Raw genomic sequence first — 115,343 nt, 5'->3', positions numbered from 1 at the left:
TAATCAACGTTAGGCCTCAGAAATGCTCATTCGCGCGCTCGCCGTCACTTCGCTTCTCACGATTGGTAGTCAGGCGTTCGCTATGTCAGGCTATGCACACGGTGCGGACCACTGCTATTACTTCGATGCGCCTAGTGGTTGGACCATGGACAACAAGGTCGGAGAAAAGGATGGCGTGCCAATGGTCTTCTTTCCCAACGGGACAACGTGGCAGTCCGCTCCGGTTGCCATCTACACACGTCCCATAACTTCTTCGGGTACTCGACCCGACTCCACTCGAATCACTGAGCAAGTCGATCAGGTCATTCAGATGTACCGTGCAGGCACGGAGAGCATCAAGGCGGCTCGCTTGCAAGGCGTACGCTCAAAGTCTGGCGCCCGAGGCGAGCTATGGCAGTACACCGGGTATAGCAACGGCGGCGCTGAGTTGGCTGTCTATTTTCCTGCGCCAAATACCGTCAACTTCTTTGTTATGCAAGTTCCACAGGCAGGTAGTGTTCGGGAGTTCATCCCTGTCCTCGTCGAGCTTGCCGAGTCATATCGGGCGGCCGTAGAGTGCAAGCCGTGTGCCGGGTCTAGCGCATGTACAGGTACCAACTGAGGCCTAACCCTTCAATCGAGAGGACGTCGCCCGGCAAGCCGGGCACCGCCTCTCATCTCAAACGTTAGGGCTCTCCCAATTGATCCCACCAGAACACATCGTAAAACTCGCCGACGCCGCTGAGTTGAAGCTAGCCGAGTCCTTCAATGCGTCTGATGTTTTGCCTTTCGCGGATGCCGCGATTTCAATCATCAAAGCGCATCCTCATTTGCAGGCGGAGTTCGAAGCTGTCTTTCTCGAGTTGCCTGGCCGCGCGCCGGTTGAATTCATTGAAGTTTGCATGCATGCGTTGGGTTGGCCGAACATCAAGCATGAATACGAATCGCGGTGTCATACTGCCATTGCGCGAAACGACTGGAATGCAGAACGGGTATACCGCCATTGCCTGGAAGCTTTTGAGCCAGACTGGGAAGATGCGAGAGATTTCTATGCCAGCTATTTCCTCCACCAAGATCCCTAACCAGTCGCTCGAGTTGACCTTCGCCAGCTGGCCGCGCTACGCTGCCTGTATATTTTCAGCTCCGCGCGCCCAGCTGGCTGCGGCCGCTCAGCTTCAACGTTAGGCCGCAAGGAATCCAAGATGCTCCGATTCCGCAAGATGTTCCTTCTCTTCGCGGTCGCGACTGTTGCGACACTCGTTTCAACGATTGTTCCAGGGCGAGTCAGCGCTACTGAACTTGGTATGGTCGGCTGTGAAAATGAGTGTTCATTTCTCACCGGCGGCTGGCCAGTTCCGTTCATCGTTGACGGGCCCGGAGTTTCTCCTGCTGGGTCTGTAGATCTTCTTGGTGTTCTGCTGAGTGTCGACACGCTGTTGCCCAAGGCAATGGCAGCGAACTTGGCGATCTGGTTCGCAGCTCTAGTTGCCGGTACGTGGGCAATCAGCTTGCTCCGTCGGCGCAATCCACAACTGCCAATGCAGTAAGCAATGAAAAGTCTCAATCCACCAAATGGCTCGATTCAGAAAAATGCGGCCTAACCTGGCGTTCGAGCCGCCTCGCAACGGCTGGTCTCTACAGGCCCTCATTTCATTCTGGGCCTTCCGCGCCCAGCCGCCGCTCGCGGCTCAACTTCGACGTTAGGCATCTCATGTCCGCACCTCACCGCCCATCAGCACTTGAGCGAGTCGCAGGAAGTCCCGGCGTCGAGGCGGGCTTAACTCTCGCTGCAGCTGCGTCAGCGGCCCTCTCCCCAACGGCTGCCCTCTTGGCACCGCTGGTCCCAGTACTCGCCAAGTCACTTGCAGCGACGCGCCAGCAGGCTAGAGTTGAAGGCGCACTACGCGAGATGTCCGCGGTTCTGCAAGAACACGCGGACGCAATCGAGCATCTGACAGATGCTCAGTTCAAGTTGATCAACGAGTCCGTACTCGCGGTGCTCTCCTGTACTCAGTCCTCGAAGCTCCGGTATCTGAAGAACGTCGCTCGAAACGCGATCGACGAGATAGACATGTCGGATCAGGAAGCTATCGCGCTGTCGCGCGTAGTTCGGGACATTTCGGCCGAGGAGACCGAAATGCTCATCGGCACGTTCAACTACGAGCGGATCCGTGTCGGTCATCAAGATGCAACCGCTGAAGGAGACGGCAAAACGTTGCGGCTCGCCATCGAGTTCGATTGAGTGCAGGGGAGCCTTGCGCAAGCACATGCCCGAGCTACTTACCTCCTACGATCATGTTTGCGACCTGGTCGGCGATGATGAATTGGCACACCAAATTCTCAGCCACTATCGGCCGCCACCCTTGCGGCTCGGTTGCACACAGGCCGTATGGCTTGGGAGTGAAGGTCCAGCTCTGGTCCGAAACTATGACTTCCCAATCCAGACCGTCTCGGGCCACTTCGAGTCGACTTCCTGGTTCGGCCGCGAGGTAGTCTCCAAGGCTCAAAGGCCGTGGGGCGGTTGCCTTGATGGCATGAATGCCGCAGGCCTTGTTGCAAGCGCAACCTTTGGTGGCAGCCGCGCTCAGGGCCTTGGCTTCTCAATCATTCTGATACTGCGCTACGTGCTCGAAACCTGTAGTTCTGTGGCCGAAGGCATCGAAGCCCTTTGTCGCATACCGATAGCACTCTCGCAGAACGTAACGCTACTTGATGCGTCGGGTGAATACGCCACGCTGTTCCTTGGTCCCGACCGAATCCCGGCGGTCTCAAAGGTCGCGGTCTGCACAAAACATCAAGAACACCATGCGCCGATAGGAACAGCAGATACGACAGAAACGGTCCTGCGGCAGCAAACCGCACTACTAGCGCTTGAAGACCCTGAGATGACGCTCGAGAATCTGACCGCAAGCTTCCTGCGGCCTCCACTCTATCGCCGTAATCAGAAATCATCGACTGTGTACAGCGCGGTTTCCCACCCCGACTTGGCCGAGCCAACTCTGGCTGCGTATTTCGGGCCGAAAAATCCGCCCATTCCCGTTTCAATTCATTCAGCTGTTCCGATTGAACGTGGCCACTTGTTCCGATTCAGATTGGCCGCATGTTCCGATTCACATTGGCTAGCCGAAGCGGGTTCAGTCAATTCAAATTGGGTCGGCTCCCAGCGGCAGCAAGTTACCGAATGATGTCCCCGATCGCGCGAAATCGCCGATCGCTGGATTGCTGGCTCATGCCCTTCGATTCGGGCAAAGTCGATGACCACAGCGCTTTCCAGGCCTAATGACGGATATCCAGACTTACCTATCCAGCCAAGGCGACGGGCGCGCCCCACAGAGAGACAACGCCTACATAGGCAGAGGCAGCAATGCCGCAGTGCGTATGAAACCTTCCCGAACCTTAGAGCTCAGCGAGACGCCATATCCTCTTTACTTATGGAAGCTTGTGTGCAGACCGATGTTCTCACCCACAAGACTCAGGACCTAGTGGTTCGCCTGGTGAATTTGCAGCCAAGTGCAAGCAACTATTGGCTGCATCTAACCAAGCTCAGAGCCAACCGTCAGGCCATGGACATACTTGACAAAAATGAGCGAGAATCCGGCCCGCCCATGGACATTTGCGAACTTGTAAAAAATCATTTGAAATCAAGGCCTTCGCCGAATGTCCATGCCGTGTCACCACGCCGGTCCAATGACGCCGGCGGCGTGGTTTTCTATGCCAATTATTTGAAATTCTTCGAGCGCGCGCGCACCGAATGGCTGCGCGAACTCGGCTTCTCGCAGGAGTTGATGCGCTTGCAAGACGGCGTGATGTTCGTCGTCGGCAGCACACAGCTGCGCTATCTGAGCCCAGCGCGGCTGGACGATTTGCTACAGGTCAGCGTCGAAGTACGCAGCCTCGGCCGCGCCAGCATGTTGCTGTTCCAGCAAGCCTTTTGTGGCGAGCGCTTGCTGGCCGAGGGCGAGATCCGCATCGGCTGCGTGCATTTCCAGAGCAGCCAAGCACAACAAGGCAATTTACAAGCCACCCGCATTCCCGCCTCCTTGACCCAGGCCCTCACTTCCCTGAATCCATGAATCAAGACCTGTCGATTGTTTCCCTGATCGCCCATGCCAGCCTGACCGTACAGATGGTGATCGCTGCCCTGCTGCTGGTCTCGCTGGCCAGCTGGAGCGTGATCTTCAGCAAGCTGATTTCACTCTCGCGCATCAACTCCAGTAACGAGGCATTTGAGCAGGAGTTCTGGTCCGGCAAAAACCTCAACGACTTGTTCAGCGCGGTCTCCACCAAGCCGGACGGCGCCCCGCTGGAGCGCATTTTTGCTTCCGGCATGCGTGAGTTCTTGAAGTCACGCGAGCGCCGCGTCACCGAAGCCGGCGCCTTGCTGGACGGCGCCCGGCGCGCGATGCGAGCGAGCTTTCAGCGCGAGTTGGACGCGATGGAAAGCAATCTATCCTTCCTCGCTTCGGTCGGCTCGGTATCGCCCTATGTAGGCCTCTTTGGCACCATCTGGGGCATCATGCACGCCTTCGTTGGCCTGTCCAATGTGCAGCAGGTGACCTTGGCCACGGTAGCACCGGGCATCGCCGAGGCCCTGGTGGCCACCGCGATTGGCCTGTTTGCAGCCATTCCTGCGGTCCTGGCCTACAACCGTTTTGCCCGGCAGATCGACCGCAGCGCGATCACGCTGGAGTCCTTCATTGAAGAGTTCTCCAATATCTTGCAGCGCAACGCCGCCCAAGCCGCGCCCGCCGGCTCGGCCAACCGCTGAGTCGGCCTTTAGCTATGGCAGCCATCAGCTCCCGCGGCTCACGCCGCCGCCGCACCATCAACGAGATCAATATGGTGCCCTTCATCGACGTGATGTTGGTGCTCCTGATCATCTTCATGGTCAGTGCGCCCATGATCACGACCGGCCTGGTTGACCTGCCCAGCGTGGGGAAAAGCCGCGCCCAGCCCGAGCATGTAATTCATGTCATCGTCGGCGCGGACGAAAAGCTCAAACTCAAGCTGGACAAAGAAGAAGCCAGCCCACTGACCCTCAAGCAACTCGCCGAGCGGGTCAAGCAGGCGCAAGCAGGTGATGCGGCCACGCCGGTCGTGATCTCGGGCGACAAAAACGTCAAGTACGAGGCCATCGTCAAGGTGATGGACATCTTGCAAACGGCCGGCATCACACGCGTCGGCTTGGCGGTCAAAAACTCTGGCGGTTCAGCCGGTTCGGCCAATTAAGAACAAGGCCATGTCCTCACTCTTTTTGCTCCACAGCGATCCGCTGCGCCCTCCCGAAACGCCGCTGATGGGACGCGGCCTGGTGTTTGCCATCATTGCCCACGCGGCCTTGATAACGGCACTGAGCGCTGGTGTCAACTGGCGAACCAAGGCGCCGCCGGCCTTTGAGGCTGAACTATGGTCGGCTGTGCCGCAGGCCGCCGCCCCCAAAGAAGTCGTCCCACCGGCGCCTGAAGCCGAACCTGAGGTGGTTAAGAAGCCCGAGCCCAAAGCAGTCGAAGAAGACGCCCAAGCCGAACGTGATGCCGAAATTGCGATCGCCCGCGAACAGAAAAAGAAACGCGCCGCCGCCGAACTTGAGGCCGAGCGCAAGAAGCGGGAACTAGCGCTGAAAGAGGATCAACGCAAAGAAGATCAGCGCAAGGAAGAACAGCGTAAAGAGGATAAGCTCAAGCAGGCCAAGCTCGACAAAGACAAGAAAGAAAACCAGCTCAAGCTGGACAAACAAGCCGAAGCCAAACTCGACGCTCAGCGACAAGAAAACCTGCGCCGCATCCAAGGTATGGCGGGTGCCAATGGTGCGCCCAACGCCACCGGCACGGCACTGAAGAGCTCGGGGCCTTCCGCGACCTATGGTGGGCGCATCAAGGCCAGCATCCGCCCTAACATCATTTTTACAGACACCCCGAACGGCAACCCGGTGGCCGAAGTTGAGGTCCGTGTCGCGCCCGACGGAACCATCATCTCGCGCAAGCTGCTCAAGCCCAGCGGCGACGCCGAGTGGGACAAGGCCGTGCTGCGCGCCATCGACAAAACCGAGAAGCTGCCGCGTGATGTCGACGGACGAGTGCCGCCGGTATTGGTGATTAGCTTCCAGCCTTTGGAGTGAGCCTGCGCTGCAGCAGCGCGTCTAGCGACCAGCGGCCTGCCCCCCAGAGCACCACGGCCAGCAGCAGCACACCCCAGAGCTGATGGCCGACCAATGCAGCCGGCGCAATATCGCTCAGACTCAGCACCGCCATCACGTTGACGACCGAAAGGCCAAGGGCGGCGAATCGACCACCCAAGCCCAGCACCAAAAAGACCGGCAGCAGCAGCTCACCGCCCGTGCCCATCCAGGCCGCCAGCTCGGGCGACAACAAAGGCGTCATGTATTCGGTCTCGAAGAGCGCCAGCGTCGTCGACCAATCGTGAATTTTTGTCAGCCCGGATAGAAAGAAGGCCTTCGCGACAAAGAGCCGCGCCATCAACAAAGCCAAAGACTGCGCGTGGGCCAGCAGACCTCGCAAGGGTTCCGGGAAGCTGGATTCAAGGCCGCAGCTTTGGCCTGGATTGCAAAGAGCGCGCAGGACGAGGCTCAGGATCGCCTTCATGGTGTGTTTCCTTGTTCGTTAGGTGCTTGCGGAAGCGGCCTGTCGACGCTTCGGTCAAACAAAATTTACTTAGACTGACTCTCAGCACCCAAGAGCCAGCCATTGAGCAGTGCGGCTTGCAGCCACACCGAGAATTCGAAATCAGCCTGAACCGCAAATGCCTGCTGCATCGCCAAATCCAGATCGGCCCCTTCAAGCAGACTGGTCATCAGAGCCCACTCACCGTCCTGCAAGCAATGCGCTTGCGCACGCCAAGCCTTGCGCGCCATCACAAGGCCAACGCTGCCTCCCAGCGAAGCATCGTCAAGCTCTTGGTCGGCCCAAAGCGCCCAGGCTTGGGCCTCTACCCTCAGCAACTGCACGCCAGGCCTGAACAGCAAACGCAGCTCTGGCGGCTCGACAACACTCAACAAAGCCAAGGAGGCCGCATCAAGCTCACTGTCCGCAGCCCGCTCGCAGCAGTGAGCTGCCCACTCAAGACGAGCCAAATCGCTGAGCCACTGCGGCATGCCGTCTTGTTCAGCTAAAAACTCTGCCAGGCTGCCACCCCACTGCCCCAAGTCTCCTCGTAGCGGTGGATAGCGGCGCCAAAAAGCCCAGGCCATCGCGGCAAAGCTGGCCTCATCGCCCAAGGCGTTCTGCGTACACTTGAACACCGCACCTAAGGTTTTCGCCGCCATGACTTGCGCGTTCAGCCGGTAGGCCAGCAGTCCGCGCTCAAGAGACGTTCCGCCAGAGCTACTCAACACGCCAGGCAAGCCGATCAATCCCGCCCCTTCAGCCGAGGATGACCCCAGCAAAGCAGCCAGCAAGGCCTGTTGGCGCAACACCAGGGCGGCCGTCATGCGGACACCAGCGCCGCACAGTCAGCAATTGTCTGACTGGCCCATTCGGCCTCGCTCAGCAGCACCTCCAGCGCCGGCACATCGGTATCCCATTCGATCAAACTGGGCAGCGGCCCAAACCGCCGCATGGCGTGAGCGAACACCTGCCAAACCTCGGCGCTGACGCGGCTGCCATGGTCATCAATGACGATGCCGGGCAATTCGGCGTGCCCGGCCAAATGCACTTCGCCGACACTGCCGCTGCGTATGGCGTCGACCCAGTCCCGGGCCTGAAGTGCGGCCTCGAACTTGTTGGCGCCACGGTTGCGCGCATTCACGACCAGGTTATTCACATCGAGCAGCAAGCCACAACCACTGCGTTGCGTCAGCTGATTGAAGAACTCCGGCTCGTCCATGTTGTCCCCGTCCCAGCCGACGTAGGCGCTCAGGTTTTCTACCAAAATCTGCCGGCGCAGTCGCTCTTGGACCTGCTGCACATGGTTCACCATCACATCCAGGCTGGCTCGGTTGAACTCAATCGGCAAAAGATCACTGGCATGCAGCCCGCCAAGGTCGCCTTGACCCGGTACGCGTGCAAAACTTGCGTGATCCGACACCCGCACCGGCTCGACCCGCTCGACCAAGGCCGCCAAGCGGTCGAGATGCCAAGCATCCAAGCCACAGGCCGAGCCCAGGGCCAAACCGACTCCGTGCAAGCTGATCGGATATTGGGCGCGGCCAGCCATCAGGACAGCCAGCGGCGCTCCACCGTCGGCAAAGAAATTTTCCGAATGCACTTCCAAAAAACCAAGTGGAGGCGCGCTCTGCAGCAATAAATCGTAATGAGCTTGGCGCCAACCAATGCCGACTTTCGACTGCGTCAATTGCGGCTCCGAACCCATACGCTGCGCCCTCTCAACTTGGCCTGTCTGCACGGCTGCGGTCTTACTTCTTCATCTTGGCTTTGGCTTCTTCGGCAGTCATGCCGGACATGCCCTTGCAACTGCCCTTGGCAACAAACTTCCATTCGTCAGCGCCCATATCGACTTTGGATTGGCCGGCGCAGGAATGGCTGCCGCTGAGATTTGAGCAATCGTTTTCGCCTGCCTTCGCGATGCCGAAGCATTTCTCCTTGGCAGCCTTGTCCTGCGCAGCGACTTGGCCAACCAGCCCCATGGCCAATGCGGCGGCGACTGCGGAAGATACGAGATAGCTTGATTTCATGAATGACTCCAATGGAAAGAAAGTGATAACTTCGATGCGAGCAGACCCTGACTGGAGAGTCCCAAGCCAAGGCATCATGCCGTTGACACCCTTGGGTCGCAAGCAGTGCTTGAGTCCTTACACCGTGCTGGCAAGAAATTTTTAGCTAAAAGAAGCCAGCACCGGAGAGCGTTTGTAAGGAACACAAATCTTGTTCGACCCATACGTGGCACGTAGGGATGCCGAACAAACTTGGAGAAATTGGGCGTGAAATTAATGCCGAGCTGCAAAGACATCACACACATCGTGCTGGCCGGAGAAGACCGTCAGCTTCGTGCTGGCGAGCGCCTTCTTGTTCGTGCGCATTGGATGATTTGCAGTGGCTGTAAGAACTTCGGAAAACAGCTCGGAATGATGCGCCAAGCATCAGCGCGCTGGCGCGACTGCAGCAAAGAATGAAAACTGCCGGCAGGCAGTTTCGCCACGCTGTCAGCTGATGCTGCCGCCCGACTGGCGTAAATCGGTTTCGACGCGCAAGGCCAGCTTCAGTGCAAGACGCACTCCCTCCACCATGGTGGGCAGCGCCATGCTGGCCTGTCCTGCCAAGTGAGCCGCTTGTTCAGGCAGCAAAGGGATATGCATGAAGCCGCTGCGCACCGAGCCTGCTCGCAACGAATGCTGCAGGCCATAAAACACATGATTGCAAACAAAAGTACCGGCCGTTTGCGAGATACCGGCGGGGAAGCCCGCACTCCGTAAGCCAGCCACCATGGCTTTGATCGGCAGCGTCGAGAAGTAGGCCGCCGCGGCGCCCGCGATCACGGGCTCATCAATCGGCTGCTGGCCGGCGTTATCGGCAATGCGAGCGTCGTCAATATTGATCGCTACCCGCTCCAAGGACAACTCGGCGCGCCCGCCAGCTTGACCCAGGGCCAATACCAGCGCAGGCTGAAACTCGAGCAGGGCCTTGTTCAAGCGAGTCAGGGCGTCGCCAAACACGCAAGGCAAGCAGGTCGAGACCACCCGGGCTCCGCCGATCTGCTGGCCATCCAAGGCCCGCGCGATTTCCCATGAAGGGTTGATGCTTTCGCCGCCAAAAGGCTCAAATCCGGTCAATAAAATTATCTTCAATGCGCGCGTCCCTCAAGCTCTGCACCAGTTGCAGCTTGGTTCGCCCAAGCCCAGTAGACGGCGTTTCTAACATAAGCACCGTACAACTGCCGGGTCAGCCTTGTTCAATTCGGCATTTTGGCTGCGCTCTCGAACGCGTAGCATGCATGAAGTGAGAAGCTTCGCCCAAGCTGGCTTGGGCTCGCTCAATCGAATTCGGAGAAAGCATGATCGACTTGTCTGCCCCACTGCAATGGCCTCATCAAGACAGCCCCTCGGCTTTGCCGGAATTGGGCTTGACTGATGGTGAAGCCGAGCGTGAATTCAGCTGGCCGGTGCCGCCCTATGCCGCCTACCCGCGCCAGCAAGTTGCAGGCGCCGCCGAGCCTTGCGAGATCCTGGGGCTGAACAACCGCAGCAGCGTCGGACAATTGGTCTCGCTGGCCCCAAGAGAGCGTTTGGCGCAGATTCTGGTGCCTCCCGCCCGCAACGCGATGCCGCTCAAATTTGCGCAATTCCGGGTCCTGAAGTTGCTGCGGCCCGTGATCGCGGCGCCACGCATCAATACTGGCGGGCTGAGCGACGACAGCATTGGCCCGGCGGCTGGCGGCGCGTCCAATGAGTGGCAACTCGATCAGCGCCCGCGCAGCGAGTTCAAGCTCTTCTTTGCCGGTGGCGGCGAATTGCAAGGTTTGACGATTGGGCATTTTCAAGATGAGCTCGGTTTGTTTCTGTTTTCGCCGCTCAGCGACAACGACGACTCCGTGATGCGCCTGTTCATTCCGCGTGAAGTGCTCGCCCATGTCGATATTGGCGAGCGCATTGGCGATCTATTGGTCAAGAACAAGCTCGCCACGGCGGCCCAAGTCGACGCGGCCGCCACCGAGCAGCAAGGCCTGCGCTCGCGCCGGGTGGGCGACATTCTGGTCTCGCAGCAAATCGTCAGCGCCGATCAGTTGATGCTGGCGATCGAGCAGCAAGCCCGCATGCCCATGGTGCGCATCGGCGAGGCTTTGTTGGCATTGGACCTGATCTCCCAAGCGCAACTTGAGCAGGCACTCGAGTTGCAAAGAGCCGACCGTTCGGTGCCCTTGGGCGAGTTGCTGGTGCGCAATGGGGTGGTGACGCGCCAGGCGCTTCAATCCGCACTGGCGCGCAAGATGGGCTATCCGCTGGTCGACGTGGAGAACTTTGCCATCGAGCCAGATGCCATCCGCAAGCTGCCGTTTGCCGTCGCCAAGCGTCTGGAAGTTTTGCCCTTGCTGCTGCGCGACGGTCGCTTGATCGTGGCGATGGAAGACCCGACCCGGCGCGACGCGCTGGACGAGATCGAATTCATCTCGCAGCTCAAGGTGACACCGACCTTGACCAAGATTGGCTCGCTGCAGTTCGCGATTCCCGAGGCCTATGAGCGCCTCGGCGGCGACGCGGTGTCGCGCAGCGAATTGAATCTGCCTTCCTTGCAGGCGGACTTTTCGCTCGACAAGGCCGACCAGTTGATGGAAACCCTGGAGCGCGAAGGCCTGGAGCAGAGCCAGCGCGACGAAGGTCCTCCGATCGAGCAAAGCGATAACTCGCTGGTTCGACTGATCAACACCATGATCATTGACGCCAGCACGCAAGGCGTGTCCGATATTCATATCGAGACCCACCCCGGCACCGAGAAGCTGAAGATCCGCTTTCGCCGGGACGGCATGATGAAGCCCTATTTGGAACTGCCCAACACCTACCGCAACGCGATGATTGCGCGGGTCAAGATCATGTGCGATCTGGATATCTCAGAGCGACGCAAGCCGCAAGACGGCAAGATCAATTTCTCCCGCTTTTCGCCCCAGCACAAATTGGAGCTGCGGGTGGCGACGATCCCGACCAATAACGGCCTGGAAGACGTGGTGATGCGTTTGCTGTCCTCGTCCAAGCCCATCCCGCTGGAGAAGCTCGGCCTGTCGCCCGACAACCTGAAGAATCTGAAATACGCGATCAGCCGCCCTTACGGCATGGTCTTGTGCGTGGGCCCGACCGGTTCGGGCAAGACCACAACGTTGCACTCGGCGCTGAGCGAAATCAACACCCCGGACCGCAAGATCTGGACGGCCGAAGATCCGATCGAAATCACCCAAGCCGGTCTGCGCCAGGTACAGATGAATCCGCGCATCGAGTGGACTTTTGCCAAGGCTTTGCGAGCCTTCTTGCGCGCCGACCCGGACGTCATCATGGTGGGTGAAATTCGCGATGAAGAGACCGCCGAGATTGCGGTCGAGGCGTCGCTGACCGGTCATATGGTGATGTCCACCTTGCACACCAATAGCGCGGCCGAGACCGTCACCCGGCTTTTGGACATGGGCATGGACCCGTTTAACTTTGCCGACTCCTTGCTGGCCGTGCTGGCGCAGCGCTTGGTGCGACGTATGTGCCCGCAATGCCGGATCAGCAGTCCGCTGGACGAAGCCGACCAGGAAGAATGGCTGGATGATTACCTGCATGCTTTTGCAGCGGAGCAGCGGCCTACGCGTGAGTCGGTACTGACGGGTTGGTTGGGCAACTATGGCAGCAATGGCCGCTTGATGAAGTTCCACAGCCCCGGCTGCGAGGCCTGCGAGCAAAGCGGTTTCAAGGGCCGTGCCGGCCTGCACGAACTCTTGATGATGTCCAAGACCTTGCGCCGGCAAATACAAACCGGTGCCCGCGCCGAGGAGTTGCTGCAAACCGCGCTGTTTGAGGGCATGCGATCCTTGCGCCAAGACGGGATCTGCAAGGTTTTGCAGGGCGTGACCACGATGGCCGAAGTCCGGGCCACCAGCAACGCCTGAAGGTGCTCGACAGGCCGTTTTCAAGCGCTCAACTTTCCGCCTATCGCACAACTAGGGCAAGCCCACCCCCCTGTCGCTGGCCATCCCCCTAACTCCAGGGGCCGATGGGACTACGCTGCATGCTAGTCTGTCACAAAGCATCAGGGAGCAAGATTGATAAGCACCAATTACGGCCAACGCAGCGGACCCGCAATCGCCTCGAAAAGCAGGGCAGAGCCTCAAGCTGAGCAAAGACTGGCGATGTTGAGTTCACATGAGCGCTGCCAGGTCTTCGGGCTTATGCCACAGCACCGCGCCGACTTGACTTGTCTGAGCCAAACCGACTTGATCGAGCTTCGCAAGCGCAACGTCAGACTGTGCGCGCAAGCGCTACCGGTGATGGAAATGCTTTACGAGCAGCTGAGCCATGCCCACAGCATGGTCTTGCTGACCGATGCCAGCGGCGTCATCTTGCATGCGATGGGAGACCCGGGATTCTTGGAGCGTGCTCAGCGTATTGCCCTGGCACCCGGGGCTATTTGGTCGGAAGCCGTCAAGGGCACCAATGCCGTCGGCACCGCCTTGATGACCGAGGCCCCGACCGTGGTCAACGGCCAAGACCATTATTTGCGTGATTTCCATTTCCTGACCTGCTCGGCTGCGCCGATCTTTGATCACAAAGGTGCTTTGCTGGGCGTGGTCAATGTGTCCGGTGACCGTCGCAGCTACCACCCGCACACGCTCGCTTTGGCGACCATGGCGGCGAACATGATTGAAACGCAATGGTTCAAAGACATGTTCAGGCAAAGCCTGAGCCTGCACATTCACCCCAGCGCCAACGGCTTGGGTACTCTCAGAGAGGGCGTGCTGGCACTTGACGAGGCTGGCCGGGTGCTTGGCGTCAACCGCCGCGCGATTGAAATGATAGGGCAAAGCGCCGCTCAGTTGCGACGCTGCGCCCTGCCGGATCTGTTCGGCATTGAGCTGCCCAGCCTGCTTGAACACGGCCAAAGCTACCCGGACCTGCCTTTGCAGATGGCGCTGACCAAGCCTGCACAGGCCTCAGCACAGAGCCGCGGCGGCGTGGGCGATCTTCTGGTTGCGGCCCATGTCGAGGCGGGCGGAGCTGCACCCGCAAGATGTCTGCATGGCGTGTTGAGCTTTGCAAGTCGAGGCAAGTCCGGGGCGACGGCGCTCGGGCAAGTTGCCCCAGTTGCAACCCCATCGGGGTCGGATGCGGCGGTGGGCGCTGCTGCTGCCGTGGAGCGCGCAGCGAGCTTGACGCGCAGTGCTGCGGCACTTGAGCAAGCTGGCCAGCAGCTCAGCCCTGCCGGTGAAGCCCTGCGCCCCCCTGTGGGGTTGAGCGAAACCGGCACTTTGCGTCAAACCGAATTGCAAGCCATTCAGGCGGCTGTCTTGAACTGCAAAGGCAATCTGGCTCTCGCGGCCAGGCAATTAGGCATAGGCCGCAGCACCTTGTATCGCAAGCTCAAGGATCTGCCGAGCCACACCCCGCAGTGAAACGGCCAAGTTCACCCCATTGTCCACTCATGAGCGGCGCAGCAAACCCAAGGCCAGCGCCGTACCCAACAAGACCACCGCGCAGCCGGCCACCATTTTCAGCGTAAAAACTTCGCCCAAGAATAAATAGCCCCAGAGCACCGCGAAGACGGGGATCAAGAAGGTCACGGCGATGGTGTTGGTGGGCCCGATGCGGCTCATCAAGCGGAAATACAAAATGTAGGCAAACGCTGAGCACAGCAGTGACAAGGCCGACACTGCAGCCCAGGCTTGCGGGCTGGGCACTGTCTGAGGCCAAAAGACCAAAGCAGGCACTATCAACATCAAAGCGGCATAGACTTGGCTGCCGGTGGCGACCGCCAACGGCGCGATATGCGCGGTGTAGCGCTTGCTGAAATTGGCCGCAAGTCCATAGCAAAAGGTCGCAGTCAAACATGCCAGCAAGGCCCACACCGCGCTGTGGTCCGCGCCCGGCTTGAACGATGCTTTGTCCCAGGCCAAATAGAGCACACCAGCAAAGCCAAGGCCCAAGCCGATGATGCGCAGGCTGTTGAGCCGTTGTCCAAGCCAAAGCCAAGCGATCAAGGCCCCCCATAGCGGCGTTGTGGCATTGACAATGCTGGATAAACCAGCCGAGATCGACAAGGCCGCAAAGCTGAACAGCGCGAAAGGCAAGGCACTGTTCAACAGGCCAATGACGGCCAGTGGCCGCCATTCCCGGCCCAACTCGGCAAGCCCCTGGCGCGCAGCCAGGAGCGGCAACAGCATCAGACTGGCCCCGGCGACGCGCATCGCAGCCATCGCCACCGGCCCAAATTCATGGGCGCCCAGGCGCATGAATAAAAAGGAGGCGCCCCAAATAGCGGCCAGCAAAATCAGTTCGGCGAGGTCAAAGGTTTTCATCAGGTGCAGTCACGGTAAGGCCCGTGAGCATACTGCGCGCCGACTTGCTCGCGGTCGACCCGCTTCTTGCGCCCTTCAGCCAGCGCACGCCGAAAGCTCAGTGCTCCCGCTGCAAGTATTTCTTCTGCAAGCGAGCGACCGTGCCGTCCAATTGAAGCTCTCGGTAAGCCTGCAGCCAACGCTCTTCTTCTAAAGGATCCAGCGCCAAAGATGTCGCCACATACAGCTCGGCGGACTTCAAGCTGAGCCCAGAGCGAAACTCCTGCGGTTTGAAGCCGAACTCATCAATCGCAGCGCGCAACATCGGCTCACCCGCATAGGCCGCAGCAACCATGCCCTCGGTCAAGAGGCGCAGAAGTTCCTTGTAGTCCTTGGCTTGCACGAGATGGCGAAACTTCTCGGCCTGTAAATTCTTGATGATGGGCGAGCCGCGCAACACGCCGATGCGTTGAGACCGCAAGGCCTCCAGGTCATCCAAATCAACGCTGCTGCCGCGTCGACCAAAGAAGGTGTAGTTCACATGCGCCAAGGGGATCAGCCACTTGAACTTTGCTTCCCGATCAAGCGTGCGAGCCAGCGGAAATACGCCGTAGTTGGGTCCTCCCTCAGCCATACGAACTGCACGCGCCCAGGGGTAAATGGTCAGGCTCATCGGGCGGCCGAGTCTGAGCGACATTTGCGCCGCCAACTCATACGCCAGGCCATGCGGGCCGTCCTGGGATTGCCAAACGAAGGGCGGCAATTCCCCCGCCAGCCATTCCAACTGGGCGGCTCTGGCCGGATGGGAGAGCAGCAGCGTCGGGCACAGAGCGGCCGCCAACAGCCAGGGCAAAGGCCGCCGACTTCTACGCAAGAGGAAGTTCATGATCGTGCCGATATGGATTCTTGTAAGCCCCCTGACTTGGAGCCGACTCTACATCGACTTGAACAGATGCACATAGGCGCGGCTGACCGGCAGCTCCTGCGCATGGCCCTTGATGCGCACAAACAAGCGACTCATCTCGTCGCGCCTGGTGCCTGCCAAATGAGCCAGGTTGATCAGTGTTGAACGGTGCACCTGCCAGAACTGTTCGGGGTCGAGTTGCGCCACCAAGTCGGTGATGGTGGTGCGAATCAAGTGCTCAGCCTGGGCCGTTTTAACCACCGTGTACTTGTCATCCGCATGGAAGAACAGCACATCCTGTACCGCGACCTGATGCATCAAGTCTGCACTGCCGGCACGAATGAAACGCAGCCTTGGTGCCGCCGCAGCGCTGGGCAGCAGGCGCTGCAAGGCCTCGGCCAAACGAGCAGTCTCAGCGGCTTGGGGTTGCGCCAGTGCGCCCTTGAGGCGGGCCAGGCAAGTCAGCAAACGCTCCGTCTTCAGCGGCTTGAGCAGATAGTCAATCGCGGCCGCGTCAAAAGCCTCCAGCGCATATTCGTCATAGGCCGTGACGAACACCACCCGCGTGCCGCCCTCGATGCCTTGCGCCACCTCCAGCCCGGTCAGGCCCGGCATTTGAATATCCAAAAAGGCAATATCCGGCTGTAGAGCATTGATCTGCTCAGCCGCTTCGATGCCGTTTCTGGCCACGGCAACAATCTCGAGCTCGGGCCAGCAATCGGCCAATTGCTGTTTCAGGTATTGAGCCAAGTGCGGCTCGTCATCAGCGATCAAGGCACGGGTCATGGTTGGCTTCGGCTTGGTGTGTAAGGCAAACTCAAAGCGGCCAAAGTGCCGACAGTTTGCTGCGTTAGGCTCAGACTGGCATTGTGAGGGTAAAGACTTTCCAGTCGCGCCCGGATATTCCCCAGGGCGATACCAGCGCCGCCCTTGCGGCCTGGGCGCTTGGGCGCATCCAGGCCCAGCCCATCGTCCTCCACCCGAATCTGCAGCCTGCCTTGCTGCACCTGCGCCTGAATCATGATGCACCCGCCCTCCAGCTTGGGTTCCAGGCCATGATGAATGGCGTTTTCTATCAAGGGCTGCAAGAGCAGTGGCGGCAAGGCTGCACTACGCGCCTCGGCGCTGGCCTCGATGCTGAAGCTCAGCCGCTCACCCATACGGATCTGCAGCAAATGCAAATAGCTCTGTGCCATCTCAAGCTCAGCGCCCAGCGAACTATCCGCCCTGCGCAGCTGGCCCAAGCTGGCCCGCAGGTAATCGGTGAATGATTCCAGCATATGTTTGGCACGCGCAGCATCATGGTCAATCAGGCTTTGCACATTGGCCAAGGTGTTGAACAGGAAATGCGGCTCAATTTGCGCCTGCAGCAGGCGCAGCTGCGCCTCGGTGGCGGCCAACTGCAAGGCTTGCTGCTTGCTGCGCATCTTCCACCAAAAAATATTGGCGCCGGTGATCAGCAAGGTCAGAAAACCGGACATGCGCAGATTCGAGGGTTTGCTCAAATAGCTTCCCAAGGCATCGATATCAAACACATGCCCCAGAAAAATCAACCCCAAGAAGCCGCCCAGCGCAGTCCCGGCAATCCCTACCCCGGCCGAAAAGACCCCGGCTCGCCAGTCGCTGCGCGCCTGCAATCGCTCAATCATCGACACCGGCAAAAACAGCTCGGCACTTCGAAACAAGGCATGGATGGTGTAAGAAATGCACAGGCACAAAATCAGATTGGCGCCAAAGGTGTGCGCCAACCAATTTCCATCGAACAGCCGCCCCAGGATCATTCCCGGCACCAGCGTGAACAGCAAGGCAAAGCACAGACCTATGCCGGTGCTGATCAAGACGCGCGCCCAAGCCGGCTCGGTGCGGTCTTTTGTCAGCACGGTGAATGACGCCCAAGCCTGCAGCAGGCCACTCTTGAAGTGATGGATGATGCTCTTCATGTGTCGCAGTGTAGGCAAGCCAGCCAAGCAAGCAATGCCGGGTCGCGACGATTCGACAGCCGGTGCGATGAAGCGTCAAATCCCTTGCCTACAATCGCGCCAAGCTTTTTTACCGATCCATTCAATCCAGGGAATTTCCACATGCAAGTTCACGCGTCCATCTTCAAGGCCTATGACATCCGAGGAGTCGTCGGCACAACATTGAACGAAGAGCTGGCAGAACACCTCGGATGCGCCTTCGGCACCGAAGCGCGTGCCCTCGGTGAGAAGGCCGTCGCCGTCGGCCGTGACGGCCGCATCTCCGGCCCCGGCCTGGTGGCTGCTTTGATCCGTGGTTTGCAATCCACCGGCCTGGACGTGGTCGACCTCGGCGCCGTCACCACACCGATGCTGTATTACGTTGCCGCCACACGCGCCAAGCATGGCTGCCGCAGCGGCATCATGGTGACCGGCAGCCACAACCCCAAGGACTACAACGGCTTCAAGATGGTGCTCAAGGGCGCGGCCGTCTATGGCGAGCAGATTCAGGGCCTGCGCCGGCGCATCGAGGCCGAGGACTACAAGACCGGCCAGGGTCGCACGGCCGCGATGGACATCGTGCCCGAGTACAGCCAGCGCATCGTCAAAGATTGCAAGCTCAAGCGCCCGATGAAGATCGTGGTCGACTCCGGCAACGGCATCCCCGGCGCCACCGCACCGGCCATCCTGCGCGCACTGGGCTGCGAGGTGATCGACATTTATTCCAAGGTCGACGGTGACTTCCCCAACCACCATCCCGATCCATCGCGGCCAGAGAATCTGGAAGACCTCAAGCGCATCGTGCATGCATGCGATGCGGAGTTAGGTCTGGCCTTCGACGGTGACGGCGACCGCTTGGGCGTGGTCACCAAGGACGGCACCATGATCATGCCGGACCGCCAAATCATGCTGTTCGCCGCCGACATTCTGAAGCGCAAGCCCGGCGCCGAAATCATCTTCGACGTCAAGTGCACACAGCGCCTGGCACCGTGGATTCGCGAGCATGGCGGCAAGCCGCTGATGTGGATGACCGGCCACTCCTTGGCCAAGGCCAAGCTGCGCGAGACCGGCGCGCCTCTCGCCGGGGAGTTGTCGGGCCATATCTTCTTCAAGGAGCGTTGGTACGGTTTTGACGACGCGATGTACACCGCCGCCCGCCTGCTGGAAATCCTCTCAAGGGCCAGCGACCCAAGCGCGGTGCTGCACGCACTGCCGACCAGCTTCAACACGCCCGAGATCAATGTGCCTTGCGCCGAAGGCGAGCATCACGAGGTGGTCAAAAAATTGCTGGAAGTGGCCGAGTTCCCGGGCTCGAAGGAGATCGTCACCATCGACGGCCTGCGCGTCGAGTACGAGGACGGTTTCGGTCTGGTGCGTGCGTCCAACACCACACCGGTCTTGGTGCTGCGCTTTGAAGGTCACACGCCCGAGGCCTTGGCCCGCATCCAGCATGATGTGCTGGCCCAACTCAAGCGCGTCAAGCCCGACGCCACCTTTGCGGCCGGGCATTGATTGACCCCCGCAGAAGCATGGTCTGAGCGCCTCAGCCGTTGGGCTTATACAAGCCTGTTGCGGCTGCTGACGCCCTTCTATCTGCTGCGTCTGTGGCGGCGCGGCAAGGCCGAGCCGCTGTATCGCCAATGGCTGGCGCAACGCCTGGGTTTTTACGGCCTAAGGCCCAAATCAAGCGCTTGGGTATGGGTACATGCGGTGTCGCTGGGCGAAACCCGTGCGGCCGCCGCGCTGATCAACGCACTGCGCGAGCAGCGGCCCAACACCCGCCTGCTACTGACCCACAGCACGGCCACCGGCCGCGCCGCCGGCTTGGGCCTGCTGCGCGAAGGCGATGCGCAGGCCTGGCTGCCCTACGACACGCCGGGCGCGGTGCGGCGCTTTCTGCGCCATTGGCGGCCGTCCGTCGGCGTCTTGATGGAAACCGAAATCTGGCCGCAATTGCAATTCGAAGCGGCCCAGCAGCAGATTCCCATGGTCTTGGCCAATGCACGCCTGTCCGCGCGCAGCCAGCGCCGAGGTGAACGCTTCAAGGCCTTGCTGCATCCGGCCGCTCGGCGCTTGGCGCTCGCCTTGGCGCAGACCGAGGCCGACGCCGAGCGCCTGCGCGCCAGCGCTGTGCCCAAGGTGCTGGTGCAGGGAAATTTGAAGTTTGATATGCAGGTGGACGCTGATTTGTTAGCCAAAGGCCGGCAATGGCGCGAGCAGCTGGGTCGGCCGGTGCTGCTGGCCGCCGTGACGCGCGAAGGCGAAGAGACGATGCTGTTGCAGGCCTGGAGCCAGTTGCCGCAGCAAGACCTGCCGCTGCTCTTGATCGTGCCACGCCACCCGCAGCGCTTCGACGAGGTGGCGGCCTTGGTCGAGAAGGCCGGCCTGACGCTGGCCCGCCGCAGCGGCTGGCAAGACAAGCTGCCCGAGCAAGCATTGAAGGCCCAGGTCTGGCTCGGTGACTCGATGCGCGAGATGGCGCTGTATTACGCGCTTGCCGATGTCGCGCTGCTGGGAGGCAGCTTCGCGCCACTCGGCGGTCAGAACCTGATCGAAGCGGCCGCTTGCGGCTGCCCCATCGTGATGGGGCCACACACCTTCAACTTTGCCGAGGCGGCCGAGTTGGCCGAGGCGGCCGGTGCGGCCTTGCGTGTGGCCGATATCAGCCAAGGTCTGGCGCAGGCGCTGATCATCTGCAAAGAGCCCGGCGGTCAAGGCGCCGACCAAGCAAGGCAGTTTGCCGCCGCCCATCGCGGCGCCGCCGCGCGAATGGCCAGCGCCATTCTGGCCTTGCTGCCTGAAGCCTAAATCCTCAATTAAGCCGCTCCGGCCAACAAGGCCTGCAGCCCGGCTTCGTCCAGCACCGTCAGCCCCAGCTCCCGCGCCTTGTCCAGCTTGGAACCCGCCTCCTCGCCGGCGACTACGTAATGGGTCTTTTTGGACACCGAGCCGCTGACCTTGCCGCCGGCCGCCTCAATCAAATCCTTGGCAGCGTCGCGCGACAAGGTCGGCAGCGTGCCGGTCAGCACCAAGGTCTTGCCCAGCAGCGGCTGGGGACCGGTTTCGGCCGCCGCGCCGCCGCCTTCAGGCCAGGTCAGGCCCGCAGCGCGCAGTTGCTCAATCACCTCGCGGTTGTGTGCCTGAGCAAAAAAGGTTTGGATGCTTTGCGCCACGATGGGTCCAACGTCGCGCACCTGCAGCAGCTGCTCCACGCTCGCATCCATCAAGGCATCGATACCGCCAAAATAACGGGCCAGATCCTTGGCGGTGGCCTCGCCGACCTGCCGGATACCCAGGCCAAACAGGAAGCGCGCCAAGGTGGTCTGCTTGGATTTCTCCAGCGAATCCAACAGATTCAAGGCGCTGCGATCGGCCATACGCTCCAGGGCCGACAACTTGGCCACGCCCAATTTGTACAAGCCCGGCAAGCTGGTGACCAGACCCGAGTCGACCAGTTGATCGACCAGCTTGTCTCCCAGGCCCTCGATATCCAAGGCCCGCCGGCCGGCAAAATGCAGCAAGGCTTGCTTGCGCTGGGCCGGGCAAAACAAGCCGCCACTACAGCTGTGATTGAGGCCGCCCTTTTCGCGCACCACGGCGCTGCCGCAGGCCGGGCACTCACGTGGCATATGGAAATTCGGTACATAACTGGCCCGCAGCTCGACCACGCGGCCGACCACCTCGGGGATCACATCACCGGCACGGCGCACGATTACCTGATCACCGACTCGCACGCCCTTGCGCCGCAGCTCGAAGACGTTATGCAAGGTCGCATTGGACACCGTCGTGCCGCCGACAAAGACCGGCTCCAGCTTGGCCACTGGTGTCAGCTTGCCGGTACGACCGACTTGGATTTCGATCGCATTGAGCCGGGTCAGCATCTCTTGCGCCGGGTATTTATGCGCGACCGCCCAACGCGGCTCGCGGCTGACAAAGCCTAGCCGCTGCTGCAGCGCCAGACTGTTGACCTTGTAGACGATGCCGTCGATATCAAAAGGCAGGCTGTCGCGCTTGGCGCCCATCGCTTGATGGAAAGCCACCAGGCCGGCAGCACCCAGCGCGATGGTTCGGTCGGCGCACACAGGCAAGCCCATCTTGGCCAGCGCGTCGAGCAGCCCGCTGTGCGTAGCCGGCAAGTCCCAACCCTGCACTTCACCCAGGCCATAGGCGTAAAAACTCAAGGGGCGCTGCGCAGCCAAGGCCGGGTCGAGCTGGCGCACTGCGCCGGCGGCCGTATTGCGCGGATTGACGAAAGTCTTTCCGCCTGCCTGACGCTGGCGCTCATTCAAGGCTTCGAAGTCATCGCGGCGCATATAGACCTCGCCGCGCACTTCGATCACCGGTGCGCTCACGCCGATCAAGCGAAGCGGAATTTGCCCGATAGTCTTGATGTTCTGCGTCACGTCTTCGCCGGTTTCACCATCTCCGCGCGTGGTGGCCTGCTTCAGCAAGCCCTGCACATAGCGCAGATTGATGGCCAGGCCGTCGAACTTCAGCTCGGCCGCGTACTCGACTGGCGGCGCGTCATCGCTCAGCTCCAACTGCTTGCGCACGCGCTGATCAAAGTTGAGCGCACCGGTCGGCTCGGTGTCGGTCTCGGTGCGAATGCTCAGCATCGCCACCGCATGGCGCACCGGCGTGAAGCCTTCCAGCACCTTGCCCAGCACGCGTTGAGTCGGTGAATCTGGCGTTAGCAGCTGCGGATAGGCCGCCTCCAGGGCTTGCAGCTCCTGGAACAGCTTGTCGTACTCGGCGTCCGGCAGCGTAGGCGCGTCCAGCACGTAGTAAAGGTGAGCATGGTGGTTCAGCGTCTCGCGCAAGGCCTGGGCGCGCTCGCAGGCCAACTGCTCAGTATCGGAACGGCTATCGGTCTGGCTCATGCGTCTTTATTTGATTCCGGCTGAACAACACGTGCAATCATCACCTGATCGACCCGGTGGCTGTCCACGTCGACCACCTCAAAGCGCCAGCCTTCCCAGACCACCTGGTCGGTGCGCTTGGGGATGCGCCGCAGCATCACCATCAAAAAGCCTGCCAAGGTGTCATATTGGCCGGCGTGCGGCCAGGTCTCTAACTCCAAGGCTCGCTGTACATCGGGAATCGGCGTGATGCCGTCGGCAAGGAAGGAGCCGTCCTCGCGGCGCACGATTTGCTGCTCCTCATCATAGGACGCCACCAGATTGCCCATCACCGTGCTCATCACGTCATTGAGCGTGATCACACCCACCACCAGGCTGTACTCATTGACGATGACGGCAAAGTCTTCCAGCTTCTCGCGGAACTGCATCAAGACCTCGGACAGCGTCAAGCGGTCCGGCACGATCAGCACTTTTTTGAGCAGCCCCGCTGCTTGAGTCGCACGCAGATTGATGGTTTCGCCGCGCAAGACGCGCTGGAACAGATCGGTCGCATCCACATAACCGACGATGCTGTCGATCTCGCCGTCGCAAACCAGATAGGTCGAATGCGGCGCCTCCGCGATGCGGTTGCGGATCAGCTGATCATCATCATCGAGTGCAAAGAACACCACCCGCTCGCGGCTGGTCATCGCGCTCTCGACCCGGCGCGTGTCCAGCTCGAACACGTTTTCAATCATTTGCTGTTCGGCGTCGGCTACCACGCCGGCCAGATTGCCGGCTTCGGCGAGCGCCAGAATGTCCAGATGGGTGATCGAGTTGTCACGCTGGGCCGGCCGGCCCATCAAGCGAATAAAGCCCTCGGTCATGCTGCTGAAGGCCCATGCCAAGGGTTTGAGCAAGGTCACCAAGGCCTGCATGGGGCCGATGACGGCTAGCGCCATGCGCTCGGGCTCGTTCATCGACAGTCGCTTGGGCACCAGATCGGCCAGCACAATGAACAAGCTGATGATGAACACAAAGGACAGGCCAAAGCCGACCGAATGAGCCCGTTCGGGTGACATCAGCAAGCCCAAAGCCGCCTCGAAATGCGGCGTCAAGGCGCCCTCACCGACAAAGCCGCCCAGGATGGCGACCGTGTTGACGCCGATCTGCACCACGGTGAAATAGTGGCCCGGTTGCTCCTGCACCGCCAGCACCCGCTTGGCTCGCGCATCGCCTTCGTCGGCCAGCTGCTGTAGCTTGAGGCGGCGCGAAGCGGCCAGCGCCAACTCTGCAATCGAGAAGAAGGCACTGGCGGCGATCAGCGCCGCAATCAGCAACAAGCTGGTGCTCAATGAAACTCCTCTTTGGCTGGAATAATTTAACTGAATAGACGCCGAGAAACCAAGCTGCCGGCGGCCAGATCGCGCGAAGCCAAGGCCCGGTACAAGGTCGTCAGATCTTGGCCAATCGAAGCAAAGGCATGCAAGTTCAAGACCTGACCCCTATCGTCGCAGACATCGGCCTCGATGTCGCGCGCCAAGCCGCGCGCTGCCTCTTGCCAGGAGGCAAATGGTTCCAGCGCCTCCGGCGTTTGCGCCACATCAAGCGATAAGGACAGTTCACGCAACGAAGACAGTTGCGGATTCTCGGCCAGGGCCGCCTGTGGCTCAAAGTTCAAGCTCAGGATGGGTGGCGCGCCCTCTTCTTCGGAAGCCAGCACCAAGCGGCCTGGCATCGCGCCCGGCACAAACCCATGGCGCGCGGCGATCTGTTGCACGAAGCCCAGCGTCCAGGTGGCCGACCTGGCTCGCAGAATCACCGCCAACTGCGCGTCATGGTCCCCTGCAAAATGATCCAATTCACGCGCCCGACCGACAACATCCAACATATCAGGGAACTGCACAAAGGCACCCACGCCGTCGGCAAAACTCTGCACCTTTTGTACGAATTCCGAATACTCGATCTCGTTCATCGCACCGTTGCGGTTGGCCATCTGTACACCGGCCTGGAACTCGCCATAGCGTTGACCCGGCACGGGCAGCTCCCACTCGCCACTTTCGGTATTCATGCCCTCGATATGAAAAGGCTTGGTGCCGGCGCGGCGGCTGCCCGGCAGATGCGAAATCGCCATCTCGCCGCTCACCGGCGCATCCAGCGTGACAGTGGCGATCGCGTCAATCAAGGCGTCGATGCGGGCGGACGGCTTGCGCACGCGAGCTACGGCGGGCAGCGTCGCATCCAGTGACACCGCAGCCTCACCCAAGGCGGGTCCGTTCAGGCCGGGTTCTTGCCGTGCGCCGTCCATCATGGGCTCAAGCTGCGCATCGGCACGGCGCGGGCCGGCCTTGCGGGCGCTCCAGGCGCCATGAGCGACAACGCCGGCCAAAACGACGCCACCGGCGATGGCTAACATCTCTGTCAAAGTCATGTCAGTTCTCCCGCCGGGCCGTCCCAAGGGAGAACGCGCCCCTCGGGGGCCGTGAACGAAGTGAACAGGGGGCTCATGTCAGCTCCGCCAAGGCCAAGGCCTTGTCCATATCGACCGCCACGATGCGCGAAACGCCCTGCTCTTGCATGGTCACACCAATCAATTGTTCAGCCATTTCCATTGCGATTTTGTTGTGTGAGATGAAGAGGAACTGGGTTCCGCTGCTCATCTCGGCCACCAGTTTGGCATAACGCTCGGTATTGGCGTCGTCCAGCGGTGCATCCACCTCGTCCAAGAGACAGAACGGGGCGGGGTTGAGTTGAAAAATGGCGAACACCAGGGCAATTGCCGTCAGCGCCTTTTCGCCGCCCGAGAGCAGGTGAATCGTGCTGTTCTTCTTGCCCGGCGGCTGCGCCATGACCTGCACGCCGGCGTCGAGAATTTCGTCGCCGGTCATCATCAGCTTGGCCTGCCCACCGCCGAACAGAATCGGGAACATGCGGCCGAAATGCATATTCACCTGCTCGAAGGTCGCCGCCAGCAGGTCGCGCGTTTCCAGGTCGATCTTGTGGATCGCGTCCTCCAGCGTGCCCATCGCCGACTGCAGGTCCGCGCATTGCGAGTCGAGGAAGGTCTTGCGCTCGCGCGCCGACGTCAGCTCATCCAAAGCGGCCAGATTGACCGCGCCGAGTGCGGCGATCTCGCGGTTGATGCGGTCGATCTCGCCTTGCAGGCCGTAGAGCTTGACTTGGGCCACTTCAATACTGAGCGCCAACGCCTCCATGTCGACGGCCGCCGCGATCAGCTGCTCCAGATACTGCGCGCCACCGAGCTGCGCGGCTTGCTCTTCGAGCTGCAACTTGGTCAGGCGCTCGCGCAAGGGGTCCAGGCTGCGCTCGAAAGCCAGGCGCTGCTCATCCATTTGGCGCAGGCGCAGACTCAAATCGTCATAGCCGCTGCGTACCGCCGCCAAAGCCTGCTCCCGCTCCATCTTCAAAGCCAAGGCGTCTTGCAAGCCGGCCTGCGCGGCCGCGTCATTGAGCGTGTCCATCTCGCGCTGCAGACTTTCCATCGACTGCTGATTGGTCTGCAGCTGTTGCGCGGCGGTTTCGATCGCGCGTTGCAACTCGCCCCGTCGCGAGGCCAGCGCACGGGCGCTGTATTGCGCTTCTTGGGCGCGCCGCTCGAGGCCGCGCAGTTGCTCGCGCGCCTCGGCCAGGCGGCGCTCAGCCAGCAGCGTCGCATCATCCAGCTCGGCATGGCGCTCCTGCGTCGTCGCCAACTGCATATCGAGTTCTTCGAAACGCGCCTCGCCGGTCATGCGGCGCTCCTGCAGTTCTTCGGCCTGCGCGTCGATCTCGAACAACTCATCTTCCAGCTGCGTACGGCGGCTGCTGGCGGCCTCGGCCTGACCCGTCAGTCGAAGTAACTCGACATGCAGCTGGTGCGCGCGGTTTTGCGTCTCAACCGCTTCGCGGCGCAGACCCAAGAGCCGCTGTGAAGCATCGGTATAGGCAGCCTCGGCGCGCACCAGGTTCGATTTGGCCTCTTCGGCAATCAACTGCTGTGCACGCAGCTCCAGCACCAAATGCTCGATCTCCTGCGCCCGCGCCAGCATGCCCGCCTGCTCGGAGTCGGGTGCGTAAAAACTCACTGCAAACTGGCTGACTGCATGTCCTTGGGCCGTCATGATCAGCTCGCCATGGGTCAGCTTGTTCCGACTAGCCAGAGCTTCATCCAAGCTATCAGCGGTGTAAACACCCTCGAGCCAGTCGTTCAGCAAGGCGCTCAGGCCGGGGTTGTCCAGGCGCAGCAAGTCGCTCAAGCGCGCGAGCGTGTGATGGCTGTTGGCAATCGTGATCGCCGGCGGGGAATAGAAAGCCAAGCGGGCCGGCGGCGCATCTTGTTCGAAAGCGCGCACCGTCTCCAGGCGGCCAACTTCCAGCGACGTCATGCGCTCGCGCAGCGAAGCCTCGAGCGCGTTCTCCCAGCCCGGTTTGATGTGCAAGCGGGACCACAATCCGGCCAGCCCATCCAGCCCATGCTTGGCCAACCAGGGTTTTAGCTTGCCCTCGGTCTGCACCTTTTCTTGCAAAGCGCGCAGCGCGTCCAAGCGGGCCGACAACGCCCCCTGCTTGGCCAGCTGTTGATTCGCATCGGCCTGCGCCGCGCGCCTGGCTTCCTCAAACTGAGGCACTTGTTCGCCCAGCTCATGCAGGCGGGCATCGGCCATATCGCGCGCCTCGTCAGCCGCTTCGCTGCTGCGTTTGAGTTCGGCCAACTTGTCTTGCTCGGGCGCTGCCAGGCCTTGCTTTTCCGTGGCCAAGCGCTCGCGCCGGGTACGCAGCTGGCGCGACTGTTCCTCAACGCTGCGGCTCTCGGCCGCCAAGACCTGGATCTGCTGCTGCACTTGCACCACCAAGGCACGCTGCTCGTTCGCACGAGCCTGCGCTGCCCGCACGGCATCTTCTGCATTGGGCAGATTGCCGCCCTGCTCCTCGGCCTGCGCGGCCAGGATTTCACTTTGTTCCTCGGCTGCCGCGATCTGCTCGGCAATCGTCTCCAGCTCGTCCTTGGATTGCAGCGCGCGTTCTTCCCATTGCTGGCTCTGCGCCTGCAGCTCGATCAAACGCGCCTCGACACGCTGGCGCCCCTCGACCACATAGCGAATGCGCTCCTCCAGCCGGCTGACCTCCAGCTGCGCCTCGGCATAGCGGCCTTGGCTCGCATGCAACTCATCACCAGCCGCATAGTGAGCCTGCCGAACCGTTTCCAGCTCAGCCTCGACATGGCGGAGCTCGGCCATGCGCGCCTCCAAGGCATTGGTGGCCTCCAGGTGTTCGGACTTGACGCGGTCCTGCTCCGCAGCGGCGTCGCGCTGCTTCAAGAACCAGAGTTGATGCAGCTTCAGGGTGCCGGCATCTTGCAGGCCACGATAACTGGCCGCGACCTCGGCCTGCTTCTCGAGCTTCTCGAGGTTGTTGTTCAGCTCGCGCAGGATGTCATCGACGCGGGTCAGGTTCTCACGCGTGTCGCGAAGCCGGTTTTCGGTCTCGCGGCGGCGCTCCTTGTACTTGGAGACGCCGGCGGCTTCCTCCAAAAACATGCGCATTTCTTCGGGTTTGCTCTCGATCAGCCGGCTGATCGTGCCCTGACCGATGATGGCGTAGGCGCGCGGCCCCAAGCCCGTGCCCAGGAACACATCCTGCACATCGCGGCGGCGCACGGGTTGGTTGTTGATGAAGTAGCTGGAGCTGCCGTCACGCGTCAGCACGCGCTTGACGGCAATCTCGGCGAACTGGTTCCACTGACCGCCGGCGCGTGCGTCCTCATTGGCAAACACCAGCTCGACGCTGGCGCGGCTGGCCGGCTTGCGATTACCCGAGCCGTTGAAGATGACGTCTTGCATCGACTCGCCACGCAGCTCGGAGGCCTTGCTCTCGCCCAGCACCCAGCGCACGGCATCCATGATGTTGGACTTGCCGCAGCCGTTGGGCCCGACCACGCCCACCAACTGCCCAGGCAGCTGGAACACCGTCGGATCGGCAAAGGACTTGAAGCCCGCAAGCTTGATCGAATTCAGACGCATGGACGCGAAAACACCACAGCAAGCCTCAAAAGTACGCCTCTCAAGCCAGGGCGAACTTCGAAAACCGCTGCTAAGCCGTTGATTTATTTACACAAAAGCGCCGCAAACGGGCGCTTTATCGGGCCTGGATGATACCATCGCGGCCTCCCCCTTTTACTCACCGACACAGCTTGGCCTACGGCCTTGCTGTGGCGCATTGATTCCATGGCCAAGATCACCCCTCCGACCAAGTCCGCTACCAAGACTGCAACCAAGAGCGCCGTCAAATCTGCAGCTAAAACCGCCGCAAAGTCCAGCGCCAAAACCAGCAGCAAGGGCCGCCAAACTCTGGAGCTGGAGGCCAAGACCCGCAAGGTGTTGAAGCTGGAAATGCCCAAGGCCGCAAAGCCGGTCAATAAGACGCCGGCCGTCAGCATGGCCATGGCGCCCAAGCAGCGCGAGATGCCGCCAAACCCTCCTTCGCGCCCAAGCAAGGAACTGCACGTCTTCCCCAACCCGGCGCCTGAGCGCGACTATGTGATCCAGTTCCAGGTGCCCGAGTTCACCTGCCACTGCCCGCTGACCGGCCAGCCCGATTTCGCTCACTTCACCATCGACATGATTGCCGACCAGCAATGCGTTGAATTGAAGAGCCTGAAGATGTACTTCTGGAGCTATCGCCACGAGGGCGCCTTCCACGAAAAGGTCACCAACACGATCCTGAACGACATCGTCAAGGTCACCGATCCGCGCTTTATTCGCATCACCGCCAAATGGTATGTGCGCGGCGGCATTTACACCAATGTGGTGGTTGAGCATCGTAAAAAAGGCTGGCAGCCGCTGCCAAGTGTTGATCTGCCCTCGCATGGCTTTCAGTCCGGCTTGCTGGCCTGAGCAGCGAGGCTGAGCGCTTGTCCTTCGCCACCAGCAACTGCCATCAAGACATCGCCGTGACGGTGCGGCGCAGCCGCATCGATGGCTACGGCGTGTTTGCGGATGAGGTCGTCAAGCTCGGCGCCAAGCTGGGCGGCTTGACCGGCGAAGCGATCACGGTGGCCGAGGCGCGGCGCCGCGCTCAAGGGCGGCAGCGCATCATGCTGGTGGAGGTATCCGCCAGCCGCGCGATCGACGCCACCCGCTCGGCCGACGCGATGCGCTTCACCAACCATTCCTGCTCGCCCAATGCCCGCATCCAGGTGGAAGATGGCGCGGTCGAATTCTTTGCCATGCGCGACCTGGCGATCGGCGACGAGATCACGGTGGCCTATGGCGCCACCCACCATGAAGGCCGCTTGGCCTGCCGCTGCGCGCAGCCCGGCTGCAGCGGCTGGCTATAGTTTTTGCCCCCCCCAAAAAGGGGACGAACGAGTTCCAACAAGATGAAAACCGCACCTCACAACCCGCTGCTGGACAAGCTCCACCCCTACCCCTTCGAGCGTTTGCGAGCTTTGACGGCCGGCATCACGCCCAATCCCGCCTACCGCCCTATCAGTCTGGGCATTGGCGAGCCCAAGCATCCGGCACCCAAGCTGATCGAAGATGCCTTGATGGCGAGCTTGAAGGGTTTGTCGGGCTACCCGGCCACCGCTGGCGAGCCCTCGCTACGCGAAGCGATCTGCGCCTGGTTGCAGCGCCGCTATAGCTTGAACTTGGACGCGGCGACACAGGTCCTGCCGGTCAATGGTTCGCGCGAGGCCTTGTTCGCCTTGGCCCAGACGGTGATTGACCCAAGCCGCCCCGGCGCCACCGTGGTCTGCCCGAATCCCTTTTATCAAATCTACGAAGGCGCGGCGCTTCTGGCCGGTGCTCAGACGGCTTTTGCCAATAGTGACCCGGCGCGAAATTTCGCCGCCAACTGGAGCGAGATCGACGAGCCCACCTGGTGCCGTACCCAGCTGTTGTATGTCTGCTCACCGGGCAACCCGACGGGTGCTGTGATGCCGTTGAGCGAGTGGCAGGCGCTGTTCGAGTTGTCCGACCGGCATGGCTTCGTGATCGCCTCGGACGAATGCTATTCGGAGATCTATTTTGGCGAAGAAGGCCCGCAGTCCGCGCCGCTGGGTGGGCTGGAGGCGGCGGCCAAGCTGGGCCGCAGCGACTTCAGCAATCTGATCGCCTTCACCAGCCTGTCCAAGCGCTCCAATGTGCCGGGCCTGCGCTCGGGCTTTGTGGCAGGGGACGCGAGCATCATCAAGCGCTTCTTGCTCTACCGCACCTACCACGGCAGCGCGATGAGCCCCATCGTGCAGGCGGCCAGCGTGGCGGCCTGGAATGACGAAGCCCATGTAGTCGCCAACCGGGCGCAATACCGCGCCAAGTTCGCCCAGGTCACGCCGCTGTTGGCAGCGCATATGCGGGTCGCTTTGCCGGACGCGGGCTTTTACCTTTGGGCCGAAGTTCCGGCCCATATTCACGCCGGTGACGACGTCGCTTTCGCCCAAGGTCTGCTGGCTCAATACAATGTCGCGGTGCTGCCGGGCAGCTTGCTAGCGCGCGAGGCGCATGGCATCAACCCGGGAGCCGGTCGAATCCGCTTGGCCCTGGTGGCCGAGCAGAGCGAATGCATGGAGGCGGCCGAGCGCATCGTCGCCTATGTGCAGTCCTTCAAAGACTCGCTTTGACCGCGCCTTGAGTTTTTCTTCACCTCTATTCCCTGACTTTCTTTGAGCTGATTCATGACAACACAATTGCAATCCACCATCGATCTGGCCTGGGAAGGTCGCGCCTCCATCAATGCCGCCAATGCGCCGGAAGTGCGCGAAGCCGTTGAGCAGGTGATGGCCGAGCTGGATGCGGGTCGCTTGCGCGTCGCCGAGCGTCAAGCCGTCGGTCAGTGGGTCGTGCATCAGTGGGTCAAGAAGGCGGTCTTGCTGTCTTTCCGCCTCAATGACAACCGCCTGATGGGTGCAGGCGACATGACCTTCTTCGACAAGGTGCCGACCAAGTTCGGTGGCTTGTCCGAAGACGCCATCCGCGCCATGGGCGTGCGCGTGGTGCCGCCGGCCGTTGCGCGACGCGGTAGTTTTTTGGCCAAGAACGTGATCCTGATGCCGTCTTACGTGAACATCGGCGCCTATGTCGATGAAGGCACCATGGTCGACACCTGGGCGACGGTCGGCAGCTGCGCGCAGATCGGCAAGAACGTGCATCTGAGCGGCGGTGTGGGCATCGGCGGCGTGCTGGAGCCGCTGCAAGGCAACCCGACCATCATCGAAGACAACTGCTTCATCGGCGCCCGCTCGGAAGTGGTCGAGGGCGTGATCGTCGAAGAAAACTCGGTCATCTCGATGGGCGTCTACATCGGCCAGAGCACGCCGATTTATGACCGCGAACTCGACACCGTCACTTACGGCCGCGTGCCCGCCGGCTCGGTCGTGATCAGCGGCAGCCTGCCCAAAAACGATGGCAAGTACAGCCTCTATGCCGCCATCATCGTCAAGAAGGTCGATGCCGGTACGCGCGCCAAGACCAGCATCAACGACTTGCTGCGCGACTGAACTGGAGCGGGGCCGGCATGAGTGGAAATATGGAGCGCATCCTGCGCTTGATGGCCGACAAAGGCGCGTCTGACGTTTACCTGTCGGCCAATATGCCGGTCTTGATCCGCCTGAACGGGCAGATCGTGCAGTTGTCCGACCAGGTCCTCACCCATACCCAGCCGAGGCAGCTGATTGCCGAAGTGGTGGAACCGGCGCAGCTGGCTGAGCTGGATGCAACGGGCGAGTTGAATATGGCCGTGGCGGTCAGCAAGGTGGGCAGCTTTCGGCTCTCGGGCTTTCGCCAGCGCGGCAGCATTGCCGGCGTATTCCGCCATATTCCGCACAATATCCCGTCACTGGAGCAGCTCAATCTGCCGCCGGTGTTGGGCAAGCTGGTGCAAGAAAAGCGTGGCCTGATTTTGATGGTGGGCGCCACCGGCACGGGCAAAAGCACCACGCTGGCCTCGATGCTGGAGCAGCGCAACCAGAATATGAGCGGCCACATCCTCACTATCGAGGATCCGCTCGAATACCTGTTCAGCAATAAGCGCTCGGTGGTCAACCAGCGCGAGGTCGGGCGCGACACTGCCTCGCTGCAAATTGCGCTGAAGAACGCGCTGCGTCAAGCGCCGGATTGCATCTTGATCGGCGAAATTCGCGACCGCGAAACCATGACCGCGGCGATCTCCTACGCGCTGTCGGGCCACTTGGTGCTGGCGACCTTGCATGGCAATAACAGCTATCACGCGCTGAACCGCATCCTGTCTTTCTACACACCGGAATCACGCCCGGCTTTGTTGAATGACCTGGCGGCAGGCCTGAAGTCCATCGTTTCGCAGCGTTTGGTGCGGGCTTCGGCAGGCGGGCGCATCCCGGTGATCGAGATCTTGCTCAACACCAAGCTGATCTCGGAGTTGATCGAGCATGGCGACTTTGCCGGCGTCAAGGAGGCCATGGAAAAATCCATGGCCGAGGGCTCGCAGACCTATGAAGAGAACTTCGCCAAACTGATCATTGACGGCACCATCACACGCGAAGAAGGTCTGGCCTTTGCGGACTCGCCGACCAATTTGCTGTGGCGTTTGCAAAACGACGCGCCCGGCGCCAGCAAACCATCTAGCAAACAGCCTGAGGCCACGCCCAGCGATGAGGCCAGCTTTACCGAGATCACCCTGGACGTGCGCCAGGATTGAAACGCTGCATAGACAAGAACAATTCCATGTCCGACACCCTTGCCCTGCTGGAGGCGCTGATTGCGCGTCCGTCCGTCACGCCGCTGGATGCCGGCTGCCAAGAGCTGATTGGCGCCCGCTTGGCGGCCATCGGTTTCGAGATCGAAAGCATGGACAGCGGGCCGGAGAGCTTTCGCGTCAGCAATCTTTGGGCGATCAAACGTGGCCGGTCGGACGGACCGGTGCTGATGTTCGCCGGCCACACCGATGTGGTGCCGCCGGGCCGACTGGACGCCTGGGCCAGTGACCCTTTTGTGCCCAGCTACCGGGACGGCCGCATCTACGGTCGCGGCGCCGCCGATATGAAGGGTTCGGTCGCGGCGATGGTGGTCGCGACGGAAGAATTTGTCGCCACTCACCCCGACCATGAGGGCAGCCTGGCCTTCTTGCTGACCAGCGACGAGGAAGGCCCGTCGATCGATGGCACCAAGGTTTGCTGCCAGGTTTTACAGGCACGTGGCCAACGTTTGGACTACTGCATCGTCGGCGAGCCGACCTCCGTTGATGCCGTCGGCGATATGCTGAAGAACGGCCGACGCGGCACGCTCAGCGGCAAGCTCAGGGTCAAGGGCATTCAAGGTCATGTGGCTTACCCCCAATTGGCACGCAATCCGATCCACCAGGCAGCACCGGCCTTGGCCGAATTGGCGGGCATGGTTTGGGATGCTGGTAACGCGTACTTTCCTGCCACCACCTTCCAGATCTCCAATATCAGCGCCGGCACCGGGGCGACGAATGTGATCCCCGGCGAGATGGTGTTGGACTTCAATTTCCGCTTCTCGACCGAGTCAACGCCCGAGGGTCTGAAGGCCCGCGTGCTGGCTCTGCTGGAGCGCCACGGCCTCGAGTACGCATTGGACTGGACGCTGGGCGGCGAGCCGTTTTTGACGCCGGTCGGCAGCTTGAGCGAAGCCGTCTGCGCGGCGATTCGCCAAGAGACCGGCCTCACGGCCCAACTCTCCACCACCGGCGGCACTTCGGACGGACGCTTCATCGCCAAGATCTGCCCCCAGGTGATCGAGTTCGGCCCCATCAACGCCAGCATCCACAAGGTCGACGAGTACTTGCCCGCCGACAGCCTGGATCCTTTGAAAAATATTTACCGCTTGACGCTGGAGAACCTACTGCTGTGAAGCTGATTGACTGTATTGAACAAAGCGCCGCCCGCTTGACCGAAGCGGGCGTTTCTTTTGGGCATGGCACAACGAATGCTTTTGACGAAGCTGCTTGGTTGGTCTTGTGGAGCTGCGGCTTAGCCCTAGACAGCCTGGAAGAGCATGAGCAAGACGCCCTGAGCCCTGAGAGCTCGGCCAAAATTGAGGCCTTGCTCGAGCAGCGCATTGCCACCCGCAAGCCCGCCGCCTATTTGACCCAGGAAGCTTGGCTGCAGGGCGTGCCCTTTTACATCGACGAGCGAGCCATCGTGCCGCGCAGTCTGATCGCCGAGTTGATCGCCGATGAGGCGATCGACTCCTGGCTGTCGGATAAAACCCGGCGGGTGCTCGATCTGTGCACCGGCAATGGCTCGCTGGCCGTGCTGGCCGCAATGGCCTGGCCCGAGGTGCAGGTCGACGCGATCGACTTGAGCGCCGACGCGCTGGCCGTGGCCCGCATCAATGTGGACAAGCATGGTCTGGGCGAACGCATCCGCTTGCTGCAAGGCGACGGCTTCGCGCCGGTGGCCGCTGAAGCTGCGCGTTATGACCTGATTTTGTGCAATCCGCCTTATGTCAACGCGGATGCTATGAGCACGCTGCCCGCCGAGTACCGCGCCGAGCCCGAGTTGGCCCTGGCGGGCGGCGCGGATGGCATGGATTTTGTGCGCCGCTTGCTCAGTCAAGCCGCCGAGCACTTGACCGAGAACGGCCTGCTGGTGCTGGAAATCGGCAATGAGTGCGAATATTTTTACGCTGCCTTCCCGCAGCTTGAAGTGGCCTGGATGGCAACATCGGCCGGAGACTATCAAGTGTTAATCGTTACCCCTGCAGCATTGAGAAAAGAAAAGGCCCTACTCGCATCATGATCACGCTACGCAATATCACGCTGCGGCGCGGCACCAAGGTCGTCCTCGACGATGCCTCCGTCACTCTGCAACCGGGTGAAAAAATCGGCCTGGTCGGGCGCAACGGCGCCGGCAAGTCCAGCCTCTTTGCGATGCTGACCAACCGCCTGCAAAACGACAAGGGCGAGGTCGATATCCCGCGCCAATGGGCCGTCGGCGAAGTTGCACAGGACATGCCCGAGACCGAGATGCCGGCCACCGACTATGTGCTGGAGGGTGACCGCCGCCTGATGGAAGCCCGCATGGCACTGGACGCGGCCGAAGCCGCCGAAGACGGCCACGCGATGGCCGATGCCCACGCGATGCTCAGCGATGCTGGCGCCTTTGACGCCCGCCCACGTGCGCAAGCGCTGCTGATGGGCCTGGGCTTCAAGGGCGCGCAAGTTGACGCCCCAGTGAACAGCTTCTCGGGCGGCTGGCGCATGCGCTTGCAGCTCGCCCGCGCACTGATGTGCCCGGCCGAGCTGATGCTGCTGGACGAGCCGACCAACCACTTGGACTTGGACGCGCTGGTCTGGCTGGAAGCCTGGCTGATGCGCTACGAAGGCACGCTGATCGTGATCAGCCATGACCGCGAATTCCTCGACGCGATCACGAAAGTAACCCTGCATCTGGACGAAGCCAAGCTGATGCGATACGGCGGCAACTACACGGCCTTCGAGTCGATGCGTGCCGAGCGCATGATCTTGCAGGCAGCGGCCTTTGGCAAGCAGCAAGACCGCATCGAGCATCTGCAAAAGTTCATCGACCGCTTCAAAGCCAAGGCCAGCAAGGCCAAGCAGGCGCAAAGCCGGGTCAAGGCGCTGGAACGGATGGAGCGCCTGGCGCCTGTCTTGGCTTCGGCCGATTTTTCGTTCGAGTTCCGCGAGCCGCTGAACCTGCCCAATCCGATGTTGATGTTCGACGAAGTCGCCTGTGGCTACGACACCGACGAAGGCGAAAACGTGATCGTGCGCGGCATCAACCGCTCGGTGCTGGCCGGCCAGCGCATTGGCATCCTGGGCGCCAACGGTCAGGGCAAGTCGACCTTGGTGAAAACCGTGGCCCGCGCGCAGCGCGCGATGGGCGGCATGATCACCGAGGGCAAAGGCCTGACGATCGGCTACTTTGCCCAGCAGGAAATGGACGTCTTGCGCCCCGATGAAGGCCCGCTCTCGCACATGGTGCGCTTGGCCAAGGACATGGCGGCCAACGGCGGGACAGGCGCGCGCGAGCAGGAGCTACGCGACTTTTTGGGCCAATTCCGCTTTGTCGGCCCGATGGTCAATCAGGAGGTCGGCAGCCTCTCCGGCGGCGAAAAAGCACGCCTGGTGCTGGCCATGCTGGTTTGGCAGCGCCCCAACCTCTTGCTGCTGGATGAACCAACCAACCATCTGGACTTGAACACGCGAGAGGCGTTGTCGATGGCGCTGAACGAGTTCGAAGGCACGGTGATGCTGGTCAGCCATGACCGCGCCTTGCTGCGCGAGGTCTGCGACGAATTCTGGCTGGTGGCCAAGGGCGTGGTGGCGCCGTTCGACGGTGATCTGGACGATTACCAAAAGTGGCTGCTGGAGCAATCCAAGGAGGCCGCCAAGGCCGCTAAAGAAGCCGCCAAAGCTGCGGCAAAGAGTGCCATCAAGAATGCAGGCAAGCCTGCCGCGCCAACGGTGGCCGCACCTGCCCCAGCGCCCGCAGCTGCGCCCACAGACCGCAAAACAAGCGGTCAAGCGCGCCAAAAGCTGGCCGAGCAAACCAAGCCGCTGCGCCGCGAGATGGACGCCATCGACGCCCAGCTGAACAAGCTGGCGGACGAGCGCACGGCCGTCGAGGCGCAGTTGGGCGCTGGCACCGCCACACCGGCTCAAATTGCCGAGTCAGGCCGGCGCTTGAAGGCCATCCACGACGAACTCGCAACTGCCGAGCTGCGTTGGCTGGAGCTTAGCGCCGAAGTCGACGCGCTGCACGCCGCGAACTAAGTCAGGCGCTCAGAAGCACGGCCACCATTCCTAAGGCGGCCGGCAGCGCCTGGATGAAAGCAATCTTGCGGCTGACGGTGGCGGCGCCAAACAGGCCCGCCACCACCACGCAGCCCAAGAAGAACAACTGCACTGCATGGCCTGCCGCGCCTTGGCTCAAACCCCAGAGCAGGCCGGCAGCCAGAAAGCCGTTGTACAGCCCCTGATTGGCGGCCAGCGCCTTGCTGGCCTGGGCAAACTCCGGCGTCAGCCTAAAGGTCTTCAGCCCCAGTGGCTTGGTCCACAAGAACATCTCCAGCACCAAAAAATACAGGTGCAGTGCGGCCACCAGGGTCAGTAGCGCGTTAGCGATCAAGGTCATCATCGAGTCTCTCTTCGCGGGTAAATAACCACTTAGATTGTGTGCAATTTAATTGCACTCTACATTACATCCCATGCTCAGACGAAAAGCCACCCCTGCACGGACCCAGTCCAGCGCCGACGAATGGCTGCAGCTGGACCGGCAACTGTGCTTTGCGCTTTATGCCAGTTCTTTGGCCATGACCAAGCAATACAAACCCTTGCTTGCTGCGCTCGGGCTCACCTATCCGCAGTATCTGGTGATGTTGCTGCTGTGGGAGTCGGACGGCATGAGCGTCTCAAGCCTTGGCCAACGCCTGTCACTGGATTCCGGCACCTTGACGCCTTTGCTCAAACGACTCGAAGCGAATGGCTTGATCAATCGGCAACGCGCTGTTGATGATGAGCGCCGGGTCGACATCTTCCTGAGCGAAGCGGGTAACGCACTGCGCGTGCAAGCCCGCCAGATTCCACCGCAGATGGCCTGCGCGACCGCCTGCTCCCTGGAAGAACTCCAATCACTGACCCAGCGCCTTCATCAGTTGCGCCAGCAGCTCAGTCTTTTCCCCGTCCCTTCCCTCAACCCTTGAAGAAAGACCTCAACAAAATGGCACTCGAAAAAGTTTTATACACCGCCCACGCCACCTCGACCGGCGGCCGCGAAGGCAAGTCGGCCACACCGGACGGGACGCTCAGCGTCACCTTGTCGACCCCCAAAGAACTGGGCGGCGCAGGTGGCCCTGGCACCAACCCGGAGCAGTTGTTTGCGGCGGGCTATTCGGCCTGTTTCATCGGCGCGATGAAGGCAGTTGCGGGCAAGACAAAAACTGCCCTGCCGGCGGATTTGTCCATCACCGCCGATGTGGGCATTGGCCCGATCCCAACCGGCTTCAGCATCCAGGTGGCCTTGCATATCAGCCTGCCCGGCATGGCCCGCGAAGCCGCCGAACAATTGGTCCAAGCAGCTCACCAGGTCTGCCCCTACTCCAACGCCACGCGCGGCAATATCGACGTGACCTTGACAGTGGTCTAAGACTCGATGGCGGCCAGTTAGCCGGCCGCCATCAGCCTGAGCAAAAGCTCGACCCGGGCCTTGACCGGGCTGAGCGCACCGGCGCTGGGCAAGGCGTCTGCGGACTCGGTCACCGGGCCGGCATCACAGCGAGTGCTGCGCAGCACGGCCACCCCCCGTGCCTGGGCTGCGCGCAAGGCGGCGTCCAATTTCAGCGACAGACTGCCATTGCCGGTGCCTGCTACCACCAGCCCATTCACGCCGGAATTGACCAGCGCATCGACCACCGCACCGTCAGCGCCTGCGTAGTTCAGCAAGACTTCCACGCGCGGCCAATTTGCTGCGGCGGCACTGACAATGCTCAGCCCAAAGGGCGGCTGCCCGCCTTCAAGCCCGCCCAGCCATCGAACCGCACCCTCTTCCACCACGGCCAACCTTGCACCATCAACCGAAGCGAAAGCGTCCACCCGGTAACTGTGAATCTTGCGCACTTGAGCGGCCGAATGCACGGCACCCGCAAAAACGACCAACACGCCGTGCGCTTGAGGGTCAAGTGCGACATTGACGGCATCCAGCAGATTCTGCGGTCCGTCTGTTTGCAGCGCTGTCGCAGGCCGCATCGCAGCGGTCAACACCAGCGGCTTGCTAGGAGCCAATACGCGATGCAAAAAGTAAGCGGTTTCCTCCAAGGTATCGGTACCGTGGGTGATGACGATACCCGCTACTTCGGGCCTGGCCAAATGCGCGGCCACGCGCGTTGCGAGCTTTTGCCATGTCGCAAAGTCCATGTCCTTGCTGTCTAGTTGGGCAACTTGCTCGGTTTCTAACCGCCGTCGCCCCAAGGGCGGAATAGCCTGCACCAATTCAGCAACGCCCAACTGCGCCGCCTGATAGCCGACGTTGTCGGCCGCATCTTGTGCCGTGCCGGCAATCGTGCCGCCGGTGCCCAATAGCACCACCAAATCCGCTCGGTTTGTTTGGGACAAACCACTGATCAGTTCATTTGTGTTTTGCAATTTTCGTCAACCTGGATGAAAATACAGTTACTGGATATATATTCAGGCCAGCAATAGCAGAGGACTTCCATGGATGTCAGCCCCAAACTCACCGCCCGCCAACAGCAAATCCTCGACTTAGTTCGCAGCGCCATTGAAAGCACCGGCGCACCACCGACCCGAGCCGAAATTGCACGGGAGTTGGGATTTCGCTCCGCCAATGCCGCCGAAGAACATTTGCAAGCCCTTGCCCGCAAAGGCGTGATCGAGTTGGTGGGCGGCACTTCGAGAGGCATCAGGCTGAAGTCTGACACATTGCGCGCCCTGAACGAGGCCCGGGATGCGCGAGACGGCCGCAAAGCCACCGAACCAGAGTCAAAACAGCGATCGTTTGACACTCAATTCAGCCTACCACTGGCGAGCTTGGCGCAGCTCACGTTGCCGCTGGTAGGCCGGGTAGCGGCGGGCCAACCCATCCTGGCACAAGAACATATTGAACAAAGTTATACCGTTGAAGCGAATATGTTCGTCCGCCAACCGGATTTCTTGCTCAAAGTGCGGGGCATGAGCATGAAAGACATAGGCATCATGGACGGCGACTTGCTGGCCGTCCAGAAGATCAGTGAAGCCAGCAACGGCCAAATCGTGGTGGCCCGCATTGGTGACGAAGTCACGGTGAAACGATTTAAACGCAACCGCAGCGGTATTGAGCTTTTGCCGGAGAACCCTGAGTTCTCACCCATTCTGATTAAGTCCGGCGACGAAAGTTTCTCGCTTGAGGGCTTGGCAGTGGGATTGATACGAAATCAGATGTTTCTCTGAACTATGGTGAAGCTGAGTTTGACTTGCAGACAAACTCGGTTTCTATCGATTGAGATATCTTGCTGTACATCCAAGTTGATGCAGCAATGGCCAGAAGATGCCTAAGCTGTACCAGCAAAAGAAAAAGCCCCGGAAACAAATGTTTCCGGGGCTTTCAATATTGGCGGAGTGGACGGGACTCGAACCCGCGACCCCCGGCGTGACAGGCCGGTATTCTAACCAACTGAACTACCACTCCAAATGTGCTGAATTGCTTCAGCGCATCGAACAAAATTTGTATCCATCAATCTGATGAATACCAAGCATTGTCAAACTTGGCGTCCCCTAGGGGATTCGAACCCCTGTAGTCACCGTGAAAGGGTGGTGTCCTAGGCCTCTAGACGAAGGGGACTAAACCTTCTAAATCTTATCTACTTGAACCGCGCGCCAACCACTCGCCCGAAAGCAAATGGTGGAGATAAACGGGATCGAACCGTTGACCTCTTGCATGCCATGCAAGCGCTCTCCCAGCTGAGCTATACCCCCAAATTCCGGGCATCGCGCTGTTCAAGCTCGATTATTCAATACTGCACTACTCAAAAACAAGCGGCCAATTTCTTGGCCGCTTTTAGCGATACCTAACAGCAAATATCTCGCTGCTTCAACCTAATTCAGCATTTTGCTGAACGTCACAATTTTGGCGGAGTGGACGGGACTCGAACCCGCGACCCCCGGCGTGACAGGCCGGTATTCTAACCAACTGAACTACCACTCCATGTATATAAGTGTATCACATATATACTTAACAAATTTGTAGTTGTTTTGAAATTTTTTAACTCTTTCAAACAACTACCAAGTTTTGTAAAACTTGGCGTCCCCTAGGGGATTCGAACCCCTGTAGTCACCGTGAAAGGGTGGTGTCCTAGGCCTCTAGACGAAGGGGACTAAACCTTCTACTTTCCTGAACTGCGCGCCATCCAAATAGTATCAACATTACACCGATAATATTTGGTGGAGATAAACGGGATCGAACCGTTGACCTCTTGCATGCCATGCAAGCGCTCTCCCAGCTGAGCTATACCCCCTTAAAAACTCCAGAACGTCAACTTAGTTGATGCCCTAGCGTTTCGCGCTGTTCAAGCAAGACATAGATTGTAGTATGAATTTCAACTGGAGCGCAAGCGATCGATGACAATTTCTTTTGTGAACAAGGCCAGTACGGCGTCCACGCTCGGTGTTTGCACGCGTCCACACACCAAAGCACGCACTGGCATAGCCAGCAAAGGCATCTTGATGCCGTGGGCAGTGATGGTTTCCTTGATCGCTGCGGCAATGCCCATCTTGCTCCATTCGGCCTCAGCCAGCTTGATCGCCAAGGTTTGAAGCGCCGGCTTGACTGCTTCGGTCAGATGCGCCGCCAAATCCTCTGCTGTTGGCGCAACCGGTGCGAAGTACATGATCAACCAGTCCGCCAGGGCGACCGTAGTAGCACACCGATCCTTGAACAGCGCGCACATTGGAACCAGGGTCGCAACGTCAACCGTCAAGCCGCGTTTAAGCAGTTGAGCCGCGACCAAAACGGCCAGTCGCGCGTCATCGGCTTGCTTGATGTACTGGCTATTGACCCACTCCAACTTGGCGGGGTCCCATTGCGCCGGACTCTTACTCAAGTGCGAGCCATCAAACCAAGCCACCAATTGCTCGCGCGAGAACAGCTCTTCATCTCCATGGCTCCAGCCCAGGCGCGACAGATAGTTCAACATCGCCTCGGGCAAATAGCCGGCATCTTCATAGGCGGTCACACTGACCGCGCCTCGACGCTTGGACAATTTCTGGCCGTCATCACCCAGAATCACCGGCACATGGCCAAACTGCGGCAATGGCGCGCCGAGCGCATTGAAGATATTGATCTGCCAAGGCGTGTTGTTGACATGCTCATCGCCGCGGAAGACATGGCTGATGTTCATGTCCCAGTCGTCGACCACAACGCAGAAGTTATAAGTCGGCACACCATCCGGGCGGACGATGATCAGGTCGTCGATCTCGCGGTTGTTGATGGTGATGGGGCCTTTGACCACATCGTCCCAGGTCACATCACCTTCGAGCGGGTTCTTGAAACGCACGACCGGCTGCACGCCTTCGGGTGCGGCCGGCAAGACCTTGCCGGGCTCCGGCCGCCAGCGGCGGTCGTAATGCGTTTTTTCACCACGTGCGCGCTGCGCTTCGCGCATTTCATCCAATTCTGCCGGCGAACAGTAACAGCGATAGGCCTTGCCCTCGGCTATCAATTGCTCAACGACGGCGCTATAGCGCTCCAGCCGCTGCATCTGGTAAATCGGGCCTTCGTCATAGTCCAGCCCCAACCACTGCATCGAAGCGAGGATCTGCTCGACCGAGTCCTGGGTCGAACGGGCAACGTCGGTGTCTTCGATACGCAGCACAAACTGGCCGCCGAAGTGGCGTGCATAGGCCCAAGAGAAAAGGGCCGTGCGGGCGGTACCCAGATGCAAAAAGCCGGTGGGTGAAGGCGCGATACGCGTGCGGACGGGGGTAGATGGGTTTTGGCTCATAGGGATGGCAAAGTAGAAAGTCCACGCAGCAAGTCGTCGGTGATGTCGTCAACATGCTCCAGCCCGACGGCAAGGCGAATCAGACCTTGGCTGATGCCGGCGGCCTGGCGCTGAGCTTCGCTGAGGCGCCCATGCGAGGTGGTGGCAGGATGCGTGATGATGGACTTGGTATCGCCCAGATTGGTGGCGATGCTGAGCACTCGGGTGCTGTCGATGACATGAAAGGCAGCCGCACGTGCGGCTTCGGGCGTCGCCGCGCGCAACTCGAACGACAGCACCGCCCCGCCCTGCCCCGACTGCTGGCGCATCGCCAATTGGTGCTGTGGGTGCGAAGGCAACGCGGGGCAATAGACGCGCGCCACTTCGGGCCGCGCCTCCAACCAGCGCGCCACGGCCAGCGCTTGTTCGCTCTGCGCTCGCATGCGCAAGTTCAGCGTTTCCAGGCCCTTGAGAATCACCCAGGCATTGAACGGGGCAAGCGTCATGCCGACGGTGCGCAGGACCGGGGCGAAAATGTCCTTGATCAGGTGATTGGGACCACAAAGCGCGCCACCCATGACCCGGCCCTGGCCGTCCATATATTTGGTCGCTGAGTGCATGACCAGATCCGCACCAAGTTTGGCCGGCTGTTGCAGGGCCGGGGTGGAATAGGTGTTGTCCACCACCAGCAATGAGCCGCCGGCATGGGCCATATCGGCCAACGCGCGGATATCGCAGACTTCAGTCAGCGGGTTGGTCGGCGTTTCGGCGAACAAAATACGCGTGTTGGGCCGAATCGCCGACTGCCATTCCTGCAGATCGGTTTGCGAGACAAAGGTGGTGTCGACACCGAATTTGCCGAACTCTTTGGCGAACAGATTGATCGTCGAGCCAAACACCGAGCGCGAGCAGATCACATGGTCGCCGGCCTTGAGCAAGCCCATGCACAAAAGCAGGATGGCGCTCATGCCGGTCGACGTGGCGATTGCGCCTTCCGTGCCTTCCATCGCCGCCAGGCGCAACTCCAAACTGCGCACCGTCGGGTTGCTGGTGCGCGAGTAGGTGAAGTCTTCCGACGCGGCAAAGCGCTGCGCCGAGGTCTGCGCATCGGGCTGCACATAAGCGCTGGTCAGAAACAATGCTTCCGAGTTCTCGCCATGCTGGCTGGGCGCGAGGGCCAGGCGCACGGCCAAGGTCTCGGGACGCAAACCGTCCGGCAACTGCGCGCGGGCAAGGCGGCGAGCTTCTTCACTGCTCATCGGCCATCACCCCCGCTTTGCAAAGCCAGCCGCGTGCGCGCCGGGCCGTCCTCTTCATCGCCTTGGCTGCGCCGCTGTGCTTCGAGCTTGGCGAAATCTTCGGCGGTCACATCGCCGGTGACATAGATCCCGTCGAAACACGAAGCCTCAAAGCCGTCCAAGGCCGGTTGCAAGGCGGCGACCACACGCTTCATCGCATCAACATCTTGATAGATCAAGGCATCGGCGCCGATGAACTGCCGGATTTCCTCATTGCTGCGGTTATGCGCAACCAGTTCTTCGCTGGTCGGCATGTCGATGCCATAGACATTGCGGTAGCGCACCGGTGGCGCGGCAGAGGCCAGATAGACCTTGCGCGCCCCGGCCTCGCGGGCCATTTGCACGATCTCCTTCGAGGTGGTGCCGCGCACGATCGAATCATCCACCAACAAGACATTGCGGTTCTTGAATTCCAGCCCGATCGCGTTGAGCTTTTGGCGCACCGACTTCTTGCGCTCGCCTTGGCCCGGCATGATGAAAGTGCGGCCGACATAGCGGTTCTTGACGAAACCTTCCCGGTAGGGTTTACCGATGCGGTGCGCCAATTGCATCGCGGACGGCCGGCTCGACTCCGGAATCGGGATCACCACGTCGATGTCGCTCGGAGGCATGGTGGAGATCAAGCGCTGAGCCAGGGTTTCACCCATATTCAGCCGCGCTTGGTAGACCGAAATGCCGTCCATCACCGAGTCCGGGCGGGCCAGGTAAACAAACTCGAACATGCAGGGGTTCAGCGTCGGATTCTCGGCGCATTGCTGTGTATGCAACTTGCCGTCCATGTCGATGAACAAGGCCTCGCCGGGAGCAACGTCGCGCGTCAATTTGAAGCCGGTGCCCTCCAGCGCGACACTCTCGCTGGCCACCATATGTTCACCGCTTTCCGCCTGACCAAAGCACAGCGGGCGAATACCAAAGGGGTCACGAAACGCCAACATGCCGTGTCCGGCGATCAGCGCGATCACCGCATATGAGCCCTTGATGCGCTTGTGCACCGCAGCCACGGCTTTGAACAAACCTTCGGCGCTCAGCGGCGCGTCGCGAACGACTTGCTCGATTTCATGCGCCAGCACATTGAGCAGCACTTCGGAATCGCTTTCGGTGTTGATGTGGCGGCGATCAATGTCGTAGAGCTCGGTCTTCAAGCTTTGCGCGTTGGTCAGGTTGCCGTTATGAACCAAGACCAGACCGAATGGCGCGTTGACGTAAAAAGGCTGCGCCTCTTCTTCGTTATAGGCATTGCCGGCGGTCGGGTAGCGCGTTTGGCCCAGCCCAATATTGCCTGGCAAGGCGCGCATATTGCGTGTGCGGAAGACGTCGCGCACCATGCCACGGGCCTTGTGCATAAAGCATTTATTGCCCTGCATGGTGACGATGCCAGCAGCATCCTGACCGCGATGCTGCAGCAGCAACAGTCCGTCATAAATCAGCTGGTTAACCGGTGAGCGAGAGATCACGCCGACGATGCCGCACATGGTATTTCCTTGTCTTGAAGGGACACAAACAAAATTCAGGGCCTGAGCGCGGGCTCAGGCAGGGACATATTTCAGCACTTCATCCGGCAGCGCCGGACGAACTTCGTGCAGTACTTTTTGCAAGCCAGCGGCCAGTTGTGACTCTTGCCAACTTGACCAGTCCTTGGCCGGCGTCATGCTGACCAAAACAGCCATGATCAAGCACACCAGCAAGCCACGCAAAAATCCAAACATACAACCCAGCAAACGGTCGATCACGCTCAAGGGGGTTGCGTGCAGCAAGGCCCGCACCAACTTCGCACCCAGCGTCCAAACCAGCAAGATCAATATAAAACTCAAGCTCAGGCCCAGCACATGCAGCATGCCTGCCTCAAAGCGCTGCTGCGGCAGCCAAGACTCCACCAAGGGTGCCAATGCGGGCGCGCCGAAATAGGCGATCAACCAGCCAGCAATTGACAGCAACTCAAACACCAAGCCGCGCCACAAGCCCAGCAAGGCCGAGCCGGCCAGCAGAGCCAACAAGGCCCAGTCGACCCAACTCGTCAGGTTACTCAAACAAGACCACCGCGCTATTCAAATCCGACATCAAAGCGTCAACACCGCCGGCGACAAGCCGCTGGCGCGCAATTTTGCGGCGGCTTTGTCCGCCTCATCTTTGCTGGCGAACGGCCCCACACGCACCCGCACGCGCTTACCGCCGGGCGTCTCTAGCACTTGCGTATAGGTTTTCAGGCCAAGCTTTTCGACCTTGATACGAACCTCTTGCGCTGCGTTCGCATCGGCAAAAGCTCCCACCTGAACAATGGCGCGCTGTCCCGATTCAGCCGCTTTACTCTGACCGGCTTTACCCTCCAGCAGCGACTGCACCCGGGCGGCCTCTTGCTGCGAGGCGGCCTTGTCAGGATGATGTTCCGCGACCTTTTTGTCAGGCGTTTTTTCACTGGGCTTTGCCAACTGCTTGGGCTCAACCTTTGGCTCCGGCTTGGGTTCTGCTTTAGCTTCTGTTCTAGGCTCAGGCTTGATTGAATCGAGCTTGACGGTGCCGGTTGCTGGCAGCGTCGCGGCAGGCTCCTTTTCCGCAGACCCGGCACCCACTTGCTTTTGAGCACTAGCTGGCAAAACTGGGTTGTCCGTTGCCGCCTGCTCGGTCGGAGCGGGCAGCGGCGGCAAGGCCGGTGCTTGAAGTTGCGCCGGTACACGCAGGGGCGGCACGGCTTCTTTGCCTGGGATGTCAATCGGGAGATCAACCGGAATCGGGCGGGGCTGGGTCTCGAACAGCAGCGGGAAGCCAATCACTCCGATACCAACCAGCAGTGCCGCGCCGATCAGGCGATGGCGAGCGCGCAGGCGCAAATGCTGCACCGCATCAGCGGCATCTGCCACAGGTTTTGCACCCGATTTGGCCCCTGACTTCGCGCTTGAAGTCGCGGCCGAATTGGCTTCACCGCGTTTAAAGAATGACAACAGACCCATGGCAAGAATGGCAGCGTGAGCCGGCTCGACGAGATGAAGCGAAATGAATCGGCTCCCTTGCGGAAGCCGTGGAATCAAGACTGAGAACTGCTGGTTTGAGGCGGCTTGCCGGCCTGCAAACGCGGCACACCGTTCTTGAGCACACCGCCAACGGTGAAGAAGGAACCGAAGACCAGAATTCTATCAGCGGGGTCGGCGGCAACGGTCGCCGCAGCCAGCGCTTCGGCGGGGCTCGGGTGCACATGCAGGCTCAATTCTTTCGGTGGCTTCAAGCCGCCGGCCGAACATAGCGCCTCAAACTGCGCCAGCAAGGCCTCAGCCTTGGCCGCGCGTGGGAGTTCAAGATCACAGAAATGCCAAGCGTCAACCAGCGGTGCCATTTTCTGAAAAATGCCGTCCAGGTCTTTGTCCGCCATCGCACCGAAGACCGCATGCGTGCGCGGGAAGAAGCCCATCTGGTCCAGGTTTTGTGCCAAGGCCGCCACCGCATGCGGGTTGTGCGCGACATCCAGTACCAGGTTGGGCTGACCCGCAACGACCTGAAAGCGCCCCGGCAGCTCCACCATGGCCAGGCCATTGCGCACCGCCTGCGCGCTGATCGGCAGCCGCTGGTACAGGACTTCAAACACCGCCAGCACGCCGGCAGCATTGAGCAACTGGTTGACGCCGCGCAACGCCGGGTAGGCCATGCCGCTGAAACGGCGCTCGCGGCCCGACCATTGCCATTGCTGGCGGTCACCGCTGTAGGTGAAGTCTCGACCGAGCTGACGCAAATCTGCGCCGATCTCAGCGGCGCGTATGGCCAGCGAGGCCGGCGGCATGGGGTCGCTGACAACAACGGTGCGACCGGCACGCATGATGCCTGCCTTCTCGCGCCCGACCGACTCACGGTCCGGCCCCAGGTATTCGGTGTGGTCCAGATCGATGCTGGTGATAACGGCGCAATCGGCATCGATCACATTGACGGCATCCAGGCGCCCACCCAGGCCAACCTCCAGAATCACCAGGTCGAGCGGCTCGGCCGCCAGACGCAGCATGATGGCCAGCGTGGTGAACTCAAAGTAAGACAGGGTCAACTCGCCACGCGCCGCTTCCACGGCCGCGAAGTGGGGCAGCAAAGAGGCCGCCGATACCGACTCACCGCCGACTCGGCAGCGCTCCTGAAAATGCACCAGATGCGGCTTGATATACAAGCCCACCCTGTAGCCGGCCTGCAAAGCGATAGCCTCCAGCATCGCGCAAGTCGATCCCTTGCCATTGGTGCCGGCCACCATCACCACGGGCGGCTCGAACTTCAAGCCCAGACGGTCGCGCAATTTGATGACGCGATCCAGCGTCATGTCTATGGTCTTGGGGTGCAGGCGCTCGCAGTGAGCGAGCCATTCTTCTAGGCTGGTGGGCAACATATGTTTTGGCGCAAAACAAGACGGCCAGACCTTGTGGGCCTGGCCGCTGGGGGTTTTTACAGCGAAATCAGGGGACCGCTCAAGCTACCGCGTCCGAACTCATGCGCTGCAGCATCGCCAACTGGCGCGCCACGGTTTCACGCAGCTCACGCCGATCAACAATCATGTCCACAGCGCCCTTCTCGAGCAGGAACTCGGCGCGCTGGAAACCCGGCGGCAGTTTCTCGCGCACGGTGTTTTCGATCACGCGCGGGCCGGCAAAGCCGATCAAGGCCTTGGGCTCGGCCAGCACCACATCGCCAACGAAGGCGAAGCTGGCCGACACGCCGCCCATGGTTGGATCGGTCAAGATGCTAATAAAGGGCAACTTGGCTTTGGCCAGCCGGGTCAAAGACGCATTCGTTTTGGCCATCTGCATCAGGCTCAACAAGCCTTCTTGCATACGCGCGCCGCCGGTGGCAGTGAAGCAGATGAAGGCCGTCTTTTGTTCGATCGCCGTCTCGACGCCGCGCACAAAGCGCTCGCCGACCACCGAGCCCATTGAGCCGCCCATGAAGTTGAACTCAAAGCAGGCCGCCACCACGGGGATGGTCATCAAGGCACCGCCCACCACCACCAAGGCATCGGTTTCACCCGTTTGCTCCAGCGCGTCCTTGAGCCGGTCGGGATACTTCTTGCTGTCCTTGAACTTCAAGGCGTCCACCGGCAGGACCTCTTGGCCGATCTCATAACGGCCTTCGCCGTCGAGAAAGGCATTCAACCTCGCGCGCGCGCCGATGCGGTGGTGATGACTGCACTTGGGGCAAACATTGACGTTTTGCTCCAAGTCGGTCTTGTACAAGACCGTCTCGCAAGACGGACACTTGATCCACAAACCTTCCGGCACCATACGGCGCTCGGTCGGGTCGGTTTGCTGCATCTTCGGCGGCAGAAGTTTTTCAAGCCAACTCACAAGCAGACTCCTTTTATCTTGATGATAGGTGGCGCGCTGAAAGCCTCAGGCGTCCAAAGCACTACGAATTTCGCGGATGAACTGAGCACCCGTCAACGCAACATTATCGCGCGGCTGAACCTCCAGCAGCTCAACCAGTCGCGAACCGATGACGACAGCGTCCGAGACATCGGCGACCGCACGCGCCGTGGCTGCATCGCGGATGCCAAAACCGACGCCGACCGGCACCGATATGTGACGCCGGATGCGCGGAATCATCTCGGCCACTGCGGCCGTGTTCAAGTGCCCGGCACCGGTCACGCCCTTCAGCGAGACGTAGTAGACATAGCCGCTGGCGACCTCACCGACACGCTGCATGCGCGCGTCGGTCGAGGTCGGTGCAAGCAAGAAAATCGCGTCCATGTCCTGCTCCTTCAATAAAGCAGCAAAACGCACGCATTCCTCGGGCGGGTAATCAACCACCAACACACCGTCCACGCCGGCGGCCTTGGCGTCGAGTACAAAGCGGTCAAGCCCATAGCGCTCGATCGGATTGGCATAGCCCATCAAGACCACGGGCGTGAGTTGATTGCTGACGCGAAACGCCTGCACATCGGCCAGCACAGCTTTGAGGCCAATGCCGGCCTTGACGGCGCGCTCGGCCGCACGCTGAATCACCGGGCCATCGGCCATCGGGTCGGAAAAAGGCACGCCGAGTTCGATCACATCGGCGCCGGCCTCGGCCATCGCCAGCATCAACTCGACCGTCACATCCGGGTAAGGGTAGCCAGCGGTGACAAAAGGAATCAAGGCCTTGCGGCCCTCGGCGGCAAGGCGAGCAAAGGTAGCTTGGATGCGACTCATGGCTGACCTCCGTTCTTGGGCAAGGCAAGGACCGCATCGCCACCCTTCACGGACTGGCCTTTGCATGAAGGCCGGCAGAAGAACTCCGCCTGCGAGAGATCGGCAACCGTGCCGATGTCCTTGTCGCCGCGCCCGGACAGATTGACCAATAAATGCTGATCGGCAGGCAGCGTCGGCGCCAGCTTCATCGCATAGGCCACCGCATGGCTGGACTCCAGCGCCGGGATGATGCCCTCGGTGCGGCACAGATGATGGAAAGCCGCCAAGGCCTCGGCATCGGTAACGCCGACATATTCGGCCCGTCCGATATCCTTCAGATAGGCATGCTCGGGGCCAACGCCGGGGTAATCCAGGCCGGCCGAGATCGAATGGGTTTCGATGATCTGGCCGTTGTCGTCCTGCAGCAAATAGGTGCGATTGCCGTGCAAGACGCCGGGGCTGCCGGCCGACAAGGTCGCGGCATGCTTGCCAGACTCGATCCCCTCTCCGGCCGCCTCGACACCAATCAAGCGCGTACCGGCATGCTCGATGTAGGGGTAGAAAATTCCCATCGCATTGCTGCCGCCGCCCACGCAAGCGATCACGGCATCGGGCTGGCGGCCAATCAGCTCAGGCATCTGCACCAGGCATTCATCGCCGATGATGCGCTGAAAGTCACGCACCATCATCGGATAGGGATGCGGGCCGGCCACGGTGCCAATGATGTAGAAGGTCGATTCGACATTGGTGACCCAGTCGCGCATCGCCTCGTTGAGCGCATCCTTCAAGGTCTTGGACCCCGACTCGACCGGTACCACCCGCGCACCGAGCAAATGCATGCGATAGACGTTGGGCGACTGGCGCTTGATGTCTTCGCTGCCCATATAGACCACGCATTCGATGCCGTAGCGTGCGCAGATGGTGGCCGTGGCCACGCCATGCTGGCCGGCGCCGGTTTCGGCGATCACGCGCTTTTTGCCCATACGCTTGGCCAACAAGGCCTGGCCAATGGTGTTGTTGATCTTGTGCGCACCGGTGTGATTGAGGTCTTCGCGCTTGAGAAAGATCTGCGCGCCGCCGAGCTCGCGGCTGAGTCGGTCGGCGTGATAGATCGGGCTTGGGCGGCCGACAAAATGAGCCAGCTCTTTTTTGTACTCGGCAATGAAGTCCGCGTCCTGGCTGTAATGCGCGTAGGCCGCATTCAGCTCATCAAGCGCATGCACCAAGGTTTCGGCAACAAAGCTGCCACCGTAGGTTTGGCCCTTGACCGGGCCGAAATGCCCTTGGGCATCGGGTTGGGAATAGCTATTCATGGGGAATCTCTCAGATTTCGGGACTACTCGCTGCGAGCGCATCGGCTTGAGCGACCGCCTCACAGAACTCACGCATCAGCTTGGCGCATTTGAGGCCGCGTCCTTGCGCCTCTACGCCCGAGCTGACGTCAACGGCCCAGGGCCGCAGCTGCGTGATCCCAGCCAGCACATTTCCGGCATGCAACCCACCAGACAAAACGAGGGGAGAGCCCAGGTTTTTTGGAATGAGAGACCAATCGAAGACCTTTCCACCACCGCCATAACCCTCGACATGGGCGTCGAGCAAGATCGCTTGGGCGGCTGAATGTTGTTGGGCGTAGTCTACCAAATCAAAGCCCGGCTCCATGCGAGCAGCGCGCATATAGGGACGGCCCGGCCGCGCGCAGTCTTGCGGGGTCTCATCGCCGTGAAACTGCAGCAGCATATTGGGTAGCGCACGCAAGCCTGCCTCCAATTCAGCCGCGCTCGCGTTGACGAACAGGCCCACCGGCGTCACAAAAGGCGGCAGCAGTTGGGCCAACTCGGCGGCACGCGCCGGGCTGACGTAGCGTGCGCTCTTGGCGTAGAAAACAAATCCAATCGCGTCTGCACCGGCCTCGACGGCGGCGAGCACATCGGCCTCGCGGGTCAGACCACAAATTTTGATGCGCGTTCGGTTCTTCATGGATTCATCAAGGTTGAGGCGCGCCGGGCAACCAGCCCATCGCTGAGGTCTGGCTCGGAATTTGGTACTCGGCCGCGTAATAGGGGCCGACGAAATAAAGGCCATCAGCAGGAAACGTTGGCGCAGCGAACTTGCGATCCTTGCCGGCCAGCACGCCGGCAAACCAGGGCAGATCGCGGGTTCCGCGCCCGACAGCCAGCAGGCTGCCCATCAGATTTCGCACCATATGGTGCAAAAAAGCCGAACCGTCAAAATCAAAGCGCCAGTAGTCACCCTGTTTGGCAATCGAGATGCTGCGCATGGTCTTGATCGGCGAGGCGGCCTGACATTCCGACGAGCGAAAAGCGCTGAAGTCATGCTCACCCAAGAGCAGGTCCGCGGCCTGGCGCATCGCTTCGCCGTCCAGCCTGTAATGCACCCAACCGACCGAGCCCGCCTCTATTGCAGGCCGCACCGGCGACTCCAGCAAGACATAGCTGTAACGCCGACCCTGAGCGGCAAAGCGCGCGTGGAAGGGCTCCGCCGCGAACACACACCATTGAATCGCCACGTCGGCAGGCAAAAAGCAATTCGTGCCGCGCACCCAGGAAGCAGCGTCGCGGTTCACCTCGGTGTCAAAGTGCACCACCTGATTGAGGCCGTGCACGCCAGCGTCGGTGCGTCCGGCACAGACGGTGCGTATATCGCTGGCGGTGAATTTTCTCAACGCAGCTTCCAGCACATCCTGCACGGTTTGCCGGTCGGCTTGGGCTTGCCAGCCGTGATAGGCCCGACCACGGTAACTGACCCCCAGCACTACACGCATCGGACTGCACTCAATTGACGCCTCCAGAATAGAAAAAGCGCCCGGACTGGGCCGGGCGCTTCGGATTGTCTCGCAACAATCAGCGCAAATCGTTCAGCATCGCTTGCGCCTTGTCGCGCAAGGGGCCACTGGCCTTGGAGATCAATTCCTGCAAGACCTCACGGGCGCCCTCGGTGTCACCGATCTGGCGGAACTCATCGGCCAATTCAAGCTGACGCATCAAGGGGTCACCGCCGTCGTCCATCAAATCAAAGGCGTCCGCCAAGGGATCAACCGCCGCCGGCTCGGGCTCAGGCTCGCCGGCTTTCATCAGCTCATCAAACTCGGCGCCAAAATCACCGTCCAGGGCGACCGACTCGGCCACCGGAATCGGCGCTTCAGCAGCGCTGGGCAATTCGGGCAAGGACAGATCAATCGACCCGAGGTCGAAGTCGAGCGCATTGCCGGCATCAGCCGATGCGGGACGATTCGTAGGTTCATCGTCCAATGTGCCGAAGTCGTCCAGATCGAACTCAAGATCATTGCCGGCGGCAGGCGCCGCGGGATCCTGCGCCGCAGCCGCAGCGGGCGGCACTGCTGCTGCGGGTGGCTCCGACAAATCAAAGTCCATGGAGAACGGCGCCTGTTCAACCGTCGTCGTCATCGCCTGAGTGGCCTCCATCGCGAGCGGCGATACCGGAGCTGGCGGTGCAGCTAAGTCCAGGTCCAGATCCAGGTCAAAGCCGCTCATAGGACCAGCTTCAACCGGCGCGCTGCGACCGGCAGGCTCGGTGGCCAAATGGCCGACCGTGTGCGGCATCGTGCTGGCGTCCATAGGCTCGGGATGCACTTCGCGGCCATCACTTTGCTGGCTGGGCACGCCGCCGGGCTGATAGAGCGGGTTCTCTGGGTCAATCTGCCGGCCCAATTCCTGCGCACGCGCCCAGTCTTCGCCGGTCCCCTTGGTTTCCGCATAGAGCTGCACGGCGAGCTGCTCAAAGCCCTTGGTGTCGCGGCGTTTGGCATAGACCTCCAGCAACTTGAGCCGGATCGCCATGCGCTCAGGCGTGGCGCGCAGAGCTTCCTTGAGAATTTCCTCGGCTTGCAAGTCGCGCCCATAGGCCAGGTAAACATCGGCCTCGGCCACCGGATCCACATCGCCAATCGCATCCAACTGGCTGAGCGAATAGTTCATCGAGGAAGCCGCACCGGTGGCGTCACGCGTATCCACGCGCTGGCCGCCGGTGGCACCGAAGAACGAATCGGGCTGCAGACGACTTTCGTGGAATCCTGTGTCGGCCTTGGCCGCAGCCTTGCGACCACGCAAACGGTACCAAGTCAGGCCACCGACAGCCGCCAAGAGAGCCGCACCCAAAGGCAAGGCCAGGGGATTTTCAAGCAAGCCTGGTTCGGTCGCCTCGCTCGGCGCCACGGCTGCACTGGCAGCCGACGCAGCCGAGGCTGCTGCCGGCGGCTTGGCCGGCGCAGAGGCAGCTACGGTTGTCGGCAGGCCGGCCACAGCGGATGCGGCTGCGACGGGCGCCGCCGCAGGGCTTGGCGCCGGGACAGCTATCGGTGCCGGTGCCGGCGCAGCTACCACAGCAGAGGACGCAGGCACAGGTGCGGGTGCGGGTGCAGCCGATGCAACGGCGGCTGGCTTGGCTGCACTGGAGATTTTCTTCAGTTCCTCAACATTGCGCGTCAACTCGGCCATGCGCGCGGCGGCGTCTTTCTTCTCGGCTTCTTTCGAAGCATTGGCCAGCTTGGCATCGGCGGCCGCGCTGGCGGCCTTGCTGAGGGTGAGCTTGTCAGGCGTGGGAGCCGGCGCGGGCTTGCGATCTTCCACCGCAGCCTCTACCTTGCCTTTGGCTTGGCGCTGGCTTTGATCTGTTTGCAAGGTCGGCGCTGCGCTGCTCAAACGCAGGCGGTAGGCGCTGAAATCAGCGCTCTGAGCGCGAATGATCTGCCGGGCATCGGCAGTCGATGTGGCGCCCAAAGTCTCGCTGGACGGCACTTGCAGGACCACGCCGCTGCGCAGGCGGTTCATATTGCTGTCCAGAAACGCGTCTGGATTGTTGCGAAACAATCCGACCAACATCTGGTCAAGCGAGATACCCTCCGGCTGCGTCTTGCCGGCAATACGCGACAAACTATCTCCAGGCTTGACCTTGTATTCAGACGCCGCCGAAGCTGCCGGCGCAGCCGCCGCGGCCGCAGCACGTGCCGCAGACGCTGGCGCCGGGATTGGCGCGGCAACATCACGCGCGGCTCTAGCGGCCGGGCTCGGCGCAGGACTGGGTGAGGGAACGGGAGAGGGGGAGGCAGGAATAGTGACAGGCGCCGCTGGAGGAGCAGCAGGCACGGCTTCGGTTTGTGCCACCGGCGCTGGTGAGATCACCGGCGCAGCCGTCACGACCGGCGCAGCCGCTACAGCCGATCCAGCCGATCCATTGGGCCGCGTCGCTGTCGGGGGATCGAACAGCAAGGTGTACTCACGCACCAAACGACCGTTTGCCCAGGTAAGCTCAAGAATCACATCAACAAAAGGTTCTTGCACCGCGCGATCGCTGCTGACGCGCAGAAAGGTACGGCCGTCTTTTTTGACAACTTGCACCTGCGTACTGGTCAAGACCGAGTTGTACTCGACGCCGGTCGCGCGATAGGACTCAGGCGGCGCGATGCGCACCTTCAAAGAGCCCGCCTCTTCGGCGCTCAGACTGGTGATATCGATTTCCGCCTTCAAGGTTTCACCCAAGGCAGACTGCACCGACAAACGCCCAAGGCCCAAGGCCCAAGCACTACCGCTGGATGCAAGCAGCACGGCTGCAGCTATATGCGACAAGGCGAAACGGGAGAACGCGGAGCGCCGCAAGCCCGTATCCCGAGCACCGCCCTGGGGGAGGCTTGGCGGAGCACTGTCCATGCCGTCCACTGCGCAATAGTTTGTTTTCAAAGCGTTCCCCCAAGCGACAAGGCGGGCACCACCCGGTGTCCGCCTCTTTTGACGATGCTAACTCTCAACTTCACTGCGCTCACGATGCCATCCACATGCGCACTTCCGGTTGGAAATCTTATAAGCGGCAAGCATATACGCTTAGAAGCTCAGGCAAAGCCTGAAAAGCTGGATAGACACCGCTCTGATTCACCCCGTTACAAGCTTGTCGCGTGCTGGCAACGGGGGACGCCGCCTGTCAGCGTGCCAACAAGATCATCAACATGCGGCGCAGCGGTTCGGCCGCGCCCCAGAGCAGCTGATCGCCGATGGTGAAGGCGCCGACATACTCGGGGCCCATGGCCAGCTTGCGCACACGGCCAACGGGAATCGTCATCGTGCCCGACACCGCCACCGGGGTCAGGTCTTGCACCGTCGCTTCGCGCGTATTCGGCACCAGCTTGACCCACTCGTTGTCGGCGGCAATCATCGCCTCGATGTCGGCCACCGGCACATCCTTCTTGAGCTTGAAGGTCAGCGCCTGGCTGTGGCAGCGCATGGCACCGACACGCACGCAGAAACCGTCGACCGGGATAGGCGCCGAGCCGAAGCCCTCGCCCAGACCCATGATCTTGTTGGTCTCGGCCATGCCCTTCCATTCTTCCTTGGACATGCCATTGCCGAGGTCCTTGTCGATCCAAGGGATCAGCGAGCCGCCCAACGGCACGCCAAAGTTGGCGGTCTCGGCGGCGGTCAAGGCGCGCTGCTTGGCAATCAGCTTGCGGTCGATCTCCAGAATGGCGCTCTTGGGGTCATCGAGCAAATCCCGAACCTCGGCATTCAGCGTGCCGTATTGCGTCAGCAACTCGCGCATATGCTGGGCACCGCCGCCCGATGCGGCCTGATAGGTCTGCGTGCTCATCCACTCGACCAAGCCGGCCTTGTAGAGCGCGCCCACGCCCATCAACATGCACGACACCGTGCAATTGCCGCCGATCCAGTTCTTGCCGCCCTTGGCCAAGGCGCTCTCGATAACGGGCAGGTTCACCGGGTCCAAGATGATGACGGCGTCGGACTCCATACGCAGCGTCGAGGCCGCGTCGATCCAGTGGCCGTTCCAGCCGGCCGCGCGAAGCTTGGGGAAAACTTCCGAGGTGTAGTCGCCGCCCTGCGCGGTGATGATGATGTCGCAGCGCTTGAGCTGCTCGATATCAAATGCGTTTTGCAGCTTGGTTTCGTTCTTGGCAAATGCGGGGGCAGCGCCGCCGGCGTTCGAAGTGCTGAAGAACAGCGGCTCAATCAGGTCGAAATCACGCTCTGCCGCCATGCGGTCCATCAGCACCGAGCCGACCATGCCGCGCCAGCCTACCAATCCAACTAGTGATGTCATTTCTTGCGTCCTCTATCTATCTCAACTGTTTTGAGCTTCTTCTCCCCCGGCTTGTGTCGCCGGGGGGATAGGGGCGAGACAAACCGGAGCTGAACTAGCCCTTAATGGTTTTCGTCATGGTGATTGCATTGACAACCGCATCACCCATCTCGCGCGTGCCCACTTTTTGGGTGCCCTCGCTCCAAATGTCTGCCGTACGCAAACCTTGGGACAACACCGATCCAACAGCCGCCTCGATTCGGGCGGCTGCTTCTGGTTGGTTGAGGGAGAACTTGAGCATCATGGCAGCGGAGAGGATTGTAGCCAAAGGATTGGCCACACCCTTACCGGCAATATCGGGCGCGCTGCCGTGGCTGGGCTCGTAAAGCCCCTTGTTGTTCTTGTCCAGCGAGGCAGAAGGCAACATGCCGATCGAGCCGGTCAGCATCGCCGCTGCGTCGGACAAGATATCGCCGAACATATTGCCGGTCACCATCACGTCGAAACGCTTCGGCGCCTTGACCAGCTGCATCGCGGCGTTGTCGACATACATATGGTCGAGCTCCACATCCGGATAGTCGGCATGCACCTCGATCATCACGTCCTTCCAGAACTGGAAGGTCTCCAGGACATTGGCCTTGTCGACCGAGGTCACGCGTTTTCCCCGCTTGCGCGCCGCCTGGAACGCGACATGGGCGATGCGCTCGATCTCGGGGCGCGAATAGCGCATGGTGTCAAAGGCTTCTTCGCTACCGGGGAAATGCCCGTCCACCGCGGTGCGGCGCCCGCGCGGCTGGCCGAAATAGATATCGCCGGTCAACTCGCGGATGATCAGGATGTCCAGACCCGCCACCAACTCCGGCTTCAGGCTGGACGCATGAGTCAACTGCTCATAGCAAATCGCCGGGCGGAAGTTGGCGAACAGACCCAGATGCTTGCGTAGACCCAGAATGGCCTGCTCGGGGCGCAAGGGGCGGTCCAGTTTGTCGTACTTCCAGTCCCCGACGGCGCCGAACAGAATCGCGTCGGCGTCCTTGGCCAGTTGCAGCGTCGAGTCGGGCAGCGGGTGGCCGTGTGCCTCGTAAGCGGCGCCGCCAACCGGGGCGCTCTCCATCTCGAAAGGCAGATCCAGGACATTCAAGACCTTGACCGCCTCGGCGACGATCTCGCTGCCGATGCCATCACCGGGAAGAATTGCAATTTTCATTTGGGGTGATTCCTCAGGCAATCAAACGGTTGTTCAGCCAGGGCTTGTTGGCCATGCGCTCGGCTTCAAAGGCCTTGATCTTGTCGGCGTGACGCAGCGTCAAGGCGATGTCATCAAAGCCTCCAAGCAAGCAAAACTTGCGGAAGCCTTCGATTTCGAAAGGCAACTCGGCGCCGTCGGCCTTGACCACCACCTGACGTTCAAGATCAATGGTCAATTGATAGCCAGGGAAGGCATGCACTTCGTCGAAAAGCTGCGCCACTTGAGCTTCAGGCAATTGGATTGGCAGGATGCCGTTCTTGAAACAGTTGTTGAAGAAGATGTCGGCAAAGCTCGGCGCGATCAAGGCACGAAAGCCGTACTGATCCAGCGCCCAGGGCGCATGCTCACGGCTGGAACCGCAGCCGAAATTGCTGCGCGCCAGCAAAACCGAGGCCCCGGCATAGCGCGGCTGGTTCAGCACGAAATCCGGGTTAGGCCGGCGCGCGCTCGGGTCTTGGCCCGGCTCGCCGGCGTCCAGATAGCGCCATTCGTCGAACAAGTTAGGGCCGAAGCCGCTGCGCTTGATCGACTTCAGGAATTGCTTGGGGATGATCGCGTCGGTGTCGACGTTGTCCCGGTCCATCGGTGCGACCAAACCCTTGTGGAGGGTGAATTTCTGCATAGTGATAACCCCTTCAGGCCTATTTCTTCTTGGCCGTGTCTTCGATCTTCTCGCCGGCCTTTTGCAGGTCGCGGCCGATGCCACCGATGGTGTTGCAGCCGGCTAAAAATGCCAAGCCGAGGAGAAGAACTGCGAGCTTTTTCATGTCAAGACTCCTGCTTATGAAATCAAACGCCGCACATCAACAAAATGGCCCTGCATCGCCGCCGCTGCGGCCATCGCCGGGCTGACCAGATGGGTGCGGCCACCGGCGCCCTGGCGGCCTTCAAAATTGCGATTGCTGGTCGAGGCGCAGCGCTCACCCGGCTCGAGGCGATCGGCATTCATCGCCAGGCACATCGAGCAACCCGGCTCGCGCCACTCGAAGCCGGCCGCCTTGAAGATCACATCCAGCCCTTCGGCTTCAGCCTGCGCCTTGACCAGGCCCGAGCCCGGCACCACCAGCGCCAAGCGCACATTGGCGGCCAACCTGCCCCCGATGCGGCGCACAACGGCAGCAGCCTCGCGCATGTCTTCGATGCGGCTGTTGGTGCACGAACCGATGAAGACCTTGTCGATATGGATGTCGCTGATCGCCTTGTTGGGCTCCAGATTCATGTATTGCAGCGCCCGCTCGATCGCGCCGCGCTTGACGGCGTCTTTTTCCTTGTCGGGATCGGGCACGCGTTCGTCCACACCCAAGACCATCTCGGGCGAGGTGCCCCAAGTGACTTGCGGGCGAATCTGCGCCGCGTCAAGGTCCACCACCAAGTCGAACTTGGCGCCTGCGTCCGAATGCAGGCCGCGCCAGTAGCTAACGGCCTGTTCCCACCCCACCCCGGTCGGCGAGAACGGCCGGCCCTTGCAGTAGTTGATGGTGGTGTCATCCACCGCGATCAAGCCGGCGCGTGCGCCCGCCTCGATCGCCATATTGCAGACCGTCATGCGCCCTTCCATGCTCAAGGCACGGATGGCGGCGCCGCCAAACTCGATCGTGTAGCCGGTGCCGCCTGCTGTGCCGATCTTGCCGATGATGGCCAAGACGATGTCCTTGGCGCCACAACCGCGTGGCAGCACGCCCTCGACCCGCACCAGCAGATTCTTGGCCTTGCGTGCCAGCAGCGTCTGAGTAGCCAACACATGCTCGACCTCGGAGGTGCCGATGCCATGCGCCAAGGCGCCAAACGCACCATGCGTAGACGTGTGGCTGTCGCCGCAAACAACAGTCATGCCGGGCAGCGTGGCGCCCTGCTCCGGGCCGATCACGTGGACGATGCCTTGGCGCTTGTCGTTCATCTTGAACTGCGTCACTTGGTGGCGGTCGCAGTTCTGATCCAGTGTGTCCACTTGCAGCTTGGAGACCGGGTCGGCAATGCCGTCGCTGCGGTCGGTGGTCGGCACATTGTGGTCACTGACCGCCAAGTTCGCAGACAAGCGCCAGACCTTGCGATGGGCCAGATCCAGACCCTCAAAAGCCTGCGGGCTGGTCACCTCATGCAGCAGATGGCGGTCGATATAGAGGGTGGCGGTGCCGTCCTCCTCGGTGTGGACGACATGTTCGTACCAGAGTTTGTCGTAGAGCGTGCGTGCGGTCATGGCTTGTCAATTCCTTTCAGGTTCTCGATTTTCTTGGATTGCGGGCACAGCGCATCAACAAAATGCTGCACCACGGCGGGCAAGCGTTCTTGAGCGGCCACGCCCAAGCAATATTCACGTTCGGCCCAGGGCTCATCCAGCGTCAGCAGGCTGACCTCAAAGACGCGCGAAAAGCGCTCCGCCGGCACGGCCGGCAAGACCGCCACGCCCAGGCCGGCTTCGACCAACTGGGCAATCGCGTCGAAGCCGCGCACGGCCAAGCGCGCATTCAGCGTGCGGCCCAGCAGCAACGCTTGCTCGCGCATCAACTGCTGTGCCGACGCGCCGGCATGCAAGCCGACCAAATCGAAATCCAGCAGGTCTTTGAAACTGACCGAGGCGCGGCCGGCCAAGGCGTGGCGCTTCGGGATCAACACGCCTAGGCGGCTGCTGCGGTAGGGCCAGGTCTGCAGGCGGTTGTCCAGCAAAGGGCTGGTGAACACGCCGACATCGGCGCGCCCTTCGGCTACCGCCGCTTGCACCTCGGCGCTGGTCAAGTCTTCCAGGCTGATACGAATCTGCGAGTGCGCCTGGCTGAACGCCGCCAAATCAGGCGGCAGGCATTCGGCAATCGCGCCGCTGTTGGCGGCAATGCGCAAATGGCCCTTGATGCCGCGCGCAAACTCCACCACTTCGCTCTCCAGCGCATGAAGCGAGGCGTGCAGCGAGCGGATATGGCGCACCAGCGCCCGACAGGCCTCAGTCGGCTCGACGCCGCGTGAGCGCCGCTCGAACAGCTGCACGCCAAGCCTGGCCTCAAGATCCGACACCCGCTTGCTCGCCGCCGCCAACGCCAAGTTCTCCTGCTGTGCACCACGCGTGATCGAGCGCGTTTGCTCGATCGCAAGCACAAGGTTGAGGGAGGTGAGGTCAAGCCGCATGGCGCGACTTTAACCCTTCGCAACCATACTCAATTAACTTGAATTCCCAATTAAGACTTCGCGATTCGCGAAGTCTTAAATCTTGAGCATCAAGCCATCGATGCAAGCTCTAGACCAAAACCTCAAGGCTGGCCGGGTGCCCCAAAAACCCCTCGGGGCTGGCGCTGCGTCCATAGGCACCGGATTGAAACACCACCACCAAATCGCCGATTTCGGCCGCCGGCAAATCCATCCGGTCGGCCAACAGGTCCAAGGGCGTACACAGCGGCCCGACCACCGACACCGACTCGCGGTCCAGGCCGCCGGCCTTGTTGCCTATCGTGACCGGATAGTTTTTACGGATCACTTGGCCGAAATTGCCCGAGGCAGCCAAGTGATGATTTAGGCCGCCATCAGTGACCAGGTAGACCTGGCCGCGAGAAGTTTTTCGGTCGACGATGCGCGTGACGTAAATGCCCGCCTCGCCGACCAGGTAACGCCCCAGTTCGATGACCAGCGAAGCCTCGGGCAACTCGACCGCGGCGCGCGCCACCAAGGCATGCAAATTGTCTGAAATTGACGCGAGATCAAGCGGCAGCTCGCCCGGGAAATAGGGAATTCCGAAGCCGCCGCCTAGATTCAAGAATTTAACCGGCGACGGCGCCAACGCTGCCAAGCGCAGGGCCAACTCATAGGACTTCTGCTGCGCCTCGCAAATCGACTCGGGGCGCAAATTTTGTGAACCCGCAAACAGATGAAAGCCTTCAAAGGCCAGACCCAAGCGCCCGACCTCATCCAGCAACTCGGGCATTTGCTCAGTGTCGATGCCGAACTGCTTGGGGCCACCGCCCATCTTCATGCCCGAGCCCTTCAGCTCGAAGTCCGGGTTGACACGGATCGCCACGCGTGCAGGCAACCCTAAGCGCGCCGAGGCCTCGGCCAACACCGGCAACTCGCGGCTCGACTCGACATTGATCAGCACGCCGGCCGCCACGGCCTGGCGCAACTCGACATCACGTTTGCCAGGGCCAGCAAAACTGATCTCGGCCGGGTCGGCGCCGGCGTCCAGCGCCACCTTCAGCTCTCCCGCTGAGGCCACATCGATGCCGTCGACCAAACCCGCCATCAAACCGACCAGCGCCGGCATTGGGTTGGCTTTCATCGCGAAATGCAGCTTCACTTGCGAGGGCAATGCTTGGCGCAATTGTGAGACACGGGCCCGCAAAAGCTCGCGGTCATAGGCGAAGAACGGGGTTTGACCGATTCGCTCAGCCAGCACGGACAGCTTCTGGCCACCGACCAGGAGTTCACCGCCGGCTTCAACTTGGAACTGAGACATCGGCGCGTGGATCGGTGCACGCTTTACTGCAACTGCTTCAGACATGGCTAGGGGTATCTCTAAAGTATTCAGGCGAGGTGGCGTTCTACCCACGCAGTAGAAAGCAGCTTTCGATCGATTTTGCCGTTGGGGTTGCGCGGCAAGGGCCCAGCCTGCACCTCGATGCCGGCCGGCACCATATAGGCCGGCATATGCTGGCGGCACGCCGCTTGCAACGCAGTCAGGTCCAGCTCGACAGCCCCGCTTGGCGCTGTGGCAATCACCTGGATCGCTTGACCCAAGGTGGGGTGGTCAACACCGAAGGCAACACATTCACCGACCAACTTGCTGGCGTACAGAATTTCTTCAACTTCCGTCGGGCTAACCCGGTAGCCCGAGGTCTTCATCATCTCGTCGCGCCGGCCGATGAAGTACAGAAACCCTTCCGCATCCTGGCGCACCGTGTCGCCGGAGAACACCGCGTATTCTGGCAGCTGCAGCCCGGACTGCCGGCCGGGAGCGCCGGCGGGTAAGAGCTTGTAGCGCTCAGCTGTCTTCTCCGCATCGTTCCAATAGCCCATGCCGACCAGCGCACCCCGGTGCACCAACTCGCCGGGCTCCTCCGCCTCGCAGGGGCTGCCGTCCTCACGCAGCACCAGAATTTCGGCGTTAGGGATGGCCTTGCCGATCGAATCGGGCCGGCGGTCCACCTCGGTAGGCGGCAAATAGGTCGAGCGAAATGCCTCGGTCAAGCCGTACATCAAAAAGGGCTTGGCCGCCGGCACGCGGGTGCGCAGCTGATCCAAGGTTTCACGCGGCATGCGCCCGCCGGTATTCGCGAAGTAGCGCAGGTGCTCATTGATGGCAGTCGGCCATTCCAGTTGAGCGAGTTGGATGTAGAGCGGTGGTACTGCCGTCAAGCCGGTGACCTTCTCGCGCTCCATCGCCTTCAGCACATCGCGTGGCATCAGGTAATTCAAGAGCACCACACGCGCGCCGCTGTGGAAGGCCGTGGTCAACTGGCTGAAGCCGGCGTCAAAAGACAACGGTAATGCGGCCAACAAGGTGTCTGAGGGCTTGTTCTCAAGATAGGAGGCCACACTTTTCGCGCCGGCAACCATATTGCGATGAGACAAGACCACGCCCTTGGGCCGACCGGTCGAACCCGAGGTGTAGAGAATCGCGGCCATATCGGTGTCGATGACGCGGTGGCCGACTCTTGCCGGTGCAGCCAGCAGCTCACTCCAAGTATGCAGACCGTGGCCCTTCCCTGCTGCGGGGTTTTGCGCGCCATCAGTCAACACCACATGGCGCAACGCTGGACAGGTGGACAGGACCTCGCCCAACAAGGCGTAGCGCTCAGGGGAAGTCACCAGCACCCGCACATCGCAGTCTTGCATGATGAAGCCGACCTGTTCCGCTTTCAGCAAGGGGTTCAGTGGCACGAACACCGCCCCTGCAGCCGGGGCGCCAAAACTGGCAATCACCGTCTCGAAGCGTTTCTCCAAATAAATGGCGACGCGCTCGCCGCGCTGAACGCCCAGCGCCATCAAGCCAGCGGCGCAAGCGGCCATTTCCCCGGCCAGTTCGGCATAGGTTTGCCGCTTTTGGCCATAAACCAAAGCTGGCGCCTCGGGATTGCGCTCAGCCGAACGGGACAAAAGCTCATTCAAGCAAATCGATTCGGGCATGCTGCTCTATGTTTGAAGTGGGCACAAATTGTCCAAAAAGTATCGCACACCGACTTATGCCGACGCAGGCCGACCGCAGCGTGAAAACGTGTGAGATATCACCGTGTCGAGATGGCAATACTGCCCTCGCCGCCTTCAGCCCAGCGGCTAAGATGCCGAATCTTTTACATGATGCCTGAATGGCTTGGCTGGCTTTGTTCGCCAAACCTTCGGTCAGCCGCCTGACACCTGGATTTCGAGCAATTTACATGGACACGCAACGACAAGTACTGAGGATTTTGGACGAAGTTCTGAGTTTGGACGGACGCAGTGCTGCTTTTGAACGGGGCACGCACTTGCTCGGTGCCATTCCTGAACTCGACTCGATGGCGGTGGTGAGCCTGATCACCAGCCTTGAAGAGCAACTCGGCATCATCGTCGACGACGATGAGATCGACGGCGAAACATTCTCAACCGTTGGTTCGCTGACCGACTTTGTGGCAGCCAAACTGGCAGATTGAACAAACTTCTTTCCTAGAAATCAACCGACAGAGCTTGCAGTTTTAAAAAGTGACCCCTGCGCCACACGCCTTCTTTCTGCCGGCAAGGCCGCCCTCCTTGGGGCAGCGTTTTTGCATTTTCCACGCCGCATCGGACGGTCCCGTACGAGGCCGAGTGGTTTATATCCATCCATTTGCGGAAGAAATGAACAAATCCCGCCGCATGGCTGCACTGCAGTCACGCGCGCTGGCCACGGCAGGCTTCAGCGTGTTGCAAATCGATTTGTATGGCTGCGGAGACAGTTCGGGTGAATTTGGCGACGCCGGCTGGGATGACTGGGTGACTGATGTGATGCTGGCCGTCGATTGGTTGAGTGAGCGTGATACAGCCCATGCCGAGGCACCTTTATGGCTTTGGGGCTTGCGCGCCGGCTGCCTGATCGCCTGCCAAGCAGCAACCAAGCTCAAGGTGCCCAGTAACTTTTGCTTTTGGCAACCGGCCATCTCCGGCAAATTGATCTTGCAGCAATTCTTGCGCCTCAAATTGGCCGCCGACATGCTCGGGGGCAATAGCAAGGGAATGATGGACGAGATGAAACGGGCTTTGGCACAAGGGCAGGCGCTGGAGATTGCCGGCTACTCGCTGTCAGCAGCTTTGGCTACGGGCCTAGAGAACGCCACACTCAGCCCACCCGGTTTTGTCGCCAGTCCAGCAACCATGGCTGCGGCCAATACCAGCAATATCGCCCGTGTCGAATGGTTTGAACTGAGTCAGCGCGCCGACGCAAAGCTCACGCCTGCCACGGAGCAAGGGCTCAAGAACTGGCAGGCGGCGACTGCCCAAGTGCGCCACAGCTGGGTTCACGGACCCTCTTTTTGGCAAACCCAAGAAATTGAAGAAGCTCCAGAACTGCTTGCAATGACCACCACCGCGCTCCAGCCTTTAAGTGCAGCAGTCAGCATGCCAAGTCCGGCGTCCGGCGCATGAACGCGACTTGCTCGGAAACTGTGCTGAATTTTCACTGCCAGGGTGAAGATTTGCTGGGTATTGTGTCGGCCCCCCGGGCCGGTCTACCGGTCAGCGGGACCGGCGTCATCATTGTGGTGGGCGGGCCGCAGTACCGTGTGGGTAGTCACCGGCAGTTTGTGCAGTTGGCCCGAGCGCTGGCAAGTGCAGGGTTTGCCAACCTGCGCTTTGACTACCGCGGCATGGGCGACAGCGGCGGTGCTGGACAAGATTTTCTCAAGGCCACTGCTGATATCAAGGCGGCAATTGATGCGCTGCTCGACGCCCATCCCAGTCTTCAGCATGTGGTGCTTTGGGGTTTATGTGACGCCGCTTCTGCAGCGCTGCTCTATTGCGACGAGACCCAGGATCAGCGGGTTCGCGGCTTGGTCCTGCTCAACCCCTGGGTTCGCTCCGAAGAGAGCTTGGCCCGCACGCAGATTAAGCACTACTATTTGCAGCGTCTCCAACAAGCGGAATTCTGGCGCAAGCTCTTCAGTGGTCAGGTGGCCCTGTCGGCCCTCGCTAGCCTGAGCGCGAGCATGCGCTTGGCGTCGAGGCGGTCAAGCCATCAGCACAGCTCCCAGCTGAGCTATCAGGACAAAATGGCGCGTGCCTGCGCAGTCGACACCAGGCCGGTGCTCTTGATCCTCAGCGGCAATGATTACACCGCCAAAGAGTTTGTGGAGGTCAGCCAAAATTCAGCGGCTTGGCGAGGTTTTTCTGAGGCGGCTCATATTGAACGCCAAGATATGGAGCACGCCGACCATACTTTTTCAGATTCCGCATCGAAAAATAAGCTTACCCAATTGACTCAGAGTTGGCTTCATACCTTTAACCGACACGCCTAAGCCCTCACCGCCATGTCAAAAATTTTGTCATCGAAACCACTGGGTGCGCTGTTTCTATTGATTTCACTGCTCGGATTGAGCGCAGGTTCGGCCTGCGCTCAATCGAGTGAAAAACTTTGCGGTGATTTGGCCAATGCCTATGGGCCGTTTGATTATCGGCGCTACCACGGAAGTGGAGATATCGTGACCGGCGCGCACTTTACGCCAACGGTTGAATCGCTGAAAAGTGGCAAAACTTCCAACACCGCCGGTGGCGATATTGACTACACCTTGCGCGCGATTCCCAACTATCACAGAGCTTTGATTGCGGTGATCAGATTGGGCGAAAAGGAAAAAACCGATCAACCCCGCGGTATGAGATACACCGTTGAATGCTGGCTCGAACGCGCTGCTCGCTTCCAGCCGGACGATACGGTTGTGCGAATGATTTTCGCGACCTATCTGGTCAAGAAGCAACGCAAAGCCGAGGCACGCCAGCAATTAGACGCCGTCAAGAATTTGGCACAGGACAACGCCCTGACGCATTACAACCTCGGCATGGTGTACGCCGATATGGAGGACTATGAGGAGGCGTTGGATCAGGCGCATCAGGCCATTGAATTGGGCTACGACTCGCCGGGTCTGCGCGACAGGCTCAAGGCGGTCGGCAAATGGCGCGAACCTGTCAAAACTGAAATTGAGGACCTCAGCCCCGTCGTTGAAAATGCTGCGCCTCGCGCCAGTCCGAAATGAGCAGAGGCTCTTCGAAAGCACCGCCGAAAGAGCCGGCTGAACTCGCGGCCACCACGCCCTCAAATCGGGCAGCGCCTGAAGAGATTTCACTTGCCCACCAGATGCCCAAGGGGCCAGTGCTTGGTTGGGATAGCTTCAAGGGCAAGGCCTCAGCGAGCCTAGCCCTTGCAAACCCATTGCCAAGCGTCGAGCATTTGGCTCATAGTGCCTACACCACCAGTGGCCGGGCGGCGATTTTTCAAGCACTGATTCAGCTCAACTTGCCTGCGGGCAGCGAGGTGCTGCTCCCCACCTATCACTGCCCGACCATGGTAGCGCCCGTGCTATTGGCTGGCCATCGGCCGAGCTATTTCGGCATCTGCGCCAATGGCCTACCGAACCTGCAAGGCATCACTCCCGAGCAAATTCAAGCTGCGCGCGCAATGCTGGTGCCGCATTACTTTGGCTTACCGCAATCCTTGGCGCACGTTCGGCATTGGTGCGACCAACATCACATCGCCTTGATAGAGGATTGTGCTCACAGCCTGTTTGGCGTCGCTGGCGAGCGCAATGTTGGTAGCTGGGGCGACTTCGCCACGGCCAGCCTATCCAAATTCTTGCCGGTACCGGAAGCAGGCCTGCTCGCGTCTGCCAGTCGGCCCTTGCAGCCGATGGCGATGACGACACAAGGCGCCGTGGCGCAAGTGAAAGGCGTTATTGACATCTTGGAACTGGCCGCCCATCACCAGCGTTTGGCGGGCCTGAACTCGCTGGGCAGCGCCATGCTTCGAATCAAGAAATTGCTGCGCCCAGTCGGCCCAAAGCAAACGACCAGTGCGCATGGCAAGTCCGATTGTCAAGACTTCATGGCGGCCTGCGATATGGGACGCATCAAGGCACGGCCCTTACGTGTCTCCACTTGGCTCTCGCAGATTTTGCCCCGTCAACAAATCATCACAAGGCGACGCGAGAATTTTGAACTGTATGCAAACTTGCTGGGTGAGCTCAAGGGCGCGCAACCCTTGATGACACATATCGGTGCGCTGGCCAATAGTTGCGCAGCACCATATGTTTACCCTTTGTGGGTCGACGACGCTGAGCGCGTGTATCACGGCCTGCGCTTAGGTGGATATCCGGTTTTCAGATGGGATCGAATTTGGCCGGGGACACCGACCCTCACCGGTGATGTCGGGCCGCTTTGGAGCCACCATGTGCTGCAGTTACTATGTCACCAAGACTTGTGCGCCGAAGACATCAGCAAGACCGCCGCCGAGGTTCAGCGGCTATTAGCCCTATGAGTAGACTGCTGCGCGTTGACGGCAAACCCCCTTATCCAGACCCCATTCCCATGCCCGTTCCCAAGTTCAAATGGACCCGATACCCGGCCACCAAGCTTCACTCCGACCAGGCACTGCAAACCTTGTGGGACGGCCTCAATAGGCGAGGTGGTGATCTGCCGTTTTTGGATGCGTCGGCGGTCTGCGCCGCGCTGAAGAACTTTGGCGACGGCCAAGAGGTGATTCTGGCCGGCTCGCAGCATGATCAAGTCGTGGCGCTGCTGGTCTTGACGCGAACTGGCCCGCTGCAATGGTCAACCTTTCAACCCTCGCAACTGCCCCTCGGAGCCTGGGTCGCCGAATCCGGCCTTGAGCTGCAAGCGCTGACGCAGTCGCTGGTCCATGGCCCGCTGAGCATGTGTTTGGCGCTCTCCATCACGCAAATCGACCCATTGTTGACGCCCCGGCCGACGAGCGAAGGCCCGAGTTCGGCCAGCACCAACTGCGCCCATCGAAGCGATGACTATATTTCCACCGCTTGGGTCAGCTTGGTCGGAACTTTTGACGAGTATTGGGCGGCACGAGGCAAAAATTTGCGCCAAAACCTGCGCAAGCAGCGCAACAAACTTGCCGCCGACGGCGTCACCACACAAATCAAGGCGATCACAGCGTCCGCCGACATGGCGGCCGCCTTGGTGCGCTACGGCGCGCTTGAGAGTGCCGGCTGGAAGGCCGACAAGGGCACAGCCATTCACCCTGACAACGCTCAGGGCAAGTTCTACGTCAAGGTGTTCGAGCATGCTGCATCCCGTGGCGAAGCCTTGATTTACGAATATCTATTCAACGAAAAGACGGTCGCAATGAATTTAGGCCTGCTGCGGGGCGGCCAACTCATTGTGCTGAAAACCGCGTACGACGAATCCTATAAAACTCTCTCGCCTGCATTTTTGTTGCGCGAGGAAGAACTGCAGGCATTTTTCGCGCAAGGCCATGTAAAACGCATTGAATACTACGGCAAGGTCATGGACTGGCATACCAAGCTGACGCCCGAGGCTCGCACGCTTTACCACTTCACCCAATATCGCTGGGCTTGGCTGCAGGGCTGGTTGAGTCGCAGGCAAGCAAAGGCCAAGGCGCGCTCAAGCGCTGCCGAACCGGCCAATCAACAGACGCCGCCCCTCGCCCAAGCCGCAACGACGTCCGAACCGAACTGAAAAGAAAAAAGCACACTGAACCAAACTTGAGCCTGGCAGCCCGCATTTATGTCGAAACGTGTCCTGATGATTGCATTCCACTTTCCGCCTTTGCGCGGCAGCAGTGGTATTCAAAGAACATTGGGTTTTGCACGCCATTTGCATGAATCCGACTGGCAGCCCTTGATATTGACGGCCCATCCGCGCGCTTACCCAAATACCGATCCAAACACGGACTGGGACTTGCCCAAAGATTTGCCCATTCACCGGGCCTGGGCCTGCGATACCGCCAAGCACTTTTCGCTCGCGGGCCGCTACCCACAATGGCTGGCTCTGCCCGACCGCTGGCTCAGCTGGCAACTGGGTGCGGTACTCACCGGCCTCTATATGATCCGGCGCTACCGGCCTACTGCCCTGTGGTCGACCTACCCGATAGCCAGTGCCCACCAAATAGGCGCCACCTTGCAAAAGCTCAGCGGTTTGCCCTGGATTGCTGACTTTCGCGACCCCATGGCACACGAAGGATATCCCGCGGACCGCCGGACCTGGGACAGCTTCCGTCGGGTGGAATCTAAGGTATTCAGCCGCGCGTCAAGCATGGTCTTCACCACGCAGGGAGCCAGCCGCTTTTACGCCCAACGCTACCCGAATCGCAGCCAGGATTTGCACGTCATTGCCAACGGTTTTGACGAGCGAGCCTTTGCTGCAGCGCCACCGGCAGCCAGAGATTGGGGCGCTCGCTGGCTGCTTTTGCACAGCGGCGTCGTCTATCCCGAGTGGCGCGATCCCGGGCCGTTGTTCGCCGCAATAAAGCGCCTGCGCGACCAGAATTTCCCGGACATTGATCGCCTGCTCCTGCGTTTTCGGGCCAGCGAACACGACAGCTTTGTTCATCAACGCGCCCAAGAACATGGCCTGTTGAATCAGGTGGAGCTGCTGCCAGCGCTTGCCTATCGAGACGCGCTGGCAGAAATGCAGTCGGCAGACGCGCTCCTGGCACTTCAGTCGGTGGATTGCGGCGACCAAATTCCCGCCAAAGCTTACGAATATCTGCGATGCCGTCGACCCGTACTTGCACTGGCGGACGCGGGCAGTGAAACAGCGCGCCTTTTTCAGCAAACCCCACTCGCTCACAGCGCCGCCCTGGAATCAGTACCTGAAATTGAGGCAGCGCTGTGCCGGCTGATCGAAGCACTGCGCAAGCAAGACAAGGCCACAACGCCGCTAGACGCTGACTGGCTGTTCAGCAATAGCAGGCAAGGCCAGACTAGGGCACTGGCAAGCCTGTTGGATCAAAGCACCAGCCAGCATCTTGAGCACATAGCGCGCCATGTCGCCAGAGGGATGCAGTGAAAAGAAACCAACTTCGCCTCGCAACGAGAATTTCAATCCAGCTCAGATGGCTAGGTTTCAGCGTGCTCGAGCGCTTGAGTTCAGCTCCAGAGACGCGCTCACAAAGCCTTGCAAACAGCGAGCCTATGGCCGCGCTTTGGGTATTTGTCTCCACGATTGGTGAGCTCAACGCTATTGCGCCCTTTCTGCGGCAATTGATCGAACAGCATCCGCAACTCCAGTTGATATTGCTGACCGATAGAAATATTTACCGAGCGGCCTATCTCGCGCAATATCCCACAGCCCAGGTGATTGAAATTGGCGCGAGCAGCAAGCAAGCACGAGAGCTTTCGCAGCAATATCCGCCAGAACTATTCATCATTGCGGAAATCCCCTGTTTGCCGTCGGACGCACCTTGCAGATTACCTTTCGCCTACTTGCTACAGGCGAAACGAGCTGGTGCCGTCATTGCGCTGATCAATGGCTGGATATATGGCTACGAGGCAAGTTGCCGAATTGATCTGGTAGAAAGAACTCTATTGGGCCGCAGCTATCTTCAGCTGATCGATGTGCTGTGCGTACAAACCGCGGCAGTGGCCAAGATTTTGACGCAAGCCGGCGCAAATCCAGTCAATGTCCATATCACTGGCAATATCAAGTTTGATGCCTTGGCGGGTGTCGTCCGCCCCTGGGGGGCTACCCGAAGCCCACATATTCTTCAATCCATTGAACTGTCCGGCCGGCCTGTTTTAGTGGCGGGTTGTGTGACGGAGAGTAGTGAACTGGAGCTGGTACTTGACGCTTTTGTGTCCCTGCTGGGCCATAACCCGCAATCGCTGTTAATCCTCGCACCCCGCCACCCAGAGAACAACGACGCCATGCAATCATTGTTCAGCGCCGCGCAAAGCAGGAAGTTGAACTATCGCAGCAGGCATGTCGACGGTGATCAAGCTGTTCCGGACTCAATCCAACTGCTGATCCTGGATACCATGGGAGAATTACATGATTTTTATGGACGAGCACAAATAGCCCATGTCGGGCGTGACCACAATGTGTTAGAACCAATCTCGTTGGGAAAACCAGTAACAGTTCGGCCAAATTGGAATGACAGCTACCCGAGCTTTCCTGTATTTAGCCTGACCCAGGCTGCAGCACTGCTGAATGTCGCGGATGATGCAGCGACACTCTGCACGCATTGGCTGGCGTCGATTGAACGCGGCCCGGCGTCCTCGCAAAATATCAGCAAGACCATCAGCCACTTAACCGGCGCATCGATACTCTGTCAGCAATTTGTCGCCCAGGCAATTAGCGGAAGTCGAGCACGATGAAAGTGCTTCACCTTTCGCATACACCCTTGGTAGGCGCCCCCGGACAAATTTGCCAAGCAATTCAGCAGCACGGCATTGATGCGCGTTGGGTGGTTCTCAAGCCGGACAATTACAGCGGTCTCAGTTTTTCACTTGATTGGCGCTGGGAGAACAACTTAGAAGAAGTCTTAAGTTTTGCGAAATCTGCAGATATTTTGCATTTGCACAATTATATAGACCTAGATTGTAAAGATTTTCCGGGTTTGAATTTCCGGGAGCTTTGGAACAGCGGCAAGCCGATGGTGCGGCATTTTCATTCAAACCCAAAATTGATCGCCAATTATATGGGCCAAACTGAACAAGCCTTGGCCACCTGTCCCCTGCCTAAGCTGGTGGTCGCGCAGTATCAGGAGCGCTATTTTCCCACTGCACGTGTTGTTCCAAATTTAGTCTCAGCGGCCTTGCCGGCAAGATCTCGCATCGGTTTACCACTTCGCGTTGGCTACGCCCCCAGCAATTTCAGGTCCGCACGCAGCAGCCGCTGGGATACCAAAGGTTATCCCGAAACAGTTCGGGTGCTGAACCGTACAATCAGTCAACTTCGCAAACGCGGAACAGCGGTCGAATTGGATCTGATCACGCAGGTGCCGCACGCTCAATGTATAGAGCGTAAATCGAACTGCGATCTATTTATTGATGACTTAGTTACCGGCAGTTACCACCTTAATACGCTGGAATCATTGGCCCAGGGCTGTGCTACGCTCTGCCATATTGACGACAGGACCAAAACAACCCTGGGCGAATTGCTTGGACGCGATGATTTTCCGGCTCTCGACGTCCGGCTTGAACACCTTTCAAGCATTTTGGATTACTTTGCACTTCAGCCGGATCTGGCGCGCGCAATTGGCACCCAGTCAAAGCAGTGGATGGATCAGTATTGGTCACCAGCGCAAATGGCCACACATTTCATAACAGCCTATCAGGCTGTTATTGAGCAGCCCAGCAAGGCCTTCAGCCATCGCTTCGATGAGAGTCCAGTTGCAAGCTATCGGACGCAGACTCATCACGATCAGGTCTGGCAGGCTCGACATGCCAGTTGGCCGGAATTGCCCCCACAGTGGTGGACGAATAGCAAGTACGCCATAGGTCAGTTACTTCGAAAATATAAGTAAAAAATAAAAATATAATAAATCTGACGCGAAGCACTCAACCAAAATACACCGCTTCGGCAGCAATTCAAAGAAAATCAAACGACATTACCATGACCAACAAAACCCGCGTCATCGCCATGTATTTACCACAATACCATCCCATTCCAGAGAATGATGGCATGTGGGGAAAAGGATTCACAGAGTGGAATAACGTCGTGAAGGCGAAGCCGCTCTTTCCCGGCCACTATCAGCCAAAATTACCCGCTGATCTTGGTTACTATGATTTGCGTCTACCGGAAACAAGAGAGGCGCAAGCTGAGTTGGCCCGAGAGTTTGGCATCGAAGGTTTTTGTTATTACCATTACTGGTTCGCCGGAAGCCGCCTACTCGAACGCCCGTTCACCGAAGTCTTGGCGACCGGAAAGCCCGATTTCCCATTTTGTCTGTGCTGGGCAAATGAGTCCTGGAGTGGTGTTTGGGTCGGTAGGCCCGATCAAATCATCATGGAACAGACGTACCCTGGACCCGAGGAACACGCGAATCATTTCCGTGCCCTCTTGCCTGCTTTTCAAGACAAGCGCTATATACGCATCGATGGCAAGCCAGTTTTCCTGGTCTACCGTCCCATGAAAATACCAGAATTAAGCGCCTTTGTTTTACAGTGGCAAACATTGGCCAAAGAAGCCGGACTTCCCGGCATCTATTTTATCGGCGTCAATCACCGAAATATTCTTTGGGAGCCCATCCAGCACGGCTTCGACGCCAGCGTCGCTCACCGCCTCCCCGACACCCGGCCATGGGTTTCCCTGCGCGAGCCCATGCGGTGGATGCGGCACAAGATGCAGAAATTATTGGGTAGACCAACCATTTACCCTTATGCCGAAGTTCTTAGCAAACCCGTTTTTGATGAGCCCAAAGCCGGGCAGAGCTACCCCACCGTCTATCCCAACTGGGATACAAGCGCCAGGCATGGCAGCAAAGGCTTGGTGATGCATAACGCCAGCCCCGAGGTATTTGGCAAGCAACTTCGAGCAGCTCAAGCAATGGTTGCTGAGCGGTCAGCGGATCATCGCCTTATTTTCTTGAAGTCTTGGAATGAATGGGCCGAAGGGAATTATGTTGAGCCTGACAAAATCACCGGCACTCAATTTCTTGAAGAGATACGCAAAGCAGTAAAATAGCGAAACATGTGTTAAACAAAAATACAAATTTAATAATTCACGGCAACACCAATTGAATACCAAATAAAGCTATAAGCTACGCATGTCCATCCGAAAATCGCTTTTCTTCACGGCTCTCTCAGCCAACAGCCTGACCGCACTGAACATTGGATTTTCAATGGTCATTGCTCGGCTGCTGACGCCCTCGGAACTGGGCGCGTACTCAGTAGCTGCTGCAATTGTCGGGTTAACTCAACAGTTCAGAGATTTTGGCACCAGCACCTACATCGTCCAATGCAAACAAGTCGATCCACAAACCCTTGGCAGAGTTTTTGGATTGACTTTGTTGATGGCGTTCGCCTTCGGATTTATTACCTTGATAATGTCCTGGCCAGCGGCGACTTTCTACAAGTCAAAGGACGTTGGGTTGATCCTCGCCGTGTTGGGCTTGAATTTTTTCCTCATCCCCTTCGGCTCTAATACTTTGGCCTTGTTGCGGCGAGAGATGAAATTCAAAGAGCGCGCTATTATTAACCAGGTCAGCGCCGTGGCAGGTTTGGTCATTGCAATAGCACTCGCGTCGGCCGGCTTGGGGCCAATCAGTTTGGCGCTGGGAATAATGACGTCAACCGTGAGCACGGCGCTGTGCGCAAGTTATTACCGGCCAAAACAGTACAGTTGGAAAGTCAATTTCCGTGGACTCGGCGAAATTGCGAAATTTGGGGCACAAACCACATCGGGTACAGTTTTAGGTCAAGTCAACCGTGGTGTCATAGAAATCATAGGCGGCCGGGTCGCTGATTTAACTTCCGTGGCCTATTACAACAAAGCCAAGTCTGTTACAGAGCACATAGGTGCACTGCTGATGGGTATCGCCGGCCCGGTCGCACTACCTGTTCTGGCGAAAGCGCACCGCCATAACGAAGACCCGTCGGGCGTTTATCTGCGGGCGATTGCACTGATGACGGGTATTGCTTGGCCGCTCTGCGCATTTTCCATTATATTCCCTCTGGAGATTCTACATTTCATGTATGGATCACAATGGGATTTTGCTGCACCGATGCTGCGCCTCTTGGGCATCCTTGGTATTTTTACGAGTCCGTTTTGGCTCTGGACGCAGGCATTGCTCGCAGTCGGCAATACCAAAGATGTTTTAAAAGGCGAATTAGTGGAACTTGTTTTGGTGGTGAGCGCGCTAAGCGGTGTGTTGCTCGCGGGCTCACAAAACCTCGCCCTGGCTTCACTGATAGGAACGCCACTCGCGCTGATTTATTTCCATCGTACTTTGAAAAATGCCCTCGGCTATTCAAGCCTGGCATTCCTTAAAGCGCTGCTGCCTAGCGCCATAGTCTGCGCAGCATGCGTGGTTTCAATCTATGGTTTTTCTATTGCTACAGAAAACTGGCAAGGACTCTGGCGCCTGGTGGGGGGCATGACCGTCCTGTTGATTTCATGGGCTGCCGCAATTCATCTCTCGTCACATACGATCAAAAATGAATTTTCGGTCGGTGTGTCATGGCTCAAAAGAAAGCTAAAAACTGTTTAACGCAAGGCCAAGACTTCATCGAAGATCACAGCCAGCTGCCGGGATCGGCTTGAGCGCGTGGCGTTTTTAACGGCGCTGGCTTGCGGCAAGGGTGCTGTTCCTTTGCCGAGACTGTCCAGAAATCCCGACAGCACTCGTTCTATATTCGTTACTGAGTCTAGTTCAGCCAAGTGTGTCAAGCCGGCATTTAACAGAACAGACGCTGTATCACCGGCCGGATCGGTCAAGCCAATGATTGGTTTACCGGCGCGCAAATACTCATATATTTTTGCAGGAATTTGAGCATTGCATCCGCGCCCCTGCATGACCAAAAGCGCGTCCACGCTCATCATTTCTTGCAGAGCTTCCACATAAGGAATAGCCGGCTCGAATTCCAGTAAATCCAATACCTTGTAGGTTTTTGCCACGTTTTCAATGGCCTCGCGGTGAACCGCCGCTCGGAAACGAACTTTCAGCCTTTCCTTTGAAATCACGCCGCGCGTCAATAAATTCGCCAGCGCTTGAAAGAACTGCGTCGGATCACGCTCGGCTGGGTAAACAATTCCGCTGTGCAGCAATACGATCGGACCTTTGCTTTGCTGCGATTTTTTGCTTACCCGCGGCATAGCTTCAGCCGCCAAAAAGCTTTCTTCATCAAAACCATTTTCAAGCACTAAGATTTTGTTTTTTGCTGAAGGAAATTTCTTGGCATAACTCGACGCTGCGCCCGGCGTGGTAAATACGCAAAATTTTGCCCGAGCTGCGGCTGAACCCTCTATATCGGTATAACTCTGCCAAGTTTTCGGATCAGCTGGGTATCCAACTTGCGCCATCGGATCCCTGAAGTCAGCCACCCAAGGGATTTTCGCCTTCTCGCTCAGTTTTGATGCAATCAAATGTGCAGTGGCTATCGGATAGGTTGACCATATCAGGTCAGGCTTGTGATCCACGACCATTTGCATGCCTTTTCGGATGGCGTCGAACTGCCAGGACACCCACCGGTCCGGACGCGCCATCGCGCTGAGGTAACGCCCGGCCAAGTTCAGATGTCTAGCAGTATCCCAAGCCTGAGCACGCACGACCAAGGTGTCAATTGGCACCTCCTTCAACAAGTCATTGCTGATGTGCTCATATGCCCGTTGGTGTGCAGTCAGCACCAAGGGATTCCAACCCATAGCCGGAAGCTGCTGAACAAATCGCAGCGTCCGTTGAATGCCGCTGCTCCCTGACAGCGGCGGGAAATGATAGGCAACCATCAACACTTGCTTCAAAGCTGTTCCTTCCAACTGTTAAAAATTCGGCTCGGATTGGCCAAATAGCAGCAGGCATATTCTGAGCCGCCGTCAATGAGCTACATTATATGTTTACGATTTGAATGCCACGGTGGCTGCGCTTGCCTGCGACTTTCCCATACACACTCAATCACATGATCGTCACAAATATTTCCATTTTTTCTGGTGATCCGCAATTTGCAGAGCAAAACCTGAACGTGTTAGCTCGAACAAACGGCATTGAAGCAGCTTGGCGGATGGCGCTGCGCGACAACCCAGCTGATGCCTTAACAGCCATAAGTGGGCCCTTCGCGATTGGATTGCAAGTCGAAGATGGTTCTGCACTGTTGGCTGTTGATCGTTTTGCGGTCGAGACAATTTGCTATCGAATTGACGATGCAAAAATTCGATTTGCCGGACGTGCTGATGAACTGGCGGATGAATCAGAAATTGACGCACAAGCTATTTTCGACTATCTGTACTTTCACTGCATTCCATCGCCACGAACGATTTACAAGAATGTATTCAGGCTACCGCCAGGTCATTTTGCAACATTCAAGCAAGGCCTGCTAAACATCCAGCCTTACTGGACACCAAAATTCACGCCCCAAATCGATGCGAATTTTGATGTATTGAAGTCAGAATTTCTTGATTTGTTAGAGAGTGCCGTTCAGACGGAGTTGAAAGGCAGCAAACCTGCCTGCTTCCTAAGTGGAGGCACTGACAGCTCAACAGTTGCCGGAATGATTCGAAAAGCCAGCGGCATGCGCCCGGCTACATATTCCATTGGCTTCGAAGCCGAAGGCTATGATGAAATGGAATACGCAAGGCTCGCCAGTAAACATTTCCAAACTGACCATCACGAATACTATGTGACGCCTGGAGACTTGGTGAAGGCAATTCCGCAGGTTGCAGCCCATTATGATCAACCCTTCGGGAATTCATCTGCTTTGCCAGCCTACTACTGTGCCCGCATGGCGCAGCAAGACGGCGTGAGCCGTATCCTTGCCGGTGATGGTGGTGATGAGCTATTTGGCGGAAATACCCGCTACGCCAAGCAACGCATTTTTTCTTGGTGGCAATTTATTCCCGCGGCGCTACGCCAGGGCGCACTTGACCCCATGTTCTCTTCTCGATGGGCTCAAGGGACTCCATTGTTTTCCAAAGGGCATAGCTATGTCAGCCAAGCCAGCGTGGCAATGCCGGCCCGTCTCCAAATGTACAACTTGTTGTTGCGACTCGGAATTGCTGAAGTGCTGACCCCAGGATTTTTAGCCTTGGTGGATGCAGAAGGACCGGCAAAACATCAACAATCAGTTTGGGACAGCGTCGGTTCAGCCAGTGAGTTGAATAAAACTTTGGCATTCGATTGGCGATACACCCTTGGAGAAAGTGATTTGCCGAAAGTTCGAGAGACCACCAAGTTGGCCGGTATCGATGTCGGCTTTCCTATGCTCAACACCGCATTATTGGATTTTTCCCTACAGTTACCTGACGCCTACAAATTGAAAGGCCTGAAACTTCGTTGGTTCTTCAAGGAGGCTTTACGAGGTTTTTTGCCGGATGAAATTCTGGTGAAGAAAAAACAGGGGTTTGGCTTGCCGTTTGGGGTTTGGTTAGGCAAAAATCCTTCGCTTTTTGAGTTAGCCCGTGATTCTTTGCATACCCTGTCGGAGCGCGGCATTGTTCGACCTGATTTCATTAAGGCATTAATGACCCAGAAGTTGCGAGAGCACCCCGCTTATTATGGCGAGAAAGTTTGGATTCTAATGATGCTCGAAAATTGGCTGCGCGCTCATGCCCCTGCTTATAAGATCTGATGTGAAGTTCCGCTGACGGAACTTCACATCAGATTGCGCAATAACCTAGCACCGAATCTGAACTTTGATTGATCCCAAGGCGTGAAACGCGGCAATTGGTAGACGTCGCTGTGCAGGTCTGCGGCGCCCCAAGCCGTGCTGACGGCCGCATCAAAACCGAGTTCCCGGACCAACGCCGCATGTTCAGGTCCGTAATCCTCACCGGGTTTTCCGTTCGGGTATGCAAATAGTCCAACTCGGCTACCTAGCAGATCTTGCAAATAGTCTCGGCCGGCACATATCTCTTGCTCGGCTTGTTGTAGGCTAATTTTGCTCAATATGGGATGCATGCTCGTATGGGCGCCAATTTGCATACCCAAGTCACGCATCGCTCGCACCTGATCCGCTGTCATCATCAGCGAATCAGGCGCCTGCACGCCGGCGATGGCTGCAATTTCCTCTGTCGCGGTCAGGCGTTGCTCAGGGGTTAAGTATTTAACTTTTCCGATGATGGTATCGATGGCACGCCTTCGCTGCGCAGCCGTGTTTATTTCAAAGTCACCTATCTTGGGAAAATTAATTGCTTCCAAGCTGCAAGACCTGATTGACTCGATAACCGTATCATTCCACATCCGCCCGCCCCCCAAGTATCCTGTCGCGATGAAAAATGTGGCGCTCAGCTGATGCTTTTTCAATATAGGTGCAGCGACCTCTAAATTATCGGCATATCCGTCATCAAAGCTTATGCAACAAGCCCGTTTGGGCAACGTATTATTGCGGAATCGTTCAACTGCAACATCCATAGGCAACACATTAAACCACCGCCTCAACCAAGCACAGACTTGATCAAAGCGTTGCGCATGCATTTCCTCCGGAAAAATAGGGTCGGCGACAGGCAATACGCGATGAAATATCAATATTGATAAACGCGCATTCTTTCCGCCCGGCGAAAATATATCGAGGCCCGCCCGCATCAGCATAATTTTAAATTCTCGCTCTTTATTTTCTGCGCTGTGCTGGAAGAAATTCCTTTGGCGCCCGTATCAGCCGATTCCTGCAACCAATATTCCCCATCCATCCAGCGACAGCCCAGCACCACAAGTATCATAATATTGTAGGGCAAATCATAGTAAGACAAACTAAGAAATGCGCCGCCCACCAGATATCCAACCAAACTGACCTGGCACATAGCACCCAAATGCGAAAGCCATTGTGTCTCAGGTTTCAAGCGACCCTGCAAACGCAATCTGCCGGCTGAAAACCAAACGAACACCCACATCAACAAAAATAAGAACAACCCCACAAAACCATGTTCACCGAGAACCATGAAATAAATACTATGAGCAGCATGCACATCAATTGGGTTGGGCGCGTACATTGCAAACAATGAGGCCGTTGAGACTGCGAACCCACCGCCAAAAAAATTGCTTTTCGCCAGGTTATAGGCCATCCACCAAGCATTAAACCGACCCGTCACCGAACTGTCATCATCATAGGTCTTGATTGTTGACATCCGGTCTGTCCAAGAATCCGGCATGAAAATTATCAGCGCCGCGCCCATCACCAAGAAGACCAAGCCCATCGAAAGTTTCTGATTCCCGCGCCACCACATCATCGCCACCATCGCTGAGATTGCCAGCAAAGCTCCGCGGGATTGGCTACCAAGTGCTGCCGCCGCGCACAGCACCATCGATACTGTCATAGCCCGTTGTATCCACTTATTTGTTGCTGTCAATTGCAAGAAACGCATCAAAGGGATGATCATCACGAGGGCCAAGGCAATTTCATTATTACCCTCGATATACGTGCCGTCCGGACCCCAAACCCGAAAACTCCCCCCGGTCAACAAGGTAAACAGACCGCCCTTGACGCCATAAAAAGCCAGCGAGCCGACCAACACCCAGACAAAGGCCATAATGTGCTTGCGGCTATGCAGTAAAACCATCGCGACCAAGACCATTAAATCGATCTTCATCACGCGATTCCATAGGCCGAAACTCGCATCAAAAAAATATGAAAATGGCAGAGTGATGCACATCCAAACCATAAAAATAATCAGTATTCCATTTTCTCTGGAAATTGAATAATCCTTTTTGTCCCGGCTTATCACCAGACCAAGCAGGGTCACACCAGCCATCGCCGCCGCGAACGGCATGCCGGCCAAATTCCAACTGAGCGAGTGCGGATTCATGGTGCTGAGCCAGGTCCAACCCAACACGCCTACCCAAGGATGCCGTGCCGCTTGGTAAAGCACCCAAAGAATTGCCCCAACCAAAACCAAGTCACGCATCGGGGCCTCCTGCAATGTTCTCTGCGGGTTTAGCCTTGCACTGAAAGCGGCGGAACAAGGCCAGTTGAGCGTCGGTAGTGCTCTGCCAGCTAAAGCCCTCGGCGTAAGCGCGCACCGCCGCTCGATTCACGCCCGCGCGCAGGAGGTCCGCAATGGCTCGGGCAAACCATTCACCATCACGCTCATCCACCAGGCGACCCGCCGTGTCGTTGGCAACCACTTCGGGCGTTCCCCATATGCGGGTCGCCACGACCGGCGTGCCACAAGCCATCGCTTCGAGCAACACATTGGCCCAACCCTCTCGGCTGGAGGCCAAAATCATCAGATCCGCGGCGCTGTACCAGCGCAATAGCTCGGCGTTCGGCAATGCGCCGGTAAAGGTCAGGTGCGAAGCTAGGCCTAGTCGAGAGGCAAGATCCAGCAAGCTTTGACGCTCGACCCCTTCGCCGACGATCAGCAGATGCGCCTGCGGAAACTCCGGTAGCAGATGTGCCAAGGCCTCGATCGCGATATGGTGACCCTTGCGTTCGACCAAGTAGCCGACCGAGATCATCAGCGGCATTCCCTGCACACCGAGCTCACGGCGCATACTGTTCTGGTCAAGCGGCCGGAACCTCTGCAGATCCACGCCATTGCGCATCACATGCAGGCGGCTTTCAGGCACACCCCAGCCGCGCAGCACATCGATCAAGGCGGAGCAGACGCCAATTGACGCGCTTGCCTTCGAGGCCGCCCATTGCATCATGCGGCGCGGCAGGGTGTATTGCGGAATCAAATTCAGGTCGGTGCCCCGCGCGGTAATGGTCACTGGCTTGTTGAGCCACTTGCCCAGCAAGGTCGCTGCGACTCCGTCGGGATAGTAGTAATGGGCGTCGATGACGTCGAAGTCAAATCCCTCTGACTGCAGTTGTCGCAGCGCCGGCAAGGCGCCCAAGGCCATCGCCAGCGGCGCCATGCTCATGCCCACTTTGGGCAGCAGCAAATAGCGCGGATGCAGGACCTCCACGCCGTGATACTTTTCGCGCCTGGGTGTGCGGGCGATTCGGGCGTATTCACCGTAGCGGGCGTTGGTGGAGAAAAACCAAGGCACCGGCGCCACCACACGAGTTTCAACTTGCCCGCTGGCAAGCAATTCGCGCAGGCGTGTTTCAACAAAAATACCGTGCCCGGGCCGCACGCTGCTCGGGTACAGAGAGGAAAAAAGCAGGGTGCGAACGGGGTTAGAGGCCGAGCTTTGCATGCTTTAGCAGGTCCGCATAAGGTGCCCGGTAGTTATTGACGCTGACGCGCCAGTTGCGCTGCTCTTCAACAAACCGCCGCCCGGCCGCCCTCAAAGAGGCCCAACGCTCAGGTTGTGCCAACAAGCTCAAAACAGATTCAAGCAAGGAGTCCACTTGGCCGGCCTTGAACAAGATGCCGGTACGATCATGCTGAATCAACTCGCGGTGCCCGCCCACATCGGAAGCCACCAACAAACGCCCCTGTGCCATGGCTTCCAGAGGCTTGAGCGGCGTCACCAATTCTGTCAAGCGCATCGAATGGCGCGGGTAGACCAAGGCATCGACCAGGTCGTAATAGCGGTTGACGTCCGTGTGAGGCACGCGGCCGGTAAAGATGACCTTGTCCTGCATACCCAGACGCTGCGCTTGTTCCTTCAAGGCCGCTTCCTGGGGGCCGCCGCCGACCAGCAGTACCCGCACATCAGACCGGTGTTGCAAGAGCAGAGGCAAGGCGTCGAGCAGCAAATCCAGCCCTTCATAAGCGTAAAAGGAGCCAATAAAGCCGAGCACGACGGCCCCGCTCAAGCCCAACGACGCCTTCAGCCCTTCATCGGCTTGTCCGCCGGGTTCGAAGTTGTCGATATCAACCGCATTCGGAATCACCGTGACCTTGCCATGCGCGATACCGCGCGCCACGATGTCAGCGCGCAGTCCCTCGCAAATCGTGAAGACATGATCGGCCCGCTTGAGCGCATGAGTCTCCATGCGCCGGGTCAATCGGTAGCGCAGGCTGCCTTCTTGCGTTGTTCCGTGATCCACGGCCGCATCTTCCCAAAAGGCCCGCACTTCGTAGACCACAGGAATGCCCATCCGTCGCCCCACCCGCAGGGCCGGAAGTGCGTTCAGGACTGGCGAATGGGCATGCAAAATTTGCGGTCTGATCTGCTCCACCACGCTTTGCAGACGCTGTTCCAACTGCCGCATCAAGCGCAACTCTCCCAAGCCCGGCAGGCTTGGCCCGAGCTCAGGCACCGGTGTACGGAAGAAATGCCAGCCATCGACCTCTTGCTCGAGCTGAGCCTTGTCGGCCGGTGTCTGCAAAGCCTGACCCTGCTTGGGGCCGGTCAAATGAAAGGTCTCCCAACCGAGTTTGCGTTGCTCGCGCAGCAGGTTCAATGTGCGAAACGTGTAGCCGCTATGCAGCGGAATCGAATGATCCAGGACATGGAGGACGCGCACATTCATAGCGCGGCCACCAAAGCAACTGGTGTATCGATCGCGCGCGACGAGTCGGTGCCCATGACTTGTCCCAAGAAAGCATCAAACATCAACAAGCTCCACAAGGGCGCGCTGTAATCGCGTGCGCCGGACTGGTGGGCTTGGACCAGATGGGCCAAATAAGTAGGATCGAAGATGCCGGTGTCAGCCAAGCGTGAACCCAACACCGACTGGCGCAGCCTATCCTTCAAGGGGCCTCTGAACCACTGCGCCAAGGGGACTGAGAAGCCCATCTTCGGCCGGTACATGATGTCGTGCGGCAAATGCGGCTCCAAGGCCTTTTTCAACAGGTATTTGGTCTCTCCGCCGCGAATTTTCATCGATGAAGGCAGGGTCGCCAGCCACTCTACGATCTCGTGGTCCATCAGCGGCTCACGGACTTCCAAGGAATGCGCCATGCTGGCTCGGTCCACCTTGGTGTTGATATCTCCGACCAAATAGGTGTGGGTGTCGATGTACTGGATCAAGGCGAGCGGGTCGTCGGTGCCGGCATTGGCCGCATGGCGCTCAAATACTTCACGGGCCGTGTAGCCCCCCAGTTGCGACTTGAAACTGCTGCTGTACAAGCGCATGCGGTCGGCATCGCGCAACAGTGACATGCTGTGAAAGTAGGCCTGCACCGAGTTGCGCGCCAGCGCCTCGAAGGTGGTTTTGGCGCGAAACACCCGTGGCGCCCAGTCGGCCTTGGGATAGAGCTGGCCCAGCGTGCCGAACAAGGGCTTGCGCAGGCTCAAAGGCATGGCGGAGCGCATACGCTCTTCCATCAAATGCAGTTTGTAGCGACGGTAGCCGCCAAAGGTTTCGTCGCCACCGTCACCCGACAAAGCGACCGTGACATGCTTGCGCGCCAGTTGGCAGACTCGGTAGGTGGGAATGGCCGAGCTGTCGGCATACGGCTCGTCATACAGACGCGCCAGCGTGTCGATCAAATCAAAATCATCGCTTTTGACGATTTCAAGGCGATGATTGGTTCGGTAACGGTCGGCCACCGTCTGCGCGAACGCAGACTCATTGAAGGACGGATCATCGAAGCCAATCGAACAAGTATTGACCGGTGCGTTGGACTGCTCGGCCATCATCGCCACGACCGCGCTCGAATCCACGCCACCAGACAAAAACGCCCCCAGCGGCACTTCGGCAATCATGCGCAAGCGGATCGATTCCTTCAATTTGGCGATCAATTCCTCGCCGGCCTGCTGATCGTCGATTTTGGCGTCGAGGGTGAAGCGAACATCCCAAAAGCGGCGTGGCTCGCCGACTTTCTCGCCACGGCGTATCACCAGTGTGTGACCGGGCGACAGTTTCTTGGCCTGCTTGAAGATCGTGCGTGGCTCGGCCACATATCCAAGCGCGAAATACTCCTCCACCGCCAGCGGATCAATATCACGGCGCAAGCCGCCCTTGCCGTCTTGGTATGCCAGCAGCGATTTCAGTTCAGAGCCGAACAAAAAGCTGCCGTCATCCAACAAGGCGTAATAAAAGGGCTTGACACCCAGCCGGTCACGCGCAATGAAGAGGCACTGTTGATTGCGATCCCACAAGGCAAAGGCAAACATGCCACGAAAGCGTTTGACGCAGTCCTCTCCCCAGGCCTCCCAGGCGTGGACGATCACTTCGGTGTCGCTCTTGGTATGGAAGACATGGCCCAGGGCCTGCAACTCGGGGATCAAGGTTTGGTAGTTGTAAATCTCGCCGTTGAACACCACGACAACGCTACCATCCTCATTGAACAGCGGTTGCTGCCCGGTCGCGATATCGATGATGGACAAACGCCGGTGACCAAAACCAAGACCGGGCTCCAGGTGCAAGCTGCCCTCATCAGGCCCCCGATGCAACTGGGAGTCGTTCATACCTTGCAGCACCGAGCGACTCAAATCTCGCTTGCCTCGGGTGTCAAAAAAACCGGTGATTCCGCACATAGACGCTTTTGTAATCTTTAAGTTATCGGCTGCGGCCGAGTAGTTCTCGCGTGTAGATGCCTTGATATGTCGACACCATGGCCGCTAGGCTAAAGCTTGCTTGAACTCGGGCTCGGCCGGCTCGCCCCATGCTCGCGGCCTGTTGCGGCAGCCCGGCCAGGCTCAAAATGGCCGCCGCCATGGCGCGCTCATCACCCGCCGGCACCAGTAAGCCGGTCAGGCCTTGCTGCACCAAATCGGCATTGCCGCCCACATCAGTTGCAATCACCGGCAAGCCACTCCCCATTGCTTCCAGAATCGTATTCGAAATGCCTTCAGCCAGTGAGGGTAGCGCGAAGCAATGTAGCCCGCGCATGATATCCGCCACATCTTGGCGCTCACCAGGCAACCAGCTCAAGTGGGCCACGCCGGCATCTTCCAACAAGGTTTGCGCCTGCGCTCTCAATGGCCCCTCGCCCACCATCACCAGACGCAAGCGTTCACGAAGCTCGGGGGCCTGGCTTAAGGCCAACACAAAGGCTCGTGCCAACATGGGCTGATCCTTGACCGTCGCCATGCGGCCGACCGTGCCGACGAGCCAATGTTCAGCTGGATCGAAGGGGCATCCTGCCACCCGGCATGTCCCACCCGGCGCCGGCTGGAAACGTTCGGTATCCACGCCGTTATAGAGCTGGCTGATGCGAGGCGCCGGCACATGGACGGCTGCTCTCAGGTACTCTGCCAAGTCGCGCGACAAGGCGATGTAATGACTGATAAACGGGCGATAAAACCGCCGCACCCGCTGATGGGCGCGGTTGCTGCCGTCGAGGTCACTGACGTCCCGCCCATGCTCGCCATGAATCCGTACCGGCACGCCGGCCGCCCAGGCCGGCAACTGCACTTCCAACGCAGCCAGATTGCGGCTATGCACAATAGCGGGACGCAGGCGCCGGAACAATTTGTAGAGCTGTGGGTAGAGCCAAAAACCATGGCCCGGCGGCTTGTGCAGAGAGATGAACTCTACGTCGTCACGCAGCACGCGCAGGCGGAAATCGGTCACCTCGGTCAAGGCCAGCACCGCGTGACGATAGGCGCCGGCAGGCATCTGATTGATCAGATTGACCACCCCGTTCTCCAGCCCTCCGGTGTCAAAACGGTACATCACATGCACCACCAAAGGACGCAAATCCGCGCTCATGGCTGGGCAGCTGAAGAACTGGCCGCGCTGATAGCCGAATCAAGGCGAGGAGCGACCGCTCCGACACGCGCCGCCTCACGGGTCTTGCGCAACCACGCGTCCAAATAGCCCCAGTTGTCTTGCAAAAAGGCGCGCAGCATCGCATCGCCGCCCGCCTTGTCAGCATAAAGGACCAACATCGCTGCATCATCGCCCTGCCCTATCAAACGATAGCCAGCGCCCACCACTTTGGCCTGCCAATCGCTGATCATCGGTCGACCATTGATCCAGTAGATCCGCCACACCTTGAGCCTGTCATTGACAGAACTTGCATCACCCAGGCTTGCACCACCGGCACGGCGCAATTCGGCCGTTTGCATGGGCAGCGTCTGCCCGTCGACGGTTTGGCTGCCGGTACCAGAAGCCACCAAGGCCCAATCGACATCATTGGAATTGACCAAGACATGGTTTGAACTGATGAGCTTGCGTTGGTAATCTTGCTGGCGAAAGTAAGCCACATACAGGCCGACTTGGCCTGCCTGAGCGGAGGCGCCATCGGCACGCTCGCGTTGGAAGCTCCCCTGCCACTCGGCACTTGGGTTTTCTATTACCGGCTTGAATCGCGGCGCAAGCGCAGTTTGGCGCTGCCATGCACCATGGCTCATCTCAGGCGCAGCCAGCGCAAACTCGGCTGGACCTTCTGACAAAACGAGTGCCTTGAGCGCCAGATGTGGCGCCAGCAAAACGACCACAATTGCTGCCCAAGAGGGCCACCAAGCCGACACTCTCGCGGCCGATAAGGCCAGGTCGGCTGCACCAATAGCCTGCGGCGGCTCAGCATCCGGCTCAGACCAACGCGCACCAATCATGAACATCAACATCATGATGATGCCAAAAAACACCCAACCGTAGACGAGGTGGTCGGCACCAGTCGCAAGCTTGTTACCAGAGAAATGGCCCAGCATCACGATCAGGTAGGCGCGCACCCAATTGGCGATCAGGGGTAGAACGATGGCAACCCCGACAAAGATCCAGCGACGTGTCAGCGAGCGGTAGTTCAGGTAGGCAAACAAGGTACCCACCATCACCGAGGCCATCAAGTAGCGAATCCCACTGCAGGCCTCGACCACCGACCAGTTGCCGCTGGGAATGACGAATTGCTGGCCTTCACGGAACACCGGAATGCCGCTGGCGCGAACAGCAGCGACGGTGAAGTCGGCTGTCCACTCCATCAACTGAGGCGTCATGAACTCGCCGATGGGCACGGCAAAAAACAAGAAACCCAAGGGGAAAGCAATCGACCGCGCGACCGGCCAACCTAAAGCGGCCGGCACCACCAAAACTAGCATCGCCGTCAGGGCCAGTTGCGTCGCTGAATTGACGGCCGCCAAATCCCCAAGCAGCCACAACAAGGCCATCGCGGCCAGGGGCAGGCAGAACCATCCCGAAGGGCTTGGGATCAGATTGGCCAGGACTTTGCGCTGGCGCCAGATCAGCCACATGCTGATCGGTGGCACGACAAAAGCATGTGCAAAGGTTTCGGAGCGATTCCATATCTCAACCATGGCCGAGGCCGTATCGCGATACAGCAGCAACACCACCGCCAGCAAGACAAAAAATGCTGGTAGGGCTCGGCGCCAAGCTGGCGGAATAGTCATGGAAGCCATCAAACCTTTTGGTCTCGCTGCGTCAGTCGGTCTAAATGCTGATCGATGCCAAGCAAATGGGCCGACCAACTGTAATTTTTAAGAACACATTCGCGGCCGGCCGCACCGACGCGGTCAGCCAAGCTCGCCTGTGTCAGCAATTCGCCCACCACGCGGACGAAGTCGCTCGGCTCCGTAGCGGCCATCAGATCGCGCCCCACGTCGCCGTCGATTGCTTCCGCGCAGGTGCTGGATGCGACCACCGGCCGCGCCATCGCCATCGCTTCCAAAATCTTGTTTTGAATACCCCGTGCCAAACGCAAGGGCGCCACTACGACGGCAGCGTGTTGCAAATAAGGTCGCACGTCCGGCACCGTGCCAGTCACACTGACACAGTTGCTGGCCAAGGCCAATACGGCCTGGGTTGGGCTGCGTCCGACGATGTGAAAGTGCAAATTCGGCCAATCGCGTCGCAGCACCGGCAACATCTCGTTGGCAAACCAGGTCACGGCGTCCACATTGGGCCAGTAATCCATAGCGCCGGTAAAGACCAGCGGGGTTTGTGCTGCCGGGAATGGTGAGGGGCGCGCCAGATCGGGCGAGAAAAAGTCGGCGTCTACCCCATTGCACAAGGACTGCACCGGGGCACTTGTTCGCGGCGATTGCTGCCTGAAAAGCGCCACCTCCTTGTCAGTGACAAAGAAGGAAGCAGCAGCCCGTTCGGCAACAGCTTGCTCAAAAGCCAGCAGTTTGCACCCCTCGCGGCGATACAGCCAGGACATAGGCCAGACATGATCGGGCGCGTAATCCGTCCATTTGGCGGAATCCAGGTCCACAAAATCGACCAGCATGGGCAAATCGGGCAATTGCATGGCGTACTGAGCCATTGCTGAAGAAAACACCACCGACGCGTCCAGTGCTGCTGTCTTGGAAATCTGCCTGACCCAGGCGCTCATCCCTGCATCTCTGTAAAAAGGCAGGCTAAGCGCTTCACCCGTCAGCAAACCACGAATTGACGCCAACTTCGCGCGCCTGGGATCCAATTGGACCGCATGCAAGTCCGCACAATACTCGCGCACGGTATCGAGGTATTGCAGATCGTCCGGATCGTCGACAAAGGTACCCAAAAACACCCTGTGCTCGGCCGCCAAATGCTTGAGCAAATGGAAAGACCGGACCTTATCGCCCTTGTTAGGCGGGTACGGCAGGCGATGCACCAGATAGAGGATGTTGGCCATGAATGCTTGGCGCTCAGCCCAGATTGCGTACAACCATCGGCCCCAGCCAATTGGCTACGCCTATGGGTAGCTTTCGCCAAGTCTTGATCAAGAGCTGGTATTTGGCATTGGCCGGATTGTTCTGCGGCACGGCATCGCGCTTGTAGAGGCAGTACTCGTAATGCAAAGGCGTGGGCTCAAAGCCCCAGTTCTTTTTGAAAGCGTAGGAGCCGGTGCCCTGCTTGCTGCGGCCGTAATCAAAGACTTTGAGCCCACGCGCACAAGCGCGGCGCATCAGCTCCCAAAACTTGAAGTCATTGGCAGCCAGGTCGCGCGCGGCTTCGTCGTCGCCGGCGTAATAGGGCAAAACTTCGTCGCGGAAGTAAAAACTCAGCACCGAACTGAGCGGGCGGCCCTGCGCATCGGTGACGGTCAAGACCTCCGCATCGGAGCCGAATTCGTCCAACAGTGCCGCGAAATAGTGCTTGGGCATGGCGGGCGTGCCATGTCTGTGGGTATTGCTTGCGTAGAGTTCAAAAAAACGGTTCACGTCTGAATCGATGTGGCTGATCAACTCATTCTTGATGCCCTTGCGCACCACTGCCCTGGCTTTGCGGGGAATTGCCAACATATTGGCCTCTTCCTCTGCAAAGATCTCCTTGCGGAAGGTCACATATAAATCCTGGGCCGGCCAGTCAGTGTGGCGAGGCTCAATATTGCGAAACTCCAGATGATCGACGCCCAACTGTTTGGCGATGGCTTGTGCCTCTTGCTCAAGGGCAACGGCCGCGTCTTCAGTATCGGCAGCCACACCGCCATAGACAGCAAATGGCAGGGCTACCAGCGAGTGTCCGAACAACAGACTCTTGACCTGCGCCAAAGGCAAAACGCCTTCGATGAAGCCGTTACGTTCGGCATACAGAAAAAACCCACGATGACGGAACACCTGCTCGATCATGCGCAGCCAACCGGCACGGTGAAAGAACGTGGCTTGTGGGCAAGCCATCACAAAGGCATCCCAGCGCGGGAAGTCGCTTGAGTCCTGAGCGCTCAGGCGCTTGATCTTTAAGGGAGTCGTCATGCGGGCAATCGCTCAGGCTGTCGCTAGAGTGGAAACAGGAGCAAGAGCCTCGGCTCGGCGACCCAGAAAAATCTCGTCCATGCGTCCCCATTGGAAGTCACCGAGCAGCCGCGCAATACGCCCATGAGTACGCTCAATATTGACGTAGTGCCGAAAGCGCGTCTTGCCGTCAATGCCAGCGACACGAGGCTGCTCGGCATCAATCTCCCAGGGATGGCAATAAAAAACAGCTGACTGCTGATCAACCCTATTGACCTTGCCTATCATCCAGCGTGACAAGGCATAGGGCAACAAGCGAAAGTAGCCACCGCCACTGGACGGAAAATTCTTGTTGAGCATGCGCAGGGTCGTTACTGGTACTTCCAACAAGCCCTCGCGCACAGGATAGGCAAAGCGCGGCGAGTCCGGCATGCCGTAATGATCATGTTGAATCGGGTAAACGCTGGAGCTGTATTGATAGCCGGCCTCAAGCAAGGTATCAAAGGCCCACAAATTACTCGCCCCGATTGAAAAACTCGGCGCCCGGTAACCCAAGATTTGATGTCCGCCGAGGTCTTCCAGCAGATGCTTGGTGCGCACAATGTCCTCCGCGAAGCTCGCCGGCGTCAAATCGCTGACGCGCTGATGCCCATAGCCATGACTGGCCAGTTCGTGGCCTTGTTCAACGATGCGGCGCACCATCTGCGGATAGCGCTCCGCGATCCAGCCCAATGTAAAGAACGTGGCCTTGGTACTGCTTTGTGCTAACAGTGCCAAAAGTCTGTCCACATTGCGCTCGACCCGGCACTCGCGGCTATCCCACTCATCCCTGGCGATAAATGGTGCAAAAGCTGAGACCTGGAAGTAATCTTCCACGTCTATGGTCATTGCATTGCGCAGCAGAGAATTTGACGTTTGCATCAACATGAAGGAGAGCTTTGCCTAACGAGTTATGTCTACAGAATTTTCAGCAACTTGCATTGCTCGGGTAAAGCAACTCAGTCTTGCTTGACCGACTGCACCAGCTTTTGCATCAGCTCCAGCGTCTTCAAATTGATCTGCTCAAGCCTCATCAAACTGGCCTCTAAACGCTGCAGGCGGTCTCCTTGCTGCCCTAGGCTGAGCTTAGCCAGATCGTTTGACAAGCTGTTGACTTCATCGGTGCTCAACTTCAGGCGCGCCAATTCGTAGCTTTGGCCTTCGCCAGCGGCCGTCAGCATCTCACCGGCGGCCCCGCTCAGCTTGTTTGGTATCGCACTCTCTTTGGCAATATCGCTCAGGGCTTCTTCCACTTCTGCCAGGCCCAAATGGCTCTTGTTCCCCATAAAACCAAGCAAAAGCAAACGATCGCAAAGTGAGTTGATACGCCGCGGTATGCCTTGGCTGGCCTTAAAGATGGCCGGGAAAGCGTCGGCCGCAAAGCTTGGTTTGCCGGTGCTACCGGCGCACTTCAGGCGATGCTCGATATAGCGCTGCGTCTCGTCTTCGTCGAGCGGGCCGATATGGCAAGTCGCCGCCACGCGTTGGCGGAACTGCTCCATTTCGGGGCGCTGCAAAATACCGCGAAATTCAGGCTGCCCGACCAAGAAGGTCTGCAACAAAGATTGATTGCTGAACTGGAAGTTGGACAACATGCGCAGCTCTTCAACTGCCCGGGCGGTCAAGTTCTGCGCTTCATCAACGATCAGCAAGCAGCGCTTGCCCTGACTGGTTTGGCTGACGAAAAATGCCTCCAAAGTCATCAAAACCTCGGACTTGGGCAGATCCTTGACCCGCACGCCAAAGGCCGAGCCCACCATGCGCAGCGTGTCCTCCGCATCCAGTTGAGTCGTGACCAAATTGCCGATCACCACATTGCTGCGATTGAGGCTGTCAAGCAAGCCGCGCAGCAAAGTGGTTTTGCCGGCGCCGATTTCGCCGGTGATGACAATGAAACCGTCATTGCGTAGCACACCGTAATCCAAATAGGCCTTGGCACGCCGATGCTGCTTGCTGCCGAAATAAAAATTGGGGTCTGGACTGAGCTGAAATGGCTTGCTGCTCAGGCCGTAAAACGCTTCATACATGGGCTAGAACTGGTGAACCAAGGTTGCGAAAACGGCATTCTCTCGATACGGAAGTTGACCTTCAAACAAGGAGTAGCGCGCGCCGACAATGACTGAACCACGTTCGCCCAAACGCCCGTTCCAACTTGCGTTGATGGTGCGCAAGGTGCTGGATTGACTTGACAGGTCGCCACGTATTTGGCGTTCTGTGACGGTCAAATTGGTTGAGCTTGTCGGCGTCAAACGGTAGGCGACAGTTGCACTTGCATTGCGTTCGCGTACCAATGAAGAATTCGATAGGTCGCCCGAGCCCGGAACTTGCTCGCCAATTCGACTGCTGCGGCTTTGTGAGAGCGTGGTGGTCACCGTCGTACGCAATCCCTGCCAGGACCCCGACAGTTCTTGGCGTCGCTGCAAAGTAGGGGCCGAAGACACAAATCCAGAGTTTGCAGGGGCAGCCGGGCTTAAACCAAGTTCCAGCAAGGTCTGCCGGACCAACAAGTCACGCTTGATTGGATCCGGCTCTCGGCTTTCAAACTGAAAGTAAAACAAATCGTAGTTGCTTTGCTGACCACCGCTCCGCGAGTTGAAACCCTGCGACACGCTACTGTTGTCTGAAAAACGGATCGACGAGCGTTGGAAACGGTGGTCGAAACTGATCGTGTGGCTGTCGCCGTAGTCATGGCTTTGGTAGTTGCCCTGCAACGAGGTTCGCGGCGTGGGCGTCCACTGCGCGTTCAAGCCGTACGTCGCAGCGGTTTGACTAAATCCGGACTGCAAGTCGCTCCGCTCGATACCGGCATTGCCGGAAACCGTCCAGTCAATATCAGGCCGATAAGTCAATCCGCCGGTGGCGGATGTGCGGGTGTTCTCTTTGCCCGCATCAAAGTTGGAATTCTGCGTCGTCGCCGACGCTGTCCAATTCAAGGGGCCTGTGGCCAAGCCTTGGGTGTTGAAAGAGAGACTTGTTACTCGGGAGTCCCCGGTGCTGGAATCCTTGACCTTTGTCTCGGTCACACTCCCGTTCAATTGATAAGTAGCAATATTGCCCATGCGTCCAAGCAGGCGCGGAGAAACGGTCAGGCTGGCAACATCCGAGCTGTTCGGGTTTCGAATTGCGTTCTCGGTCGAGGTCTGTTGCCCAAACGCAGACTGTTGCTGCTGGCCGTAGCTTGCGCGTGCATCAACAAAAAGACGTCGCTCTATCAATTCAAGCGTGCCGTTCGCCGCCAAGGTCTGCTGCACATTATTCGGCCGATCGGTCTTGGTATAGAGCAGCCCATTGAGAGAATAATCAAGACTGCCGCGCAAACGCCCTGCACTGCTGCTGACGCTGATGCCGGGCGCAAGCACCGTGATCAAAGCAGCATCTTTGGCCGCGTCATTGAGGCTTAGATTGTCGGTCCAGGTCTGCGTCAAGCTGATGCGCGGTTGAACCCGCAAGCCAGCGCTTGAAGTTGCTCCGCCCGAATCGGCACCTATAGTCCCACCAGTCCCAGCAGCCCCAATACCCAGCCCGCTCAATTGAGCAAAGCTCGTACCTGAACCCAAAGCCAAAGCCACCACCACCACGTGAGATAGCACTGTGGCCGCATGGCTCACAGCGGGCGGCCCAGCCAAGTCCTCAACATCAAGCGCCCTAACTCTTGGCAGCTTCACCGCTGTCCCCATCACCGTAGCCATAGCCATAGCCATAGCCGTATCCATAACCATAGCTGCCTGAGGCATTGCCACTGGCTTGATTGAGCACCATCATTTTGAGTGGACAAGCCTCAATGGTAGCCAGGGCCTGTTGAACGGCGGATTGAGAGGTGCTCTCAGCCCGCACAACGACAACGATTTGCCCCATATGAGAGGCCAACACGCGTGACTCTGTGGTCAGCAACAAGGGCGGCGAATCAAAAATAATGATCCGGTCCGGATAGCGCTTGGCCATATCGTCCAAGAGATTGCTCATGGCGTCACTGGCCAGCAATTCCGTCGCACGCTGGTGCGGCGTACCGCTGGGAAGCAAGGTCAGTTTGTCGACATTGGTGCGAAGCATCACCTCAGCCATATCAAATTTCTGCTCGAGCACGTCAAGTAAACCGGGACCTTGCGGTAAACCCAACATGCGCAACATCGAAGGCCGTGCGACGTCGGCGTCCACCAACATGACCGTGTTGTCCAATTCGGCAGCAATACTCAAAGCCAAATTCAAAGAAGTGAAACTCTTACCCTCGCCTGCCAAAGCACTGGTCACCATGATCAAGTTGGCATGATTCAGCGACGCTGCGCCCTTGCCCATCGCGTTCTTGATCAAGGGCCGCTTGATCACACGATATTGGTCGGCCAACTGCGAGCGCTCTGCATTGGGCGTAATGAATCCCTGCGCGGCCAAAGCATCCAAGTCCAATTCCACCCGTTTGGAAACAACTTGAGGGGTTTCAGCAGCCTCTGCTGGCTTGGCTGCCACTGATGCGTCGGCAGCGTTGAGCGCTGCCTCGACCGCAGGAATTGTCTTGTCCCCGATCTGCACAATTGAAGTTGCAGCAGCCACTGACCCGATTGAATCCTCGGGGAGCACCGCACCCGCTTGCCGCAACTGCTCCAGCCTGCGCGCGGCTTGTTCGATCAAGCTAGTCATATCAGGCCACCTGCCTTGTCATCAAAAAAGCCAATATGGACAGGCCCAACACAAACAGACCGATCAAACTTCCGCTGGCAGCCCCAAAGCGAATCAAATCCTTACGTTGGCGCTTCAAGTCCGCATCCGTGACCAAACGCGACACCACGCCAAGAATTGGCAAGTCAATACGTGAGCGCAATTCCAGCGCATCGTGAAACACCGGCCGCAGCAAACTGACCAAGAAAGAAGTCGCGGTGCCCGCCAACAAAGCCGCCACCATCACACCGGCCAACAGCAACAAACGGTTCGGCGCAACAGGTTTCGGCGACACACGCGGGGGATCAATCAATCGGAAGTCCGCGACTCCAGAAGCTAAGTCAAGCTCGCCGGACATCGAAGCCGACTCCCGCCGAGACACCAGGTCCTCGTAATTCTTTTTGTGGATGGCGTAATCACGGTTGAGTTGTGCGGCCTCGGCATCAAGTTGGGGCGCAGTCCGAACCCCGGCCAGAGCTTGGCCGTAACGTGCAGAATACTCATCGACCCGTGCCTTCAAAGTCGCCACCTGGACCTCCGCCGAGGCCAACAGACGACTCATCTCCTGAGCAGCAATGCTGCCGTTCCCCCCACCCACAGAAGCCGGCGAAGCCAACGCAGCCTTGCGCAATTCCTTCAGCTTCAGCCGCTTCTCATCCTCGATATCGGAGATTGATTTGCGGGCACTGATCACATCCGGATGCTGCTCTGTATAGCGCTGCAGCAAAGCATCCAAATTGCGGCGCTGTGCATCTAGGCGAGCATCCAACTCAGGTGTAGACAAGTTCATCGCTGACTCTTGCAGCAGGCCCTGCGTGGTACTCGAAACGCCCTTGCGCTCGGCGTCCAATTGGAGTTTTGCTGCGTCTCGCCCATTGACAGCCTCTCGGTATTCAAGCCGCGCCCGATCCAATTCGACGCTCATCTCCCGCAAGCGCGAGGCCGAATCTTTGCCGTCCGCATTCATGGTCTGCAGATTGCGCAGGCGGAACTCTTTCAAACGCCCTTCAGCCTCTTCAAGCTTGCTTTCATAGTTCTTGATTTGCTCATTGATGAAGGTCGCCGCCGTTGCCGTATCCTTCCGGCTGGAACCCAAACTTGATTCCACGAAAATCGACACAAAAGACTGCACCACTCGCTTGGCACTTTCTTTGTCCGAGTCTCGGTAGGCCAAAGTGTAGAGATTGTCCCGAGCCGTGCTTTGAATCGATAGATTCTTGGTCACCGTCTCGATCAGTTCTTCCTGCTGCGCCTTGGACTGATTCTTCAAATCCAAGTCGGCCATGCGCACTAACTTTTCCACGTTAGGCCGGCTGATCAAGGTCCGACTGAGCATCGTCACCTGCTGCTCGATGTTAGGCTGAATTGCCAAGCCCGCCATCAAAGGCTTCAGGATCGATTGGGTGTCCACAAAGATACGTGCACTGGCTTCATACCGGTCGGGCAAAACCACCACCACGACCGAGCCAATGATGCCGACCAACCAAGCAACCGCCAAACCGGGCCACCGGTACTTCCAACTTCGTTTCGCAATGGCAAGCGCCTGGGCAATCAGTAAATCCATCTGCGGGTGTTCTCTAAAGGTTGAGGGAGGCGGTCACTAGAGCGATCCACTACCCAATATGCAGTTTTCTTGGCTGCATTGCTCCAAAAGCAATGCAGCCAAGAAAAGAAGGTGGTGTCAGAAAAAACTCTGCGGAATGATCAACACGTCGCCCGGTCGCATCTCGACATTGGCGGATACATCGCCGCGCTTGATCAAGTCCCGCAAACGCACGGTGTACTGTTTGCCACCGTCGGAAGAGCGCAAAATCGTGGCGTCATTGCCGGCAGCAAAATCCGTCAATCCACCAACTGCGATCATCACATCCAAGACGGACATATTCATTTTGTAAGGCAAGGCCTGAGGTCTAGCAGCTTCGCCGATGACACGAATTTGCTCACTGTAAGGACCAACAAAGCCGGTCACGATCACTGTTACCACGGGGTCTCGCACATATTTGCCGAGTTGCTTCTCGATCTCACGAGCAAGTTCGATCGGATTCTTGCCCTGCGCCAGCAACTCGTCGATCAACGGCGTGGCAATCTTGCCATCCGGCCGCACCGGCACGGACATCGACAATTCTGGATTGCGCCAAACAATGATGTTGATATTGTCGCCAGCGCCGACGATGTAACTGTAGTCTTGGGCTGCAGCGGTCACGGGTGCTGGCGGGAAGCGCCCCGAACCACTGGCACAACCTTGAAGCACCACAACGGCCACCGCGCACAGCGCAAGGCCCAACTGCCGCGAGAAAAAACAAATGCTCTTGTTCAAGGCAACTCCTCAAATGTCAATGAATTCTGGCGCTTTGGACAAGTACCATGTGCAGGTGGAAAACGTCATCGGCCACCCCATCAAGCGCGGCTGGATCATGCCACAAAGCATCGGCACTTTAGCCGCCCCAATTGAGGGGGACAGCCATGAAATGGAGGGGAGAAGGGAATATTTGCCAACTCAATCACAGGCTGCCAAAGCCAATCCACGAGCCTGAGACTACTCATTCAACCCTTCAACATCGGTCTAATCAAAGCGAGTAGCAGTTTTTGCAGCGGGTTGGCATTGCCAAACGGGCGCCAAGTGAAGCTGAGCTTTTGTTTGTAGGCGTCGAACTGCATTGCCCAGGGTGCTGCGCGAATTGGGCCGCGCTTAAGCAACACTTTCAATACCGAAGTGCCCATAACACCAGCACACAAATCGCAAGACATCATGGTGGATGGCCCGCGCTTCTCTTTGAAATTCACCGCGTCCGGCGCGACCAAATAGCCGCGGTGCAAGGCGGCTGGCGAAAGTCCCGCAATGAAGCGCGCATATTGCTCCTGCTGGCTACGCCCTTCAATGCGGAAATACTGCTCAAAACTCATACCATCTGGGCGAAAGTAAAGAAAAGACACACCCATACCCAAGGGCGCAGCGGTCAACGCAGGAATGCCACGCTCATGACACGCCCGAAACAGCATGCGCCGCGCCTCGATTGCAAAAAAATCGATGCCGTCGACATAGACGTCCACATCGCGCAGGAAGTCATCGAGATTTGCGGCCGTTACACCCTCTCCAAACGCACGAACATCGGCCTCGGGGTTGATACCCAACGCCTGCTCGCGCAAGACCTCGGCTTTAGGGCGACCTACCGTGGACATGAATGCGCCAACTTGTCGATTGAAGTTGTGAACCTCGAAATCGTCAAAGTCGGCGATATTGAAATTACCTACACCAAGTCGCGCCAAAGTTAGCAGGTGGGCTCCGCCCACACCACCCAAACCGGCGATCGCCACCCGAGCACCACGTAGCTTTTCTTGCTCTTTTGCCGTGACCCAGCCTATGTTTCTAGAAAAAGCTCGGTCATATTGGAAAACTGCTTGTTTTGCTTCCAAGGAAACACTCCTGTTCAAGCTGAAATATCGCAAGTTTCGATCATGCCATAGCGGGATTTATCGATTCAGCCAATTTAGAGGAGACGTACTGCCTTATCCCATAAATTGCCTGAATCAAGCCCCCTTCCCGAAAAAAACGTCTCTATGCCCGCGACCCGGCACGAAAGACATACTCGCGAGCGCATTCTGGACTGGCGCGGCAAAGCAGTAAATACATTAGACAAGGCACCGCCAAGCTCGCATTCAAGACAGACGAAAAAAAACGCCGCAAATTGCGGCGTTTTTTGACGTGCTCAAGTGAGCACGATATGCAAAAACAATTACTTGCTCAGCTTGCGGCGGCTTGCGGCACCGAGGCCCAACAAAGCCAAACCAACCAACGCGACCGAGCTTGGCTCAGGAACCCGGTTTGCAGAGAAGTCCAGATTGTCGAAAACGTCGTAAGGCGTAGGTGTCAGTTGGCCGGCGCGCAAGCGACCCGAAGCCAAAATACCACCTTGACCGCAAAAGTCGACCTTCACTGTTGGCGCAAACAGATCCGTTGGATCAGCGCAATCAACCTTGTTCCATTGGTAGCCCGTGTTGTTGGTGATGAAGTCCAAACCAACACCAAAAGTACCCAGCGGCGTAGTCAAAGGCAAAAGCGCGCCAACACCGGGAGTTTCAGCAGCAGATGCAGCCTTCCAGAGTCCGCCAGCAATCCCAAAAGAGGCCCACAAATTACCACCCGTGGCGGTAGCCTCGCAAGCCGCAAAGTCGTTCGCGCCACCGCAGGCCTGGCGAGCAAAATTCTGCGCGCTGTCTTCGAAGAACATGCCCACCGTGCCAGCGGCTTGACCGAATTCAGCCGCGAAAGCAGCATCAGCAGCAAAGGTGTAGTCGTAGCGAGCAATGCCAGATACAACACCAACAAAAACCTTGCCTGTCACGACAGTCTGGAAAATACCGGTCAACTCGTTGTAACCGGTACCTGCACCCAGAGGCACGTTTGGCGGAGCCGTATTGCCGATCGAAAAGATGCCGCGCAACTTATCGCCCAAATCCAGCTTACCGTTGCCATTCATATCGATGAAGCGCTCGGCGCTGTCATCGGAGAAGAGCACGTCGCCAGCGCCGATAGCGCCAGCAACAGAACCAGCTGCAAAGCTGGAAACGCCAGCCGCCATCAGCGACGCAGCGACGATAGTTTTGATCATGAACTTCATATTGATTCCTTTTTGAAAATATGTTGGCCTGACAAGGAGACATCCTCTCAACCCACTTGTCACACACATACAGCAACAGTCATGCCAACAAAAAAAAGCCTTTTATAAACAATAACTTAGAATGAACCGAGAATTCAAAGCTAGGTGAAGCGTAAAGTTTTCCGACATCATTCGCGCCTCTTTTGCCAGCATCCTTCAGCTTCTGGGCGTACAACTCTTGATGGAAAGTTGCCCAGATGAACGTACGGAAGCTTGAAAAGTTCGATGCCAAGGACAGGGACTCATGACACGAGAATCACAAAGTTTTCAACAAAGTAGCGACCTCTGCGCGCTCAGGAAAGGACTCGCCAAGTTGATTCAGCTTTTTGAGTTCTGCCAGCGCCTTTGACTTGTCACCAGCGTCTATGTATAGCTTGGCGAGGCTCAAGCCGAGACGCGGCTGGTTAGGCGAGAGTTCCAGCAATCGTTTTTGCACCAAGATTGCCCTGTCAAATTTCCCCTGCCCTGCCAATATCGTGACCATGCTGGCCATCACACCGGGGCTATCGGGAACAAGTCCATTGGCCTTCTCAATCATCTCCAAAGCTTCAGCTTTCTTCTGCCGATGCAAGGCAATCGCCAGGTTGTTGACCGCTGCAACAGAGTCTGGTTTGAACTGCAGCAATTCTCGGTACCGTCGTTCCGCGACTGGGTACTGAGCCAGACCAAAGGCTCGATCGCCCAAGTACATCAAGAACCCGCTGTCAGCAGGCTGCTGCTTGAGCCAATCATCCGCAAAGCGGTCCGCCTCATCCGAACGCCCAGCCAAGCTCAACTCAGCATGGAGTTTGCCTGCAGCCTCTGAAGTCTTGCCTTGCGCAAGTGCGAGGCGATAGGCTCGAATCGACGCTTCTCTATGCTTGCGCGATGATTCAATATCCCCTTCCAAAAGGTAACCCACGTCCTCCTTCGGACGCTGCTGTTCAACTGTGCGGGCCACCTTCAAAGCAGCGTCATGGTTGGACTCCAACAAGTAAACCGCGACAAGCGCACGCTGCGCCAGCAGATAATCGGGAGCTAGCTGCAAAGCGCGATTCAAAGACTTCTTCGCAGCCGGCTGGTCGCCCGTCGCCAAATAGACTTCCGCTTGACGCAGATGAGGCAGTGGGGCGCGAGGATCCAGAACCGCCAGTTTCACAAAGCTGGACAAAGCTGGACCGTATTTTCGATCTTGCGTCTGCACCGTCCCCAATGCATTCAGAATCTTACTGTTTCCTGGTATTGCTGCGTCCGCCGCCTCCGCTACCTCAATAGCGGCACGCACATTACCTGCCTGTCGATGAAGCTCAATCAATCGCAGTCGTGGCAACGAGTCCGCAGGGTTGCGGTCAATGGCATTCGCCACCATCGCCGCAACTTCCTGGGGACTGGCGCCTGCTCGCTGACGAATATTGGCAAGGGCCAACAGCGCGCGCACATGATTTGGATCCTTCTTTAGCAGCGCATCAAATCGCTTGGACGCCTTGTCAAAATTGCGCTCTGCAATATCAAAGGTTGCCAACCTTGATGCTGAAGGGAAGTAAGCCGCATCCAGCGCTACTGCTTGCTCATGCGCTCGGCGAGCAGAGACAACATCATTTTTCATTTCATAAATCCGACCCTTCATATTGAAAGGGTAAGGTTTATCAACCTGTTTCTTTTGCCAGACTTCGACCGCGCGCAAAGCACCATCGAGGTCATTTTGCTTTATTCTCGCCGTGACCAATGCGAAATCCACATACGGATCTGCGCTGGCATTGGCAATAGACTCCAATTCTGCAAAACCACTGCCGACATTTCCCTTTGATAACTGACTCAATGCCAAAGCAGCTCGGCTACGCGGATCATCAGGAGATAGTTTCAACGCTGCAGCGTAATATGCATCCGATTGGGTTCGATTGCCCATTAGCAAATGAAGTTGGCCAGCCAAGGTCAGCGTTTCAACATCAATATTTTGCTGACTCAGTAGTGGAGACAACGTGGCAAGAGCCTTCTCGAGGTTCCCCTCTTGAAGATAACTCTTAGTCAATAGCTGACGGACAAATGAAAATTCAGGATGATTTTTTAGCGCCTTGCCAAGAGAGTTTTGAGCCGCCGCAAACGAACCATCTTGGTATTCAATCAAGCCGACCAGAAATTGAATATGGGCACTATCTGGAGCCAATCTAGTCAAAGACTGAGCGGCTTCGCGGGCCACTTTCGTCTCTCCCTTCAGATACGCGTTGAGCGCTGACAAATATAATGTCGTCGAATGCTTTGGCAGCACCTTTACCAGCCGATTTAATTGCTGTTCTGCGCCCACAAGATCCTTGTTCTGCAACTTAAGCATATAAATTGCTTGATGCGCGGGAGCAAACGTCGGTTGAATTTCAAGGGCATGTGAAAAATCCGCTAAAGCAGCTGCTTCTTCTCCTTTCCCTCGAAGGCGCAGGACACCGGACATATGCCAAGCCTGAACGTTTTTAGGATCCTTCTTTAACAATGAGCCAATCACCTGCAAGGCCGCGTCAATATCTTGCTCACCTGCAAGCATGTTCGCCTTTAGCAACAAGCTAGGCGGGTGTTCTGACTGCGCCCTCAATGCCTCTTCTACTGCAATCTTTGCCGCCGCCAAGTCGTCCTTTTGCAAAAGCGCAACCGCAATTGTCGACTTGAGATCGGCAATCGCCGGCGCTTCAGTTAAAACAGTCGAAGAGAACCGAGCCAACAGTTGCTTCGCTTGCCCCGCTTGCAACATGGCGCGAGCCAATGCGGGAATAACTGCATCTGCCGCATAGCCCAATTCCTCGGCCTTCTTGAATTCTTCCACAGCGAGTTCAGCCTTGCCCGAACGCAGCAACGCCTCCCCAAACAAGAATCTTGCCTCGCTATGGGAGGGACTAAGTTGCAAAGCCGACTTGAGCTGAACAATTGCTGCCGCATTTGCATCTTTATTCACACTCATCTTGGCCGCGGCAACCAACTCCTCGGCGGAGTCACCCTTGCAACCAGAAAAAGCAAGCAGCCCCAAAACAAGGCTGCTACTCATCAAAAATCGAACATCAAATTTCGAAGCCAAATCAAACTCCTTCAAATTCACAGCTGCAATGACTCAAGAAAATTACAGCCGCTACATTATTGCCGACAAATCAGTTAATTTCAAATTAATTGAAAATACATATTTTGCAATTTCATATTTCTAAAATACATAATATACAAAATTAACTCAAAAATCCTCAAAAAATTTCATTTATTAAGAGCCAAATCACAGACCCTTTACCGCTCATAAGAGGAAAGAAGGCGCCGGCCAGTCTTTACTGATGGAAGATCTGTTTTCAACATACCACCCATTCGAAACACCATTGCAGGCCATTCGCCAGGGAATAGATCAGCCCATTCCGATCGAAGTGAATTTCGGCATTTTTTTGACGAATAGAGATCAGTATCCTCTTGCAGCGACAACACCGCAGATGCGGCCATCGGCTGCAAAACCAATCTATCAATCGTCGCACGTAACCAAAGACGTTCAAAACTACGTCCAGCCGCTACAGCACCTTCTTCTATAGGAAGGCTGGTCAGCACTATGCCAAGCGCCGGTGCCTGCCACGCCGGCAGAAATCCTGCACGCAAACCCAATAGGCGATGAACTCCAACGGCGCTCAGACACCGCATTAGCGGCCAATGTCGAATGGCTTTGAACATTGGCCGCATGACCGATTCGACCTCGAGTGCTGCAGGCGGCAAACCCTGATCGCAGGTATCCTTCCAACCCAGGTCAAATCTGATCGTAGAAAATAGTTCTTCATGCAAACGAATTGAGCAAAATCGCTCGCTTTCGGCAAGCCAAATCAATTTGAGTGCGCGCCACCTTTTGTCACCTTCAAGCCACAGCAAACGTGTTCCGGCATGTTTTTGAACCTCGGCGGCCAGTAAATCTTTCTGCATAGAGGTAGGCGCCCCGCGAAAGAAGATCTGCCGATTTGTCTGGCGAAATGGGATAGCCGTGGCGAGTGGGTCGGGAGAAATCTCAATATTTTTCGAAAAACAAACCCTGGCAATAATACTCAAATCATCACATGGCAACCAAGAAGATTCGCCAACAAAACCCAATTCAGTTGCACGCAAAAGCATGTTTTCAACTATTGCACCAAACGCCAATAGGCTCAACACACGTTTATGCCTAGGCAAAGTCGGTGAAAAATCGCTGCCTGGCCTAATGCAAATAGTAGCGCTCGAACCAATAAATTCAAAAAAGTATTCCAGTTTATTATCTGCTGATGGAGCCATCACACCATGACGAGCGATATCTTTCAAAACCAAGTCAATATTCATTCTATCCACCACATCAATAATATCAACCTTATTACCGCCCGAGCAAGCCAAGTGACCCTACCCAGGATTCAAAGCACTTGACAAGTAATAGTTATTTTTGAAGCATTTTTAATACAAACTCAACAGGAATAGCATAACTAATACCCGATGGATGACTCAAAACCGACTCCTTCGTACCCTTCAACAGCACCATGTTGATGACGCCGACCACCTCGCCGGTTTCGACGTTAAATACAGGTCCGCCACTATTACCTGGATACGCCGTACCATCCAATTGCATAATATTGAATGTACCCGAACGAATTTGCGAAATATTCCTTGCATTCAAGCTGCTACCCGTTGGGGCCGGTAGGGCTACGGGCGTCAGCGCAGAAACCATCGCACGGTGCGCGACGTGAGAAAAACCCAAGGCTCCGGCAATTGGAAAGCCCATGAACATAACTGCCGTACCTTCCGGAACACCCTCCGCCTTCAATGGCAAGGGACTCAAAGGTGGGCCAGTAATATCCATCACAGCCAAATCAGTTGGCCTATCAAGACTCACATGCTCAACCTTGCGGTTGACCCAATCACCCGACTCTCCTTTGATGCGAATGATCAGAAATCTCGCTCCGCTGCCGTCGGGATCTGGAATGACATGCGCATTGGTAACGATGCGGCGACCGTCGGCAACCGCAAAACCTGTGCCCCTGAAAGTGAAACGTGGGCTGTCCAGTTCGCCATAGGTTCCCACCAAAACCACCGATGGTTTAACCCTGCGAACCAATTCAGGTAGGGTTTCCAAACTGGCTGCACTGGCATGCGCAGCTATCAACGCCGGCAAAAAACAGGAAATCAAAAGACTAGGAAATTTCAGGCTGCAACATCTTCTCATCTGAGATCGCCTGTCGTGATACCCACTTCCAAGGACGCGACGCATTGTCTCCAAGTACTATCAGACTCATTCACCTTGAAGCCATAAAAAATACCGGCCTCAGATTCTCGAGCCCGAACTGACCTGACCTTGACGGTCGAGCGCTCCAACAGGCCCAAATCAATTTCAGCTAGACCGTCAATCTCCAAGGGCAGCTGCAATTTACATTCCGCCTGGAAGCCTGATATAGAAATCTCTATCACTTCAATAACAAAATTTCTTCTTTCGCCGGCGACCACAATAGTCAAACTTCCCGGGCAGCGAATCGAATATCGTTGATGCTTCCGCAAAGGATGTCCATGATCTACCGAGCCCTTTAGCATCGGCAATATTCCTCGATACTCCGCCAAGTCATAAATCGACCACAGCAGCGTTTTACTCCTATCATCGAGATCATCAAATACTGACGACTCAGTATTAAAAAAATAATTCAACAATTCTGGCGTCATTACCGGATCATTGGTGATATGGTACTTTCGCTCGGGCCATTTTATATTTTTAAAAATTATTTCATAAAAGTATCCGTATAGATTCTTTCGTTTGGGCCGTCCCTTAAAGCCCTGCTGCAGGAATCCGGGGAGTTCTCTTAAGTCTAACGTCGCCCCTACCGCAGGAGCTCCGTTTGCAAAATCATACTCCTCAACAGCAGATTCCTGCAGCCTCGTGAAATACAGTATGGATTCATAAAATTCGATTTTATTTGGATTAACTGCAATTACCAGATGTCGTGTCTCAAAGAAATTAACGCAATACTCGCGCATAAACTTCATCAAGGGGAAAAATATGGCACCGCCTGTCTTCCGAAAATCCGGATGAACCGCCAACGCAGATATTTCGGCAATCCGACCACCTTTAGCTCTAACTTTTGTCAAATCAAAAACGGACTGCAAAGGGAACCCAAAAACACCCTCTCTTATCATGGAAATTGTACCCACAATTTTTCCATCGTATTTTGCACAAATGGTTGTGGTAGTGGGTAGTGCATGATATTTTGTTATCCTCATCCCCGAGGGATGGGGCTGCATAAATCCGCTGGAAACGTAAGCATCATGCAGAATACTAAAACAGCCGGCCAACTCCTCTTTAGTTTCAGCGATCTTCAATTCCAGTCGCATATCCGGAACTGGGTCAAAATCCACCATTCGGCGATACAATGGGTACCTAAAATCCGTCGGCAGCTTACCAAACAGCAACCGAGTATAGTGATGAATTAGTTTTTTGAAACTTCGCCTTTTAATTTCACTCATTTCACCACCGCCTCTTAGAATGTTTGATTAATCTGCTTTTTTCGAAAGATGCCTCACACTCCCCAAAGCATTCAGCGTAATTCCAATACACAAGCGAAGTACTAAAAAATTTCAAATACTATTTAATTTTAAGTCTATCGAGCAAATCATAGAGGGTTGGGCGACTGACTCCCAGTAAATCGGCCGCCTTAGCGATGTTTCCATCAACCCGTGCCAAAGCAGTCACAACAGCCTGACGTTCAGCGCGTTCTCGCACAGAACGTAAATCCAATAAGTTGGCTTCCGCATCAACCTCCCCGGTTTGGCCCTTCAAACCCAAATCGGTCGCAGTCACGCGATCACCATCGGCCATGATGGAGGCCCTTTTTACCAGATTCTGCAATTCGCGAACATTGCCCGGCCAAGAATGGGCTTCAATTGCAGCTAGGGCATCTGATGTCAAACTGGAAGCAGTTCGGCGTTGCTCGCTCGCGTATCGTTTCAAAAAAGCGTGAGCCAAAAGCACCGCGTCCCCCGTGCGATCACGCAGAGGCGGAATATCAACAACTATTTCTGCCATTCGGTAATACAAATCTTCACGAAACCGCCCTTCCGCAATATGATTCTTGAGATTTTGGTGGGTCGCGCCAACAATCCGTACATCAATTGGAATTTCCTGCCTGCCACCAACACGCTCGATCGTGCGCTCCTGCAAAAATCGCAATAATTTAGCCTGCAAACTCATCGGCAAATCACCAATTTCATCCAACATCAAGGTGCCGCCGTTGGCCGTCTCGATTTTGCCAAGCGTGGTTTTGCTGGCGCCCGTAAAAGCGCCTTTTTCGTAACCGAACAATTCGCTCTCCAGCAAATTCTCGGGGATGGCCGCGCAATTGATGGCCACAAAGCGGCCTTTGCGCTTTGAAGCTTCATGCAACCCTTGCGCCAGCACCTCTTTGCCGGTACCACTCTCGCCTAGCAGCAGCACAGTTGCATCACTGGGCGCCACCTTTTCAATGGTTCGGCAGATTTTCAACATACCGGCATCACGGGTGATCAAACCGCCCATAGCATCGCTTCGATGCAAATTCTGTAGACGTTGATTTTCTTTCTGTAGCTCGTACAGACGATAGGCCCGCTCTACCGTCAAGCTCAAAACATCCGGATCAACCGGTTTGGCCAAGAAATCATAAGCACCCATACGAATGGCACGTAAGGCATTGTCCTGGTCGTTTTGCCCGGTCAAGACAATCACCTTGACGCCAGGATCCAACTCCAACAACTTCTCAAGACATTTAAAGCCCTCTGCCACCGAATCTTGATCCGGAGGAAGCCCAAGATCCATGGTGACCACCGCAGGGCTGTGCCGACGAAACTGCAAAACCGCGCTGGCGACATCCTGCGCCACAGCTGATTCAAAGCGATCTAAGGACCACTTCAGTTGCTTTTGTAAAGCTAGGTCGTCTTCAACGATCAGCAAAGGCTGCTGCCGTTCCAAGCCATTGCTGTCATGACTACTGCTAATGCTCATTCAAGATCCATCACCGTGATTCGTCTGTAGCATGAAACAATGGCAGCAAAATCGTGACCTTTGTGCCGAGGTTCGGCTTACTGTCAACTTTGATTTTGCCCCCTAGTTCCTGCAAATATTGGTAACTTTCAAAAGCCCCGATGCCCATGCCGGTGGCCTTGGTTGTTTGAAACGGCTTAAAGAGCCTTTGTTGAATGAACTCCTCGCTCATCCCGCAGCCACGATCAGCAACGATAACCTGCGCATGGCTGCCAACGCGGTCGAGACTGAGTTCTACTGAACTGTCGGCCTCAGATGCATCAAAAGCATTTTGCACGACATGCCCGATTACGCGTTCGATGCGCTCATCGTGCCCTCGTGTGCTGAGTTGGGACATAAGTTTTAAATCAAGCTGACGGCCCTTGCTGACTGCCGCCGCAGCGAGGCGCTTGGCGATCGCTTCAAGGTCGACGCCGCTAGACAATCCATGCGGCTTCTCGCCCTCCCTCAATTGCAGCATCAATTGACGCATCTTTTCCAACGAATTCTCCACAGTATCCAGCATATCCTGTTGGAATTCGGGGTTATCTTTGAGGCGCTTGGCGTTCTTCATCATCAATGAGAGTTGAGTCACGATATTCTTCAAATCGTGTACCACAAACGCCGACATGCGGTTAAAGGCATCGAATTTCTTGGACTCCAATAAGGCCTCGGCTGCTTGCATTTGCGCCAAGTAGCCGGATGCTTGGCTGCTGGCGGTCTTCAACAGATCTCGCACCTCCCAGTTGAGCTCAATGGCGGCGCGCGGGCGGCCAAGCAAGACAAAGCCGAGGATCTTGTCGCCCACCATCAACGGGATCAGCCAACAGTGCCGCTTGTCATCGAGCATCCATTGGGGCGCTTCCAATCCACGATAGTCACTCGAACCTAGGCGCACTTGGTCAAGATCAATGATCCAGGCCCGTTCCTGCAAGAAACTGCAAAAGCCCGCCGTCATCGCCTCTAAGGTGCCGAACGGAGGGGCGTTCCAGCGCGCAGACTGTGAAAATTCACCACTGTCTGCCTGCTGCAACCAGAGCGCGCCAGACGGACTCTCGACCAAGTTGGCCAAGGAGCGAACCACGGTCTCACCCATCTGCTGCGGCGAAGTGCCAGATGACAGCGTGGCAGTAAAGCGCAGCCACTCTTCTCGGTAGTCATAGCGGTAGTTGAAAAAGTTCTTGCCAATGTAGACCTTCAACTGCGAACGCATCGAGCCCGAGAAGACCAACAGCACCAATCCAATCAAGGCCGCAAAAACAAGGGTCAATTGCAGCGCCCGGCCCCATTCCCCTCCTGTATAGCGGACGTAGTAACCCAAGGCTGAAATAAGCAGGAGATACAGACCCACCAGCATCAAAGTTGCCGAGTGAAAGACGGCAGTGCGAGAGATATGTAACTTCTCAAGCCAATCGGCATGGCGACGAGAAGCAAGGAACAGCAAAGGCAGCGCAGCACAATGAGCCAGCGTTCGTACGCTCAGTGCATCGCCATCAAACTCGCGAAACAGTGCCGCTTGGGAGTACACAAACACGTCAAAAGTGAAGATGGCACCGAGCCCCAGGCACACGGGCTTGGCGTTCCAACGCGAATCCCCAGACGAATTGCGCAGCAGCTGCTCGATCAAAATCAAACCGACGACCGCAAGCCCAAGCGCAGTGAAGGCCGACGGTCGCAGCAGACTCACACTCAAATCACTGTTGAATTCACGCAGCACCAACATCAGCATGGATGCTGAAAGTGATGCATAGGCTAAATCCGCAAACCGTGGCGGCCGCCATGTGCTTTGATTTTCCAGTTTGGGCTGCAATAGCAACAACACAAACCAAAACCAACAGGCATAGCGCAACCAGTCAGCCGCAGGAATCAACCAGTCGGCCGCCACGGGCCACCAGTTCATCTTGGCCACAATGCTGAAGCCACCCCATGCGCTACTGCAAACCAAGGCCGCCAAAAAGACGTAGGAGAGTGCGTTTGCCGGTGAAGTGCGGCGCAACCAAATCCGTAGGCCGAAATAGAGTGCAAACGCCGCGTACGACAAGGCGGCCAAGCCGTCGCCAAGTAGATTCAAATTCAAAACAGCAAAGTTCATTGCGCATTGAACCACGGCAGCACAAAACAAAAATCGGCAATAACGCCGACTTTTGTTGTGTTAAATCGAGGCGGCTATTTCAGCGCGCGCCCTTGCCCGTCAAAACCACCGCCACTGTCTCAAACATAATCAACATATCGAGGAAGAGCGAGTTGTTTTTGACGTAATACAGGTCGTATTGCAGCTTCTCAATCGACTCCTCGACGGTTGAACCGTACTCACAGCGGACTTGAGCCCAACCCGTAACACCCGGTTTGACACTGTGCCGGACAGCAAAGTAAGGAATCTTGCTGACCAAGTCATCGACGAAGTACTGACGCTCAGGGCGCGGCCCCACCAAGCTCATTTCGCCAACCAGCACATTCAGCAACTGAGGCAACTCATCAATGCGGACCTTGCGAATGAATCGACCGACGCGGGTGATGCGGTCATCGTTGACCGTCGCCCAGCGTGGCTTGCCGTCTTTCTCTGCATCGGTGCGCATGCTGCGGAACTTGATGACCTTGAAGGTCTTGCCATTTAACCCCACACGCTCCTGCCGATAGAAGATCGGACCGGCAGATTCTGCCTTGATCATGACGGCAGCGATGATCATGATGGGCAGGGAGACAGCAAAAATTGCCGCAGAGAAAACAATGTCAAACACGCGCTTGATCGCGGTACGAATGCTGCCTTGATTGAATCCGTCACCGAATATCAACCAACCAGCATTGACGTGACTGATCTTGATTTGAGCAAGGGTCTTCTCGAAGTGGGTCGCGATGTCCACCACACGGATACCGTAGAGCTTGCAGTCTAGCAATTGGCGCAAAGGCATTGAGCCCCCACGCCGCTCGGACAAAGCGACCACGATTTCGTCCACGCCAAGGCTGCGCGCCGTCTCAGTCAAGGAGCCGCGCGAATCAATCATCTCCGCTAAAGGAACCTCTGGATTTTCTTCATTGGGGCCAGCCAAGTAGCCCACGATCTGCGCGTGAGGATCGGCTTCTCGCAGGGTTTGACCAACGGTGCGGGCCACCGCGCCTGAGCCGAAAATCAGAATGCGGGTGCGCAGACGCGACTGAGCACCGGAATGAGCAGCGTAGACACGGTGCACCATCACTGCAGCAACTGCCGCCATCGCAGCCATGGTCACCAATTCCCGGTGCCCAACAGCGATCGGCAGCAAACTGAAGATGGCATAAGCCAAGGGCAAGCCGAACATCAAACCCAACAAGGCCCGAGCGCATGACTCTGTGATCGAGCGGTTGTGCACATGCTGGTAAAGACCGCTTGCCGAATTGATGACGAACATACATCCAGCCAGAGAAAGACCGTGGGAGGCGACGAAAGGCATAACCGTCGAAGCAGATTCACCTTGACTCAATACGACCGCAACTACAGCGAACAGGATCAGCCCCAAATCGAACAAGACATGGAGCAAGGTCTGCCTATGCAAATAGTGGCTAAAAATTCGTACCATTTCATTCCCCGATCCCAAAGATTCACTGCAATGCGCGATTGGCGGCCGATTGACCTGCCCAGCCCCTTCCTGAATCAAGCAAATCACCCGCGACACCGGTCGCGAAATCAGCTTTCAACTCAGGCTCGCATCAACGTATCCAAAAGCATCTCGATCGCCGGCACATGATGCCTGCTCAAGGACCTTTTGAAAGCCCCCCATTTAAAGGGGGTTGCGAGGTTTAATTCCCTAAATACTCAGCTAGACACCGGCTTGATCAAGCTCTGCGTTCAGCGTCAGGACGAGAGTAGAGCGCAGATTTGGAGCACCTCGGAGAAAGCAGTCCCGTGCAAGCGTGCGTATTCCACAGCAAGAAAGAGTGAAAGCCTGGGACTGGCCTTTGTGCTACGCCCCAAACTGAAGCCAATCGCTATTGACGAAGGACGTAGGGACGAAAAAAAGCCCGCAAATGTCAGTTTGCGGGCTTTCAGGCTTGCGAGCTTCAGGACTCGCGGGACTCGGGTCTGTGCAAATTAATGCTGAATAGCAGTTGCAATCAGCGCACGACGGCGATTTGCGACTTCGCACCACCCTTGTAGGTGTACATCGTCAGAGCACCGTTCTTGATATCGCCCTTGGGGTCAAAGGTAATAGTACCCGTCACGCCTTTGTAGCCCTCGGTCTTTGCCAACACTGGCAAATACTTGGCCGGATCGGAAGAACCGGCCTTGACCATGGCTGCAGCCATCACGTTGACGGCGTCATAGACATAAGGCGCGTAAATCTGCACGTCGACTTTGTACTGCTCTTTGAATTTCGCCTTGAAAGCCTCGGCTGTCTTTTGACCTTCGCCGGCCTCAACACCACCCGCTTCAGCGCAGTAGACCTGGCTATCAGCCATCGTGCCGGCAGACAGCTTCGGCAATTCACCGGAGCAGATGCCGTCGCCACCGACGAACTTCGCATCAATACCCAACTGCTTCATCTGGCGCAACATTGGACCAGCCACGGCGTCCATACCGCCAAAGAAGATCACATCAGGCTTCTTGGCCTTCAAGGAGGTCAGGATGGCGGTGAAATCGGTTGCCTTGTCGTTGGTAAATTCGCGACCGGCAATCTTGCCACCGGCAGCCTTGACGCCTTTCTCGAACTCGTCGGCCACGCCTTGGCCGTAAGCTGTACGGTCATCGATCACAGCGATCGACTGGCCTTTCAATTCCTTCACCGCATATTTGCCCAAAGTGCCACCCAGGTGCACATCGTCAGCCACCACACGGAACGTGGTCTTGTAGCCATTGCGGGTGAATTTAGGGTTAGTGGCCGATGGCGAAATCTGCGGAATGCCCGCATCGCTGTACACCTTGGAAGCAGGAATAGATGTACCTGAGTTCAAGTGACCGATCACGCCATTGACTTTGGAGTCGACGAGCTTTTGAGCGGCTGCTGTGCCTTGCTTTGGATCGCCGGCATCGTCTTCTGCCAGCAGTTCAAACTTGGCCTTCTTGCCGCCGATCATCACACCCTTGGCATTGAGCTCGGCAATCGCCATACGGGCGCCCAACTCATTGTCCTTGCCCAAGTGGGCAATAGCGCCGCTGGTTGGGCCAACGTGGCCAATCTTCACGACCAGCACATCTTGCGACATGGCAGCGCCACTCAGCATCAGCGCCACAGCGCCCACAACAACATTCAACTTAACTTGCATGAATTACCTCCGGATAGGAAGAAGAAGAGCTTTTTGCCGTTGAATTCTCAACCCGCAGAACATACCCCAAAAATTGCTTCAACCTATATGGGGAAACCATGGGAAACCGAAGACTTCCTGCAGACCTTGGCTCTTGTTGTCGTCAGAGTGAAACAGCCGCTCTGCGTCGGCTTAATCTCAAGTTCACTCAGTGCCGCACTTTGAGCGCGGCGCCATGCCTCGGTCAAGCAAAAGCTCCAGGCGTGACAGCAGTTCAATGCGGAACTCGGCCATTGCAGCGTCGACAACGCCAAGCAGAGCAAGCCTCAGCTGATCCTCCTCACCTTGAGCGGCCGCCAAGCCAAGTTCAGGGCTGGCATCGAGATCAAGATCGACCTCAAGTTCTGGCGCTTGAGCAATCCTCAACTCGGGAGGCGAAGCCAGAGTGGCTTCCTCCAGCACCTCGGTCAGGGTAGGCACTTGACGCTCGACCTTAGCAGCAGAGCTCAAGACGCCACCTTGTGATGGCTGATGTTCAAACCCAGCTCTTCATAATGCCGAAAACGTCGCCGCCCTGCCTGAACTTGCGCATCATCTTGGGAAACCACCTCCAGCACGCGCTGAAACTGTTCGAACCCGTCGGCCACCTCGGCACCCAAGTTCAATAGAACTTCTCGGTGAACAAGCTCAAGAGCATGCTCATGCAGCAAAATTGGCGTCGCGGCTATCACCACCTGATCGGCAGCGCCCGCAGACAAGTCCAAATGCGGCACAAACTCGATCGGCTCAAACGCCCAGAGGGCGGTGTCCAAGCGCCTCAACAGCGCTGCAGGGCCGCACACACCAATCCTTGCTCCCGACTGCTGCGCTTTACGCAACAGTCGGCAGACATAGGCCAAGCGCTCAGGCACGCCGGTATAGAAACTCACCTGAGTCATGGCTAAGGTCGCTTCAGCAACTTGGCGCTCTCTGCGTACAAATCAGCGTACTTGCGAGAGTACAAAGTGAGTCAGCAAACCGACCGGCCGGCCGGTGCCGCCTTTGGCCGCGCCGCCCTTCCAGGCGGTGCCGGCGATGT

At 58.0% G+C, this 115,343-nt stretch carries 102 protein-coding genes and 6 tRNA genes (1 of these 108 only partly in view); 38 read left to right on the top strand and 70 right to left on the bottom strand.

The annotated features are described in order from the left end of the window. Positions 1–680: 680 nt before the first annotated feature. From LNV09_RS15585 to tolA, 8 genes are all read left to right on the top strand, one after another. A complete protein-coding gene (locus LNV09_RS15585; protein WP_263557983.1) occupies positions 681–1,061 on the top strand; it encodes a hypothetical protein in 381 nt (126 codons plus the stop codon). Between the two features lie 120 nt (positions 1,062–1,181). Continuing rightward, positions 1,182–1,526: a hypothetical protein gene (locus LNV09_RS15580; protein ID WP_263534642.1), complete on the top strand. Its 345-nt coding sequence runs from the start codon at positions 1,182–1,184 to the stop codon at positions 1,524–1,526. Between the two features lie 281 nt (positions 1,527–1,807). Beyond that, positions 1,808–2,221 (top strand): hypothetical protein, encoded by a 414-nt coding sequence (locus LNV09_RS15575; protein ID WP_263557982.1) that lies wholly within the window; start codon positions 1,808–1,810, stop codon positions 2,219–2,221. Beyond that, a complete protein-coding gene (locus tag LNV09_RS15570) occupies positions 2,151–3,164 on the top strand; it encodes a C45 family autoproteolytic acyltransferase/hydrolase (RefSeq protein WP_263557981.1) in 1,014 nt (337 codons plus the stop codon). The genes LNV09_RS15575 and LNV09_RS15570 overlap by 71 nt, the downstream gene beginning before the upstream one ends. 483 nt (positions 3,165–3,647) lie before the next feature. Continuing rightward, positions 3,648–4,052, top strand: coding sequence for a YbgC/FadM family acyl-CoA thioesterase (locus LNV09_RS15565; protein WP_263557980.1), 405 nt, complete (start codon positions 3,648–3,650; stop codon positions 4,050–4,052). Then, positions 4,049–4,747, top strand: coding sequence for a protein TolQ (tolQ, locus tag LNV09_RS15560; RefSeq protein WP_263557979.1), 699 nt, complete (start codon positions 4,049–4,051; stop codon positions 4,745–4,747). Before LNV09_RS15565 ends, tolQ begins: the two co-directional genes overlap by 4 nt. A 14-nt stretch (positions 4,748–4,761) precedes the next feature. Further along, positions 4,762–5,208, top strand: a complete 447-nt coding sequence (gene tolR, locus LNV09_RS15555; RefSeq protein ID WP_263557978.1) for a protein TolR — start codon at positions 4,762–4,764, stop codon at positions 5,206–5,208. A 10-nt stretch (positions 5,209–5,218) separates the two neighbouring features. Continuing rightward, positions 5,219–6,097, top strand: coding sequence for a cell envelope integrity protein TolA (gene tolA, locus LNV09_RS15550; RefSeq protein ID WP_263557977.1), 879 nt, complete (start codon positions 5,219–5,221; stop codon positions 6,095–6,097). On the opposite strand, the gene LNV09_RS15545 is transcribed toward tolA, so the two are convergent. From LNV09_RS15545 to LNV09_RS24755, 4 genes are all read right to left on the bottom strand, one after another. Beyond that, positions 6,075–6,581, bottom strand: coding sequence for a DoxX family protein (locus LNV09_RS15545; protein WP_263557976.1), 507 nt, complete (start codon positions 6,579–6,581; stop codon positions 6,075–6,077). The genes tolA and LNV09_RS15545 overlap by 23 nt on opposite strands. Positions 6,582–6,646: 65 nt before the next feature. After that, positions 6,647–7,426: an HvfC/BufC family peptide modification chaperone gene (locus LNV09_RS15540; protein ID WP_263557975.1), complete on the bottom strand. Its 780-nt coding sequence runs from the start codon at positions 7,424–7,426 to the stop codon at positions 6,647–6,649. Next, on the bottom strand, positions 7,423–8,289 hold the full coding sequence (locus LNV09_RS15535) for an MbnB/TglH/ChrH family RiPP precursor modification enzyme (RefSeq protein WP_263557974.1): 867 nt from the start codon (positions 8,287–8,289) through the stop codon (positions 7,423–7,425). The genes LNV09_RS15540 and LNV09_RS15535 overlap by 4 nt, the downstream gene beginning before the upstream one ends. Positions 8,290–8,350: 61 nt before the next feature. Next, on the bottom strand, positions 8,351–8,707 hold the full coding sequence (locus LNV09_RS24755) for a BufA1 family periplasmic bufferin-type metallophore (RefSeq protein WP_318023300.1): 357 nt from the start codon (positions 8,705–8,707) through the stop codon (positions 8,351–8,353). A 177-nt stretch (positions 8,708–8,884) separates the two neighbouring features. On the opposite strand from LNV09_RS24755, the gene LNV09_RS15525 reads away from it, so the two are divergent. Continuing rightward, the gene (locus LNV09_RS15525) at positions 8,885–9,067 is read left to right on the top strand and encodes an anti-sigma factor family protein (protein ID WP_505190995.1); all 183 of its coding nucleotides are present in this window, start codon (positions 8,885–8,887) and stop codon (positions 9,065–9,067) included. 30 nt (positions 9,068–9,097) lie between these two features. Here LNV09_RS15525 and pcp read toward each other — a convergent pair whose 3' ends face one another. Next, the gene (gene pcp, locus LNV09_RS15520; RefSeq protein ID WP_263557972.1) at positions 9,098–9,739 is read right to left on the bottom strand and encodes a pyroglutamyl-peptidase I; all 642 of its coding nucleotides are present in this window, start codon (positions 9,737–9,739) and stop codon (positions 9,098–9,100) included. Positions 9,740–9,945: 206 nt separating this feature from the next. Between pcp and LNV09_RS15515 the strand changes: the two genes are divergently transcribed. Next, on the top strand, positions 9,946–12,528 hold the full coding sequence (locus LNV09_RS15515) for a GspE/PulE family protein (protein WP_411969296.1): 2,583 nt from the start codon (positions 9,946–9,948) through the stop codon (positions 12,526–12,528). Between the two features lie 240 nt (positions 12,529–12,768). Continuing rightward, positions 12,769–14,028: a sigma-54-dependent Fis family transcriptional regulator gene (locus LNV09_RS15510; RefSeq protein ID WP_263557971.1), complete on the top strand. Its 1,260-nt coding sequence runs from the start codon at positions 12,769–12,771 to the stop codon at positions 14,026–14,028. 27 nt (positions 14,029–14,055) lie between these two features. Here the strand turns inward: LNV09_RS15510 and LNV09_RS15505 are convergent, their stop codons facing one another. The 4 genes from LNV09_RS15505 to LNV09_RS15490 form a co-directional block, all read right to left on the bottom strand. Then, positions 14,056–14,931, bottom strand: coding sequence for a DMT family transporter (locus LNV09_RS15505; RefSeq protein ID WP_263557970.1), 876 nt, complete (start codon positions 14,929–14,931; stop codon positions 14,056–14,058). A gap of 97 nt (positions 14,932–15,028) precedes the next feature. Further along, positions 15,029–15,796 carry a substrate-binding periplasmic protein gene (locus LNV09_RS15500; protein WP_263557969.1) on the bottom strand — a complete coding sequence of 256 codons (768 nt, stop codon included), beginning with the start codon at positions 15,794–15,796 and terminating at the stop codon, positions 15,029–15,031. Between the two features lie 48 nt (positions 15,797–15,844). Then, positions 15,845–16,600 carry a LytR/AlgR family response regulator transcription factor gene (locus LNV09_RS15495; protein ID WP_263557968.1) on the bottom strand — a complete coding sequence of 252 codons (756 nt, stop codon included), beginning with the start codon at positions 16,598–16,600 and terminating at the stop codon, positions 15,845–15,847. Continuing rightward, positions 16,597–17,754: a sensor histidine kinase gene (locus tag LNV09_RS15490; protein ID WP_263557967.1), complete on the bottom strand. Its 1,158-nt coding sequence runs from the start codon at positions 17,752–17,754 to the stop codon at positions 16,597–16,599. The genes LNV09_RS15495 and LNV09_RS15490 overlap by 4 nt, the downstream gene beginning before the upstream one ends. 141 nt (positions 17,755–17,895) lie before the next feature. On the opposite strand from LNV09_RS15490, the gene LNV09_RS15485 reads away from it, so the two are divergent. Both LNV09_RS15485 and LNV09_RS15480 read left to right on the top strand, forming a co-directional pair. Beyond that, positions 17,896–19,284, top strand: coding sequence for a phosphomannomutase/phosphoglucomutase (locus tag LNV09_RS15485; RefSeq protein ID WP_263557966.1), 1,389 nt, complete (start codon positions 17,896–17,898; stop codon positions 19,282–19,284). 57 nt (positions 19,285–19,341) lie between these two features. Continuing rightward, entirely contained in the window at positions 19,342–20,580 is a 1,239-nt protein-coding gene (locus LNV09_RS15480; RefSeq protein ID WP_263557965.1) for a 3-deoxy-D-manno-octulosonic acid transferase, read from the top strand. Between the two features lie 8 nt (positions 20,581–20,588). On the opposite strand, the gene ligA is transcribed toward LNV09_RS15480, so the two are convergent. The 4 genes from ligA to smc all read right to left on the bottom strand — a co-directional run bounded on the left by ligA (position 20,589) and on the right by smc (position 28,630). Beyond that, positions 20,589–22,652 (bottom strand): NAD-dependent DNA ligase LigA, encoded by a 2,064-nt coding sequence (ligA, locus tag LNV09_RS15475; protein WP_263557964.1) that lies wholly within the window; start codon positions 22,650–22,652, stop codon positions 20,589–20,591. Beyond that, positions 22,649–23,965 (bottom strand): polyamine export protein PaeA, encoded by a 1,317-nt coding sequence (gene paeA / locus LNV09_RS15470; protein ID WP_263557963.1) that lies wholly within the window; start codon positions 23,963–23,965, stop codon positions 22,649–22,651. The genes ligA and paeA overlap by 4 nt, the downstream gene beginning before the upstream one ends. 26 nt (positions 23,966–23,991) lie before the next feature. Further along, the gene (locus LNV09_RS15465; RefSeq protein ID WP_263557962.1) at positions 23,992–25,041 is read right to left on the bottom strand and encodes a cell division protein FtsZ; all 1,050 of its coding nucleotides are present in this window, start codon (positions 25,039–25,041) and stop codon (positions 23,992–23,994) included. 73 nt (positions 25,042–25,114) lie between these two features. Further along, positions 25,115–28,630 carry a chromosome segregation protein SMC gene (gene smc / locus LNV09_RS15460; protein ID WP_263557961.1) on the bottom strand — a complete coding sequence of 1,172 codons (3,516 nt, stop codon included), beginning with the start codon at positions 28,628–28,630 and terminating at the stop codon, positions 25,115–25,117. A gap of 441 nt (positions 28,631–29,071) precedes the next feature. On the opposite strand from smc, the gene queF reads away from it, so the two are divergent. The 8 genes from queF to LNV09_RS15420 are packed head-to-tail and all read left to right on the top strand — an operon-like array spanning position 29,072 to position 37,340. Then, a complete protein-coding gene (gene queF, locus LNV09_RS15455) occupies positions 29,072–29,503 on the top strand; it encodes a preQ(1) synthase (protein ID WP_263558132.1) in 432 nt (143 codons plus the stop codon). 17 nt (positions 29,504–29,520) lie between these two features. Then, positions 29,521–29,946, top strand: coding sequence for an SET domain-containing protein (locus tag LNV09_RS15450; protein WP_263557960.1), 426 nt, complete (start codon positions 29,521–29,523; stop codon positions 29,944–29,946). Positions 29,947–29,988: 42 nt separating this feature from the next. Beyond that, entirely contained in the window at positions 29,989–31,230 is a 1,242-nt protein-coding gene (gene dapC / locus LNV09_RS15445) for a succinyldiaminopimelate transaminase (RefSeq protein ID WP_263557959.1), read from the top strand. A 54-nt stretch (positions 31,231–31,284) separates the two neighbouring features. Further along, entirely contained in the window at positions 31,285–32,106 is an 822-nt protein-coding gene (gene dapD / locus LNV09_RS15440) for a 2,3,4,5-tetrahydropyridine-2,6-dicarboxylate N-succinyltransferase (RefSeq protein ID WP_263557958.1), read from the top strand. Positions 32,107–32,123: 17 nt separating this feature from the next. Further along, positions 32,124–33,281: a PilT/PilU family type 4a pilus ATPase gene (locus LNV09_RS15435; protein WP_263557957.1), complete on the top strand. Its 1,158-nt coding sequence runs from the start codon at positions 32,124–32,126 to the stop codon at positions 33,279–33,281. 26 nt (positions 33,282–33,307) lie between these two features. After that, positions 33,308–34,453, top strand: coding sequence for a succinyl-diaminopimelate desuccinylase (gene dapE, locus LNV09_RS15430; protein WP_263557956.1), 1,146 nt, complete (start codon positions 33,308–33,310; stop codon positions 34,451–34,453). Then, a complete protein-coding gene (gene prmB, locus LNV09_RS15425; RefSeq protein WP_263557955.1) occupies positions 34,450–35,343 on the top strand; it encodes a 50S ribosomal protein L3 N(5)-glutamine methyltransferase in 894 nt (297 codons plus the stop codon). The genes dapE and prmB overlap by 4 nt, the downstream gene beginning before the upstream one ends. Further along, the gene (locus LNV09_RS15420) at positions 35,340–37,340 is read left to right on the top strand and encodes an ABC-F family ATP-binding cassette domain-containing protein (RefSeq protein WP_263557954.1); all 2,001 of its coding nucleotides are present in this window, start codon (positions 35,340–35,342) and stop codon (positions 37,338–37,340) included. The genes prmB and LNV09_RS15420 overlap by 4 nt, the downstream gene beginning before the upstream one ends. Position 37,341: 1 nt before the next feature. On the opposite strand, the gene LNV09_RS15415 is transcribed toward LNV09_RS15420, so the two are convergent. Next, a complete protein-coding gene (locus LNV09_RS15415) occupies positions 37,342–37,701 on the bottom strand; it encodes a DUF1304 domain-containing protein (RefSeq protein WP_263558131.1) in 360 nt (119 codons plus the stop codon). 73 nt (positions 37,702–37,774) lie between these two features. Here LNV09_RS15415 and LNV09_RS15410 point away from each other — a divergent pair, with 73 nt between their 5' ends. Together LNV09_RS15410 and LNV09_RS15405 are read left to right on the top strand one after the other, a co-directional pair. After that, positions 37,775–38,269 carry a MarR family winged helix-turn-helix transcriptional regulator gene (locus LNV09_RS15410; RefSeq protein WP_263557953.1) on the top strand — a complete coding sequence of 165 codons (495 nt, stop codon included), beginning with the start codon at positions 37,775–37,777 and terminating at the stop codon, positions 38,267–38,269. Positions 38,270–38,286: 17 nt separating this feature from the next. Further along, a complete protein-coding gene (locus LNV09_RS15405; RefSeq protein ID WP_263557952.1) occupies positions 38,287–38,712 on the top strand; it encodes an organic hydroperoxide resistance protein in 426 nt (141 codons plus the stop codon). A 17-nt stretch (positions 38,713–38,729) separates the two neighbouring features. On the opposite strand, the gene LNV09_RS15400 is transcribed toward LNV09_RS15405, so the two are convergent. Further along, positions 38,730–39,677, bottom strand: coding sequence for an asparaginase (locus LNV09_RS15400; protein ID WP_263557951.1), 948 nt, complete (start codon positions 39,675–39,677; stop codon positions 38,730–38,732). 99 nt (positions 39,678–39,776) lie between these two features. Here LNV09_RS15400 and lexA point away from each other — a divergent pair, with 99 nt between their 5' ends. Then, on the top strand, positions 39,777–40,508 hold the full coding sequence (gene lexA / locus LNV09_RS15395; protein ID WP_263557950.1) for a transcriptional repressor LexA: 732 nt from the start codon (positions 39,777–39,779) through the stop codon (positions 40,506–40,508). A gap of 161 nt (positions 40,509–40,669) precedes the next feature. Here the strand turns inward: lexA and LNV09_RS15390 are convergent. The 26 genes from LNV09_RS15390 to LNV09_RS15265 all read right to left on the bottom strand — a co-directional run bounded on the left by LNV09_RS15390 (position 40,670) and on the right by LNV09_RS15265 (position 64,875). Then, positions 40,670–40,746: transfer RNA gene (locus LNV09_RS15390), tRNA-Asp, on the bottom strand. Between the two features lie 77 nt (positions 40,747–40,823). Then, a tRNA-Glu gene (locus tag LNV09_RS15385) sits at positions 40,824–40,899 on the bottom strand. Positions 40,900–40,957: 58 nt separating this feature from the next. Beyond that, a tRNA-Ala gene (locus tag LNV09_RS15380) sits at positions 40,958–41,033 on the bottom strand. A gap of 152 nt (positions 41,034–41,185) precedes the next feature. Then, positions 41,186–41,262, bottom strand: a tRNA-Asp gene (locus tag LNV09_RS15375). A gap of 94 nt (positions 41,263–41,356) precedes the next feature. Beyond that, positions 41,357–41,432, bottom strand: a tRNA-Glu gene (locus LNV09_RS15370). Positions 41,433–41,496: 64 nt separating this feature from the next. After that, positions 41,497–41,572: transfer RNA gene (locus LNV09_RS15365), tRNA-Ala, on the bottom strand. 81 nt (positions 41,573–41,653) lie between these two features. Further along, the gene (gltX, locus tag LNV09_RS15360) at positions 41,654–43,057 is read right to left on the bottom strand and encodes a glutamate--tRNA ligase (protein WP_263557949.1); all 1,404 of its coding nucleotides are present in this window, start codon (positions 43,055–43,057) and stop codon (positions 41,654–41,656) included. Then, complete coding sequence (locus LNV09_RS15355) at positions 43,054–44,295, bottom strand: O-succinylhomoserine sulfhydrylase (RefSeq protein ID WP_263557948.1); 1,242 nt, start codon at positions 44,293–44,295, stop codon at positions 43,054–43,056. Before LNV09_RS15355 ends, gltX begins: the two co-directional genes overlap by 4 nt. After that, a complete protein-coding gene (gene purF, locus LNV09_RS15350; RefSeq protein ID WP_263557947.1) occupies positions 44,292–45,806 on the bottom strand; it encodes an amidophosphoribosyltransferase in 1,515 nt (504 codons plus the stop codon). Before purF ends, LNV09_RS15355 begins: the two co-directional genes overlap by 4 nt. Positions 45,807–45,860: 54 nt before the next feature. Next, positions 45,861–46,361, bottom strand: a complete 501-nt coding sequence (locus LNV09_RS15345; RefSeq protein WP_263557946.1) for a CvpA family protein — start codon at positions 46,359–46,361, stop codon at positions 45,861–45,863. A 30-nt stretch (positions 46,362–46,391) separates the two neighbouring features. Next, the gene (locus tag LNV09_RS15340; RefSeq protein WP_263557945.1) at positions 46,392–47,357 is read right to left on the bottom strand and encodes an SPOR domain-containing protein; all 966 of its coding nucleotides are present in this window, start codon (positions 47,355–47,357) and stop codon (positions 46,392–46,394) included. Then, positions 47,354–48,685 (bottom strand): bifunctional tetrahydrofolate synthase/dihydrofolate synthase, encoded by a 1,332-nt coding sequence (folC, locus tag LNV09_RS15335; RefSeq protein ID WP_263557944.1) that lies wholly within the window; start codon positions 48,683–48,685, stop codon positions 47,354–47,356. The genes LNV09_RS15340 and folC overlap by 4 nt, the downstream gene beginning before the upstream one ends. 79 nt (positions 48,686–48,764) lie before the next feature. Further along, positions 48,765–49,637, bottom strand: a complete 873-nt coding sequence (accD, locus tag LNV09_RS15330; protein WP_263557943.1) for an acetyl-CoA carboxylase, carboxyltransferase subunit beta — start codon at positions 49,635–49,637, stop codon at positions 48,765–48,767. Positions 49,638–49,682: 45 nt separating this feature from the next. After that, entirely contained in the window at positions 49,683–50,480 is a 798-nt protein-coding gene (trpA, locus tag LNV09_RS15325) for a tryptophan synthase subunit alpha (protein WP_263557942.1), read from the bottom strand. Next, a complete protein-coding gene (gene trpB, locus LNV09_RS15320; RefSeq protein ID WP_263557941.1) occupies positions 50,477–51,772 on the bottom strand; it encodes a tryptophan synthase subunit beta in 1,296 nt (431 codons plus the stop codon). Before trpB ends, trpA begins: the two co-directional genes overlap by 4 nt. Before the next feature lie 10 nt (positions 51,773–51,782). Further along, positions 51,783–52,436 carry a phosphoribosylanthranilate isomerase gene (locus tag LNV09_RS15315; RefSeq protein WP_263557940.1) on the bottom strand — a complete coding sequence of 218 codons (654 nt, stop codon included), beginning with the start codon at positions 52,434–52,436 and terminating at the stop codon, positions 51,783–51,785. Positions 52,437–52,443: 7 nt separating this feature from the next. After that, positions 52,444–53,241: a tRNA pseudouridine(38-40) synthase TruA gene (truA, locus tag LNV09_RS15310; protein ID WP_263557939.1), complete on the bottom strand. Its 798-nt coding sequence runs from the start codon at positions 53,239–53,241 to the stop codon at positions 52,444–52,446. 79 nt (positions 53,242–53,320) lie between these two features. Next, on the bottom strand, positions 53,321–56,041 hold the full coding sequence (locus LNV09_RS15305; RefSeq protein ID WP_263557938.1) for a FimV/HubP family polar landmark protein: 2,721 nt from the start codon (positions 56,039–56,041) through the stop codon (positions 53,321–53,323). 370 nt (positions 56,042–56,411) lie between these two features. Continuing rightward, the gene (asd, locus tag LNV09_RS15300; protein ID WP_263557937.1) at positions 56,412–57,542 is read right to left on the bottom strand and encodes an aspartate-semialdehyde dehydrogenase; all 1,131 of its coding nucleotides are present in this window, start codon (positions 57,540–57,542) and stop codon (positions 56,412–56,414) included. 94 nt (positions 57,543–57,636) lie between these two features. After that, positions 57,637–58,728: a 3-isopropylmalate dehydrogenase gene (leuB, locus tag LNV09_RS15295; RefSeq protein ID WP_263557936.1), complete on the bottom strand. Its 1,092-nt coding sequence runs from the start codon at positions 58,726–58,728 to the stop codon at positions 57,637–57,639. A gap of 13 nt (positions 58,729–58,741) precedes the next feature. Beyond that, positions 58,742–59,392: a 3-isopropylmalate dehydratase small subunit gene (gene leuD, locus LNV09_RS15290; protein ID WP_263557935.1), complete on the bottom strand. Its 651-nt coding sequence runs from the start codon at positions 59,390–59,392 to the stop codon at positions 58,742–58,744. A gap of 19 nt (positions 59,393–59,411) precedes the next feature. Then, positions 59,412–59,537: an entericidin A/B family lipoprotein gene (locus tag LNV09_RS15285; RefSeq protein ID WP_263557934.1), complete on the bottom strand. Its 126-nt coding sequence runs from the start codon at positions 59,535–59,537 to the stop codon at positions 59,412–59,414. Between the two features lie 14 nt (positions 59,538–59,551). Further along, positions 59,552–60,967 carry a 3-isopropylmalate dehydratase large subunit gene (leuC, locus tag LNV09_RS15280; RefSeq protein ID WP_263557933.1) on the bottom strand — a complete coding sequence of 472 codons (1,416 nt, stop codon included), beginning with the start codon at positions 60,965–60,967 and terminating at the stop codon, positions 59,552–59,554. Continuing rightward, positions 60,964–61,887 carry a LysR family transcriptional regulator gene (locus LNV09_RS15275; RefSeq protein ID WP_263557932.1) on the bottom strand — a complete coding sequence of 308 codons (924 nt, stop codon included), beginning with the start codon at positions 61,885–61,887 and terminating at the stop codon, positions 60,964–60,966. The genes leuC and LNV09_RS15275 overlap by 4 nt, the downstream gene beginning before the upstream one ends. 109 nt (positions 61,888–61,996) lie before the next feature. Further along, a complete protein-coding gene (locus LNV09_RS15270) occupies positions 61,997–63,250 on the bottom strand; it encodes a pyridoxal-dependent decarboxylase, exosortase A system-associated (RefSeq protein WP_263557931.1) in 1,254 nt (417 codons plus the stop codon). A gap of 23 nt (positions 63,251–63,273) precedes the next feature. Beyond that, positions 63,274–64,875, bottom strand: coding sequence for an acyl-CoA ligase (AMP-forming), exosortase A system-associated (locus LNV09_RS15265; RefSeq protein WP_263557930.1), 1,602 nt, complete (start codon positions 64,873–64,875; stop codon positions 63,274–63,276). Between the two features lie 179 nt (positions 64,876–65,054). Between LNV09_RS15265 and LNV09_RS15260 the strand changes: the two genes are divergently transcribed. The 11 genes from LNV09_RS15260 (at position 65,055) to LNV09_RS15210 (ending at position 76,888) form a co-directional block, all read left to right on the top strand. Beyond that, on the top strand, positions 65,055–65,375 hold the full coding sequence (locus tag LNV09_RS15260; RefSeq protein ID WP_318023299.1) for an acyl carrier protein: 321 nt from the start codon (positions 65,055–65,057) through the stop codon (positions 65,373–65,375). Positions 65,376–65,424: 49 nt separating this feature from the next. Next, entirely contained in the window at positions 65,425–66,342 is a 918-nt protein-coding gene (locus tag LNV09_RS15255) for a hydrolase 2, exosortase A system-associated (RefSeq protein ID WP_263557929.1), read from the top strand. Then, entirely contained in the window at positions 66,339–67,211 is an 873-nt protein-coding gene (locus tag LNV09_RS15250) for a hydrolase 1, exosortase A system-associated (RefSeq protein ID WP_263557928.1), read from the top strand. The genes LNV09_RS15255 and LNV09_RS15250 overlap by 4 nt, the downstream gene beginning before the upstream one ends. Positions 67,212–67,223: 12 nt before the next feature. Beyond that, a complete protein-coding gene (locus LNV09_RS15245) occupies positions 67,224–67,943 on the top strand; it encodes an ABC transporter permease (RefSeq protein ID WP_263557927.1) in 720 nt (239 codons plus the stop codon). A gap of 194 nt (positions 67,944–68,137) precedes the next feature. After that, positions 68,138–69,220, top strand: a complete 1,083-nt coding sequence (locus tag LNV09_RS15240) for a DegT/DnrJ/EryC1/StrS family aminotransferase (protein WP_263557926.1) — start codon at positions 68,138–68,140, stop codon at positions 69,218–69,220. After that, the gene (locus tag LNV09_RS15235) at positions 69,217–70,413 is read left to right on the top strand and encodes a GNAT family N-acetyltransferase (protein WP_263557925.1); all 1,197 of its coding nucleotides are present in this window, start codon (positions 69,217–69,219) and stop codon (positions 70,411–70,413) included. Before LNV09_RS15240 ends, LNV09_RS15235 begins: the two co-directional genes overlap by 4 nt. Positions 70,414–70,461: 48 nt before the next feature. Further along, positions 70,462–71,745, top strand: a complete 1,284-nt coding sequence (locus LNV09_RS15230) for a glycosyltransferase (RefSeq protein ID WP_411969294.1) — start codon at positions 70,462–70,464, stop codon at positions 71,743–71,745. A 62-nt stretch (positions 71,746–71,807) separates the two neighbouring features. Further along, entirely contained in the window at positions 71,808–73,052 is a 1,245-nt protein-coding gene (locus tag LNV09_RS15225) for a 3-deoxy-D-manno-octulosonic acid transferase (RefSeq protein WP_263557923.1), read from the top strand. Beyond that, positions 73,049–74,203 carry a glycosyltransferase family protein gene (locus LNV09_RS15220; protein WP_263557922.1) on the top strand — a complete coding sequence of 385 codons (1,155 nt, stop codon included), beginning with the start codon at positions 73,049–73,051 and terminating at the stop codon, positions 74,201–74,203. The genes LNV09_RS15225 and LNV09_RS15220 overlap by 4 nt, the downstream gene beginning before the upstream one ends. Positions 74,204–74,292: 89 nt before the next feature. Beyond that, complete coding sequence (locus tag LNV09_RS15215; RefSeq protein ID WP_263557921.1) at positions 74,293–75,363, top strand: glycosyltransferase WbsX family protein; 1,071 nt, start codon at positions 74,293–74,295, stop codon at positions 75,361–75,363. Between the two features lie 82 nt (positions 75,364–75,445). Further along, positions 75,446–76,888 (top strand): oligosaccharide flippase family protein, encoded by a 1,443-nt coding sequence (locus LNV09_RS15210; RefSeq protein WP_263557920.1) that lies wholly within the window; start codon positions 75,446–75,448, stop codon positions 76,886–76,888. Here the strand turns inward: LNV09_RS15210 and LNV09_RS15205 are convergent. Further along, positions 76,885–78,129, bottom strand: a complete 1,245-nt coding sequence (locus tag LNV09_RS15205; RefSeq protein WP_263558129.1) for a glycosyltransferase — start codon at positions 78,127–78,129, stop codon at positions 76,885–76,887. The two genes, LNV09_RS15210 and LNV09_RS15205, sit on opposite strands and share 4 nt — an antisense overlap. Before the next feature lie 164 nt (positions 78,130–78,293). Here LNV09_RS15205 and LNV09_RS15200 point away from each other — a divergent pair, with 164 nt between their 5' ends. Beyond that, positions 78,294–79,958 carry an asparagine synthetase B family protein gene (locus tag LNV09_RS15200; protein ID WP_263557919.1) on the top strand — a complete coding sequence of 555 codons (1,665 nt, stop codon included), beginning with the start codon at positions 78,294–78,296 and terminating at the stop codon, positions 79,956–79,958. Between the two features lie 23 nt (positions 79,959–79,981). Here the strand turns inward: LNV09_RS15200 and LNV09_RS15195 are convergent, their stop codons facing one another. The 15 genes from LNV09_RS15195 to LNV09_RS15125 form a co-directional block, all read right to left on the bottom strand. Then, positions 79,982–80,911 (bottom strand): polysaccharide deacetylase family protein, encoded by a 930-nt coding sequence (locus tag LNV09_RS15195; RefSeq protein WP_263557918.1) that lies wholly within the window; start codon positions 80,909–80,911, stop codon positions 79,982–79,984. Further along, positions 80,911–82,227, bottom strand: coding sequence for a putative O-glycosylation ligase, exosortase A system-associated (locus LNV09_RS15190; protein WP_263557917.1), 1,317 nt, complete (start codon positions 82,225–82,227; stop codon positions 80,911–80,913). The genes LNV09_RS15195 and LNV09_RS15190 overlap by 1 nt, the downstream gene beginning before the upstream one ends. Continuing rightward, positions 82,220–83,467 (bottom strand): glycosyltransferase family 4 protein, encoded by a 1,248-nt coding sequence (locus tag LNV09_RS15185; RefSeq protein WP_263557916.1) that lies wholly within the window; start codon positions 83,465–83,467, stop codon positions 82,220–82,222. Before LNV09_RS15185 ends, LNV09_RS15190 begins: the two co-directional genes overlap by 8 nt. Next, on the bottom strand, positions 83,448–84,686 hold the full coding sequence (locus LNV09_RS15180; protein ID WP_263558128.1) for a TIGR04063 family PEP-CTERM/XrtA system glycosyltransferase: 1,239 nt from the start codon (positions 84,684–84,686) through the stop codon (positions 83,448–83,450). Before LNV09_RS15180 ends, LNV09_RS15185 begins: the two co-directional genes overlap by 20 nt. A 2-nt stretch (positions 84,687–84,688) precedes the next feature. Further along, positions 84,689–86,644 (bottom strand): XrtA/PEP-CTERM system amidotransferase, encoded by a 1,956-nt coding sequence (locus LNV09_RS15175; RefSeq protein ID WP_263557915.1) that lies wholly within the window; start codon positions 86,642–86,644, stop codon positions 84,689–84,691. Between the two features lie 22 nt (positions 86,645–86,666). Continuing rightward, on the bottom strand, positions 86,667–87,821 hold the full coding sequence (locus tag LNV09_RS15170; RefSeq protein WP_263557914.1) for a TIGR03088 family PEP-CTERM/XrtA system glycosyltransferase: 1,155 nt from the start codon (positions 87,819–87,821) through the stop codon (positions 86,667–86,669). After that, complete coding sequence (xrtA, locus tag LNV09_RS15165) at positions 87,818–89,458, bottom strand: exosortase A (protein ID WP_263557913.1); 1,641 nt, start codon at positions 89,456–89,458, stop codon at positions 87,818–87,820. Before xrtA ends, LNV09_RS15170 begins: the two co-directional genes overlap by 4 nt. 8 nt (positions 89,459–89,466) lie before the next feature. Continuing rightward, entirely contained in the window at positions 89,467–90,684 is a 1,218-nt protein-coding gene (locus LNV09_RS15160) for a TIGR03087 family PEP-CTERM/XrtA system glycosyltransferase (protein ID WP_263557912.1), read from the bottom strand. Positions 90,685–90,697: 13 nt separating this feature from the next. Continuing rightward, on the bottom strand, positions 90,698–91,744 hold the full coding sequence (locus LNV09_RS15155) for a FemAB family XrtA/PEP-CTERM system-associated protein (protein WP_263557911.1): 1,047 nt from the start codon (positions 91,742–91,744) through the stop codon (positions 90,698–90,700). 12 nt (positions 91,745–91,756) lie between these two features. After that, positions 91,757–92,650, bottom strand: a complete 894-nt coding sequence (locus tag LNV09_RS15150) for an XrtA system polysaccharide deacetylase (RefSeq protein ID WP_411969293.1) — start codon at positions 92,648–92,650, stop codon at positions 91,757–91,759. A 71-nt stretch (positions 92,651–92,721) separates the two neighbouring features. Further along, positions 92,722–93,789: an XrtA/PEP-CTERM system-associated ATPase gene (locus LNV09_RS15145; RefSeq protein WP_263557910.1), complete on the bottom strand. Its 1,068-nt coding sequence runs from the start codon at positions 93,787–93,789 to the stop codon at positions 92,722–92,724. Positions 93,790–93,792: 3 nt separating this feature from the next. Further along, a complete protein-coding gene (locus LNV09_RS15140; protein ID WP_263557909.1) occupies positions 93,793–95,451 on the bottom strand; it encodes a TIGR03016 family PEP-CTERM system-associated outer membrane protein in 1,659 nt (552 codons plus the stop codon). Continuing rightward, entirely contained in the window at positions 95,408–96,394 is a 987-nt protein-coding gene (locus tag LNV09_RS15135; RefSeq protein ID WP_263557908.1) for an XrtA-associated tyrosine autokinase, read from the bottom strand. Before LNV09_RS15135 ends, LNV09_RS15140 begins: the two co-directional genes overlap by 44 nt. 1 nt (position 96,395) lies before the next feature. After that, positions 96,396–97,976, bottom strand: a complete 1,581-nt coding sequence (locus LNV09_RS15130; protein ID WP_263557907.1) for an XrtA system polysaccharide chain length determinant — start codon at positions 97,974–97,976, stop codon at positions 96,396–96,398. A 117-nt stretch (positions 97,977–98,093) separates the two neighbouring features. Next, positions 98,094–98,729 (bottom strand): XrtA/PEP-CTERM system exopolysaccharide export protein, encoded by a 636-nt coding sequence (locus LNV09_RS15125; protein WP_263557906.1) that lies wholly within the window; start codon positions 98,727–98,729, stop codon positions 98,094–98,096. A gap of 13 nt (positions 98,730–98,742) precedes the next feature. On the opposite strand from LNV09_RS15125, the gene LNV09_RS15120 reads away from it, so the two are divergent. After that, on the top strand, positions 98,743–98,946 hold the full coding sequence (locus LNV09_RS15120; protein ID WP_263557905.1) for a hypothetical protein: 204 nt from the start codon (positions 98,743–98,745) through the stop codon (positions 98,944–98,946). Between the two features lie 10 nt (positions 98,947–98,956). Here the strand turns inward: LNV09_RS15120 and LNV09_RS15115 are convergent, their stop codons facing one another. From LNV09_RS15115 to LNV09_RS15070, 10 genes are all read right to left on the bottom strand, one after another. Next, positions 98,957–99,826 carry a ThiF family adenylyltransferase gene (locus tag LNV09_RS15115; RefSeq protein ID WP_263557904.1) on the bottom strand — a complete coding sequence of 290 codons (870 nt, stop codon included), beginning with the start codon at positions 99,824–99,826 and terminating at the stop codon, positions 98,957–98,959. A gap of 320 nt (positions 99,827–100,146) precedes the next feature. Continuing rightward, a complete protein-coding gene (locus tag LNV09_RS15110; protein ID WP_263557903.1) occupies positions 100,147–101,031 on the bottom strand; it encodes a PEP-CTERM sorting domain-containing protein in 885 nt (294 codons plus the stop codon). Positions 101,032–101,326: 295 nt separating this feature from the next. After that, a complete protein-coding gene (gene prsT, locus LNV09_RS15105; RefSeq protein ID WP_263557902.1) occupies positions 101,327–104,128 on the bottom strand; it encodes an XrtA/PEP-CTERM system TPR-repeat protein PrsT in 2,802 nt (933 codons plus the stop codon). 176 nt (positions 104,129–104,304) lie between these two features. After that, the gene (locus LNV09_RS15100; RefSeq protein WP_263557901.1) at positions 104,305–105,360 is read right to left on the bottom strand and encodes a hypothetical protein; all 1,056 of its coding nucleotides are present in this window, start codon (positions 105,358–105,360) and stop codon (positions 104,305–104,307) included. A 91-nt stretch (positions 105,361–105,451) separates the two neighbouring features. Then, on the bottom strand, positions 105,452–106,198 hold the full coding sequence (locus LNV09_RS15095; protein WP_263557900.1) for a S1C family serine protease: 747 nt from the start codon (positions 106,196–106,198) through the stop codon (positions 105,452–105,454). A gap of 32 nt (positions 106,199–106,230) precedes the next feature. Then, positions 106,231–107,520, bottom strand: coding sequence for a GNAT family N-acetyltransferase (locus LNV09_RS15090; RefSeq protein ID WP_263557899.1), 1,290 nt, complete (start codon positions 107,518–107,520; stop codon positions 106,231–106,233). Positions 107,521–107,638: 118 nt separating this feature from the next. Next, positions 107,639–109,030 carry a PEP-CTERM-box response regulator transcription factor gene (prsR, locus tag LNV09_RS15085; protein WP_263557898.1) on the bottom strand — a complete coding sequence of 464 codons (1,392 nt, stop codon included), beginning with the start codon at positions 109,028–109,030 and terminating at the stop codon, positions 107,639–107,641. Between the two features lie 10 nt (positions 109,031–109,040). Further along, positions 109,041–111,140 carry an XrtA/PEP-CTERM system histidine kinase PrsK gene (gene prsK, locus LNV09_RS15080; RefSeq protein WP_263557897.1) on the bottom strand — a complete coding sequence of 700 codons (2,100 nt, stop codon included), beginning with the start codon at positions 111,138–111,140 and terminating at the stop codon, positions 109,041–109,043. Between the two features lie 79 nt (positions 111,141–111,219). Beyond that, on the bottom strand, positions 111,220–112,563 hold the full coding sequence (locus LNV09_RS15075) for a TIGR03013 family XrtA/PEP-CTERM system glycosyltransferase (RefSeq protein WP_263557896.1): 1,344 nt from the start codon (positions 112,561–112,563) through the stop codon (positions 111,220–111,222). 574 nt (positions 112,564–113,137) lie between these two features. Beyond that, on the bottom strand, positions 113,138–114,286 hold the full coding sequence (locus LNV09_RS15070; protein WP_263557895.1) for a branched-chain amino acid ABC transporter substrate-binding protein: 1,149 nt from the start codon (positions 114,284–114,286) through the stop codon (positions 113,138–113,140). Here LNV09_RS15070 and LNV09_RS15065 point away from each other — a divergent pair. Further along, positions 114,191–114,490 (top strand): hypothetical protein, encoded by a 300-nt coding sequence (locus LNV09_RS15065; protein ID WP_263558139.1) that lies wholly within the window; start codon positions 114,191–114,193, stop codon positions 114,488–114,490. The two genes, LNV09_RS15070 and LNV09_RS15065, sit on opposite strands and share 96 nt — an antisense overlap. On the opposite strand, the gene LNV09_RS15060 is transcribed toward LNV09_RS15065, so the two are convergent. The 3 genes in view from LNV09_RS15060 to LNV09_RS15050 are tightly spaced (at most 42 nt apart) and all read right to left on the bottom strand, a layout consistent with a single transcriptional unit that may run on beyond the window. Further along, on the bottom strand, positions 114,470–114,775 hold the full coding sequence (locus tag LNV09_RS15060) for a hypothetical protein (protein WP_263557894.1): 306 nt from the start codon (positions 114,773–114,775) through the stop codon (positions 114,470–114,472). The genes LNV09_RS15065 and LNV09_RS15060 overlap by 21 nt on opposite strands. Further along, positions 114,772–115,203: a DNA polymerase III subunit chi gene (locus LNV09_RS15055; RefSeq protein ID WP_263557893.1), complete on the bottom strand. Its 432-nt coding sequence runs from the start codon at positions 115,201–115,203 to the stop codon at positions 114,772–114,774. The genes LNV09_RS15060 and LNV09_RS15055 overlap by 4 nt, the downstream gene beginning before the upstream one ends. 42 nt (positions 115,204–115,245) lie before the next feature. Further along, positions 115,246–115,343: the final stretch of a leucyl aminopeptidase gene (locus tag LNV09_RS15050; RefSeq protein WP_263557892.1), read on the bottom strand. Its footprint extends 1,372 nt past the window's final position; only the last 98 of its 1,470 coding nucleotides appear in the window; its start codon lies off the right edge, out of view; the stop codon is at positions 115,246–115,248.

It is taken from the genome of Paucibacter sp. B2R-40 (assembly GCF_025717555.1).
GTDB lineage: Bacteria > Pseudomonadota > Gammaproteobacteria > Burkholderiales > Burkholderiaceae_C > Paucibacter_A.
The sequence above is the reverse complement of the archived record's forward strand: the minus strand, read 5'-3'. Positions and strand labels throughout refer to the sequence as shown.

Coding starts and splice junctions, on each gene's coding strand:
- LNV09_RS15355 (WP_263557948.1), bottom strand. CDS start 44,295: ATGAGCAGTGAAGAAGCTCGCCGCCTTGCCCGCGCGCAGTTGCCGGAC.
- LNV09_RS15220 (WP_263557922.1), top strand. CDS start 73,049: ATGAAAGTGCTTCACCTTTCGCATACACCCTTGGTAGGCGCCCCCGGA.
- LNV09_RS15250 (WP_263557928.1), top strand. CDS start 66,339: ATGAACGCGACTTGCTCGGAAACTGTGCTGAATTTTCACTGCCAGGGT.
- LNV09_RS15150 (WP_411969293.1), bottom strand. CDS start 92,650: ATGTTGATGCAAACGTCAAATTCTCTGCTGCGCAATGCAATGACCATA.
- gltX (WP_263557949.1), bottom strand. CDS start 43,057: ATGAGCCAAAACCCATCTACCCCCGTCCGCACGCGTATCGCGCCTTCA.
- LNV09_RS15490 (WP_263557967.1), bottom strand. CDS start 17,754: ATGAAGAGCATCATCCATCACTTCAAGAGTGGCCTGCTGCAGGCTTGG.
- folC (WP_263557944.1), bottom strand. CDS start 48,685: ATGTTGCCCACCAGCCTAGAAGAATGGCTCGCTCACTGCGAGCGCCTG.
- dapD (WP_263557958.1), top strand. CDS start 31,285: ATGACAACACAATTGCAATCCACCATCGATCTGGCCTGGGAAGGTCGC.
- LNV09_RS15265 (WP_263557930.1), bottom strand. CDS start 64,875: ATGCCCGAATCGATTTGCTTGAATGAGCTTTTGTCCCGTTCGGCTGAG.
- LNV09_RS15140 (WP_263557909.1), bottom strand. CDS start 95,451: ATGGCTACGGTGATGGGGACAGCGGTGAAGCTGCCAAGAGTTAGGGCG.
- LNV09_RS15580 (WP_263534642.1), top strand. CDS start 1,182: ATGCTCCGATTCCGCAAGATGTTCCTTCTCTTCGCGGTCGCGACTGTT.
- LNV09_RS15175 (WP_263557915.1), bottom strand. CDS start 86,644: ATGTGCGGAATCACCGGTTTTTTTGACACCCGAGGCAAGCGAGATTTG.
- LNV09_RS15275 (WP_263557932.1), bottom strand. CDS start 61,887: ATGCGGCTTGACCTCACCTCCCTCAACCTTGTGCTTGCGATCGAGCAA.
- LNV09_RS15505 (WP_263557970.1), bottom strand. CDS start 14,931: ATGAAAACCTTTGACCTCGCCGAACTGATTTTGCTGGCCGCTATTTGG.
- LNV09_RS15100 (WP_263557901.1), bottom strand. CDS start 105,360: ATGAATATTGACTTGGTTTTGAAAGATATCGCTCGTCATGGTGTGATG.
- LNV09_RS15120 (WP_263557905.1), top strand. CDS start 98,743: ATGTCAATGAATTCTGGCGCTTTGGACAAGTACCATGTGCAGGTGGAA.
- prsK (WP_263557897.1), bottom strand. CDS start 111,140: ATGAACTTTGCTGTTTTGAATTTGAATCTACTTGGCGACGGCTTGGCC.
- tolA (WP_263557977.1), top strand. CDS start 5,219: ATGTCCTCACTCTTTTTGCTCCACAGCGATCCGCTGCGCCCTCCCGAA.
- LNV09_RS15135 (WP_263557908.1), bottom strand. CDS start 96,394: ATGACTAGCTTGATCGAACAAGCCGCGCGCAGGCTGGAGCAGTTGCGG.
- leuC (WP_263557933.1), bottom strand. CDS start 60,967: ATGACCGCACGCACGCTCTACGACAAACTCTGGTACGAACATGTCGTC.
- LNV09_RS15090 (WP_263557899.1), bottom strand. CDS start 107,520: ATGAGTGAAATTAAAAGGCGAAGTTTCAAAAAACTAATTCATCACTAT.
- dapE (WP_263557956.1), top strand. CDS start 33,308: ATGTCCGACACCCTTGCCCTGCTGGAGGCGCTGATTGCGCGTCCGTCC.
- leuB (WP_263557936.1), bottom strand. CDS start 58,728: ATGAAAATTGCAATTCTTCCCGGTGATGGCATCGGCAGCGAGATCGTC.
- LNV09_RS15195 (WP_263557918.1), bottom strand. CDS start 80,911: ATGCGGGCGGGCCTCGATATATTTTCGCCGGGCGGAAAGAATGCGCGT.
- LNV09_RS15285 (WP_263557934.1), bottom strand. CDS start 59,537: ATGAAAAAGCTCGCAGTTCTTCTCCTCGGCTTGGCATTTTTAGCCGGC.
- LNV09_RS15515 (WP_411969296.1), top strand. CDS start 9,946: ATGATCGACTTGTCTGCCCCACTGCAATGGCCTCATCAAGACAGCCCC.
- LNV09_RS15245 (WP_263557927.1), top strand. CDS start 67,224: ATGTCAAAAATTTTGTCATCGAAACCACTGGGTGCGCTGTTTCTATTG.
- LNV09_RS15525 (WP_505190995.1), top strand. CDS start 8,885: ATGCCGAGCTGCAAAGACATCACACACATCGTGCTGGCCGGAGAAGAC.
- LNV09_RS15190 (WP_263557917.1), bottom strand. CDS start 82,227: ATGCGTGACTTGGTTTTGGTTGGGGCAATTCTTTGGGTGCTTTACCAA.
- LNV09_RS15420 (WP_263557954.1), top strand. CDS start 35,340: ATGATCACGCTACGCAATATCACGCTGCGGCGCGGCACCAAGGTCGTC.
- ligA (WP_263557964.1), bottom strand. CDS start 22,652: ATGAGCCAGACCGATAGCCGTTCCGATACTGAGCAGTTGGCCTGCGAG.
- smc (WP_263557961.1), bottom strand. CDS start 28,630: ATGCGTCTGAATTCGATCAAGCTTGCGGGCTTCAAGTCCTTTGCCGAT.
- LNV09_RS15210 (WP_263557920.1), top strand. CDS start 75,446: ATGTCCATCCGAAAATCGCTTTTCTTCACGGCTCTCTCAGCCAACAGC.
- lexA (WP_263557950.1), top strand. CDS start 39,777: ATGGATGTCAGCCCCAAACTCACCGCCCGCCAACAGCAAATCCTCGAC.
- LNV09_RS15215 (WP_263557921.1), top strand. CDS start 74,293: ATGACCAACAAAACCCGCGTCATCGCCATGTATTTACCACAATACCAT.
- LNV09_RS15235 (WP_263557925.1), top strand. CDS start 69,217: ATGAGTAGACTGCTGCGCGTTGACGGCAAACCCCCTTATCCAGACCCC.
- LNV09_RS15495 (WP_263557968.1), bottom strand. CDS start 16,600: ATGACCCGTGCCTTGATCGCTGATGACGAGCCGCACTTGGCTCAATAC.
- xrtA (WP_263557913.1), bottom strand. CDS start 89,458: ATGACTATTCCGCCAGCTTGGCGCCGAGCCCTACCAGCATTTTTTGTC.
- tolR (WP_263557978.1), top strand. CDS start 4,762: ATGGCAGCCATCAGCTCCCGCGGCTCACGCCGCCGCCGCACCATCAAC.
- LNV09_RS15270 (WP_263557931.1), bottom strand. CDS start 63,250: ATGTCTGAAGCAGTTGCAGTAAAGCGTGCACCGATCCACGCGCCGATG.
- purF (WP_263557947.1), bottom strand. CDS start 45,806: ATGTGCGGCATCGTCGGCGTGATCTCTCGCTCACCGGTTAACCAGCTG.
- LNV09_RS15545 (WP_263557976.1), bottom strand. CDS start 6,581: ATGAAGGCGATCCTGAGCCTCGTCCTGCGCGCTCTTTGCAATCCAGGC.
- LNV09_RS15465 (WP_263557962.1), bottom strand. CDS start 25,041: ATGACTTTGACAGAGATGTTAGCCATCGCCGGTGGCGTCGTTTTGGCC.
- trpA (WP_263557942.1), bottom strand. CDS start 50,480: ATGAGTCGCATCCAAGCTACCTTTGCTCGCCTTGCCGCCGAGGGCCGC.
- LNV09_RS24755 (WP_318023300.1), bottom strand. CDS start 8,707: ATGATGCCTTGGCTTGGGACTCTCCAGTCAGGGTCTGCTCGCATCGAA.
- LNV09_RS15405 (WP_263557952.1), top strand. CDS start 38,287: ATGGCACTCGAAAAAGTTTTATACACCGCCCACGCCACCTCGACCGGC.
- LNV09_RS15170 (WP_263557914.1), bottom strand. CDS start 87,821: ATGAGCGCGGATTTGCGTCCTTTGGTGGTGCATGTGATGTACCGTTTT.
- LNV09_RS15055 (WP_263557893.1), bottom strand. CDS start 115,203: ATGACTCAGGTGAGTTTCTATACCGGCGTGCCTGAGCGCTTGGCCTAT.
- LNV09_RS15410 (WP_263557953.1), top strand. CDS start 37,775: ATGCTCAGACGAAAAGCCACCCCTGCACGGACCCAGTCCAGCGCCGAC.
- LNV09_RS15200 (WP_263557919.1), top strand. CDS start 78,294: ATGATCGTCACAAATATTTCCATTTTTTCTGGTGATCCGCAATTTGCA.
- LNV09_RS15230 (WP_411969294.1), top strand. CDS start 70,462: ATGTCGAAACGTGTCCTGATGATTGCATTCCACTTTCCGCCTTTGCGC.
- truA (WP_263557939.1), bottom strand. CDS start 53,241: ATGCGTGTAGTGCTGGGGGTCAGTTACCGTGGTCGGGCCTATCACGGC.
- LNV09_RS15435 (WP_263557957.1), top strand. CDS start 32,124: ATGAGTGGAAATATGGAGCGCATCCTGCGCTTGATGGCCGACAAAGGC.
- trpB (WP_263557941.1), bottom strand. CDS start 51,772: ATGAATAGCTATTCCCAACCCGATGCCCAAGGGCATTTCGGCCCGGTC.
- leuD (WP_263557935.1), bottom strand. CDS start 59,392: ATGCAGAAATTCACCCTCCACAAGGGTTTGGTCGCACCGATGGACCGG.
- asd (WP_263557937.1), bottom strand. CDS start 57,542: ATGACATCACTAGTTGGATTGGTAGGCTGGCGCGGCATGGTCGGCTCG.
- LNV09_RS15415 (WP_263558131.1), bottom strand. CDS start 37,701: ATGACCTTGATCGCTAACGCGCTACTGACCCTGGTGGCCGCACTGCAC.
- LNV09_RS15185 (WP_263557916.1), bottom strand. CDS start 83,467: ATGCAAAGCTCGGCCTCTAACCCCGTTCGCACCCTGCTTTTTTCCTCT.
- LNV09_RS15145 (WP_263557910.1), bottom strand. CDS start 93,789: ATGTATGAAGCGTTTTACGGCCTGAGCAGCAAGCCATTTCAGCTCAGT.
- LNV09_RS15485 (WP_263557966.1), top strand. CDS start 17,896: ATGCAAGTTCACGCGTCCATCTTCAAGGCCTATGACATCCGAGGAGTC.
- dapC (WP_263557959.1), top strand. CDS start 29,989: ATGAAAACCGCACCTCACAACCCGCTGCTGGACAAGCTCCACCCCTAC.
- LNV09_RS15315 (WP_263557940.1), bottom strand. CDS start 52,436: ATGAAGAACCGAACGCGCATCAAAATTTGTGGTCTGACCCGCGAGGCC.
- LNV09_RS15500 (WP_263557969.1), bottom strand. CDS start 15,796: ATGAACTTCCTCTTGCGTAGAAGTCGGCGGCCTTTGCCCTGGCTGTTG.
- LNV09_RS15260 (WP_318023299.1), top strand. CDS start 65,055: ATGGCTTGGCTGGCTTTGTTCGCCAAACCTTCGGTCAGCCGCCTGACA.
- LNV09_RS15160 (WP_263557912.1), bottom strand. CDS start 90,684: ATGGCCAACATCCTCTATCTGGTGCATCGCCTGCCGTACCCGCCTAAC.
- LNV09_RS15540 (WP_263557975.1), bottom strand. CDS start 7,426: ATGACGGCCGCCCTGGTGTTGCGCCAACAGGCCTTGCTGGCTGCTTTG.
- tolQ (WP_263557979.1), top strand. CDS start 4,049: ATGAATCAAGACCTGTCGATTGTTTCCCTGATCGCCCATGCCAGCCTG.
- LNV09_RS15510 (WP_263557971.1), top strand. CDS start 12,769: ATGTTGAGTTCACATGAGCGCTGCCAGGTCTTCGGGCTTATGCCACAG.
- prsR (WP_263557898.1), bottom strand. CDS start 109,030: ATGAGCATTAGCAGTAGTCATGACAGCAATGGCTTGGAACGGCAGCAG.
- queF (WP_263558132.1), top strand. CDS start 29,072: ATGCCGCCAAACCCTCCTTCGCGCCCAAGCAAGGAACTGCACGTCTTC.
- LNV09_RS15155 (WP_263557911.1), bottom strand. CDS start 91,744: ATGACGACTCCCTTAAAGATCAAGCGCCTGAGCGCTCAGGACTCAAGC.
- LNV09_RS15110 (WP_263557903.1), bottom strand. CDS start 101,031: ATGAAGTTCATGATCAAAACTATCGTCGCTGCGTCGCTGATGGCGGCT.
- LNV09_RS15130 (WP_263557907.1), bottom strand. CDS start 97,976: ATGGATTTACTGATTGCCCAGGCGCTTGCCATTGCGAAACGAAGTTGG.
- LNV09_RS15070 (WP_263557895.1), bottom strand. CDS start 114,286: ATGCAAGTTAAGTTGAATGTTGTTGTGGGCGCTGTGGCGCTGATGCTG.